Annotated in this window: 100 protein-coding genes, 1 pseudogene, 1 riboswitch and 1 other annotated feature (1 of these 103 cut by a window edge); of the genes and pseudogenes, 90 read left to right on the plus strand and 11 right to left on the minus strand. The window is 47.8% G+C overall.

Annotated elements, in window-relative coordinates; translation table 11 throughout:
• The 17 genes from ald to J2S00_RS09590 form a co-directional block, all read left to right on the plus strand.
• Nucleotides 1-910, plus strand: partial view of an alanine dehydrogenase gene (ald, locus tag J2S00_RS09510; protein ID WP_307338699.1) — the 3' portion only. It extends 209 nt beyond the left edge of the window; 910 of the gene's 1,119 nt are visible here — the last part of the coding sequence; the start codon falls outside the window, past its left edge; it ends in the stop codon at nt 908-910.
• A 111-nt stretch (nt 911-1,021) separates the two neighbouring features.
• A complete protein-coding gene (locus J2S00_RS09515; protein ID WP_307338702.1) occupies nt 1,022-1,261 on the plus strand; it encodes a DUF4227 family protein in 240 nt (79 codons plus the stop codon).
• A gap of 74 nt (nt 1,262-1,335) precedes the next feature.
• Nucleotides 1,336-2,223: a site-specific tyrosine recombinase XerD gene (gene xerD, locus J2S00_RS09520; protein ID WP_307338704.1), complete on the plus strand. Its 888-nt coding sequence runs from the start codon at nt 1,336-1,338 to the stop codon at nt 2,221-2,223.
• Nucleotides 2,224-2,269: 46 nt separating this feature from the next.
• The gene (gene deoB, locus J2S00_RS09525; RefSeq protein WP_307338707.1) at nt 2,270-3,469 is read left to right on the plus strand and encodes a phosphopentomutase; all 1,200 of its coding nucleotides are present in this window, start codon (nt 2,270-2,272) and stop codon (nt 3,467-3,469) included.
• Nucleotides 3,470-4,282 (plus strand): purine-nucleoside phosphorylase, encoded by an 813-nt coding sequence (locus J2S00_RS09530; RefSeq protein ID WP_307338710.1) that lies wholly within the window; start codon nt 3,470-3,472, stop codon nt 4,280-4,282. It begins immediately after the preceding gene.
• Nucleotides 4,283-4,318: 36 nt separating this feature from the next.
• The gene (locus J2S00_RS09535; RefSeq protein WP_307338713.1) at nt 4,319-5,146 is read left to right on the plus strand and encodes a purine-nucleoside phosphorylase; all 828 of its coding nucleotides are present in this window, start codon (nt 4,319-4,321) and stop codon (nt 5,144-5,146) included.
• The gene (locus tag J2S00_RS09540) at nt 5,143-6,444 is read left to right on the plus strand and encodes a pyrimidine-nucleoside phosphorylase (RefSeq protein ID WP_307338716.1); all 1,302 of its coding nucleotides are present in this window, start codon (nt 5,143-5,145) and stop codon (nt 6,442-6,444) included. The genes J2S00_RS09535 and J2S00_RS09540 overlap by 4 nt, the downstream gene beginning before the upstream one ends.
• 121 nt (nt 6,445-6,565) lie before the next feature.
• The gene (locus J2S00_RS09545; protein WP_307338718.1) at nt 6,566-7,744 is read left to right on the plus strand and encodes a D-alanyl-D-alanine carboxypeptidase family protein; all 1,179 of its coding nucleotides are present in this window, start codon (nt 6,566-6,568) and stop codon (nt 7,742-7,744) included.
• A gap of 150 nt (nt 7,745-7,894) precedes the next feature.
• Nucleotides 7,895-8,245: an anti-sigma F factor antagonist gene (gene spoIIAA, locus J2S00_RS09550; RefSeq protein ID WP_307338721.1), complete on the plus strand. Its 351-nt coding sequence runs from the start codon at nt 7,895-7,897 to the stop codon at nt 8,243-8,245.
• Complete coding sequence (gene spoIIAB, locus J2S00_RS09555; protein ID WP_307338724.1) at nt 8,246-8,698, plus strand: anti-sigma F factor; 453 nt, start codon at nt 8,246-8,248, stop codon at nt 8,696-8,698.
• An 11-nt stretch (nt 8,699-8,709) separates the two neighbouring features.
• On the plus strand, nt 8,710-9,471 hold the full coding sequence (gene sigF / locus J2S00_RS09560; RefSeq protein WP_307338726.1) for an RNA polymerase sporulation sigma factor SigF: 762 nt from the start codon (nt 8,710-8,712) through the stop codon (nt 9,469-9,471).
• Nucleotides 9,472-9,613: 142 nt separating this feature from the next.
• On the plus strand, nt 9,614-10,243 hold the full coding sequence (locus tag J2S00_RS09565; RefSeq protein WP_307338729.1) for a stage V sporulation protein AA: 630 nt from the start codon (nt 9,614-9,616) through the stop codon (nt 10,241-10,243).
• Nucleotides 10,230-10,658, plus strand: a complete 429-nt coding sequence (locus J2S00_RS09570) for a stage V sporulation protein AB (protein ID WP_307338730.1) — start codon at nt 10,230-10,232, stop codon at nt 10,656-10,658. Before J2S00_RS09565 ends, J2S00_RS09570 begins: the two co-directional genes overlap by 14 nt.
• Nucleotides 10,659-10,725: 67 nt before the next feature.
• On the plus strand, nt 10,726-11,340 hold the full coding sequence (gene spoVAEA / locus J2S00_RS09575) for a stage V sporulation protein SpoVABEA (RefSeq protein ID WP_307338965.1): 615 nt from the start codon (nt 10,726-10,728) through the stop codon (nt 11,338-11,340).
• Nucleotides 11,309-12,787, plus strand: a complete 1,479-nt coding sequence (locus J2S00_RS09580) for a spore germination protein (protein ID WP_307338733.1) — start codon at nt 11,309-11,311, stop codon at nt 12,785-12,787. The genes spoVAEA and J2S00_RS09580 overlap by 32 nt, the downstream gene beginning before the upstream one ends.
• A gap of 118 nt (nt 12,788-12,905) precedes the next feature.
• Nucleotides 12,906-14,228, plus strand: a complete 1,323-nt coding sequence (lysA, locus tag J2S00_RS09585; RefSeq protein WP_307338735.1) for a diaminopimelate decarboxylase — start codon at nt 12,906-12,908, stop codon at nt 14,226-14,228.
• 14 nt (nt 14,229-14,242) lie between these two features.
• Nucleotides 14,243-14,689, plus strand: a complete 447-nt coding sequence (locus J2S00_RS09590) for a peptidylprolyl isomerase (RefSeq protein ID WP_307338736.1) — start codon at nt 14,243-14,245, stop codon at nt 14,687-14,689.
• Between the two features lie 183 nt (nt 14,690-14,872).
• Here J2S00_RS09590 and J2S00_RS09595 read toward each other — a convergent pair whose 3' ends face one another.
• Entirely contained in the window at nt 14,873-15,163 is a 291-nt protein-coding gene (locus J2S00_RS09595; RefSeq protein ID WP_307338738.1) for a hypothetical protein, read from the minus strand.
• A 327-nt stretch (nt 15,164-15,490) separates the two neighbouring features.
• Here J2S00_RS09595 and J2S00_RS09600 point away from each other — a divergent pair, with 327 nt between their 5' ends.
• The 18 genes from J2S00_RS09600 to J2S00_RS09685 all read left to right on the plus strand — a co-directional run bounded on the left by J2S00_RS09600 (nt 15,491) and on the right by J2S00_RS09685 (nt 31,835).
• Complete coding sequence (locus J2S00_RS09600) at nt 15,491-15,847, plus strand: gamma-glutamyltransferase (RefSeq protein WP_307338740.1); 357 nt, start codon at nt 15,491-15,493, stop codon at nt 15,845-15,847.
• Between the two features lie 114 nt (nt 15,848-15,961).
• A riboswitch (FMN riboswitch) is annotated at nt 15,962-16,109 on the plus strand.
• A gap of 215 nt (nt 16,110-16,324) precedes the next feature.
• Nucleotides 16,325-17,395, plus strand: coding sequence for a bifunctional diaminohydroxyphosphoribosylaminopyrimidine deaminase/5-amino-6-(5-phosphoribosylamino)uracil reductase RibD (gene ribD, locus J2S00_RS09605; RefSeq protein ID WP_370875859.1), 1,071 nt, complete (start codon nt 16,325-16,327; stop codon nt 17,393-17,395).
• Nucleotides 17,396-17,530: 135 nt separating this feature from the next.
• Nucleotides 17,531-18,202, plus strand: coding sequence for a riboflavin synthase (gene ribE / locus J2S00_RS09610; protein WP_307338743.1), 672 nt, complete (start codon nt 17,531-17,533; stop codon nt 18,200-18,202).
• A 110-nt stretch (nt 18,203-18,312) separates the two neighbouring features.
• A complete protein-coding gene (locus J2S00_RS09615; protein WP_307338745.1) occupies nt 18,313-19,509 on the plus strand; it encodes a bifunctional 3,4-dihydroxy-2-butanone-4-phosphate synthase/GTP cyclohydrolase II in 1,197 nt (398 codons plus the stop codon).
• Nucleotides 19,510-19,591: 82 nt separating this feature from the next.
• On the plus strand, nt 19,592-20,062 hold the full coding sequence (gene ribH, locus J2S00_RS09620; RefSeq protein WP_307338748.1) for a 6,7-dimethyl-8-ribityllumazine synthase: 471 nt from the start codon (nt 19,592-19,594) through the stop codon (nt 20,060-20,062).
• A gap of 9 nt (nt 20,063-20,071) precedes the next feature.
• A complete protein-coding gene (locus tag J2S00_RS09625) occupies nt 20,072-20,830 on the plus strand; it encodes a segregation and condensation protein A (RefSeq protein ID WP_307338968.1) in 759 nt (252 codons plus the stop codon).
• Nucleotides 20,820-21,407 carry an SMC-Scp complex subunit ScpB gene (scpB, locus tag J2S00_RS09630; protein ID WP_307338751.1) on the plus strand — a complete coding sequence of 196 codons (588 nt, stop codon included), beginning with the start codon at nt 20,820-20,822 and terminating at the stop codon, nt 21,405-21,407. Before J2S00_RS09625 ends, scpB begins: the two co-directional genes overlap by 11 nt.
• Nucleotides 21,408-21,560: 153 nt before the next feature.
• Nucleotides 21,561-22,691, plus strand: coding sequence for a D-alanyl-D-alanine carboxypeptidase family protein (locus J2S00_RS09635; protein WP_307338753.1), 1,131 nt, complete (start codon nt 21,561-21,563; stop codon nt 22,689-22,691).
• On the plus strand, nt 22,684-23,268 hold the full coding sequence (locus J2S00_RS09640) for a nucleoside recognition domain-containing protein (protein WP_307338755.1): 585 nt from the start codon (nt 22,684-22,686) through the stop codon (nt 23,266-23,268). Before J2S00_RS09635 ends, J2S00_RS09640 begins: the two co-directional genes overlap by 8 nt.
• Before the next feature lie 38 nt (nt 23,269-23,306).
• Nucleotides 23,307-23,840: a spore maturation protein gene (locus tag J2S00_RS09645; protein WP_307338758.1), complete on the plus strand. Its 534-nt coding sequence runs from the start codon at nt 23,307-23,309 to the stop codon at nt 23,838-23,840.
• 193 nt (nt 23,841-24,033) lie between these two features.
• Nucleotides 24,034-24,753, plus strand: a complete 720-nt coding sequence (locus tag J2S00_RS09650; RefSeq protein ID WP_307338761.1) for a pseudouridine synthase — start codon at nt 24,034-24,036, stop codon at nt 24,751-24,753.
• A 69-nt stretch (nt 24,754-24,822) separates the two neighbouring features.
• Nucleotides 24,823-25,353, plus strand: coding sequence for a thiol-disulfide oxidoreductase ResA (resA, locus tag J2S00_RS09655; RefSeq protein ID WP_307338764.1), 531 nt, complete (start codon nt 24,823-24,825; stop codon nt 25,351-25,353).
• A 93-nt stretch (nt 25,354-25,446) separates the two neighbouring features.
• The gene (gene resB / locus J2S00_RS09660) at nt 25,447-27,054 is read left to right on the plus strand and encodes a cytochrome c biogenesis protein ResB (protein WP_307338766.1); all 1,608 of its coding nucleotides are present in this window, start codon (nt 25,447-25,449) and stop codon (nt 27,052-27,054) included.
• Nucleotides 27,054-28,271: a cytochrome c biogenesis protein CcsA gene (ccsA, locus tag J2S00_RS09665; protein WP_307338769.1), complete on the plus strand. Its 1,218-nt coding sequence runs from the start codon at nt 27,054-27,056 to the stop codon at nt 28,269-28,271. The genes resB and ccsA overlap by 1 nt, the downstream gene beginning before the upstream one ends.
• A gap of 41 nt (nt 28,272-28,312) precedes the next feature.
• Nucleotides 28,313-29,029, plus strand: coding sequence for a response regulator transcription factor (locus J2S00_RS09670; protein ID WP_307338772.1), 717 nt, complete (start codon nt 28,313-28,315; stop codon nt 29,027-29,029).
• A gap of 35 nt (nt 29,030-29,064) precedes the next feature.
• Nucleotides 29,065-30,822 carry an ATP-binding protein gene (locus tag J2S00_RS09675; protein ID WP_307338969.1) on the plus strand — a complete coding sequence of 586 codons (1,758 nt, stop codon included), beginning with the start codon at nt 29,065-29,067 and terminating at the stop codon, nt 30,820-30,822.
• Between the two features lie 12 nt (nt 30,823-30,834).
• Nucleotides 30,835-31,464, plus strand: a complete 630-nt coding sequence (locus J2S00_RS09680) for a YpmS family protein (RefSeq protein ID WP_307338775.1) — start codon at nt 30,835-30,837, stop codon at nt 31,462-31,464.
• A gap of 98 nt (nt 31,465-31,562) precedes the next feature.
• The gene (locus tag J2S00_RS09685) at nt 31,563-31,835 is read left to right on the plus strand and encodes a YlbG family protein (protein ID WP_307338778.1); all 273 of its coding nucleotides are present in this window, start codon (nt 31,563-31,565) and stop codon (nt 31,833-31,835) included.
• Nucleotides 31,836-31,896: 61 nt separating this feature from the next.
• Here the strand turns inward: J2S00_RS09685 and J2S00_RS09690 are convergent, their stop codons facing one another.
• Nucleotides 31,897-33,288 carry a hypothetical protein gene (locus tag J2S00_RS09690; protein ID WP_307338780.1) on the minus strand — a complete coding sequence of 464 codons (1,392 nt, stop codon included), beginning with the start codon at nt 33,286-33,288 and terminating at the stop codon, nt 31,897-31,899.
• A gap of 64 nt (nt 33,289-33,352) precedes the next feature.
• Here J2S00_RS09690 and J2S00_RS09695 point away from each other — a divergent pair, with 64 nt between their 5' ends.
• From J2S00_RS09695 to coaD, 3 genes are read left to right on the plus strand one after another with little or no spacing between them, the layout of a single operon-like run.
• Entirely contained in the window at nt 33,353-33,571 is a 219-nt protein-coding gene (locus tag J2S00_RS09695; protein ID WP_307338784.1) for a hypothetical protein, read from the plus strand.
• A 42-nt stretch (nt 33,572-33,613) separates the two neighbouring features.
• Nucleotides 33,614-34,195, plus strand: coding sequence for a 16S rRNA (guanine(966)-N(2))-methyltransferase RsmD (rsmD, locus tag J2S00_RS09700; protein ID WP_370875857.1), 582 nt, complete (start codon nt 33,614-33,616; stop codon nt 34,193-34,195).
• Complete coding sequence (gene coaD / locus J2S00_RS09705) at nt 34,192-34,677, plus strand: pantetheine-phosphate adenylyltransferase (RefSeq protein ID WP_307338787.1); 486 nt, start codon at nt 34,192-34,194, stop codon at nt 34,675-34,677. Before rsmD ends, coaD begins: the two co-directional genes overlap by 4 nt.
• Nucleotides 34,678-34,729: 52 nt before the next feature.
• On the opposite strand, the gene spoVV is transcribed toward coaD, so the two are convergent.
• Nucleotides 34,730-35,971: a dipicolinic acid transporter SpoVV gene (gene spoVV, locus J2S00_RS09710; RefSeq protein ID WP_307338789.1), complete on the minus strand. Its 1,242-nt coding sequence runs from the start codon at nt 35,969-35,971 to the stop codon at nt 34,730-34,732.
• Between the two features lie 165 nt (nt 35,972-36,136).
• Here spoVV and J2S00_RS09715 point away from each other — a divergent pair, with 165 nt between their 5' ends.
• Nucleotides 36,137-36,961 (plus strand): patatin-like phospholipase family protein, encoded by an 825-nt coding sequence (locus J2S00_RS09715; RefSeq protein ID WP_307338793.1) that lies wholly within the window; start codon nt 36,137-36,139, stop codon nt 36,959-36,961.
• Nucleotides 36,954-37,994 carry a SepM family pheromone-processing serine protease gene (locus J2S00_RS09720; RefSeq protein WP_307338794.1) on the plus strand — a complete coding sequence of 347 codons (1,041 nt, stop codon included), beginning with the start codon at nt 36,954-36,956 and terminating at the stop codon, nt 37,992-37,994. Before J2S00_RS09715 ends, J2S00_RS09720 begins: the two co-directional genes overlap by 8 nt.
• Nucleotides 37,995-37,997: 3 nt before the next feature.
• Here J2S00_RS09720 and J2S00_RS09725 read toward each other — a convergent pair whose 3' ends face one another.
• Nucleotides 37,998-39,230, minus strand: a complete 1,233-nt coding sequence (locus tag J2S00_RS09725) for a nucleotidyltransferase (RefSeq protein WP_307338797.1) — start codon at nt 39,228-39,230, stop codon at nt 37,998-38,000.
• An 83-nt stretch (nt 39,231-39,313) separates the two neighbouring features.
• On the opposite strand from J2S00_RS09725, the gene J2S00_RS09730 reads away from it, so the two are divergent.
• The 5 genes from J2S00_RS09730 to J2S00_RS09750 all read left to right on the plus strand — a co-directional run bounded on the left by J2S00_RS09730 (nt 39,314) and on the right by J2S00_RS09750 (nt 42,324).
• A complete protein-coding gene (locus J2S00_RS09730; protein WP_307338798.1) occupies nt 39,314-39,844 on the plus strand; it encodes a YceD family protein in 531 nt (176 codons plus the stop codon).
• Between the two features lie 68 nt (nt 39,845-39,912).
• Complete coding sequence (rpmF, locus tag J2S00_RS09735) at nt 39,913-40,086, plus strand: 50S ribosomal protein L32 (RefSeq protein ID WP_307338800.1); 174 nt, start codon at nt 39,913-39,915, stop codon at nt 40,084-40,086.
• A 148-nt stretch (nt 40,087-40,234) separates the two neighbouring features.
• On the plus strand, nt 40,235-40,498 hold the full coding sequence (locus J2S00_RS09740; RefSeq protein ID WP_307338803.1) for a DUF2564 family protein: 264 nt from the start codon (nt 40,235-40,237) through the stop codon (nt 40,496-40,498).
• Between the two features lie 267 nt (nt 40,499-40,765).
• Entirely contained in the window at nt 40,766-41,527 is a 762-nt protein-coding gene (locus tag J2S00_RS09745; protein ID WP_307338806.1) for an enoyl-CoA hydratase/isomerase family protein, read from the plus strand.
• Nucleotides 41,528-41,640: 113 nt separating this feature from the next.
• On the plus strand, nt 41,641-42,324 hold the full coding sequence (locus tag J2S00_RS09750; RefSeq protein WP_307338809.1) for an RsfA family transcriptional regulator: 684 nt from the start codon (nt 41,641-41,643) through the stop codon (nt 42,322-42,324).
• 187 nt (nt 42,325-42,511) lie between these two features.
• On the opposite strand, the gene J2S00_RS09755 is transcribed toward J2S00_RS09750, so the two are convergent.
• Nucleotides 42,512-43,009 carry an N-acetyltransferase gene (locus tag J2S00_RS09755; RefSeq protein ID WP_307338812.1) on the minus strand — a complete coding sequence of 166 codons (498 nt, stop codon included), beginning with the start codon at nt 43,007-43,009 and terminating at the stop codon, nt 42,512-42,514.
• A 207-nt stretch (nt 43,010-43,216) separates the two neighbouring features.
• Between J2S00_RS09755 and J2S00_RS09760 the strand changes: the two genes are divergently transcribed.
• From J2S00_RS09760 to J2S00_RS09770, 3 genes are all read left to right on the plus strand, one after another.
• Nucleotides 43,217-44,566 (plus strand): acetyl-CoA carboxylase biotin carboxylase subunit, encoded by a 1,350-nt coding sequence (locus J2S00_RS09760; protein WP_307338815.1) that lies wholly within the window; start codon nt 43,217-43,219, stop codon nt 44,564-44,566.
• Between the two features lie 40 nt (nt 44,567-44,606).
• Complete coding sequence (locus J2S00_RS09765) at nt 44,607-44,819, plus strand: acetyl-CoA carboxylase biotin carboxyl carrier protein subunit (RefSeq protein WP_307338818.1); 213 nt, start codon at nt 44,607-44,609, stop codon at nt 44,817-44,819.
• A 63-nt stretch (nt 44,820-44,882) separates the two neighbouring features.
• Nucleotides 44,883-46,421 carry an acyl-CoA carboxylase subunit beta gene (locus J2S00_RS09770; protein WP_307338820.1) on the plus strand — a complete coding sequence of 513 codons (1,539 nt, stop codon included), beginning with the start codon at nt 44,883-44,885 and terminating at the stop codon, nt 46,419-46,421.
• A gap of 122 nt (nt 46,422-46,543) precedes the next feature.
• Here the strand turns inward: J2S00_RS09770 and J2S00_RS09775 are convergent, their stop codons facing one another.
• Nucleotides 46,544-47,200, minus strand: coding sequence for a SurA N-terminal domain-containing protein (locus J2S00_RS09775; RefSeq protein WP_307338823.1), 657 nt, complete (start codon nt 47,198-47,200; stop codon nt 46,544-46,546).
• Nucleotides 47,201-47,340: 140 nt separating this feature from the next.
• Here J2S00_RS09775 and J2S00_RS09780 point away from each other — a divergent pair, with 140 nt between their 5' ends.
• The 22 genes from J2S00_RS09780 to J2S00_RS09885 all read left to right on the plus strand — a co-directional run bounded on the left by J2S00_RS09780 (nt 47,341) and on the right by J2S00_RS09885 (nt 73,188).
• Nucleotides 47,341-48,300, plus strand: coding sequence for a ketopantoate reductase family protein (locus J2S00_RS09780; protein ID WP_307338825.1), 960 nt, complete (start codon nt 47,341-47,343; stop codon nt 48,298-48,300).
• A 17-nt stretch (nt 48,301-48,317) separates the two neighbouring features.
• Nucleotides 48,318-49,961 (plus strand): bacillithiol biosynthesis cysteine-adding enzyme BshC, encoded by a 1,644-nt coding sequence (bshC, locus tag J2S00_RS09785; RefSeq protein ID WP_307338827.1) that lies wholly within the window; start codon nt 48,318-48,320, stop codon nt 49,959-49,961.
• 39 nt (nt 49,962-50,000) lie between these two features.
• Entirely contained in the window at nt 50,001-51,266 is a 1,266-nt protein-coding gene (locus tag J2S00_RS09790) for an adenosylhomocysteinase (RefSeq protein ID WP_307338830.1), read from the plus strand.
• A 171-nt stretch (nt 51,267-51,437) separates the two neighbouring features.
• A complete protein-coding gene (mraZ, locus tag J2S00_RS09795; RefSeq protein ID WP_307338833.1) occupies nt 51,438-51,869 on the plus strand; it encodes a division/cell wall cluster transcriptional repressor MraZ in 432 nt (143 codons plus the stop codon).
• A gap of 13 nt (nt 51,870-51,882) precedes the next feature.
• Complete coding sequence (rsmH, locus tag J2S00_RS09800; RefSeq protein WP_307338836.1) at nt 51,883-52,815, plus strand: 16S rRNA (cytosine(1402)-N(4))-methyltransferase RsmH; 933 nt, start codon at nt 51,883-51,885, stop codon at nt 52,813-52,815.
• A gap of 52 nt (nt 52,816-52,867) precedes the next feature.
• Entirely contained in the window at nt 52,868-53,287 is a 420-nt protein-coding gene (gene ftsL, locus J2S00_RS09805) for a cell division protein FtsL (RefSeq protein WP_307338840.1), read from the plus strand.
• A 74-nt stretch (nt 53,288-53,361) separates the two neighbouring features.
• The gene (locus tag J2S00_RS09810; RefSeq protein WP_307338844.1) at nt 53,362-55,470 is read left to right on the plus strand and encodes a penicillin-binding transpeptidase domain-containing protein; all 2,109 of its coding nucleotides are present in this window, start codon (nt 53,362-53,364) and stop codon (nt 55,468-55,470) included.
• 127 nt (nt 55,471-55,597) lie between these two features.
• Nucleotides 55,598-57,565 carry a stage V sporulation protein D gene (locus tag J2S00_RS09815; protein WP_307338847.1) on the plus strand — a complete coding sequence of 656 codons (1,968 nt, stop codon included), beginning with the start codon at nt 55,598-55,600 and terminating at the stop codon, nt 57,563-57,565.
• 42 nt (nt 57,566-57,607) lie between these two features.
• Complete coding sequence (locus J2S00_RS09820; RefSeq protein ID WP_307338849.1) at nt 57,608-59,134, plus strand: UDP-N-acetylmuramoyl-L-alanyl-D-glutamate--2,6-diaminopimelate ligase; 1,527 nt, start codon at nt 57,608-57,610, stop codon at nt 59,132-59,134.
• A gap of 16 nt (nt 59,135-59,150) precedes the next feature.
• Nucleotides 59,151-60,110, plus strand: coding sequence for a phospho-N-acetylmuramoyl-pentapeptide-transferase (gene mraY / locus J2S00_RS09825; protein WP_307338851.1), 960 nt, complete (start codon nt 59,151-59,153; stop codon nt 60,108-60,110).
• Nucleotides 60,110-61,462, plus strand: a complete 1,353-nt coding sequence (murD, locus tag J2S00_RS09830) for a UDP-N-acetylmuramoyl-L-alanine--D-glutamate ligase (protein ID WP_307338854.1) — start codon at nt 60,110-60,112, stop codon at nt 61,460-61,462. The genes mraY and murD overlap by 1 nt, the downstream gene beginning before the upstream one ends.
• 41 nt (nt 61,463-61,503) lie before the next feature.
• A complete protein-coding gene (gene spoVE / locus J2S00_RS09835) occupies nt 61,504-62,595 on the plus strand; it encodes a stage V sporulation protein E (RefSeq protein WP_307338857.1) in 1,092 nt (363 codons plus the stop codon).
• Nucleotides 62,596-62,609: 14 nt separating this feature from the next.
• The gene (gene murG, locus J2S00_RS09840; RefSeq protein WP_307338860.1) at nt 62,610-63,722 is read left to right on the plus strand and encodes an undecaprenyldiphospho-muramoylpentapeptide beta-N-acetylglucosaminyltransferase; all 1,113 of its coding nucleotides are present in this window, start codon (nt 62,610-62,612) and stop codon (nt 63,720-63,722) included.
• 75 nt (nt 63,723-63,797) lie between these two features.
• Nucleotides 63,798-64,706: a UDP-N-acetylmuramate dehydrogenase gene (gene murB / locus J2S00_RS09845; protein WP_307338863.1), complete on the plus strand. Its 909-nt coding sequence runs from the start codon at nt 63,798-63,800 to the stop codon at nt 64,704-64,706.
• Nucleotides 64,707-64,869: 163 nt separating this feature from the next.
• On the plus strand, nt 64,870-65,682 hold the full coding sequence (locus J2S00_RS09850; protein WP_307338866.1) for a cell division protein FtsQ/DivIB: 813 nt from the start codon (nt 64,870-64,872) through the stop codon (nt 65,680-65,682).
• Nucleotides 65,660-66,385 (plus strand): DUF881 domain-containing protein, encoded by a 726-nt coding sequence (locus tag J2S00_RS09855; protein WP_307338869.1) that lies wholly within the window; start codon nt 65,660-65,662, stop codon nt 66,383-66,385. Before J2S00_RS09850 ends, J2S00_RS09855 begins: the two co-directional genes overlap by 23 nt.
• Complete coding sequence (locus tag J2S00_RS09860; RefSeq protein ID WP_307338872.1) at nt 66,386-67,105, plus strand: DUF881 domain-containing protein; 720 nt, start codon at nt 66,386-66,388, stop codon at nt 67,103-67,105. It begins immediately after the preceding gene.
• Nucleotides 67,102-67,455, plus strand: coding sequence for a small basic family protein (locus tag J2S00_RS09865; RefSeq protein WP_307338875.1), 354 nt, complete (start codon nt 67,102-67,104; stop codon nt 67,453-67,455). The genes J2S00_RS09860 and J2S00_RS09865 overlap by 4 nt, the downstream gene beginning before the upstream one ends.
• Before the next feature lie 179 nt (nt 67,456-67,634).
• Nucleotides 67,635-68,906 carry a cell division protein FtsA gene (ftsA, locus tag J2S00_RS09870; RefSeq protein ID WP_307338878.1) on the plus strand — a complete coding sequence of 424 codons (1,272 nt, stop codon included), beginning with the start codon at nt 67,635-67,637 and terminating at the stop codon, nt 68,904-68,906.
• 50 nt (nt 68,907-68,956) lie between these two features.
• Complete coding sequence (gene ftsZ, locus J2S00_RS09875; RefSeq protein ID WP_307338881.1) at nt 68,957-70,078, plus strand: cell division protein FtsZ; 1,122 nt, start codon at nt 68,957-68,959, stop codon at nt 70,076-70,078.
• Nucleotides 70,079-70,243: 165 nt separating this feature from the next.
• On the plus strand, nt 70,244-72,088 hold the full coding sequence (gene asnB / locus J2S00_RS09880; RefSeq protein WP_307338885.1) for an asparagine synthase (glutamine-hydrolyzing): 1,845 nt from the start codon (nt 70,244-70,246) through the stop codon (nt 72,086-72,088).
• Nucleotides 72,089-72,102: 14 nt separating this feature from the next.
• Entirely contained in the window at nt 72,103-73,188 is a 1,086-nt protein-coding gene (locus J2S00_RS09885; protein WP_307338889.1) for a hypothetical protein, read from the plus strand.
• A 96-nt stretch (nt 73,189-73,284) separates the two neighbouring features.
• Here the strand turns inward: J2S00_RS09885 and argS are convergent, their stop codons facing one another.
• Complete coding sequence (gene argS, locus J2S00_RS09890; RefSeq protein ID WP_370875860.1) at nt 73,285-74,985, minus strand: arginine--tRNA ligase; 1,701 nt, start codon at nt 74,983-74,985, stop codon at nt 73,285-73,287.
• Between the two features lie 308 nt (nt 74,986-75,293).
• On the opposite strand from argS, the gene spoIIGA reads away from it, so the two are divergent.
• The 11 genes from spoIIGA to J2S00_RS09945 all read left to right on the plus strand — a co-directional run bounded on the left by spoIIGA (nt 75,294) and on the right by J2S00_RS09945 (nt 85,387).
• Complete coding sequence (gene spoIIGA, locus J2S00_RS09895; protein WP_307338895.1) at nt 75,294-76,244, plus strand: sigma-E processing peptidase SpoIIGA; 951 nt, start codon at nt 75,294-75,296, stop codon at nt 76,242-76,244.
• The gene (gene sigE / locus J2S00_RS09900) at nt 76,238-76,963 is read left to right on the plus strand and encodes an RNA polymerase sporulation sigma factor SigE (protein WP_307338898.1); all 726 of its coding nucleotides are present in this window, start codon (nt 76,238-76,240) and stop codon (nt 76,961-76,963) included. Before spoIIGA ends, sigE begins: the two co-directional genes overlap by 7 nt.
• Nucleotides 76,964-77,057: 94 nt before the next feature.
• The gene (gene sigG, locus J2S00_RS09905; protein WP_307338901.1) at nt 77,058-77,843 is read left to right on the plus strand and encodes an RNA polymerase sporulation sigma factor SigG; all 786 of its coding nucleotides are present in this window, start codon (nt 77,058-77,060) and stop codon (nt 77,841-77,843) included.
• A gap of 149 nt (nt 77,844-77,992) precedes the next feature.
• Nucleotides 77,993-78,310: a YlmC/YmxH family sporulation protein gene (locus J2S00_RS09910; protein ID WP_307338973.1), complete on the plus strand. Its 318-nt coding sequence runs from the start codon at nt 77,993-77,995 to the stop codon at nt 78,308-78,310.
• 102 nt (nt 78,311-78,412) lie between these two features.
• Nucleotides 78,413-79,252, plus strand: a complete 840-nt coding sequence (gene pgeF / locus J2S00_RS09915) for a peptidoglycan editing factor PgeF (RefSeq protein WP_307338904.1) — start codon at nt 78,413-78,415, stop codon at nt 79,250-79,252.
• A gap of 17 nt (nt 79,253-79,269) precedes the next feature.
• Nucleotides 79,270-79,950 (plus strand): YggS family pyridoxal phosphate-dependent enzyme, encoded by a 681-nt coding sequence (locus J2S00_RS09920; RefSeq protein ID WP_307338907.1) that lies wholly within the window; start codon nt 79,270-79,272, stop codon nt 79,948-79,950.
• Between the two features lie 88 nt (nt 79,951-80,038).
• Nucleotides 80,039-80,305, plus strand: coding sequence for a YggT family protein (locus tag J2S00_RS09925; protein ID WP_307338909.1), 267 nt, complete (start codon nt 80,039-80,041; stop codon nt 80,303-80,305).
• Between the two features lie 10 nt (nt 80,306-80,315).
• Complete coding sequence (locus J2S00_RS09930; protein WP_307338911.1) at nt 80,316-81,089, plus strand: YlmH family RNA-binding protein; 774 nt, start codon at nt 80,316-80,318, stop codon at nt 81,087-81,089.
• A gap of 89 nt (nt 81,090-81,178) precedes the next feature.
• Nucleotides 81,179-81,679 (plus strand): DivIVA domain-containing protein, encoded by a 501-nt coding sequence (locus tag J2S00_RS09935; protein ID WP_307338914.1) that lies wholly within the window; start codon nt 81,179-81,181, stop codon nt 81,677-81,679.
• A 150-nt stretch (nt 81,680-81,829) separates the two neighbouring features.
• Nucleotides 81,830-82,100 (plus strand) — a binding site (T-box leader).
• A 96-nt stretch (nt 82,101-82,196) separates the two neighbouring features.
• Nucleotides 82,197-84,977, plus strand: coding sequence for an isoleucine--tRNA ligase (gene ileS / locus J2S00_RS09940; protein ID WP_307338916.1), 2,781 nt, complete (start codon nt 82,197-82,199; stop codon nt 84,975-84,977).
• 278 nt (nt 84,978-85,255) lie between these two features.
• Nucleotides 85,256-85,387: an FbpB family small basic protein gene (locus J2S00_RS09945; protein WP_307338919.1), complete on the plus strand. Its 132-nt coding sequence runs from the start codon at nt 85,256-85,258 to the stop codon at nt 85,385-85,387.
• Between the two features lie 123 nt (nt 85,388-85,510).
• Here J2S00_RS09945 and J2S00_RS09950 read toward each other — a convergent pair whose 3' ends face one another.
• Together J2S00_RS09950 and J2S00_RS09955 are read right to left on the minus strand one after the other, a co-directional pair.
• Entirely contained in the window at nt 85,511-87,499 is a 1,989-nt protein-coding gene (locus tag J2S00_RS09950) for a TRAP transporter permease (protein WP_307338922.1), read from the minus strand.
• Between the two features lie 113 nt (nt 87,500-87,612).
• Nucleotides 87,613-88,638, minus strand: coding sequence for a TAXI family TRAP transporter solute-binding subunit (locus tag J2S00_RS09955; protein ID WP_307338924.1), 1,026 nt, complete (start codon nt 88,636-88,638; stop codon nt 87,613-87,615).
• 346 nt (nt 88,639-88,984) lie between these two features.
• Here J2S00_RS09955 and J2S00_RS09960 point away from each other — a divergent pair, with 346 nt between their 5' ends.
• The 7 genes from J2S00_RS09960 to J2S00_RS09990 all read left to right on the plus strand — a co-directional run bounded on the left by J2S00_RS09960 (nt 88,985) and on the right by J2S00_RS09990 (nt 95,621).
• Nucleotides 88,985-90,394 carry an aspartate aminotransferase family protein gene (locus J2S00_RS09960; protein ID WP_307338927.1) on the plus strand — a complete coding sequence of 470 codons (1,410 nt, stop codon included), beginning with the start codon at nt 88,985-88,987 and terminating at the stop codon, nt 90,392-90,394.
• A gap of 103 nt (nt 90,395-90,497) precedes the next feature.
• The gene (locus tag J2S00_RS09965; protein ID WP_307338930.1) at nt 90,498-91,376 is read left to right on the plus strand and encodes a MurR/RpiR family transcriptional regulator; all 879 of its coding nucleotides are present in this window, start codon (nt 90,498-90,500) and stop codon (nt 91,374-91,376) included.
• A gap of 48 nt (nt 91,377-91,424) precedes the next feature.
• Complete coding sequence (gene lspA, locus J2S00_RS09970; RefSeq protein ID WP_307338933.1) at nt 91,425-91,904, plus strand: signal peptidase II; 480 nt, start codon at nt 91,425-91,427, stop codon at nt 91,902-91,904.
• 3 nt (nt 91,905-91,907) lie between these two features.
• Nucleotides 91,908-92,816 carry an RluA family pseudouridine synthase gene (locus tag J2S00_RS09975; protein ID WP_307338935.1) on the plus strand — a complete coding sequence of 303 codons (909 nt, stop codon included), beginning with the start codon at nt 91,908-91,910 and terminating at the stop codon, nt 92,814-92,816.
• Between the two features lie 26 nt (nt 92,817-92,842).
• On the plus strand, nt 92,843-93,637 hold the full coding sequence (gene rnhB / locus J2S00_RS09980; protein ID WP_307338938.1) for a ribonuclease HII: 795 nt from the start codon (nt 92,843-92,845) through the stop codon (nt 93,635-93,637).
• On the plus strand, nt 93,630-93,992 hold the full coding sequence (locus tag J2S00_RS09985; RefSeq protein WP_307338941.1) for a YraN family protein: 363 nt from the start codon (nt 93,630-93,632) through the stop codon (nt 93,990-93,992). The genes rnhB and J2S00_RS09985 overlap by 8 nt, the downstream gene beginning before the upstream one ends.
• A gap of 42 nt (nt 93,993-94,034) precedes the next feature.
• Nucleotides 94,035-95,621 (plus strand): YifB family Mg chelatase-like AAA ATPase, encoded by a 1,587-nt coding sequence (locus J2S00_RS09990; RefSeq protein ID WP_307338944.1) that lies wholly within the window; start codon nt 94,035-94,037, stop codon nt 95,619-95,621.
• 278 nt (nt 95,622-95,899) lie between these two features.
• Here the strand turns inward: J2S00_RS09990 and J2S00_RS09995 are convergent.
• Nucleotides 95,900-96,165: pseudogene (locus J2S00_RS09995) on the minus strand (transposase); the annotation flags it as partial.
• Complete coding sequence (locus tag J2S00_RS10000) at nt 96,096-96,452, minus strand: transposase family protein (RefSeq protein WP_442319988.1); 357 nt, start codon at nt 96,450-96,452, stop codon at nt 96,096-96,098. The gene J2S00_RS10000 and the pseudogene J2S00_RS09995, both read right to left, overlap by 70 nt.
• A 507-nt stretch (nt 96,453-96,959) precedes the next feature.
• Between J2S00_RS10000 and J2S00_RS10005 the strand changes: the two genes are divergently transcribed.
• Both J2S00_RS10005 and J2S00_RS10010 read left to right on the plus strand, forming a co-directional pair.
• The gene (locus J2S00_RS10005; protein ID WP_307338948.1) at nt 96,960-97,721 is read left to right on the plus strand and encodes a 3-oxoacyl-ACP reductase; all 762 of its coding nucleotides are present in this window, start codon (nt 96,960-96,962) and stop codon (nt 97,719-97,721) included.
• Nucleotides 97,722-97,998: 277 nt separating this feature from the next.
• A partial coding sequence (locus J2S00_RS10010; RefSeq protein WP_307338952.1) for a transposase occupies nt 97,999-98,303 on the plus strand: 305 nt, incomplete at its 3' end.

Consider the following 98,303-nt stretch of genomic DNA (forward strand, 5'->3'; position numbering starts at 1 on the left):
GGTCATGAAGGTGAAGGAACCACTTCCTGAAGAGTACGCCTTTTTCCGTCCCGGCCTGGTGTTGTTTACTTACTTGCACTTGGCAGCAGAAGAGACCTTGACCAAAGCATTGTTGGAAAAGAGAGTGACGGCCATTGCTTACGAAACCATTCAGTTGGCTGATCGCTCACTGCCTCTTTTAACCCCTATGTCAGAAGTGGCGGGACGGATGTCGGTACAGGTCGGCATTCAATTCCTGGAGAAGCCAAAAGGGGGAAAAGGGATCCTGGTCGGCGGCGTTCCCGGGGTCAGTCCGGGCCGGGTGGTGATTATCGGCGGCGGGGTTGTTGGAACCAACGCAGCAAAGATGGCGATGGGGTTGGGTGCGCAAGTGACCATTCTGGATATTAACCCAGAGCGCTTACGGGAGTTGGATGATTTGTACGGCGGACGGCTGCAGACCCTGATGTCCAACAGCTACAATATTGAAACGGCTGTGAAACAAGCGGACCTGGTCATTGGTGCCGTTTTGATTCCGGGAGCTAGAGCCCCCAAGCTGGTCACGGAGGACATGGTTAAACAGATGAGTCCCGGTTCGGTGATTGTAGATGTGGCCATAGATCAAGGTGGATCGATCGAAACGATTGACCGGGTCACCACCCACAGCGATCCGACTTATGTCAAACATGGGGTGGTTCACTATGCTGTGGCCAATATGCCCGGGGCGGTGCCCAGAACGTCCACAATCGCCCTGACCAATGTGACAGTGCCCTATGCACTGAAAATCGCCAGCCTGGGACCTGGAGCGGCGATTAAACAGGACCCTGCTTTGGCTTTAGGTGTTAACGCGGTTAATGGCGCCTTGACGTATCAAGCAGTGGCTGAAGCACACCAGCTGCCGTATACGCCTTTGGATAAAGCGATAGGTTGAGACCTTGGCACTTTTGAAGGGGTCACATCCTGTATGGCCCTTTCTTTTTTGTGTACAGAATGTATGAAAGGAGAACTTGGTGGCATACCTTCTAATAGAGGAGGGATGTCCATGCGGGAATCCTATATGCGCTTGGTGGATGTGATCAAGATTATGGCGGTTTTTGCTGCTTTGACCCTTTTTTTTTATGTGATCATCGTCTGGGTGGCCGATGCCCTGGAGCAGCACAGTGAGGAGGAGAGACCCAAGGGACGGGCGGTGAAGGTTTTTGACCCTCAGCGGGAAGAATCGATGCAATCTTTTCATGACGTGAAACAGCGTTTGATGTTTTTCTATTGGTTTGGTGAATAGGAGCAGGAATATGCTCGTTTGTGTCGAAGCATATCTAAGCGAGGTTAGGCAGGAAATATAAAGGAGCAGGGTCAATGAAAGAGGAATTGGATGCTTTTTTACACTATTTGCTTGTTGAAAAAGGATTATCCGCCAACACTATCGACTCTTACCGCCGGGATTTGACACGTTTTCTCTCTTCTTTGACCAAACAAAGCTGCCTCACCCCCGGCGACGTCAAGCGGGAGCATATTTTATCCTTTTTGCTGGAGTTGCGTAAGGAAGGCAAGGCCGATGCCACTATTAACCGCCATCTCTCAGCGATCCGTACTTTTTTCCGCTTTTTAATTCACGATGAAAAATGCGCCTACGACCCTTCCGCCCACATTGAAACGCCCAAAATGGAAAAAAAATTGCCCCAGGTTCTGTCTGTCAGTGAAGTGGAGCGCTTGTTACAGGCACCTTCATCTTCGACGCCTTTCGGGCAGCGTGACCAAGCCATGCTGGAAGTGCTTTATGCCACAGGCATCCGGGTCAGTGAGTTGATCTCCCTGCGCCTGGACGATGTCCATTTGCAAATGGGGTTTATTAAGTGTATGGGCAAGGGATCCAAAGAAAGAATTATCCCCTTGGGACAAGAGGCAGTAAATGCCTTAGCCCATTATATTAATAACGGGCGACGCAAACTGGATAAGAGCAAGCGGGAAAAGGTTCTGTTCCTTAATCATCACGGTAAGCCGCTCTCAAGACAGGGGTTTTGGAAAATCATTAAAAAATATGCTGCCCAGGCCGGCATTAAGAAAGAAATTACCCCTCATACGTTGCGACACTCTTTTGCCACCCATCTTTTGGAGAACGGAGCTGATCTTAGGGCTGTTCAGGAAATGCTGGGCCATGCGGATATCTCCACCACCCAAATTTATACACATGTCACTAAAGTGCGCCTGAAAGATGTTTATTCCCAAGCCCATCCCCGTGCTTAAGGACGGCAGAAACAGGAAGCTAATTGTGTACAGAGGAGGCAGCAACGTGAACGCATACCGACGGATCTTTTTGATTGTCTTGGACAGTGTAGGAATCGGAGCCATGCCTGATGCAGAGCAGTTTGGCGATGAAGGAGCCCACACCCTGGGTCATATTGCTGAGCATCTGGGAGGCTTACATATGCCTAATATGCAAAAATTGGGTCTGGGGAATATAGAGCCGGTCAAAGGTATTCCTGCAGCCAGCCAGCCCTTGGCTGCCTATGGCCGCATGCAGGAAGCATCTGCGGGCAAAGATACCATGACCGGCCATTGGGAAATAATGGGGCTCCGGGTTGATGTCCCTTTCCGTACCTTTACCGAAACCGGATTCCCTGCGGAACTGATCAGTGAATTTGAGCAACGGGTTGGACGCAAGGTGATTGGCAACAAAGCGGCCTCAGGAACAGAAATTATTAAAGAGTTGGGCGAAGAGCATATGCGTACAGGTCACTTAATTGTGTACACCTCGGCGGATAGTGTTTTCCAGATTGCGGCCCATGAAGAAGTTGTGCCGTTAGAGGAATTGTACCGGATTTGTGAGGTGGCCCGGGAATTGACCAAGGATGAGCCGTATATGCTGGGCCGTGTCATTGCCCGTCCGTTTACCGGGCAGCCGGGCCAGTTTGAGCGGACGGCTAACCGGCGGGACTACGCCTTGAAACCGTTTGGTCCCACCGTAATGAACTTTTTGCAAGAGGCAGGATATGATGTGATTGCCCTGGGCAAAATCAGTGATATTTATGACAATGAGGGTGTCACCAAAGCGATTAAGACCAAATCCAACATGGATGGTCTGGATAAGTTAGTGGCCAGCCAGGCTGAGGATTTCCATGGTCTGAGCTTTCTTAACCTCGTTGATTTTGATGCGGTGTATGGTCATCGCCGTGATCCTGAAGGCTACGGCCAAGCCTTGGAAGCCTTTGATGCACGTCTGCCAGAAGTCTTGGAGAGACTGAAGGAAAGTGATCTGTTAATGATTACTGCGGATCATGGTAATGATCCCACCCATCACGGCACAGACCATACCAGGGAATATGTCCCCTTGTTATGCTACTCTCCTTCATTTAAGCGGGGACTTGATCTTGGTCTGCGGAAGACCTTTAGTGATGTGGGGGCCACTATTGCCGATAACTTCGGGGTCCGCCAGCCGCAGCACGGCAGCAGTTTCTTAACCGATTTACATTCGATCAGGAGGGAGACATAAATGCGGGAAACTTATGCACAAGCTGTTGATTATCTGCAGGAGAAACTGAACATTAAGCCTGAGATCGGCCTGATCTTGGGCTCTGGTCTGGGCGTATTAGCCGCTGAAATTGAAAATCCGGTCAAAATTCCCTACAGCGAGATTCCTGGTTTTCCGGAATCGACAGTGGCTGGTCATGCCGGGCAGTTGGTGGCCGGTAAGTTGGAGGGGCGCCCGGTGCTGGCTATGCAAGGCCGCTTCCATTATTATGAGGGATACGACTTGCAACTGGTTACCTTACCGGTACGGGTGATGAAGAAGCTGGGTGTTGCCAAACTGGTTGTGACCAATGCAGCGGGAGGCATTAACCCCGATTTTTCACCTGGGGATTTGATGCTAATTGAGAGTCATATTAATTTCACGTTCCAAAATCCATTAATCGGACCCAACGATGATGAGCTGGGTCCCCGCTTTCCGGATATGTCCCAGGCTTATACTCCCCTTTTGCGCGAGAAGGCTGAAAAGGTAGCTGCCGAACTGGGTATTCCGCTGCAAAAGGGTGTATATGTGGGTGTGACAGGTCCCAGCTATGAAACGCCGGCTGAAATCCGTATGTTCCGCAAACTGGGGGCCGATGCAGTGGGCATGTCTACCGTACCGGAAGTGATTGTGGCCGCCCACAGCGGCTTAGAGGTGCTGGGCATTTCCTGCATTTCCAATATGGCTGCAGGTATCCTGGATCAACCTTTGTCCCATGAAGAAGTGATGGAGACAGCTGAACGTGTCAAGGAAACATTTTTAACCTTGGTCAAAGGCATCGTCAAACAACTTTAGTCTATGATTTTTTAGTTCAATGGTGGAGGGATCAACATGGAACGCTTGGTAAAAATAAGGGAAGCCGTTCAATATATCAAAAATAAGTGTGACCTGAGTCCGGAGATCGGTTTGATCCTGGGTTCCGGTTTGGGAGATTTGGCTGAGGAAATTGAACAGGCCGTACATATTGATTATGGGGATATTCCTCACTTTCCTGTTTCCACGGTGGCTGGCCATGCCGGCCGTTTAGTGCTTGGCCAACTGCGGGGCAAAGCGGTGGTGGCCATGCAGGGGCGCTTTCACTACTATGAAGGGTATACCATGCAGGAAGTCGTCTTTCCTGTCTATGTCATGAAGCAGCTTGGGGTAAAATTGCTGGTGGTGACCAACGCCTGTGGTGGCATGAACCGGGCTTTTTCTCCCGGTGACCTGATGATTATTACCGACCACATTAATTTTACAGGGAATAACCCGCTGATCGGTCCCAATCACGAAGAGCTGGGTCCCCGCTTTCCTGATATGTCCCAAGCGTACACCCCTGAACTGGTGGCATTTGTGGAGGAGACAGCCCGCAAACTGGGCATTAAGGTGCAAAAAGGTGTCTATGCCGGGATTAGCGGACCCAACTACATGACACCGGCCGAACTGACCATGCTGGCCAACTTGGGTGGTGATGCGGTGGGCATGTCCACCGTGCCGGAAGTGATTGCGGCCAGCCACACCGGCCTGAAGGTGATTGGTATTTCCTGTGTTACTGATATGGCCATCGGCAGTGAGCTGGAACCGCTCACCCATGAGCAAGTGGTGGAAGTGGCTAATCAGACTAAACCGAAGTTTATTTCGCTGGTTAAAGAGATTGTAGGTAAGGTGAATCTGTCATGAGAATGGTGGACCTCATTCAAAAAAAGCGAGATGGTCACGCTTTAAGTGAAGCTGAGATTAATTTTATCATTGAAGGCTATACACAAGGCACCATTCCTGATTATCAGCTGTCGGCCCTGGCCATGGCCATCTATTTTCAAGGCATGAACAGTAAAGAGACGTCCCACTTAACCATGGCCATGGTCAAGTCAGGTGATACGATTGATTTATCTCCCATTAAGGGAATCAAAGTGGATAAACATTCCACCGGCGGGGTGGGGGACAAAACAAGCTTGATCGTAGCTCCGCTGGTGGCTACGGTGGGGGTGCCGGTGGCCAAAATGTCCGGCCGGGGATTGGGTCACACCGGAGGCACCATTGACAAACTGGAGTCCATCGATGGATTTCGAACGGAACTCTCTGCTGAAGAGTTTATCCGCAATGTGAACGAGATTAAATTGGCTTTGGTGGGGCAAAGCGGCAACCTGGCTCCCGCGGACAAAAAGTTATATGCCCTCCGGGATGTAACAGCTACAGTCAACTCCATTCCCCTTATCGCCAGCTCCATCATGAGTAAAAAGCTTGCCTCTGGCGCGGATGCCATTGTCTTGGATGTCAAAACAGGCTCAGGGGCCTTCATGAAAGATTTAGAAGATGCCAGAGCCTTGGCCAAAGCCATGGTCTCCATTGGCAAAGAACTGAAGCGCCAAACGATCGCCCTGATTACAGACATGAATCAGCCTCTCGGCTATGAGGTGGGCAATGCCAACGAAGTGCGTGAAGCGATTGAAGTGTTAAGAGGGGAAGGAGAAGCAGGGTTAACCACCTTGTGTTTAACCATTGCCGCTCATATGACTGTGGCTGGAAAAATATATCCAAACTTTGACAGTGCTTATGCTGAACTGGACAAGGTACTGAGATCCGGCCAGGCCTTGGAAACGTTCAAGCGCTTTGTTGAGGCTCAAGGGGGCAATCCTGATCAGATCGATCATCCGGAAAGATTACCCCAGTCAACCTATCATCTTGAATTAGAGGCAGAAGAAGACGGGTTTATCAGCAAGATTGATGCGGAGGCCGTCGGGGTTGCCGCCATGCTGTTGGGGGCTGGGCGGACCACCAAAGATGACACCATTGATCATGCAGTGGGCATCACCTTGCGCAAAAAAGTAGGTGACCCTGTTCAAAAGGGTGAAGTGTTGGCTGTTTTGCACAGTAATGATGAAGAGCCGACAGGAAGCCTGGAACGCTTGAAGCGGGCCATTTCCATCGGCCAAGAAAAAGTGAACAAGCTGCCGCTGATTTACGATGTCATCCACTAGACATCAGGCAAAAGCCAGGCCGGCCTGCAACCAGGTGCAGCCTGGCCTTTTTTATTTTCCGAAGAGGAATATCTTGCTAAAGTTTTGGCGACAATGGGGAATAAAAGAATGGAGGGAGTTTATGAAAGGAAAGGTTGCACTCACACTTGTTTGCCTACTACTTGTGCACTGTTTGGTTTTCAACGATGCTCTTATAGCCTCGGCTGAAGAGAGCAATGTGGATTTGGCACCTGAGGCAAAATCGGCCATTCTCATGGATATGGATACAGGAACTGTCATCTATGAAAAGGATGCCGACTTGCGTTTGCCTCCTGCCAGTATCACCAAAATCATGACCATGCTCCTGGTAATGGAAGCAATTGAGTCTGGAGAGCTGAACTGGTCCGATAAAGTGAGAACCAGCGAACGGGCTGCATCAATGGGTGGCTCCCAGATTTTTCTGGAAGCAGGGGAGGAAATGACCGTTGAAGACCTGATGAAGGGTATTGCCATTGCTTCAGGCAATGATGCTACTGTGGCCATTGCCGAACATATTGCCGGAACCGAAGAAAATTTTGTGCGCATGATGAATGAGAAAGCAAAACAATTGGGCTTGGAGAACACCCATTTTGCCAACACAAACGGCCTTCCGGCAGATCATCATTATACTTCAGCCAGGGATATCGCCATTATGTCCAGGGCCTTATTAAAATATGAGGACATAACCCGCCTGACAAGTTTATATGAAGATTATTTGCGCCAGGATACAGACCGGCCGTTCTGGTTAGTAAACACCAACCGGCTGGTCAAATTCTACAAGGGCATGGACGGGCTGAAAACAGGTTACACCAGTGAGGCCAAGTACTGCCTGGCTGCTACGGCCAAGCGGGGAGACATGCGCATGATTGCCGTTGTAATGGGCACGCCCACCCCAAAAGTGAGAAATAAAAACGTGGTACAAATGCTAGATTATGCCTTTAACCACTACCAGACCCATCCCATCTATAAAAAAGGAGATATTTTGGATGAAGTTACAGTTGACAAAGGGGCACAGACCAAGATGAAACTGGTTGCTCCGTACCAAATTAGTGTACTAACCAGAAAAGGTGAATCTGTAGATCAATTCACAACATCGATTCAAAAACCGGAGTTTGTTTCCGCACCTGTAAAGATGGGAGATGTCCTGGGACAGGTTTTGATTGAGAAAGACGGACGTATTGAAAGCGAAATGGATATTGTGGCCACAGAAGAGATGCCTCGGGCTACTTTCTGGCAATTGCTAAAACGGACAAGTGCTGCTTTGTTCAGTGTGACCCCCTGACAGACCACCTCTGTCTATTCGACAAACGGTGGAAAAGACGCAAGAATGCTCGACTTTTTTCTAGTTTTGTCACCTGGAAGGAAAACCTTCTCCTTGTGTAGAAAACAATCTATGAACGAACCACACCTTAAATAAGGAGGAGAAGAGCAGGTGGCCTTACACGTCGAGTTAAGCACCAAAGAAGATGTGTTGATTATCCGCCTGGCCGGTGAGCTGGATCATCATACGGCCGAACAACTGCGCAGGAAAGCGGAACAAAAACTGAGCGAAGAAAACATCAACCATATTCTCTTGAACTTGGCTGATCTGACCTTTATGGACAGTTCCGGTCTGGGGGTTATCCTGGGACGATATAAGCAAATTTCCCAACAAGGTGGTCAAATGATTGTTTGTGCCATTTCCCCAACCATCTATCGTCTGTTCGAGTTGTCGGGGATGTTCAAAATCCTAAAGTTTGTTGACTCGGAAGAGCAGGCTCTAGAAACGTTGGGGGTGGCATAAATGACTTTTCATAATAAAATGGAACTCCGTTTTAAAGCCAAAAGTGAAAACGAAGCGTTTGCCCGGGTGACGGTTGCTTCGTTTGTCTCTCAGTTGGATCCCGATCTGGAACAACTAACTGAAATTAAAACAGTGGTTTCAGAGGCTGTGACCAATGCCATTATTCATGGCTACGAGGAGAATGAGGAAGGCTGGGTCTTTCTTTCTGCCGAAATCAACGATAATGAAGTCACCATCATCATCAGGGACGAAGGGCAAGGGATTAAGGACATCGAACAAGCCAGACAGCCGTTGTTTACCACCAAGCCGGAAATGGAACGGTCGGGGATGGGCTTTACCATTATGGAGAACTTTATGGATCACGTGGAAGTCACCAGTGAAGAGGGAAAAGGGACAACGGTCAAACTGGTCAAAAAATTGATCACCAACCCGAACCAAGCCTTATGTAATTAAGGAGAATGCCTATGGATTTGGATGTGAAACAGTGGAACCGTTCACAAGAATATTTGGATGATGAGCAAATCAGAGCACTGATACACCAAAGCCAACAGGGTGATACAGAAGCCAGAGACTGTCTGGTTCAAAGTAACACCCGATTGGTTTGGTCCGTTGTCCAACGCTTTTTAAATCGCGGTTATGAAGCTGAGGACTTGTTTCAAATCGGGTGTATCGGCTTGCTCAAATCCATTGATAAATTTGATTTAAGTTACGATGTCAAATTCTCCACCTATGCGGTGCCGATGATTATTGGGGAGATTCAACGCTTCCTAAGGGATGACGGTTCTGTGAAGGTGAGCCGTTCATTAAAGGAGACGGCTAACCGGATCCGGCGCAAAAAAGATGAATTAACCAAGGAGCTTGGCCGCCAGCCACGAGTCAGTGAAATTGCTGAGGCTTTAGACATTTCACCGGAAGAAGTGGTCTTTGCTCAGGAAGCGATGAGAGAGCCAGCCTCTATCCATGAAACGGTTTATGAAAATGATGGAGATCCAATTACGTTGATGGATCAGATATCCGATGACAATGATCAAAAGTGGTTTGACCAGTTGGCCCTGAAGGAAGCCATGACGACGCTGTCGGAACGGGAGAGACTGATTGTTTACCTGCGCTATTACAAGGACCAGACCCAGTCCGAAGTGGCTGAACGCCTGGGAATCTCCCAGGTGCAAGTGTCACGGCTGGAAAAAAAGATTCTCCAGCAGATCAAAGAATATATGAGCGGCTGAGAAGCCCCCTCACTTTCCTGAACTGGAAGAGTGAGGGGGTTTTTTAGGCGATACATGTTCCCATCCTGTTGAGAACATACTACTAAAGACCTGTACATTGTTTCACCTTGCAGCACTTGAGCAGAAAAGGGGTGTGTGTTTTATGGCCAGCAATGAGCGCCTTTACATACGCTTACGCCATCGTGTTCAGGTACAGCCCAAGCAGCACGTCTATTTTGGGGATGTTGCCCAGTATATTGTTGCGCCGGACCTTGAACAGAGATTAAGACAGATTCTTATACACACCGTAACCCCGGAGGACAAACATCTCATTGTGATTGATGTGATGAAAGTGATTGAACGTTTGCGGGAGGCCGTTCCACATCTGGAAGTGGAGATTTTGGGTCCCAACCAAACCATTTTGGAAATCGTCTATCCCCAAAAATCTCCCAAGTTTGTGCTTGTGTTATTTGTCTGGATCTTACTTTTTATCGGTTCAGGTTTAGCGATCATGAATTTTCACGAAGATGTGAGTATGTTGGCTGTCCATCAGCGTATCTACAAGATGATCACAGGAATGGAAGAACCACATCCCTTGTGGCTGCAAATTCCCTATTCCCTTGGGATCGGCATTGGCATGATTTTATTTTTTAACCATGTATTCAAAAAGCGGCTCAATGAAGAGCCAAGTCCACTGGAAGTTGAAATGTTTAATTATCAGCAAAGTCTTGACCAGTATGTTGTCATGCATGAAAACAAGGAGGTTGAAAAGAAATTGAATGACAATACTTAAAGCACTGTTGCTTATTTTAATTGGCCTTTCTGGAGGATTGGCGGTTGGGGCAGGGCTGGTGGCTTTTTTAACTGTGTTGGGGATCGTCCCCCGCCTGGCTCAAATCACCAAAACCCATGCCTTTATCCATTTGTATCAAAGTGGCATTATTGCCGGAGCTGTTTTTTGGTCCTGGATAGGTTTAAGGGAAGCAGAGCTGTACCTAGTTAAAGATGTCGTGCTTGTATACGGGTTGTTGGCCGGCATGTTCGTCGGTTTGCTCGCAGCAGCTTTAACAGAGGTGCTTAATGTATTGCCCATTTTGGCCAAGCGGATTCACATGGTGGACAAATTGGTGTGGTTATTGATGGCCATGGTGTTGGGGAAAGTACTGGGATCCCTGTTTCACTGGATGTTTTTCGCCCCGTTCTCATAAAAGCGGAAGGAGGTTTGGCCAGGTATTTGGCAGGCCAAGCAGGACTAAGCTCGGGGGGATGCTGATGATGAACAATAAGGACCGGGACATGGTCAGACGGCACATCATTATCATTACGGACGGAGATGATGTGGCCAGACAAGTGCTGCAGCAGGTGGCCAAGGATATCGGTGGCCGGTGCATCACCAGGTCTGCCGGTAATCCTACTCCTCTTTCAGGTGAAGAGATCGTGGATCTTATTCTACAGGCCAAACAGGAGCCTGTCTTAGTCATGTTTGATGATAACGGAAAGGCGGGTTATGGTAGTGGGGAATCGGCCATGTTGCAGGTGGCGATGCATCCGTCAATTGAGGTGTTAGGCGTGATTGCCGTTGCTTCAAATACGGCCCGAACCAAATGTGCCCATGCAGATGTGGTCATTGATGCAGAGGGGCGTATTGTGGAACAAGGAGTGGATAAGGACGGGGATGTGCTGCCTTCCCGCGAGAAATGCATTTTTGGCGATACGGTAGAAACCCTTGACCAGCTGCACATTCCAATTATTGTAGGGATTGGAGATATCGGCAAAATGAAGGGGCGTGATCATATCCGCTATGGGGCCCCGGTCACACACAAAGCAGTAGAAATCATTCTGGAACGGAGTGGCTGCCATGGACAAGCTAACGGAAAAGAGAACAATTGACAAGTCGCTGGAAAAAAACTATATATATATGGATGAGCGTCTAGACTTAAAGGCCAATTATGACGTAGGATGTCGTAAGTATAAGGTGGGAAACCGGGATATTCATGTCTTTTTTGTTAACGGCTTAAGTGATACAGCCAATATGACCCAGCTATTGCGCCAAATTTCTTTTGTAAATAAACCACTGACCAACGAAGGGGCTTTTAAAACGCTGTTTGAAGAAACATTGGCCAATGTCCAGGTTGAAGTGGTAGAGAGTATAGATGATTGTATTGATCAATTGCTGTCCGGATTAATGGTGATCATGGGAGAGGGATGGGAGAAGGCGCTGGTGGTGGATGTGCGCAAATACCCGGGCCGGGAACCGGAAGAACCGGATACGGAACGGGTAGTGCGAGGTTCCCGGGATGGATTTACGGAAAATATTATTCACAATACGGCCATTGTCCGCAGACGCATTCGAGATGAACGCCTGAGGATGGAGATGCATCAGGTTGGGGAACGTTCCAAAACAGATATTTGTATTTCTTATATTAAAGACATTGCCAATCCCCGCTTGGTGGAGGAGCTAAGACAACAGTTAGAAAAAATTGATGTGGACGGCATTCCCATGGGGGAGAAGGCCATTGAGGAGTTTGTGATTAAACAGGGATACAATCCTTTTCCAAAGGTTCGTTTTACTGAACGGCCCGATGTGGCTGCTGCCCATCTCTATGAAGGTCACGTTCTGATCATGGTGGATACCTCTCCAGCCGTGATTATCCTGCCCACTACTTATTTTCACCATTTGCAACATGCGGAGGAATTCCGCCAAACTCCTTTTATCGGGTTGTATGTACGCTGGATCCGCTTTATCGGCATACTGTCAGCCATCTTTCTCCTGCCTTTATACACATTGTTTGTCATGGAACCAGCGCTTCTGCCGGAGAAATTAAAATTCATCGGTCCTCAGAAAGATAACTACGCCTTGCCCATCTTTCTGCAATTTCTAATCGCCGAGTTGGGCATTGATATGATGCGCATGGCCGCGATCCATACGCCTACACCGCTGGCCACGGCGATGGGTTTGGTGGCCGCCATTTTGATTGGTGAAATTGCCATTCAGGTGGGCTTGTTTGTGCCAGAGGTGATTTTGTACTTGGCTGTGGCAGCCATTGGCACATTTGCCACGCCTTCCTATGAGGTCAGTATGGCCAATAAAATGATTCGGCTGGGCTTGCTGCTTCTGGTTGTCCTGTTTAAGGTGCCCGGTTTTGTGATTGGGGTAACGGTGACGCTTGTTGCTCTCAGCATGATGAAATCATTGCGCACCCCTTACTTGTGGCCGTTTATCCCCTTTAATCTGAAAGCCTTTGCCACCGTTATTTTGCGTTTGACCTCCTCCATGACCAAAACCAGGCCGAGCATTGTTCATCCCCTGAATAAGCGGAAACAGCCCGGCCGGTAATTTCTTAACAACGCCTGTCCCCTTAACAACCGCTTTAAAATTCTTGCCATTGTCTAGACCCCTTCTTTATGATATATTTTTAATATTCTATGGAGTCAGGAGAGGAGAACTTAGAATCATGGTGCTCTACGGAACAAGTCGTATAAACGAAAGAGGCCACCTGGAGATTGGCGGATGCGATGTGGTGGAGCTTGCTGAAGCGTACGGAACTCCGCTGATGATCTATGATGAAGTATTAATCCGCCGTCAATGCCGGGCTTTTGTCCAAGCTTTCCAAGATAAAGGGATGAAAGCGCAAGTGGCTTATGCCAGTAAAGCGTTTAGCAGTGTGGCCATGTGTCAATTAATAGAAGAAGAGGGACTGTCATTGGATGTTGTATCCGGGGGAGAACTGTATACGGCCCTGAAGGCTGGGTTTCCTCCCGAGCGAATTCATTTTCATGGCAATAATAAATCGCCGGAAGAGCTGAATATGGCCTTGGAGGCCGGAATTGGCTGTTTTGTCGTAGATAACTTTACCGAGCTGGCCATGTTGCATACTTTGGCTGAAGCGCGCAAGCAGCAGGTGAAGATCTTGCTGCGCATCACCCCCGGTGTAGAAGCCCACACCCATGATTACATTGCCACAGGGCAGGAAGATTCTAAGTTTGGGTTTGATCTGAACAGCGGGCAGGCACTACAGGCCCTCAAACAAGCTGTAAACCAGCCTTATTACCATGTTCTTGGCTTACATGCTCATATTGGCTCCCAAATTTTTGACACCAAAGCATTCCAATTAGTGATTCAGCGTTTGGCCGGGTTTGTGCAGGAAGCCGGAAACGAGCTTGGCTGGCCATTGTCTGTGCTTAACTTGGGAGGAGGCTTTGGCATTCGTTATACCAGGGAAGATACCCCTCTTTCTCCCCAAGAATATGTGTATGCGCTGTGTGACGGTGTTAAGCAAGAATGGCAGGCCATCAATCAACCGTTGCCTGAGGTATGGATCGAGCCGGGACGCAGCATTGTGGGTGAGGCAGGAACCACCGTGTATACTATTGGCGCTCATAAAGAGGTTCCCGGAGTACGTCAATACATCTCTGTAGACGGGGGAATGAGTGACAACTTGCGCGTCGCTTTGTACCAGGCCAAGTATGAGGCTTGTCTGGCCAACCGGATGACAGCGGAAAGAAGTGAAGTGTACACGGTTGCTGGCAAATTGTGTGAAACAGGAGATATTTTGATTTGGGATCTTCCTTTGCCACCTGTAAAACAAGGTGATTTGCTGGCCGTCTTTTGCACAGGCGCGTACGGCTACTCCATGGCCAACAATTACAACCGAATCCCCCGCCCGGCTGTCGTCATGACCAGAGATAGCGAGGCGCATCTCATTATTCAGCGGGAAAGCTATGAAGATCTGCTCAGACTTGATGTTCCTCTTGTGTCCAAAGTTACACAAAAGTAAGGGGAGGCGTGAATATGGCAAGTTATGCCACTATTATGATGGACAATGGTGCTGAAATTGAACTGGAGCTGTTTGACGAGGATGCTCCGGGCACGGTGGCCAATTTTGTGAAGTTGGCCAAAGAAGGATTTTATGACGGACTCACTTTTCACAGGGTGATTCCCGGTTTTGTCGCTCAAGGCGGATGCCCTCGCGGTGATGGCACCGGCGGGCCAGGTTATACCATTAAATGTGAGATCAACCCTAATAAGCATCAACGGGGTTCAGTTGCCATGGCTCATGCCGGACGTGATACCGGAGGCAGTCAGTTCTATATCTGTTACCAGCCCCAACCCCACCTGGACGGCCACCATACTGTGTTTGGCCAAGTGAAGAGCGGCATGGAACATGTGGACCAATTTGAAGGACATGACCGCATCAAAACCATTAAAGTGCGGGAAAGCGAATCAGAAACGGTTTAAATCGGGAAATGAGGATGTTTTGTATAGAAAAAAGGCTCACGTTTGCACCGTGAGCCTTCTGCTTGTTAAAGAACATTGAATGATTAGCAGAATGAAGGAAGTCAAATCATTCCGTGGCGTTTAGAAGTGGTTTAATACTATTAATCTATAAGCTCATCCCAGGTATTTTGGGTATAAATGCTTTTAAAACAGTTTATTTTTAACATCGATCAAATACTTGATGATGACACCGACAGCCCCCACTAAATAACCACCTTTGACCAGCCAGCCCGTCGGATCAAGGGGAGCCATATTGGCCAGCAAGAGTAATGGTAGCACAAAAAGAAGAAAGTTTCTTAAAAAATTTGGTAAGACGGAAAAAGAGAATGAATCGCTTTTGAAAGCCTGGTAAATACCGGCCAGCAAATTCAAACCAATAACACCTAAAACCGCCCACATCATATACAGCATCCATCCTGAAAGTGCAAAGCTCATCATTTTTTCATCCTTTCTTAAAATATTAATTGTTGCAATATTCCTGTATATAACTTATGCCACAAATCTAACCAGCGTTCTTTGGCCCAGGTGTTTTGGGCGGTTTAGGCAGACTATTAGAGTATATAAGACTTAAACGTTATCCCGGTTAAGGAAAAAATAGTTATCCATTAGGATGTCTTCCTTAAATTCGGGGAGATGGATCATAAACCCTGAAAGTCTGCTCGAATATTTTCTTCTGTGAAGGTCAACTCAACTGTAAAAGCCTAAAACGGGACTGGATCTTCCAAAGTCGTACCATTAATCGAGCAGGAGGGAAGCTTGCGGATGAATTACAAAAGTATCAGAAAGTTGATCATTAGTTTACTGATCGTGGCGCTGGTCTTCACTGCCGTTTCTACCGGGGATTTTAGTGACAGATTGCATTTTCAAGTGTTGAACGGTACAGCCAGCGCCCATGATAACACGGATTCGGAAGAAGCGTACGAGGTCACAGGAAAAAACTACGGAGTCAGTGCCGTTCATCCCTTAGCCGTTGAAGTGGGCATGGACATTTTGGAACAGGGAGGAAATGCGGTCGATGCAGCAGTGGCCGTTTCCTATGCCTTAACCGTCGTTGAGAAGCAGAACATACGGGGACTGAAACCTTGTTTTTCATTGACATTTTTCATCAGAACGAGATAACAAACCCTCCAGCAGGCCAGCTAGAGGGTTTGTTCTTTCATCAAGAAAAGAATCGATAGCCAGTGATATGGACAGCGTATACAAAAACAGGTATACTTAAGACAAACAGTATATCGATTCCTTCGGGGCAGGGTGAAATTCCCGACCGGCGGTATTAGATGAATGCTTCGAAGCATCATCTAGAGCCCGTGACCCGCGGTAAGCGGTGGATCTGGTGAGAGGCCAGAGCCGACAGTGACAGTCTGGATGGGAGAAGGAAGAACAGAGGTATAAGTTTTTTAAAGAAGATATGCTTATGCCTTAGCTTAGTATTGCTAAAAAAGCTTATCCTTGTACTGATGCTTCTAAAGGTTTTGGTTACATTCTTTGTGAGAGTATTCACAAGCATTTATGCTGACAAGCCCCGGGAACGGTCCTGGGGCATTTTTTAGCTTTAGAGGAGGAGATGGCGTGGCGACTGAGCGGGATGCCTATTACATGAAGCTGGCCTTGAGGTTGGCCGAAGCAACAAGCGGGCAAACGTCTCCCAACCCGGTTGTAGGAGCGGTGATTGTCAAAGACTTTGAGATTGTAGGCCTGGGAGCCCATCTTAAGGCCGGGGAGGCACATGCTGAAGTCCATGCCTTGGCCATGGCCGGAGAAAAAGCACAAGGAGCCACTCTGTATGTTACACTTGAGCCTTGCAGCCACCATGGCACGACTCCGCCCTGTGCCGATGCTGTGATTGAGGCGGGGATCAGGCGGGTGGTCATTGCGGCTACCGATCCCAATCCTCTGGTCAGCGGTCGGGGTGTGGAAAAGCTGAAAGCTGCTGGCTTGGCAGTCGAAGTGGGTTTGTTTAGAGAGGAAGCCGAACGGTTAAATGAAATTTTTAATTACTATATCGTCCACAAGAGGCCGTTTGTCACGTTAAAAACAGCCACCACCCTTGACGGCAAGATTGCCACGGTGACTGGCGAGAGCCAGTGGATTACAGGTGAAGAAGCACGGGCCGATGTCCATCGTTTGCGCCATCAGTATGATGCCATTTTGGTCGGGGTGAATACTGTCCTGCGTGACAATCCCCGCTTGACAACCCGCATTGCCGGGCAGCCTGGGCGGCACCCTGTGCGAGTTGTACTAGACTCCAAGTTAAGAACACCGCTTGATGCCCATGTTGCTCGGACGGAGGAAGTACCCACCTGGATTTTTACAACGGACCAGGCCCCAAAAGAGCATGTGCAAGCATTACAGGCGCAAGGGGTGAAGGTAATCAAAGTCTCTTCCGGCTCACGAGTGGATGTGGAACAGGTCCTGGCTTATTTGGGAGAGCAGCGCATTGCCTCAGTTCTGGTTGAAGGCGGGGGAGAGGTGAACGCTTCGTTTCTCCAAGGCGGCTTTGTTAACAAGGTTGTCGCCTATTTATCGCCCAAGCTGATTGGCGGTAACGAAGCACCCGGTGCTTTTCGCGGTCAAGGGGTACTGTCTTTGGCTCAGAGCCTGGCCCTAAAAGATGTCAGAGTGGAACCCCTGGGAGAGGATATAAAGGTGATCGGTTACCTTAAGTGATGTGATGATTGATTGAGTATCTTGGTTATAAATGTAAACACTTATGACTAAACCCGAAGGAATGATGTCTGTTGATCCGGCTGGCCATACGAGGCTGGTGAGTGATCAGTCACCTGAGAAATGGAGGGGCAAGGGATGTTTACAGGAATTGTGGAGGAGATAGGAACGATCAAAGCTGTTAACAAAGGGCCTGACTGCTCTCAGCTGGTGATCGGTGCGAAGAAAATTTTGGAGGATGTCAATACTGGGGACAGCATCGCGGTAAACGGGGTGTGTCTCACTGTGACGGCTTATAACCGGGACAGCTTTCAAGTGGATGTGATGCCTGAAACATTAAAGGCAACCAGTTTGCGTAACGTGAAAAGCGGGAGCAAGGTGAACCTTGAGCGGGCCATGCAGGCCAATGGGCGTTTTGGCGGCCACATTGTCTCCGGTCATGTGGACGGTACAGGCATGATTACTAAGATTGAGCCTCACAGTAATGCCGTTTATTTTTCTGTTAAAACCCCGCCTGAGCTCATGAAATACCTTGTGCCCAAAGGATCCATCACCGTTGACGGCATCAGCTTGACGGTAGTGGAAGTGGGAGAGACCCATTTTTCGGTCTCCATTATTCCCCACACCTTGTCTGAAACCATCCTGCATACAAAGCAAGTAGGCGATATTGTGAACCTGGAATGTGACATGTTAGCCAAATACTTGGAGCGCTTGCTGGCGGTGCGCGGCACCTCTGCCGGTGGGAGTGGCGATGCTAGTGAGAAAAAGGGATTGACAAGGGAAACACTGGAACGAAACGGGTATCTTTAGAATGGCGAAACTGGACATCTGCGAAAACAGAGCGTTATCAGCGCCTATAGTTTATCCGCAATCCGTTTTATGATCAAGATTGTAAAGCTGGCTAGATGAGGGGTGAGATCATGTTTGATTCAATTGAAGAAGCCATTTATGAGCTGATGCAAGGGCACGTGATTATTGTTGTTGATGATGAAGACCGTGAAAACGAAGGGGATTTTGTGGCCTTGGCTGAAAAATGCACCCCTGAAATTATTAATTTTATGATTACCCATGGGCGGGGGCTTGTCTGTGTCCCGTTAACTGAGCAGCGGGCCAGAGAGCTGGACTTGCATCCTATGGTAGACTGGAACACGGATCCCCATGGCACTGCTTTTACCGTTTCCGTCGATTATAAAACAACCACCACAGGCATCTCGGCTCATGAACGTTCTGATACCATACAGGCGCTCATAGATCCCCAAGTGAAAAAAACAGACTTTAAACGTCCCGGCCATATCTTTCCTCTGATTGCCAAGGAAGGCGGGGTGTTGCGGCGGGCCGGCCATACGGAAGCCGCAGTGGACCTGGCCCGGATGTGCGGGGCCTATCCCGCCGGCATCATTTGTGAGATTATGAATGAAGACGGAACCATGGCCCGGGTGCCCCAGCTGCGCAAAATTGCCGACAAATTTGACTTGAAATTGATCACCATTAAGGATTTAATCAAATATCGGAACAAAAAAGATACATTAATCAAACGGGAAGTGGAAGTTGATCTTCCCACCGAGTATGGCAAGTTTAAGGTGATGGCTTACAGCAATGTGGTGGACAACAAAGAACACCTTGCCTTGGTGAAAGGAACGATTGACCCGGACAAACCTACTTTGGTCCGGGTGCACTCCGAATGTTTAACCGGGGATGTATTTGGCTCTTACCGCTGTGATTGCGGTCCCCAACTGCATGCTGCCCTGAAGCAGATTGAAGCAGAAGGCAACGGCGTTCTTTTGTATATGCGCCAGGAGGGACGGGGCATCGGCCTGATCAACAAATTGAAAGCTTATACTCTGCAAGACAAAGGGTTGGATACGGTGGAGGCTAATGAGAAACTAGGTTTTGCCCCGGATTTGAGAGATTACGGCATTGGCGCCCAAATCTTAAAAGATGTGGGAGTGCGCAAAATGCGTCTGTTAACTAATAATCCCCGTAAAATCACAGGGTTGGAAGGATATGACCTTGAGGTTGTCGAAAGAGTACCTATCCAGACTGAAATTCATCAGGAAAACCGCAGATATTTACAGGCCAAAAAATCAAAGCTGGGCCATTTACTGCACATGGACTAAGAGTGAACCATATCTAAACTTATCCAAACTTGCGGCAGTCGCTTCACCTGTATCAATCATAAAGAAAAAGGAGAGAAAGCACATGGGACAAACCTTTGAAGGGCATTTAGTCGGAACTGGTTTGAAAGTGGGGATTGTTGTCGGACGGTTCAATGAATTTATTACTCATAAATTGCTGGGAGGCGCACAGGATGCCCTGATCAGACACGGGGTGGACAAAGAGGTGATCGATGTGGCCTGGGTGCCGGGGGCTTTTGAAATTCCCCTGGCTGCCAAGCGTATGGCTGAAACAGGGGAGTATGATGCCATTGTGGCCCTGGGATGTGTCATTCGCGGCTCCACCCCCCATTTTGACTATGTCTGCAGTGAAGTATCCAAAGGTGTTTCCCGCCTCAATCTGGACCTGGACCTCCCCGTTATCTTCGGGGTGATCACCGCCGACACCATTGAACAAGCCGTAGAACGGGCCGGTACAAAAGCTGGCAACAAAGGCTGGGAAGCTGCTGTGACCGCCATTGAGATGGCCAATTTACTGCAACAATTGAAGCGTTAAGTGATGCCTATGTTACAAATTAAACTGGACTCATTTGAGGGGCCCCTGGATTTGCTTCTGCATCTGATTGATAAGGCCGAAGTGGATATATATGATATCTCAGTCTCAGAGATTACGGATCAATATGTGGCCTATATTCACCAAATGCAACAACTGGAACTGGAGATTGCCAGCGAGTTTTTGGTGATGGCGGCCACGCTCCTGGCCATTAAGAGCAAGATGTTGCTGCCCAAAAAGGAGGAGTACACCTTTCAGCCCATGCTGGACATGGAACTGGAAGAAGAATATGATCCCCGGGAAGAGTTAATCCAGCGTCTTGTGCAATACAAGAAGTATAAACAGCTGGCTGCTTTGCTTAGGGAAGAGGAAGCCAAGCGCAGCCAGATTTACACCCGGCCAGCCGAAGATTTAACCGCTTTTGTTGACCGGGACGATGTCAATCCGGTGGCTAATGTCAGCCTGTTCGACCTGGTGGATGCACTCCAAGAAGTGTTGAAGAAAAAGGAAGAGGAACCCCTGAGCAAGGTGGAAAGGGACGAAATTTCCGTCAGTGAACGGATGAAAGAGATCAAAGACCGCCTGGTACGGGAACGGGAGATAACCTTTAACCAGTTATTTCAAGGCAAGCGGAGTAAAACACAGATAGTGGTCACTTTCCTTGCCCTCTTAGAGTTAATGAAAAAGAAGGAAGTGATTTGCCGGCAGGACCGGTTGTTTGCTGAGATTAAAATCTCGCTTGCGATGGAGGTACACGCCTATGGATCGTAAACAGCTTTTGTCAGTCATCGAAGGATTGCTCTTTGTCGCCGGTGATGAAGGCTTGGAAGCCAAACAAATTGCTGATGTCCTGGAGATTAGAAAAGAAGCGGTTCCCCAGCTGATAGAGGAGATGAAGAAGCAGTTTAAACAACAAAACAGAGGGATTCAAGTGATTGAGATTGCCGGATCCTATCAGTTGACGACACGGCCGGAGCACGCTCCTTATTTTGAAAAACTTGCTTATTCTCCCTCCCATGCCACCTTGTCCCAAGCAGCCCTGGAGACGCTGGCCATTATTGCCTACAAGCAGCCGGTAACCCGGGCCGAGGTGGAGGAAGTGCGGGGCGTGAAAAGTGAAAAAGCGATTAATACCTTGCTGAACAAGTCATTAATCAGAGAAGTAGGACGTAAAGAAGGAACCGGACGGGCTATTCTGTATGGCACAACCAAGGAGTTCCTGGATTACTTCGGTTTGAACAGCCTTGATGACTTGCCTGAGCTGCCCGAGGACATCGATATGGACCAAGTGAAGGAGGAAGCCAATTTCCTGTTTTCTACCCCTCCCTCACAGATGCAGGAGGGATAAACCCTGTCTTTCTCCAATGGCTAAGGTCATTGGGGGACAGGGTTTATTTGCGTGATCAACCCGATGCCACGTTTTCAGTGTTCTATTCACCCTGGTTAAGCATATACTTGTACCAGCGTGTTTTAAGACTGGGATCAAGTGGTGGAGGGTGTTATGGTGATACAACGACAGATCATGATTGTGCTGGTGATGATACTTTCTGTCCTGCTGGCACCTTACCCGGCCGGTGCCGAGCCGGATGTATCTGCTCAGGCGGCCATATTGATGGATGCAGAATCCGGGCGTGTATTATTTGAGAAAAATGCTTATGAGCCGCTGCGTATTGCCAGCATTACCAAAATCATGACGGCGATTGTTGCCCTTGAGCATGGCGATTTAGAGGATGTGGTCACCACCTCTAAAAACGCCTATGGTGTGGAAGGTTCATCCATTTATCTTAGGCTGGGAGAAAAAATGACCTTGGAAGATCTGCTTTACGGTCTCATGCTTCGCTCAGGCAATGATGCAGCAATTGCCATCGCCGAGCATGTGGGAGGATCTGTAGAGGGCTTTGTCTTTTTAATGAATCAAAAAGCGGAAGAGTTAGGGATGCAGCAGACTCTGTTCAGCAATCCCCACGGCCTGGACACTCATGAGGAGCATTATTCAACCGCTTATGATATGGCTTTGCTCACCGCGTATGCCATGCAAAATGAGACTTTTGCCGAGATAGTGTCCACACAAAAGAAGACCGCCCCTTTGGAAGGAGAGAAATGGGACCGGGTTTGGTATAACAAAAACCGCTTGCTTTCCATGTATCCCTATGCTGATGGCGTGAAAACGGGATATACCCAACGTGCCAATCGGACGCTGGTCTCCTCAGCAACTAAAGATGGCCACCGCTTGATTGCTGTGACATTAAATGCACCCGATGATTGGAATGATCACATCAATATGTTTGAATACGGGTTTCAGAACTATACCCTGGTTACCTTGGCAGAAGAGGGGGAAACACTTAGGGATGAGCGTTTTGAGAGGACAGATGGCCACTTCAAATATCTGAATGACTTTCGCTATCCCCTGCGTGAGGATGAACATCTCCAAAAACAGATTGTGATCGATCCCGCCTTTAAGCAAGAGGAGTTGGAGACGATTCCCAATCCAGCAGGCTATATCCATTACATTTTGGATAATGAACAGATCGGCCGAACACCAGTAGGATTTTTCTCTGTTGAACAGGATGTCTCTGTCTGGCAAAGATTCAGAAGCATTTTTGACAACTTGCTGGGTGTTGGACATGGTTAATCTCATCTGGTTCAGTCTGATCGTCATCGGCATCATCGTTGCCGCTCTAGAAGGGAACTTACAAAAAGTGAATGAAGCTGCCTTTGAAGGAGCTAAGGCAGGGGTGACCATATGTTTTGGGCTGATCAGCATTTTGGTGTTTTGGCTGGGCATGATGAAAATAGCACAGGAATCAGGTCTGTTACAAATTTTTGCCAAGATACTTAGCCCTCTTGCCCGGCGGCTGTTTCCTGATGTGCCCAAGGATCACCCGGCTATGGGTTACATCCTGGCCAATATGAGTGCCAATTTGTTTGGTCTGGGCAATGCGGCCACCCCCATGGGCATCAAAGCGATGGAAGAGCTGCAAAAGTTAAATCCAGACAAAGAACGGGCCACGCCTGCCATGATCACCCTGATGGCGCTGAATACGTCCAGCATTACGCTGATTCCGACCACGATTATTGCCATCCGCCTCAACTACGGCTCCAGTAACGCAGTGGAAATTGTGGGAACCACGTTGTTTGCGACTTTGTGTTCCACTCTTATTGCTATTTTGGTAGACCGCTACTGCCGCCGGAATTATGGATACAAATGATTAGCAGTGGTTTGGAAGAAAGAGGGGGAGGAGGATGAATGTATACACTGATTACGACCATTTCAGTCTGGGCCATTCCAACGTTAATTTGTTTTATTCTGGTCTATGGCCTGATCAAAGGTTTGCCAGTTTATGAAACCTTTGTAGAGGGGGCCAAGGACGGATTTGGTACGGCGGTCAACATCATCCCCCATCTCGTTGGTATGATGGTGGCCGTCTCCATCTTTCGGGCCTCAGGCGCTTTGGACTATCTGCTGGCCTTTATGTCTCCAGTGTTGTCTGTTTTGCATATCCCTGCCGAGATTGTGCCGTTGGCCATGATCAGACCCATCTCTGGTGCAGGGGCGTTGGCTATCACTTCAGATTTAATTGAACAGTATGGACCGGACTCTTTTATTGGACGTTTGGCCTCCACCATGCAAGGCAGTACCGATACCACCCTGTATGTACTAACTGTTTACTTTGGGGCGATTGGCGTACGCAAAATCGGGTACGCCCTTAAAGTGGGACTGTTGGCAGACTTGGCCGGAGCCATTGCTGCCATTATCATTGTCACCATTGTGTTTGGATAATGGTCTGGGAAACAAGGAATCTTAAGCCGGGAAAACAGAAACCCGGCTTTTTGTTTCGCTTAAAATGGTCAAAACTAATAATGCACGACATTGAGATGCGTGACCGCGCTTTGCCGAATGAGGATTCTCAACTTGCTCTTCTGCTTGTCCTCTTGTAACAATCAGGGTAAGATGACTTATGAGGTGACAACACATGGAACGATTGCAAAAAGTATTGGCCCATGCCGGCGTAGCTTCCCGGCGCAAAGCGGAAGAGTTGATTAAAGCAGGAAAAGTGAAAGTGAACGGGCAAGTGGTCAGCCAATTGGGGACACTTGTTGATCCTGAGCAAGATCAGATTGCAGTAAACGAAAAAGAGATTGATACCGAGCGGAAGGTGTATTATTTGTTTTATAAGCCCACAGGTGTGATCACCAGTGTCAGGGATCCCCAGGGCAGACCTGTGGTTATGGATTTTTTCAGGCAGGTTCCGGAGCGGATCTATCCTGTGGGACGCTTGGACAGGGATACTTCCGGTCTGTTGATTCTGACCAATGACGGCGAGTTGGCCCACCGCTTGATGCATCCTTCTTTTCATGTGGATAAAGTTTACCGGGTCACTGTTCAAGGCATACCTAAGAAGCAAAAATTAAACAAGCTGGAGCGGGGCATCAGATTGAGAGATGGTTGGACAGCTCCTGCCAAAGTGGAGTGCCTCCAGCAAGATATTAAGCAAAACATAGCGGTAGTGCGCATCACCATTCATGAAGGGCGCAAACGGCAGGTGCGGCGCATGTTTAAGGCCATCGGCCATCCGGTACTGGCCTTGCACCGGGAGCAATATGCTTTTTTAACCTTGAAGGGACTAAAAGAAGGGGAGTACCGGCAGCTTGATGCGGAAGAAGTGAAACGCTTAAAGGCGCTCGTCACATAACGTTCACATTTAGATGAGGGGCACAGTTGTGGTGATTTGTTATAATGAAGGCAAAAGGAGGCGTCTGAGATGCGAAATAAACGGTATCTCCTGCGCGTGATTGTCTTGGGCATTATTGTTTTGGCCATTGGCAGTGCCTTTTTTACTGCTTATACCTCTGATGACACGCCGGTCAAAATTGGTGAACCTGCCCCTGACTTTGTCTTGGAAAACTTGCAAGGCGAACAGGTCCGGCTCAGTGATTACAAGGGGAAAGGGGTATTTATTAATTTCTGGGCTACCAATTGTCCGCCCTGCCGGGAAGAGATGCCGTACATGGAGACTCAATACCAACAATTTAAAGACAGGGGAGTCGAAATTATGGCGATTAATATTGCCGAATCACGCCTGGCTGCTTCCCGTTTTGCCGAGCGGTACGGACTCTCTTTTCCCATCTTGCTGGATCAGGACCGCAGTGTCACCCACCGTTACGGAGTGATCCCCATTCCGTCATCTTTCTTTGTGGATGAAAACGGTATTGTGGTTGCCAAAGTGGAGGGCATGATGAGCGAGGAGATGATTAAGGAAAAGATGGAATCGATCGTCCCGCACGGAAAGTAATGAGTCTCGTCTTAACGGCTGTCATGTTCAATTTATAGATCTTCTGCACAAGCCCACCTTCTGCACACTGATAATGAAGTAGGTGAATCCAACATGGAACAATTACACTGTGAGTGTGGACATGTCAATCCCGCCGGAACGGAGCTTTGTGAACAATGCGGAAAACCATTTGATGATGAAAACGGCCTTCTAAATATGCGCTATGAAGGAGCCGCTTTGCGGTCCAAGAAAAAACAGCAAACATTGATTGATCAAATTTGGAACTTTTTCGCTTCGGTTAAAGTGGGGGTATGGCTGTTGGTCATTACCCTCATCGCTTCCATGCTGGGCACGGTTTATCCCCAGCAGATGTACATTCCGTCGACCGCCGATCCGTATGAATACTACCCGGAAAATTACGGATTTGGGGGCTTTTTATATGTGACCCTGGGCTTTCATAACCTGTACAGTTCCTGGTGGTATGTGACCCTGCTGGTTTTGATCGGTATTTCCATCACGGTGGCCAGCATTGACCGCGGCGTTCCCTTGTACAGGGCCCTGAAAAGGCAGCGGGTCAAACGCCATCCCCAGTTCCTGAAACGCCAGCGGATCAGTGGCCAAACGACAGTAGAAGAGCCAGCACAGGTGTTGGAACAGGCCAAACAGGCCTTGGCCAAAATGCGTTATAAGGTACGGGAAGATGACGGGGCTGTGATGGGAGAAAAAAACCGCTTCAGCCGCTGGGGTGCGTATGTGGTTCACCTGGGCTTGATTATACTGTTGTTGGGGGCCCTGTTACGTGTGATTCCTGGATTTACACTGGAACAGTATGTTTGGATCAGGGATGGTGAAACGGTGCCTGTGCCTGGCACTGATAACCGTTTCTACATTCAGAGTGAAGGTTTCACCTTAAAAGTGTATGATGAAGAAGTGGCCGGTGAAGAGGCGGAAGGAGAGCGGCAGCGTTTCATTCCTGAAGATTTCATTACGGAGGCCGTGCTGTACGAAAATATGGCAGATGCGTCAGGGCAAATGAACCTGCAAAAAGTAAAGGAGCATACTATTCGGGTTAACCATCCGCTGCGCTATGAGGGTCTCTCGTTTTACCAGTCTGATTATGTTATGAACGAATTTAGCGCGTTCACGTTCGCCTTGACGGAGAAAGAGACGGGTGAGGTGATCGGGCGGCTGACTGTTGATCTGTTTGATCCGGCTCCTGCATATCACTTGGATGGGGGCTATGAGGTTCACTTACTGGAGTATTACCCCGACTTTGAAATGGATGCTAGGCAGCAGCCTCAAACCAAAAGCCGGATTCCCAATAACCCTGCCTTCATTTTCAAAACTGTCACTCCGGACAACCCTGAGGGTGAAAAAAGCATGGTGCTGATCGGACAAACCATAGAAATGCCGGGGCAAGAAAATCAATATGCCTTGAAGATCAGCGATGTGGAGTTTAATCATGTGACCGGATTAATGGTGCGCAAGGAACGGAGTTTGCCCGTGATTTATGTTGGTTTGGGCATTACGATGATCGGTTTGATCATGTGTTTCTACTGGCAGTACCGGCGGATTTGGCTCCAGCAAGAAGGCAGTCAGATTTTGCTGGCAGCCCATACCAACAAGAACTGGTTCGGGTTTAAAAAAGAAGTTGGGCAATTGATTGATCAGGTGGGTCTTCCCCTTGACAAGGAGACTCTGGACAAGGAGGAATCAAGCTGATGAATGAGACATTAATCAGTTTCAGCAGCACCTCATTACTGACAGCGTTTATTCTCTACCTGGTATCTACTGTGTTTTTCGTATTTACCGTGACAGGACGAACAAAATCTGCACAGGAAAAACAGAAGATTAAACAAAAGTGGGGCAGGCTAGGGTTTGCTCTGACCACTGTCGGATTTATTTTGCATGCAGCTTACTATATCATGCGCTGGATCGGTCAGGGGCACGCCCCTGTTAGCTCCATGTTCGAGTTTATGAGCTTTTTGGCCATGATGACAGTGCTGGGCTTTATAATTATATATAATATGTATAAGACCACGACGCTTGGCGTTTTTGTTTTGCCGTTGGCTGTGACACTATTGGGCTGGGCCTCGGTCTTTGATACAACACCCCAGCCGCTGATTCCAGCTCTGCAAAGCCATTGGTTAAAATTGCACGTGTCAACAGTTGCTTTGGGTGAAGGTTTGTTCGCTGTCGGTTTTGCGGCCGGACTGATGTATATTATCCGTACGGTTGATCAGAACAAATCATCCTGGCACACCGTTACCCTCGAATGGTGTTTGGCATCTATTTTAATGCTGGTTGGCTTTATTGCCCTTGTTATCACGTTCTCTGCCCTGGATTACGAAGTTCAGTTTAATTACATCAACGAGCGCGGACAGGAGCAGGTGATTACCTATGCCTTGCCTGCTTTGGCCGGACCTTACCAAGGGGAGCAATTGACGCCGGAGCGCATGAGCCCGCTGATTGAAACGCCGTCCTGGATGCAGGGACGGGATGCCCCACGCAAATTTAATACTTTGGTCTGGTCCGTGCTGTGCGGGGGAGTCATGTACTTACTTTTGCGCCTGTTGGCCAGGAAGCGGCTGGGTGCGGTCATTCAGCCCTGGCTGGCCGACTTAAAACCCTCCATGCTGGATGAGATCAGTTACCGGGCTATTGTTATTGCTTTTCCTATCTTTACCCTGGGCGGCCTTGTCTTTGCCATGATTTGGGCTGAAGAAGCTTGGGGCCGGTTCTGGGGCTGGGACCCCAAAGAAGTTTGGGCCCTGATTACCTGGCTGTTTTATGCAGCCTATCTCCATCTGCGCTTAACCAAGGGCTGGGAGGGCCTGAAATCAGCCTGGTTAGCCGTGCTTGGATTTGTCATTATTATGTTCAACCTGGTATTTGTCAACCTGGTGATATCCGGTCTGCACTCCTATGTATCAGGTTAACAGGGTTTTAAAGTTTATCTTAATCCGTGGAGGAGATGTCAATGGATAAAAATGCCCGCATTCTGGTTGTAGACGACGAGGAAAGAATCAGACGTTTGCTGCGCATGTATCTTGAAAAGGAAAATATGATCATCGATGAGGCTGAAGATGGAGAAGAGGCATTGAAGAAAGCATTGAATGAGGATTATGATTTGATCATGTTGGACTTAATGTTACCCAAACTGAATGGGATCGAAGTATGTAAAAAGCTGCGTGAGAAAAAAGCAACCCCTGTGATTATGATTACAGCCCGCGGCGAAGAGTCCAACCGTATTCAAGGCTTTGAAGTGGGGGCAGATGACTATGTAGTCAAACCATTCAGCCCACGGGAAACTGTAGCGCGGGTCAAGGCCGTTCTGCGCCGTGCCTCGGAAACCGCCTATCTCAGTACTGATCAAAAAGCGAAAAACATGCTTGTCTTTCCCCATATAACCATTGATCATGATGCCCATGAAGTGATTGTAGATGAACAAGAGGTGGCCTTAACCCCCAAGGAGTACGATCTTCTGTACTATTTGGCTTCTTCTCCCAATAAAGTGTTTTCAAGGGAGCAGTTACTCAAAGATGTGTGGAATTATGAGTTCTTTGGGGACCTGAGAACCGTTGATACGCACATCAAGCGTTTACGTGAAAAACTGAACAAGCACTCCCCGGAGGCAGCTAAAATGATTGCAACAGTGTGGGGGGTAGGCTATAAACTAGAGGTGCCGGCCAAGTGAGTATCTTGTGGCGCAGTGTGGTAGGAAAGTTATGGATGACTATCATTCTTTTGGTGACTGTCGTTCTGGTCATCCTGACTTTTCTCCTGGTGCAGTTTTTTGATCATTTTTACTTTGAACAACAGAATGAGGAATTAAAACATTTGGCAGCCAAAATCGCTGATATTTTTGAGAGCTACGAGCATGATTCAGAAGCCCGCTATATCTCCAAGGAATTGGTGGAGGTGACCCAAACCACCCTGGTAGTGATCGGTCCCAACCACCATGAATTTTGGAAGGTTTCGGCTGATACAGGTCTGCCTATCATCGATGTGGAAACCCTGTTTAGCGACAGTGATTTACAGCAGGTGTTTTTTGGCCGGACCATTGATAAGCGAGACCACTTTCCTGTCTATGTCAACACCAATGTGGTTGAACTGGATGTGCTGATTGTAGCAGCACCGATCATGATCAATGGCTCCCCCCAAGGAGCTGTTTTTCTTTATCAAACACTGGATGTGATCAATGATACCATTGAGGCAACGAAGCGGATCATTTTGTATGCAGCGGGTATTGGTTTTTTCTTGACCACCATTTTTGCTTTCTTCCTGTCTACACGGATCACGTATCCATTGCGTCAGATGAAAGTGGCCGCTGACAATATGTCCAAAGGGGACTTTCATTCCCGGGTCTCCATCCGCTCCCATGATGAAATTGGTGACTTGGCTCTGACTTTTAATCACATGGCCAAACAATTAAACGATTCCATTCAGGCGCTGTCCCATGAAAAAGAATTACTGTCCAGCATTTTGCGCAGCATGGTAGACGGTGTGATTACCCTTGACCGTAAGGGAGAGATTATCCTGATCAATCCCCCGGCTGAGAAAATGTTGAAGACATGGCGGTATGAGGAAGATATGGACGGTGAATCCCACCAACTTCCACGTTTGTTACTGGATATCTTTGATCAGGTAGTGCAAACGGAACGGGAACATGTGCGCACTGTTTCAGCCCAGGGACGCTTTTGGACCATTGTCATGGCGCCCCTTTACAACCGGGAAAAGTTAAGAGGTGTGGTGGCTGTGGTACGGGACATGACCGAAGAACGGCGCCTGGATAAATTAAGGAAGGATTTTGTGGCCAATGTCTCCCACGAGTTGCGCACACCTTTGGCTATGCTGCAGGGTTACAGCGAAGCCCTGGTAGATGATGTGGTCGACTCAGCCGAGGAGCGGAAGGAATTGGCCCGGATTATCCACGAAGAATCCTTGCGTATGGGGCGGCTGGTCAATGAGCTGTTGGATTTGGCCCGCATTCAGGCTGGTCATATTGAGCTGGACCTGGAACCAATGCCCCTGGGACCGATTGTGCACAAAACATTGCGCAAATTTACCAACCTGGCCAAGGACGAACAGATTACCCTCCGGGAGGATGTCCAAGAATCGGCTGAGCTGTATCAAGTAGATGCGGACCGGATAGAGCAAATCCTGACCAATTTGATTGATAATGCCATCCGGCATACGCCTGCCCATGGCACCGTGTCTGTTCAATTAAAAGAAGACGCTCATGGGGCTCACATCTCGGTCAAAGATACAGGTCAAGGCATTCCGGAAGAGGATCTGCCCTTCGTGTTCGAACGTTTCTATAAGGCAGATAAGGCCAGAACAAGAGGAAAATCAGGTACAGGGCTGGGCTTGGCCATTGTCAAGGACCTGGTGGAAGCACATCACGGGCACATTGACGTGCACAGCAGAGTGGGTGAAGGAACAACCTTTACCATCCATCTTCCTCGACCTTCAAAAGAGGAACACTAAAGGTGATAAGGAATGGTTAAGATCACGGGAAACCGGTGGAAATGGGCTTTTTTCGTCCTTTTGGGCGCTGTGTTGCTGCTTGTTGTGGTCCAGTTATCTGTTCTCCTGTTGTGGCTGAACCATTTGCAAACGTCTCCTGATGGGCTAGAAGAGTGGCCGCCGGGGGGAGGAAGCCAACATCTGGGAAGTGGTACAGTCTTCACCTTGAGTGCTTCTAAACAGGATTTAAACACATTGATCAGTGCCTATGTGGCTCAAGACATTGATCAGAGGGAAGCTTATGAACTATATGTGGATGATGAGATTTATTTTAAAACGGAGATTCCTATCTTTAACCGCCAGCTCCCCCTGGTTATGAGCTTTGAAGCGCAGGTTCTCTCTTCCGGCAATTTGCTGCTTAAACAGCACACCATGCGGCTGGGAGGTCTTCAGCTGCCAGCTGATCTGGTCCTGGCTGTGATCAAGGGCAGCTACCATTTCCCTGAATGGGTCACCATTAATCCAGGACAGGCTGAAATCCACCTGGCCCTAAACCAGCTTAAGATTCATGAACAGTTCTATTTGAAAGCATTAAAGTTTGATCTGAAGCAGGATGAGATTATTTTTCAGTTGATCTATGAGGAGCCTGTTTCTGAACATTAGACTTGTCCAGGGTAAAATGTCATGGTTGCCACTTAGCAACTTCCATGCTAGGATAAAAATGAACGTCATTCAGCATACAAAACAAGGGGATTGTTCACATGTTTGTTAGAAAAAGAGGTTTGGCTGTGTGGTTGAACCAAGTCAAAATGGCCAGACACTTGAGAAAGTTTGGCAACGTGCATTATGTGTCCCGGCGCATGCGCTATGTTATTTTGTATGTTGACGAAAACAAGGTTCAGGATATGATAGCTAAACTGAACCGGCTTAACTACGTGAAAAGGGTGGAACCTTCTCATCGGCATGAATTGCGCCTAGAGTTCCAGTCCAAGGCGGATAAGGCGGAAGAGTATGATTATCAATCGAGAATATAGCTTAGAATAAAAGCAAAAAGCTCCTCTTCTTCTCAAGGAAGGGAGCTTTTTGCTTTTAGATTTACAGGATGAGGATGGCCATGGCAACAATGGTGACTGTGCCGAGGCCCAGCATCACCGGAATAAAGTTTTTCCTGACCACATCAGCCGGTTTGACCCCGGCAATGCCCGCATCTGCTGCCAGACCAAAAGCCCAAGCTGTCAAAGTTCCTCCACCGGCCCAGATGGCAGCTATTTGACCCAGGGAAGCTAAAACATGAACATCAACCCCGGCTGGACCACCAATGGCTGCCGACAATGAGCCCACTAAAGGCAAGCCTGAAAAACCGGATCCATCCAAACCGGTTAGAATGCCCACCAGGACAATCCCGATACTGAGTGCAACGGCGTCCAGAGGTAAAGCTTGGGCTAAGGCACTGCCTAAATCAAACAGATAGCCAGTTGCCCCTTCCCCCAAAATTTCAGGGGCATAGCGGGGGGAACCCATGAAAAAATATCCAGCGATAGGGATAACCGGGGTGAATATTTTGATGGCAAAGAGCAAACCTTCACGCAAATGCCCTACAATGGCTTCAAAACTATCTTTGCCTGCCTGAACAACTGTCAAGAGAATAAGCAATGCGGCAGCCGTTCCGCCAAGCAAAGCGGTGGCTTCACCGCCCCGGATTCCTTGCATGTACATCGTGAGCACTATACTGACCAAAATAACGGGGACCAGGATAGCCATCCAGCCGGCCAAGCGCGGTCGTCTGGAGCTCTTAACCTTGGCCTCCAATTCCTGCGGTGCTTTTCCCGGCCTTATTTTCCCTTTTTTCAAATCACGGCGCAAGATGAAGAAGGCGGCCGTCACGGCCACAACGCCGGTTACTAGGGAGAACAGGGCGGTATAAGGCAAAATATCAGCGGGGTCAACATTGGCACTGGCAGCAGTCAGGGAGGTGGCTCCTTGAATGACCAAGTCTCCTGATAGAGCCATGCCATGGCCAAACAGATTGACGGCGACGGCTGCGGCAATGGCAGGCAAGCCCACTTTCATCGCTATAGGGATGAGTAATGTGCCTACCAGCGCGATAGCCGGGGTGGGCCAGAAGAAAGTAGCGGCCACATACATGATCAGCCCCAAAATCCAAAATGCCACCCACGGTGTTAGCATCAGTCTTTTGATCGGGGCAATCATTTGTTGATCCGCACCTAGGGCACGCATGGACAATAACATAGCTACCATGAGCGAAATAACCAACATGATGCTGAACAATTCTTCACCGGCCAGGAGAAATGCTTTAAAAATGGTTTGAATGGCTCCCACAAGGGAACCGTGGTAAAGAATTCCAATCAGAAAAATTCCCACAATAGAGGGCAGGACTACATCTCGCCTTAATATCATGCAAGCAATGACAACAAGGATGCCAGCTAAAAACACCCAATGGATAAAACTCAAGTCAACGGTTTCCAACACAAAACACCCCTTTTTCCTCAGGTGGATAGGGAAACAGCCTTTGTCATACTGTATGCCTCCTGTGAAAAAAGGGTTAATATCTACGCAGAAATACAGCAAAAAAAGCCACCTGCCACAGGCAGGCGGCAAAAAAATGGGAGAGGAGAAACCGGAGGAAGAGCTTATGGGGAAACGTAAGTCTTCTCCGCGGTTGTCATCGGCATTGAACAATGCCGACATTATCATTATGGACAGCCAGACAAAAATTATACCTAAGAAAACACTTATTGTGTTAACATAAAAAAAGATTAATTTACCTTGCTAATGACATATACTAGTTGCAATGGAAGTGATGCTGGTGCGAGTGATCTCAGGTGCATTAAAAGGGCGCCGTCTGGCCCCGGTGCCAGGACAACAGACCCGGCCCACTACAGACCGGGTCAAGGAGGCCATCTTCAATTTGATTCCTGTTGATATGTACAGGGATGGGACAGGCCTTGACCTTTTTGCAGGAACTGGCAGTCTGGGCATCGAAGCCTTGAGCCGGGGATGCCGTCGCATGGTCTTTATCGACCACCATCCCTTGGCCATTAAAGTGATTTATCAAAATTTGAAAGCGCTAGGACTGACAGGACAAAGTGAAGTATACAAAAACGATGCCCGGCGAGCCCTAAAGGTTCTGGCCAAAAGAGGGATTGAATTTAACGTTATTTTCTTGGATCCCCCTTATGCCCATCACAATCTGCCCAACATCTTGTCTCTGATCGAACAGTATGACTTGCTCCGGCCTGAAGGCGTTATTGTGGTGGAGACAGCGAAAGGGACTGACTTAAAGGATAAACTGGACCGGCTGATCCTGGACAAGCATCATCACTATGGTGATACTGAGATCAGAATTTATGCGCGAAGGGAGGCCTCATCATGACAATAAAAGCTGTCTGTCCCGGCAGTTTTGATCCGGTGACCTATGGCCATTTGGATATTATTCAGCGGGCTGCCAATGTGTTTGATCATGTGATTGTCGCTGTTTTAAACAACTCAAGCAAAAAACCGCTGTTTACAGTGGAGGAGCGGATGGAGCTGCTTAGGGAAGTCACCAGGGATATGTCCAATGTGGAAGTGGATTCTTTCAACGGACTGTTAATCGATTATATGAAGAAAAAAGGAGCCAATACCATTGTACGAGGCTTGAGGGCTGTTTCCGATTTTGAATATGAGCTGCAGGTCGCTTCCATTAACCGTAAGCTTGATGACTCCATAGAAACGTTTTTTATGATGACCAACAACAAGTACTCTTATTTAAGTTCAAGTATTGTCAAAGAGATTGCTAAATACCACGCTTCCGTCAGTGATCTGGTGCCTCCGGAAGTGGAAGAAGCTTTGATGAAAAAGTTTGGTCAGGTGTAGCAGGGAGGAGGATACCGATAGGAAAAGTGAAGAAAGGCAGCAATGAGGAAACTCAAAACTGCCTTTTTTTGACCTGCAAGAAAGCGAAAAAGATAAGGCTGGCTATAACCAGGACTAAAGCGGTTGTCAGCAGAGTGCTGAAAACAAATAAATGGCTGTGACTCCACACCGACACATTTTGGGGAACACTCTGTGTGATAGCCGGTAATGACAAGTGGGCCAGCAGGGGGAGCAAAGGCTTCCACAATACATAAGTCCAGGCACAGGCTAATGCAGCATGAATCAAGCGGGCCAACAAATAAGGGGAGTAGCGGATATCGGTTCTGGCCAGCATGCTGGCCACTTGGGCATGAACAGACAATCCGCTCCAGGCAATAATGGCACTGGCGATGGCCACCTTGTGAGCCAACGGAATCCCATCTCCTGCTTCACTGGCCATCTGGGTGCCGAGCGTGATTTCAAACAGCCCGGCAAGCAAGGCATGGATCAGCGCGGGGTCAACGCCCACTGGGAACAGCAGCAAAGTAAGAAAGAAAGCCATTACCTTATTTAGACCAATAATATGAAGGATATTAATAATCACTGAAAACATAATGATAAACCCGCCGATCAGCAATAAGGTTTGGATGGAAGACAAGACAGCATCACCCATTAATTGGCCAATGGTCCGTCCGTCTTTGACCCGGGCCCGATGCATGGCCTGCAGGGCACGGTAAAGAATGTTGTGATTGTTTTGCGGAAAAAAGGAACGGCGCTTTTTCGGCGGCTTAGATTCATGGTAATGATGAAAGCGCATGATGAGCCCCACACAAATGGCAGAAAGGTAGTGGGAAAGGGCAATGATGACACCCAGGCGCACATCATGGAAAAAGCCAACCGCCACTGCACCAATCATAAACAAAGGGCCTGACGTGCTGGTAATGGAAACCAGCCGTTCCCCTTCGGCGCGGGTAATCAATTCTTCTTCCCTAAGGCGGACAGTCAGTTTAGCCCCCATTGGATAACCTGAAGCGATCCCCATCGACATGACAAATCCTCCCACACCTGGGACACGGAACAAAGGGCGCATACAGGGTTCCAACAGAACACCCAGAAAATGAACCACACCAAATCCCATCAATAGTTCCGAAGTGATAAAAAAGGGGAGGAGTGCAGGAAAAACAACTTCCCACCATATGGTTAATCCCCGCAGGGAGGCATCGAACGACTGCTGAGGAAAAGAGAGAATGGAAACCACTAACACTAAGGAAAATAAGGCCATGCATCCTGTTTTGACATAGGCTGCCCGTTGCATACCTACCCTCCTCGTACAAGTCAGGCTTGTATATGTCTACGTTGCAACAGACAGCTTTAGACCTTTTTGAGGGAAATTCCTGTTCAGCTGAGGAAAGAGCTAATCAGAGAATGGACCGGTTATGATCCTTCCTGCTTACGAATAAGCATTAAAGAGGTGAACATCGTGATTAGGAACCAGAATCAAATTGAACAGCAACAACCAAAAATCGGTCTTGCTCTGGGGGCAGGAGGTGCCCGGGGGCTGGCGCATATCGGCATTTTGCAAGTGCTGGAAGAACATAATATACCGGTCCATTGTATTGCCGGAAGCAGCATCGGCGCCCTGGTGGGCAGTTTTTATGCAGTGGGTCATTCACCACAGCAGATGAGAAAATTCCTTTCCCTTTTTCCTCAAAAGTACTGGTTGGATTATACAGTACCCAAGATGGGTTTTATTGCTGGTGACAAAGTGAAAGAGATCGTGCGCATGCTTACTAAAAACAAACGAATCGAAGAGCTCGACAAGCCGCTGGCTATTGTAGCCACCCACTTACATAAAGGGGAAAGGACTGTCTTTCGCCAAGGATCAATTGCAGAAGCGGTCAGAGCCAGTGTCTCCATTCCGGGCATTTTTGAGCCGGCAGTGATCGATGGAGAGCTTTACGTGGATGGCGGCGTGGTAGACCGCGTGCCTGTCTCTGTTTTGAAAGAGATGAAAGCGGACCTGATTGTGGCGGTTGATGTCTCCTATGTTGGGGAGACCAATCACCAGATTAAGTCCATTTTTGACGTGATTGCCCAGACCATCGATATTATGGAAAGGGAAATTCTTAAATACCGCATGTTTGATGTGGATGTTTTGATACGTCCCCAGGTGAATGCGTACAGCACCACCATGTTCTACAGAGGGGAAGAAATTATTCAAGAGGGGGTACGTTCAGCAGAACAAGCGATGCCGAGGATTCAAGAATCTATCAGGAAGTGGAGGGAATCAAATACACATGTTTAACGGGCGTAACGGAAGAAGCTGGGCATTAGTGCTGCTGATCACACTATTATTGGCAGGGGCATATTACTATCCCCTTCCTTATTTTGTGTCTCAACCGGGAGAGGCCATTGAACTGGAGCCATTGATACAAGTCCAGGGCGGCCATCCCGAGCAGGGAAGCTTTATGTTAACCACCATTCGCATGGGTGGGGCCAATGTCATCACCTATGCCTTGGCCCGGTGGAACGAGTATATGGAACTGATCGATAAGGAGCGCATTTTGGCCCATTATGAAGATGAAGAGGAATACAGCCGTTATCAGCTGGAGGCGATGGAAACCTCCAAAGATGCGGCGATTATTGCTGCTTATCAATTCGCTGGAAAGCAGGTGAATGTGGTCAATCATGGTATTATCGTCACTCACATATTAGCAGACATGCCGGCCAGGGAAACTTTGCAAATCGGGGATGTTATCACTCATGTGGATGGTTTGGCAGTCAATACATCGGAAGAACTGATTCAGTATATCCAAAGCAAAGAAGTGGGGGATCAGGTGGAGCTTATCTTTAAAAGAGGAGATGAGGAACAGACGGTCTCCCTTACCCTGCAGCCACTCCCCTCTGTGGAAGAAGGAGGGGAGGAACGGGCCGGAATCGGCATTGGCGCTGTCACGGACCGTCAAATTGAAGTGGAGCCACCGGTTGAGATTCAGACCAAACGAATTGGCGGCCCTTCTGCAGGACTGATGTTTGCCTTGGAAATTTATAATCAGTTGACCGAGGAAGATATCACTAAAGGCTATCGCATAGCCGGCACGGGAACCATTGATGCGGATGGCAGAGTGGGCCGCATCGGTGGTGTCCATCAAAAGGTGGTGGCAGCGGATCGTGCCGGAGCTGACATCTTTTTTGCCCCCAATGAAGGGGGGGCACCTGAGTCTAACTATCAACGGGCTGTGCAGGCTGCCCAGGATATTGGCACCCAGATGCAGATCGTGCCTGTGGATACCATTCGAGATGCAGTCGATTATTTGCGTCAATTGCCAGAGAAGTAATATTTATGTTCTGAGCGGGGGCTGGGCCAGCTCCCGTTTCCATTCTTTAGCCCGTATATCAGAGCGGTAGCCCAGCGTGTAGATCCGGGCTGCTTTGAGATCCCAATCCAGCATGGGGGGATGAGCTTGGCGAATGTTTGCGATCAGGGGGATCGTCAATTCTTTTTTGTACCGGTTTAAGAGTTCCCGTCCTTTAGCAGAATATCCCAGCAGCCGTAAATAGGCCGGCCCTTCTTGAAGGCTGAGATTCTCTATATCCTGTTTGTGGCATTGAGTCAAGGTATGGACCAGGATGCGCTGGATACGGTTCCAGGTATAGCGTTTGGTTTTTACTTGTTCAATCAGGTGTTTGGCAGAATGAGAAGAGAGAACGCATGCTTTGAGCCGGTGCTCAATCCCTTCCTCCATTTCATAAATACGGTTCAAATCTCTGGCTGAGTGGGACAGCAGCGCATATAAAAGGTAGGAGTAAAAATTTTCCCAACAGATAAGCCCCCTGCCTGCCTCGTATTCCTCCTTTAATACATCCAAGGTAAAGGACGGCACAAAAGGGCGTATGGCCTCCCAGTCAGGGACAGCCGTCTCCAGCAGGGCTTGGCGAATGCTGGTGGCACTGGCAATATGGGTGTCCGTTAAAGTCTGTTGGTGGTAGTGAGCCTTGTAACGCTTGATGGTTACTGGTTGAATGGTGCTTTTCAATTGATGCAAAGCCATGAGATAATGGAGACCCAGGATGTTATTGGGTTGTGCAAATGTTTTAGCATCGACCCTGTCCGATTTGTTTAACTGTGCTGCCAGCGCATGCCCATAAGCATAAGCATAGGGATGCCCCTCTTTCAGTTTGGCCTTCAGTGTCTTTTTAAATGACTGGGATTCTGTGGCCAGCATGCGGGCTGCAGTATTCAGTTCTTCCAGGTTGCCGCTTTCAGAGCCGAAGCACAGGTGGGTGACAAAGGGAAGCTGATTAAGCAGGAACACAGCGCCGTAAGCAAAGATTTCGGCTTGCTGGGTACTATAAACATAAGGCAGTTCAAAGACCAGGTCCACTCCCATGTCCAAAGCCATGCGGGTCCGGGCCCATTTATTGACCAGAGCAGGCTCCCCCCGTTGCAGAAAGTGGCCGCTCATGACGATCACGCAAGCCTCAGCCCCGGTTAAGGCCATCGCTTGTTCAAAATGATAACGGTGACCATTGTGTAAAGGGTTGTATTCAACGATTAAGCCGACGACTTTCATGCTTTCACCTCTTGTTCCATCATATTTGACAAAAGCTTAACTTTCAAGCTATAATAAATTCTGTTGCTTTGAGGTGACAAACATTGAAAATACCGACACATCGCATCCTTCATTTAGCGGATCAATCATTGCCTTTGCATGAAACATATGACATGAGCGCCCTTACAGAGCGCCATAAACAGCTTCTGTCCATAGGCCCTGTAGAATTTAACGGTGAGGGTTATTTGGAATCGGGCTTGTTTGTTATCAAAGGAGAAGTTAAAGGGGAATATATCCTCACTTGTTCCCGCTGCTTGAGAGAATTGGAAAAGTCCTTTAGTCAAGCTGTTGAAGAACGCTTTGATTTAAACCCTGAACAGCATCGTTTCAACGGGGATGATGAGCAAGAGGATATCCATCCTGTACATGAAAATGTGCTGGACTTGACACCTTACATTGAACAACAGGTGTTACTCTCGATCCCGTTTATTCCCGCTTGTGAAGATGAAGCAACTTGTCAGGAAAACATGCTTCAAGAGGGAAAAGGCTGGTCCATTGCCCGGGAAGAGGAACAACAGGAAAAAGTGGATCCCCGGCTGGCTGAACTGGCCAAACTCTTGAATAAGGACCAGTAATCACTTAGGCTGCTACCGTAAACCAATCGCTTACATACCGACTCAACCTGGTAAAGGGGGTGGAGAACATGGCAGTACCTTTTCGGAGAACATCAAAAACCCGCAAAAGAAAACGTCGCACTCACTTTAAACTGAGTGTTCCGGGCATGGTCAAATGCTCTTACTGCGGTGAATACAAACTGGCTCACCGCGTCTGCAAAGCCTGCGGAACATACAAAGGTGAAGATGTAGTCAATGACTAAAAAGGTAAGGGGTTGCTCTTACCTTTTTTTATATTGTCCCCCAATGCATGATTCTCCTCCGCTTAAGCCATGCTAGGTAATGTGTTTTTGATCCTGCAAAACAGGTTCAAAAATGCACAAGTGAGAAAAGGACCGGGGAGGAATGGTCATGAATCAACAAAACCAACAAATTCAGCAGTTGCAACAAGCGGTTCAACAAGCTCAGCAAGCTGTTCAGCAGGCCACTCAGCAAGCCAATCCCCAACTAATTCAACAGGCTCAGCAACAATTGCAGCAAGCCCAGCAGCAGTTGCAACAAGCTCAAGCTTCTGCCCAAGCTCAGCAACAACAACAATTTCAGCAGGTACAGCAGCAGCTTCAACAAGCTCAGCAGCAATTGACACAGGCCCAAAACAAGCTACAGCAGCAATAACCTTCTTTTGCTCCCGGTAGATTAGCAAGGAGTCAGCTAATCAGGTACTGTGTTACTTCCTCAAGGCTCTCGCTCTGGCCAACAGGCCGAAGCGAGGGCTTTTTAGGTAAAAAGCAGCGATGGTATTTTCAAACTCTGTAGTGGGAGGAAAAAGGATGGCGGTAGGCGAAAAAGTAAATATGAAGTTGATTTTGACCTGGAGACAAAAGGCCAGTGGGGCATTTATGAGAAAAAGTTAGCGGACAGTTCTAGCAAGGGGGAAAGGCGATGATTAAAAAGGATGTTATCGAGCATATGGGTGTGTTAACCCTGGCCAGGCCATGGGTGCATAATGCCGTTAACCGCCAGATGATCAAGGAATTGGGCCAACATTTACAAGCGTGGCGGGATGACAGGGAGATTAAAATGGTCATACTCACTGGAGAAGGGAACTCGTTTTGTTCAGGGGGAGATATTGAGGAATTTAACACGCTGAGCAAAGCAGAACTCAGCGCCTGTTTTCAGCAGATGAAAGAGGTTTTGTTAGCGTTGCACTATTTTCCCAAACCGACTGTGGCTGCTTTAAACGGGACAGCGGTGGGAGGGGGCTGTGAGCTGGCCAGTGCCTGCGATTTTCGTTTGGCCCATCCCGCTGTTCAGCTCGGGTTTGTGCAGATTCGTTTGGGGATTACGACCGGCTGGGGAGGAGCTAATTATCTGTTTAAACTTCTCCCCCGTCAAAAAGCACTGGACATGCTGTTAAGCGGAGAGAGGATGTCCGGCACTGAAGCCCATAAGCTGGGTTTTGTCGATAAAATCTTTCCCACAGACCATTTTTTTGAACATGTGCTCACCTGGTGCAGACGCTTTGCCCGTCAGCCCCTGGACGCGCTGCTTCTCTACAAACAAACTGCGCAGCAAGCGGAAGATCCCCGCTTCAGTTTTTCCGAGAAGGTGACGGCAGAAGTTGAGCGGTGCATACAGGTGTGGGCAGGTCCGGTTCATCAGCAGTCAATGATCCACTTTTTGCAAAAAATAAAGAAAAAATAGTTGGCCAGGTTTAAAAGATTGTGATTTGGGCATACTTCCAATAGTAGAACAAGATTCTATGAACTCTACTAAGTGCATAGACTAATTAAAAAGCTGCTATTGGAGGGATCAGAATGGTTGCTCAAAGACAAGATGCATGGACGGAGGAAGATGATCTCATCCTGGCTGAGGTGACCTTGCGTCACATCCGGGAAGGAAGCACGCAGCTTGCTGCCTTTGAGGAAGTGGGCCAGCGTTTGGGGCGCACGCCGGCTGCCTGCGGATTTCGCTGGAATAGTTTGGTGCGCAAGAAGTATGAGTCTGCCATCCAAATTGCCAAAGCACAGCGCAATCAGCTGAAAGCAAGAAGTAAAAAGCGGACTTCCACCGCTGAAAGTGATAGAGTGCAAGAGTTGTCAGCTCCGGGCACAAACCAGGAACTGGCTCAGGAGATGACCCCTGAATTGGATGTGCGCACGGAAGTAACTGAACAAGCGGAATCAACGCTGACCTATGACGATGTGATTCGTTTTCTCCGCCAACAAAAGGAATCTTATAAAAAGATGAGGCAAGTAGATCAACTGTTAAATCAAAAAGAAGAAGAAATTAAAAAGTTACGAGAAGAGAATGAACAGGTGAAAAAGGAACTGGAAAGCATCCAAAAAGAGTATGATATGATGAATGAAGATTACCAAGCTTTGATGAGAATTATGGACCGTGCCCGGAAACTTGCCTTTTTGGGTGATGATGAGCAGGAAGAACGGATCAGTTTTAAAATGGACAAAAACGGCAACTTGGAGCGGGTTGAAAAGGGATAATCAACCTTGATGGATTATAGAGAATCCAAAGCATAAACAAAAGGGAAGAGAGCCCCTTACTGTAAGGACGGGATGGGGGCACCTCTTCCTTTTTTCGTGTACACATTTTTGTGTTCTCAACCAGTGCGACTGATAGCAGGGGATGGCAGGACCATACAAAATAACTTTGACTACAGTTTTCCAGATCCTACAGTTCCAGGTCGCTGTCTTCCAATTCCCTTTCTTTAACGCCTTCCGGCAGCCAAATATAGGGGCTTTCTCCCCTGTCACGAACCGGATTGTACTTTACAGGCTGAAAACCCATTTTGAGCCAAAAATCACCCGACTGTTGTCTGGCATTGGTTTTGATAGGCTGACCAAAGCTTTTGGCATATTCAACCAAGGCCGTCCCGTAACCGCGGTGGCGATAATCTGGCAAAACCTCCAGTTTCCACAGCTCCAAATAATCTTGCGGGGGATCAAAATAGCGGTCATACTTGGCGTTAATCTGGTACAAACTCATGCGGGCCACCAGCTTATCCCCATAATAAATGCCATAGAAGGGAGAGTTGCTGTCATCTTCAATAATGTTGGCTTGCAGATCTTCGAGCATAGACAATTCTTCTAAGCCATATTCCTTAAATTTCTGAAACTCCTCCAGTGTTTTGTAATTAATTAATAAGCGCTTCACTTCTGGCTTATCCACAATTGACACCCCTTTTTTGCAGCTACCTTCAGTATTAGTTTACTGTTTTTACGATGATTTTACAATAAATGTGCTAGATTTAGCGATTATCTTAAATTTTAAAAAAGTAAGAGGAATTTTTCAGGCTCATGTCGAATGAAATGTACTTAGAAGATTCATTCTTCTTTCTGTATCTCTGCAGAAGATGATGGGGGAAGGAGTGAAGGCATGGCTAAGAAAAAAGTGTTAATTGCCAACAGGGGGGAGATTGCCCGGCGAGTGATCCGCACCTGTAAGGAGCAGGGCTATGGAACTGTGGCCATTTACTCGGATGCGGATCAGGAGATGCTTTATTTACAAGAGGCCGACGAAGCCGTCCATATAGGTCCGGCGCCGGTGGCCCAAAGTTACCTGCAGATGGACCGTATTATCTCTGTCGCTAAGGAGCGGGGCGCAGATATGGTCCACCCGGGTTACGGGCTTCTGTCGGAAAACGCAGATTTTGCCCTTAAATGCCAGGAGGCGGGTCTTATTTTCATTGGTCCCTCGCCTGAGGTCATCGGGCAGATGGGGGATAAGCTGATGGCCCGCAATGTGATGAAAGAGGCAGGGGTGCCCGTTGTGCCTGGAGGGGAAACAGCAGCAGGGGATGTGCAGGAGGCATTGGCTCAAGCAGAACAGATCGGCTATCCTGTGATGTTGAAAGCCAGTGCTGGTGGAGGGGGCATCGGTCTTTCTGTTTGTCACACGCCTGAAGAGCTTAAAACAGCCTATGCATCTGCCAAAGGCAGAGCCAAGGCTTATTTTGGTCAAGATCACATGTTTGTGGAGAAATATATTGAGGATCCCCGGCATATTGAGGTCCAAATTGCGGCTGATGAGCATGGTCATGTTTGCCACCTGTTCGAACGGGATTGCTCTATCCAGCGTCGTCATCAGAAGGTCATTGAGGAGTCACCCTCACCATTTGTGGATGAAGAGACCCGCAGCAAGATCTGTCAGACGGCGGTCAGGGCTGCGGAAGCAGTGGGTTATACGGGCGTGGGTACAGTGGAATTTATTATGGGGCACGACAAACAGTTTTATTTTATTGAGATGAATACCCGCCTGCAGGTGGAACATCCGGTTACAGAAGCGATTACGGGGTATGACTTGGTCGCCTTACAACTGGCCATTGCCGAAAATCAACCCCTTCCTTTTGTCCAGGAGGAGATTAAGTGCCAGGGACATGCCATTGAGTTGCGTATTTATGCGGAGGATCCGGTTACGTTTATGCCATCACCGGGACAAATTACTGTTTATGAACGCCAGGAGGGAGAGGGTGTACGCTTTGATGATGCCATCCGTTCAGGAAGCCGGATAACGCCTTATTATGATCCGCTCATTGCCAAGTTGATTGTAAGCGATTTCAGCAGAGAAAAAGCTATTGATAAAGCGGCCCGTGTGCTGGATGAGGTGAAACTGGAAGGGATCAAACATAATATCCCCTTTTTGCTTGATGTGTTGAATGATCAGAGGTTTAGGGCAGGACATTATACGACCCAGTTTGTCAAATACTTAAGGGAAACGATAAATTAAAGCCCTAGGCTTTTTAAAAAACCAGAGGAGGGTGCTTACTTTGAAAAAGATTGTATCCACGATGACAGGAAGTGTCTTTCAAGTTCACGTCAAGGCAGGAGATGAGGTGCAGCCCGGCCAGGATGTGGTCATTTTGGAATCAATGAAAATGGAGATTCCCGTCACAGCTGAACAGGGCGGAACCGTAAAAGAAGTCAAAGTGGATGTGGGTGATTTTGTAAATGAAGGTGACGTGGTTGTGGTGCTTGAATAAGGCTGTTCTGTTTTTGTTGGTGAACGAGCGCTCGGTCTTTAGCCACAGAAAGGGGAGAGATGGATGACACGGGCATTGGAGGAAACGTTAAAACAACGCATTGCACAGATCGAACAGGGTGGAGAGGAGAAGTATCATCACAAAGCCAAAGAACAAAACAAACTTTTTGTTCGTGAGCGCCTCCGTCTGTTACTAGATGAAGATACATTTGTGGAAGACGGTAAGTTTGCCAATTTTTCAGCCGGAGACCTGCCGGCTGACGGTGTTGTGACTGGTCTTGGCAAAATCAATGGCCAAACAGTGTGTGTGATGGCCAATGATTCCACGGTGAAAGCAGGTTCCTGGGGGGCCCGTACCGTTGAAAAGATTATCCGTATTCAGGAGACGGCAGAGACATTGAAAGTGCCTTTACTATATTTAGTGGATTCAGCCGGAGCCAGAATTACCGACCAGGTGGAGATGTTTCCCAACCGGCGGGGAGCGGGGCGTATTTTTTACAACCAGGTCAAGCTGTCAGGGGTTATTCCTCAAATCTGTTTGTTGTTTGGTCCCTCAGCTGCAGGAGGGGCTTATATTCCAGCGTTTTGTGACGTGGTCATTATGGTGGATGGCAACGCCAGCATGTACCTGGGGTCTCCCCGTATGGCAGAGATGGTCATCGGGGAAAAAGTCACGCTGGAAGAGATGGGCGGGGCGCGGATGCATTGCTCTGTCAGCGGCTGCGGTGACATCTTGGCCAAAACTGAGCAAGAAGCCATTCAGCTGGCCAGGGAGTACCTCTCTTATTTTCCGGCTAACTACGAACAGCAGCCAAAACGGGAGGAAGCCAGACCACCCAATGGGGATGCGCGCCCCATCGAGGACATTGTTCCCGCCAACCAAAACGCCCCTTTTGATATGTACGAGTTGATCGATGCCCTGGTTGATGAGGGCAGCTTCTTTGAGATCAAGAAGCTTTTTGCCCCCGAGATTATTACCGGGTTGGCCCGGCTTGACGGTCATGTGGTTGGTATCGTGGCCAACCAGCCGAAGGTTAAGGGAGGTGTGCTGTTTGTTGACTCAGCTGACAAAGCGGCACGCTTCATCACCTTGTGTGATGCGTTCCACATCCCTCTGCTCTTTTTGGCCGATGTCCCTGGATTTATGATTGGGACGAAGGTAGAGAGAGCGGGTATCATCCGGCACGGAGCCAAAATGATTGCAGCCATGTCCGAAGCCACGGTGCCCAAAGTGTCCGTTATTGTACGTAAAGCTTACGGCGCAGGGTTGTATGCCATGGCTGGCCCGGCATTTGAACCGGACGTGTGCATTGCCTTGCCCACGGCCCAGATAGCGGTCATGGGCCCAGAAGCTGCCGTCAATGCGGTCTACTACAACAAAATTGCCAGTATTGAGGATCCTAAACAGAGAACCCAATTTATTATGCAGAAACGGAAAGAGTATCAGGAGAACATTGATATCTACCGCCTGGCTTCGGAACTGATTGTTGATGATATTGTTCCCGGCTCAGCGTTAAGGAAATATCTGATCCGTCGTTTTGAGGCTTACAGCATCAAAGATAAACCGTTTTCCACACGCAAGCACCCTGTTTATCCAGTCTAAACCCTGTTTCACTTTATTTGTTAGACAGCCAAATCAGACATAACAGGAGCTGCCCCAAGGAGTGATAGGCTCTTTCGGGGCAGCCCTTTTCAATGACGTGAAGTTAAGCTTACCTGTACAACTTAAAGCAAAATCTCAATCTCACTTTCTTGTTTCAAGCGTTCAACCAATTCTTGCCTCAATTCACCTTCTTTTTGCCATCTCAGCTGCTCTCTTATCATCTGCTTTGTTTCCTCATCTGCTTCCTCACCGGTCTCTTCTTCGTATGACAGATAGGCTTCCTGCTGCTCTTCTTCACTTAATTCAATCTCACCAATCTGATCATCTAAATATTGAGTGATCACCAGTTCATTGGCCAGCTCTTCCCGCAGGTCCTCCATGCTAAAACCGAGGCTGTCCAAGATTTCCTGCAACTCCTCTTCACTTGCAAACTGGGCTTTAATATCGGCTAAGGCTTCGTCCACTTGTTCCGGGTCGGCTGTGTAGCCCTCACTTTGGGCGGCCTGTAATAAAACCTGCTGTTCAATCAGGCCGTTCAGCACCTCTTCCTTCAACTGTTCTAGCATAGCCTGTCCTTCCTCGCCTTCAAAATCAATCCCGAACTGGGCATAGGACATCTTTATCTGTTCGAGATGGGCATCCAGTTGCTCTTGACTGATCTCAGTGCCGTTAACAATGGCAACGGACGGGCTTTCATCAGCAGTCTCTTGTTGATTTCCGCAGGCAATCAGTGTCAGCATCAACACACCCAACAGGAAAGCCACAAGCGTCTTTTTCATGATAACATCCTCCAAACTTTAAAAAATACATCATTTGCCTTACAATGGCATTGTGGCAAGTTTAACATACAAAAGCTTTGCTGTAAATGGTGCCCACCTTGAATGGGGCCCTGACACGATACGCATTGGGGTGAACATCTGTGCATGTATTAGTCATTGGCGGGGGAGCCATGGGTATGTTGTTTGGCGGTTATACATGGCTGGCCGGAAGCTGCCGGCTGACCATATTAACACGCCGTTCAGCACAGGCCCGTACGATGCGGGAGAAGGGATTCAGTCTCAGGCTCCCTGATGGAGATGTGCTTGAGGCCAAACCCCACGTTCTGGCCAGCCAAGAAGGGGACTTTTTATCTTCCCAGCCAGACTTAATCCTGGTGACTGTTAAACAGACGCAACTGAAGCCGGTATTAGAGTGGATCAAATCGCATATTGCAGCCAGCAGGCCGCTCTTGTTTATCATGAACGGATTGGGTCATCATGAGCACATAGAGCGGACACTTCCCCATCGTCAGGTATATTACGGTGTCACACAGTGCGGTGCAACCAAAATAGGAGATACGGCAGCGGAAGTGAGGGGGAAAGGGGTGACCATGATAGGCACTCCCTACGGCTGTGAATCAGAGCCTTCTGTTGCCCTTTCCCAGTGGATGAAGCATATCACACCTTATCTTGCCATAGAGTGGTCCGACCGGATTGAACAGGCCATGTGGAAGAAAGCGGTGATCAATGCCTGTATTAATCCCCTGACAGCTTTGTTTCAAGTGCCTAATGGAGAGCTCGTTAAGCGCTCCAGCCTGACCAAGTTGATGAGGCAATTATATGCTGAGCTTGTGCCGCTGGTTGAAACCGTTTGGGAGCAGGAAAACAATTTTATCTTAGCAGGAGGAGGGTTGTGGGAGGAGATTGTCGCTGTCTGCACTAAAACAGCAAGCAATCACTCCTCCATGTGGCAAGATATCCAGCGTGGCCGGCGCACCGAAATTGAAGCTTTGAACGGATATTTTGTAACTAAAGCAGTCCGGTACAACATGGATTTGCCTGTACACCGCTTTATCAGTCAGGCTATTCATGTATTGGAGGAAAAGAACAAACAATTGTGACGAAAGGTGAATCGTGAATGAACTTTACAGTACAGGAACAGGATGTTCCACAACTGAATGCTTTTGCTGATGATTACGTTCATCAGCATGATGAAGCGCTTGCCTTTTTTCATTACGCTCCCTTTAATCAGGAGAGTTACCACCGCCGTTATGAGGAGTTGAGAGGACGCACTTTTCCCCGGAGGCCCTTGGCTCACGTGATTCGTGCCCAACTGGCGCACTGGGAGCTCTCAACAGCCCAACAGGAGCGGTTGGAACACTTGCAGCGGGAAGAAAGTGTGGTTGTCATTGGCGGGCAGCAGGCCGGTCTCTTAACCGGGCCGTTGTATACGCTCTATAAAGCGATCACGATATTAAAAGTGGCTGCTGAGCAGGAAGCAAGATTGGGTGTTCCTGTCATCCCCGTTTTCTGGATCGCAGGGGAGGACCATGATTTTCAGGAGATCAATCATCTCTTCGTGCCCAGGACAAAAGGAACCGGCCTGGAGAAGCTGGTGCTGAATGAGCCCGAGGAACAAATGAAACGCTCCATAGCCCACCGGACGTTTTCCTGCAGGGAGGTGGGGGCTTGGGTAGAGCAGGTTTTTGAGCAAATGCCGCAGACAGAGTTTACCGACAAGGTGCGTCAACTGATTATGGACACTTTGGAGAAGGCTGGTTCCTACACCGATTTTTTTGCCGGCCTGATGCATTACCTCTTTTCACGGTACGGTCTGTTGTTTGTTAATTCTGCCGACCCAGGGTTGCGCAGGCTGGAATCTGCGGTCTTTGAAACGATTATCACCCATTATGATGTCATTGACAGCGATGTGCGCAGGCAGACCGCCCGTATGGAATCCAAAGGCTATGCTCCTCAAGTCACATTGGGCCAGTATCCGGCACTTTTGTTTATCTACGAGAATGGACAGCGGCTGCTGTTAGAAAAGAAAGGAGGATACTTTCAGACCAAAGACGGCCAATTTACCTATTCTGAAGCAGAGTTGTTGCAACTGGCTCAAGAAGAGCCGTGGCGCCTCAGCAATAATGTCATTACCCGCCCCTTTATGCAGGAATCTCTGTTTCCCACTCTTTCTTTTGTGGCCGGACCGGGTGAGGTTGCTTATTGGGCATTGTACGGGACCTATTTTGAGCGGTTAAATCTGAAGTTGCCGGTTATTATGCCCCGGTTAAACCTGACGATCATCGAGCCCCACATCGGCAATATTTTGGAGAAGCACCATATTGACATACAGACTGTATTTGGCTCGTTTGATTCCTTCAGAGAACAATGGCTGGCCGAACAAGATGAACTGCAGCTGGAGGAAAGTTTTGCCCGTGTCCGACAGGAAGTGGAACGCTTGTACCAGCCTTTAATCGAGAAAGTTGCCCGGATCAATAAAGGAATGGAACAATTGGGACGCAAAAATCTGGACAAAGTGCTGGAGCAGGTGGACTACTTGCATAAGCGCAGCAGCTCTGCTTTTCGTGCCCAGCATGAAGCGGCTATGAGACAGTTCGACAAGGTAGAACAGGCCCTTTATCCCGAGGGGCAACTGCAGGAGCGGGTGTACCATCCTTTTTATTTTTTCAACAAGCATGGTTTACAGTTGCTGGAAGGTCTGATGCGTCAATCATTTGTCATGAACGGGAAACATAAGTTAGTATATTTACATGTGGATTAATTTAACTGGATTAATTTGACGTCAGAAAGGAGCAAAACGATGAATGCCCGTGAAACGAGCATGATTCAAGATTTGAGCCTGTCCTCTGAAGGTCATTTGAAAATTGACTGGGTTAAAGCACATATGCCGGTTTTAAACCGTATTCGGGAGCGCTTTGAACAGGAAAAACCGTTTGCCGGGCTGAAGGTGGCCATTTCTCTCCACTTGGAGGCCAAAACGGCTTATCTGGCTAAAGTGATTCAGGCCGGAGGCGCTCAGGTAACGATTACCGGAAGCAATCCGTTATCCACGCAGGATGACATTTGTGCCGCTTTAGTGGAAGACAATATCCAAGTTTTTGCCCGCTACAACCCTGAGCCGGAGGAGTATAAGCAGCACTTGATCAAAACCTTGGAAACTAAGCCTGATCTGTTGATCGATGACGGCGGTGACCTGGTCACCATTCTGCATGAAGAGCGTCCAGACCTCCTGGAGCAGATTCGCGGCGGAGCAGAGGAGACCACCACCGGCATCTTGCGCCTCAAAGCACTGGCCAAAGAAGGCAAGTTGAAGTTACCCATGATGGCCGTTAATGATGCCTACTGCAAGTACCTGTTTGATAACCGCTACGGTACCGGTCAGTCAGTGTGGGATGGCATTAACCGCACCACCAATCTGGTCGTGTCCGGCAAAACAGTGGTTGTCATTGGTTACGGCTGGTGCGGCAAAGGTGTGGCGATGCGGGCCAAAGGTCTGGGGGCCAAAGTGATTGTCACCGAAGTGGATCCAATTAAAGCGATCGAAGCCTACATGGACGGGTTTGAAGTGATGTCCATGGATCAAGCCGCGGAACACGGCGATTATTTTGTCACTGTGACAGGCAACAAGGATTGTATCCGCAAGAGCCATTACGAAAAAATGAAAAATGGGGCCATCTTAGCCAATGCCGGCCACTTTGACGTAGAAATTAACTTGAAAGAGCTGGAGGCCCTGGCCCAATCCAAACGGGTAGTACGCAAAAATATTGAAGAATATCAGCTGGCTGGGGGCAAGAAGATCTATGTGCTGGCTGAAGGACGCCTGGTCAACCTGGCTGCCGGGGACGGCCATCCGGCTGAAATTATGGACATGACTTTTGCCTTGCAAGCTTTGGCCTTGGAATATATTAATCAACATCACGGTCAATTAGAAAAAAAAGTGCATAAAGTACCCTATGATCTTGATCAACAAGTGGCCGCCTATAAACTTGAGGCATTGGGGATCACCATCGACCACTTAAGCGAGGGGCAGAAAGCCTATTTGGAATCCTGGCTTGAATCCAAGTAACTTTGTAGTTTAACTTCTTCCAGACCGGAAGTGCTGTTATAAAATACCAAACTATTTTTTTAAAAAATCCTGCTCAACAAGCAGGATTTTTTTTTGTGGGGGAGAATAGATAATTAAGTGGTGGAAAGTGGGGGGAAGTGGTGGAAAACGGGGGAGAAGTGGTGATGCCTTGTGTTCCTGGGTGAATACCAACACGCCATAGACAATAAAGGAAGACTGATTATACCTGCTAAGTTTCGGGACAGCCTGGGAACATCGTTTATTGTTACCAGGGGTTTGGACAAATGTTTGTTTGTTTATCCCCTTTCCGAATGGAAGCAGATTGAGGAAAAACTGAAATCTCTCCCCTTTACCCGATCGGATGCCCGTGCGTTCACCCGCTTCTTCTTCTCAGGTGCGACAGAATGTGAACTGGATAAGCAAGGCAGGGTCAATATCCCGCCCAATTTGCGTGAGTACGCCCAGCTGGAAAAAGATTGCGTGGTCATTGGTGTCAGCAGCCGGGTGGAGATTTGGAGCAAAGGGGTTTGGGAAGACTATTATGCAGCATCAGAAGAATCATTTGCTGAAATAGCCGAAAAAATCGTGGACTTTGATCTGTAATGGAGGCAGCCAGATGTTTGAACATGTTACTGTCCTGAGAGAACAAGCAGTGAACGGCCTTAATATTAAACCTGATGGCACGTATGTGGACTGTACCTTGGGAGGGGCTGGCCATAGCCAGCTGATTGCCAGCTTCCTCGGCCCAAATGGCCGGCTGATCGGCATAGACCAGGACAGCCACGCCTTGGAATATGCCCGCCAGCGGCTGGCAGCTTATGATATATCCCTGGTGCTTGTCCAGCGTAATTTCCGCCATTTGGCTGAGATTCTGGATGAAGTGGGAGCATCGCAAGTAGACGGTGTGTTGTATGATTTAGGTGTTTCCTCCCCCCAGCTTGATCAGGCCGACAGGGGCTTCAGCTATATGCATGACGCCCCGCTGGACATGAGAATGGACCAGCGGCAACGTTTAACGGCATATGATGTGGTCAACTTGTGGAGTGAGGAACAACTGGCTGATGTGATCTACCGCTATGGTGAGGAACGTTTTTCCAGACGGATTGCCCGCCGGATTGTAGAGCAGAGACAGCACAAACCCATTGAAACCACGGGAGAACTGGTAGAGGTGATCAAACAGAGCATTCCTCCCAAAGCGCGGCAAAACGGCCCCCATCCGGCTAAGCGTACCTTTCAGGCTATCCGCATAGCGGTTAATGATGAACTGGATGCCTTTCAGGATTCACTTTTCCAGGCGGTTGAATGCTTAAACAAAGGGGGCAGGGTGGCGGTCATCACCTTCCATTCTCTAGAAGATCGGATTTGCAAACAAGTGTTTCGTCAGCAAAGTCAAGGATGCACTTGTCCACCCGGTTTGCCCCAATGTGTATGTGGTCAAACGCCTTCGCTCAAGATTGTGACCAAGAAACCGATTGTGCCTAGTATTGAAGAAGTGGAGCAAAATCCGAGGGCGCGTTCAGCCAAATTACGAATTGCGGAGAAAATTTAACTTTAGCAGTCAATATAACACAAGAATCTGGAAACATAAGGAGGATAGGCTTATGTATCAATATGGCAATGTAGCGGTTAAGTATCAGAATGAAAATCGGAACAGACGTCTGAACAACCAACAGAAACAGCAGGAACCAAAACAAACATCCCATCATCAATCTAAAACAAAAGGACAATCCCTGTTGGCTAGCCGGGAAAAGATGTTATCTGTTTTTGCTGTATTGATTGTCATCGCAACCTTAAGCCTGTTAATGGCCAGGGGGGCTATGCTCTCGGAAATGAATTATGAGCTTCAAGCTTTGGAAAGAGAACTGGAAAAATTGGAAGAAACCAATGCCAAATTAGAAGTTGAAGTGATCCAGCTTAGTTCACCGGAACGCATCTTGGCCATTGCTCAAAATGAGCTGGGTATGAGCATGCAGGAACGCACAGTCAAAATTTTATCCAAGTCCCGGGAAGGGGATGAGTAATCACAGGCTGGCAGTTTGCTATTCCTAGGATACAAGTCTTCTGTTGAGCATTGTTGACAAAGCGGGGGATGATCGTGAATCAAACCAAGATCCGTAGCCGAAGCCAATTTATAGGAGCAATATTTTTATTGCTCTTTTTTGCTGTTGTTTACCGCTTTTATACCTTGCAGGTTGTTGAGGCTTCCTGGTACCAGGAGCGAGCTCAGCAGATGTATGAACGGGAGAGGGTACTGAAGGCTGAGCGAGGGTCTATCTATGATCGTAACAAGAATGTGCTGGCTAAAGAAGTGAAAGCGTATACGGTGGTTGCCATATTGGATAAAGAGGCACCAAATCATGTCAAAGACCCTGAATCGACGGCAGAACAACTGGCCCCTCTCTTAGATATGCCACAAGAGCAGCTTTTTCAACTGTTAAACCAGCCAGACCGCCGGCAAGTGGAGCTAAGGCCAGGGGGATGGAAGGTTGACCAGGATGTCGCGGAAGCGATCCGTGACCTAGAACTGGAAGGCATCACCTTTGTGGAAGAGACCAAGCGCTATTATCCTAATCATACTTTTGCCTCTCATGTCCTGGGGTATGTTGATTTGGACGGTGAGGCGAGAATGGGGCTGGAACTGGAATTGGATGAACACTTGCGCGGAGAGGAAGGATTGGTCAGGTTCCAGCAGGACAGAAAAGGAAACAGGCTTATCGCTAGTGCTGAGACAGTGGAGCACCCTCAAGACGGTTATGATGTTTACCTGACCATTGATGAACGCATTCAGCTCTATGTGGAACAGGCTCTGGATGAGGTGTATCGTGAATACCGTCCGGAAAAAATGATGGTGATCGTTTCCGATCCCCATACAGGACAGATATTAGCCATGTCCAACCGCCCCTCCTTTGATCCCAATCATTATTCCTCAATTACAAACTATTGGAATGATACGATTGCTAACGCTTTTGAACCGGGATCAACGTTTAAAGTGGTCACCTTTGCCGCGGCGATTGAGGAGGGGCTGTATAACAGTAATGAAACTTTCCAATCGGGCAGTTACCGGGTCCCGGGACAAACCATCCGTGACCATAATCGCACGGGATGGGGCAACATTACTTTTTTGGAAGGGATGCAAAAATCAAGTAACGTGGCCTCGGTCATTCTGGGGTACGAACGGATGAAGAAAGAGGTGTTTTACCATTACATTGACCGCTTTGGGTTTGGTAAGCTGACCGGCATTGATTTACCTGGAGAGACCCCTGGCTATATCCGTCCGCTGGAGGCAGCCCGGCCGGCTGAAATTGCCACCATGACTTTTGGCCAAGGGTTGACGGTCACCCCCATTCAACAAATCCAGGCCATCAATGTCATTGCTAACGGCGGCAAACTGATGAAACCCTACGTGATTGATTCCATTTACGACCCCAATACAGATAAAGTGGCTGTGCAAAATAAACCAGAGGTCGTTGATCCAGAGGTGATTTCTCCCCAAACAGCCCAACAGATGCGAGACATTTTGGAAACCGTTGTTACCCGTGGTACAGGCACCAACTTCTATATTGACGGTTATCAAGTGGCCGGTAAGACCGGAACGGCTCAAAAGCCAAAACAGGATGGTACTGGTTACGTCGATGGGAAGTATATTCACTCTTTTGTTGGATTTGCGCCTAAAGATGACCCTAAGCTATCCGTTTTTGTGGCCATTGATTCCCCACAAGTTGAGCAATACTATCAAGGAGGAGCAGCTGTGGCCAAAGTGTTTAAGGCTGTCATGCAAAACAGCTTGCAGTACCTTAATGTAACCCGTGAGGCTGAGGAGGTTACAATTGAAGAAGCAGAAGCCGACTGGGCCACTGTTAAAGATTACCGGGGTTTTCCTGTGAACGAGGGTAGAGAGCAAGGGAAGAGAGACGGTTTTGACGTACATATATTAGGTGAGGGAGGCGAAATAACAGAACAGAAACCAGCACCTGGCACTTCCGTTTTGAAGGGCACCCGTTTATATCTGCTTGCCGGGGAACTGCGCCATTTTGCAACTCCGGACATGACAGGCTGGTCATTAAAAGAAGTGCAGGATTGGGCCCACGTCACCGGTGTACAACTTCATGTCCTGGGGCATGGCTATGTAACGGCCCAGAGTGTCTCCCCAGGGGAAAGGCTGCGCCCGGGAAGTGAGCTCTCCGTCACCCTGGAGCCCAATTAAGGACAAGTTGTCCCCTTCACGCATATGTCCTTCTATTCTCCTGTTATGGAGAGGTTGTTCTATCATGGAGACAAGTTGAATAGGGTTATAAGGTAGAAGGACTCTATTCTGTGTGGAGGGGATTTTCGTGCGTGTATCCAACGTCACTGTCCGGAGGCGGATCTTCATAGCGCTTATGGCTGGCCTGTTGTTATATCTTGTCCTTGGCACCAGGTTGGGGTATATTCAGCTCTTCCAAGGGCAATGGCTGATGGACAAAGCGGAGGAACTGTGGAGCCGCGACGTTCGGTTTGAGCCGAAGCGGGGCAAGATTATGGACCGCAATGGTGAAGTGCTGGCATATAATATCAGTGCTCCGACAGTGATGGTTGTCCCGGCCCAAGTCAAAAATCCCCAACAAACGGCCCAAGCATTGGCCAACGTGTTGGATATGAGTGAAGAGAAAGTGTACCGTCTCATTACCCAGCGGGAAATGATCGTCAGGCTTAATCCGGAAGGACGGAAAATCTCTAATGAAAAGGCTAGGGAGATCCAACGGCTGGGGCTCGATGGCGTGTTTATTGCTGAAGACAGCAAACGCTATTATCCTTACGGTGATTTTTTATCCCATGTCCTGGGCTTTGCGGGGATTGACAACCAGGGGCTGACTGGTTCTGAGCTGATATACGACGAGATCCTCAAGGGTGAACCCGGGCGTGTTTCCTTTTACTCTGATGCCAAAGGCCAGCTGATGCCCAGTCAGCCGGAAGTTTATCAACCACCCAAAGATGGTCACAATCTGCTGCTGACGATCGATGCCGGTATCCAAAAAATTATGGAGCGGGAAGTGGATCAGGCAGTTGCCCGCTATAATCCCGACCATGTGATCGGCATTGCCATGGATCCTAACACCGGTGAGATTTTGGCCATGACCAGCCGCCCGGATTATGATCCGGGCAGATATCAAGAGTATCCGCCTGAAGTCTACAACCGTAATCTGCCTGTTTTCAGTATGTATGAGCCTGGCTCCACATTCAAAATTATTACCTTGGCTGCAGCCCTTGAAGAAGGGAAAGTGGATCTGCACAATGAGCATTTTCATGACCCGGGCTTTATTAAGGTAGCCAATGCCCGGCTGCACTGCTGGAAGCGCGGGGGACATGGGCATCAAACATTTTTGGAAGTGGTTGAAAACTCATGTAACCCGGGGTTTGTTGAGCTTGGCGGGCGGCTGGGCACGGACACGCTGTTTGACTACATAGAGCGCTTTGGTTTTGGTCAAAAAACAGGCATTGATATGCAAGGCGAGCAACAGGGGCTGATTTTTGCCCCGGAACAGAGGGGACCGGTGGAAACGGCAACCACTGCCTTTGGCCAAGGGGTGGCCGTGACGCCCATTCAGCAGGTGGCCGCTGTGGCTGCTGCCATTAACGGGGGTTATCTGTATACACCCTATATTGCCAAAGAATGGCACGATGCGGAGACCGACATGGTCCTGGGACGGATGACGCCCCAGTTAAAACGTCAGGTGATTTCCAACGAAACATCACAAAAGGTGCGTGAAGCATTAGAAAGTGTGGTGGCCAAAGGAACGGGCCGCAATGCCTATGTAGAGGGGTATCGGGTTGGAGGAAAAACAGGAACCGCTCAAAAGGTTGCTCCGGGCGGAGGTTATCTAGAGAACAATCATATTGTTTCTTTTATCGGCTTTGCCCCGGCTGACGATCCCCAAATTATCGTCTATATTGGTGTTGACAACCCCAAAAATACAGTTCAGTTTGGCGGTGTGGTTGCGGCTCCGATCGTTGGGAAAATTATTGAGGATGCTTTGCGTTATATGGGCGTTGAAAAACGGGAAAGTCCCTTGGAAAAAGAGTACGTTTGGGGTGATGAGATCACCTACGAGGTGCCCAACCTGATCGGCATGACGGACAAAGACCTGCAGAGAGCTTATTTTCAGCTCCCGATTGAGGCAGCAGGAGATGGGAACGTGGTCATTAAACAATTGCCTGCGCCGGGTGAAAAGGTGAAAGAAGGATCGGTCATCCGCGTATTATTGGGAGAAAGGGCAAACCAATCGGAAGAAAAGAGTGACAAAACAGCAAGAGAAGATTAAAATAGTGTTGGCAGTCAATCAAACAGATCTGGAGTGAAACAGATGCAACTTCATAAGCTCATACAAGACTTGATTCCATACCAAGTACACATCCATGCTCATCACCACGAGAGCGATCAGTCTGGTGATGGGCATCTCCCATGTATAGAGATTTCCTCCATTGAACTTGATTCCAGGCAGGTGACACCCGGAAGTTTGTTTGTCTGCATCCCCGGCTTTAGAGTGGATGGACATCAATTTGCCCGGCAAGCCGTAGAACAGGGGGCTCGAGCCATATTGGCCCAGAAGCCCCTTGACGTGCCTGTTCCGGTAATTGTAGTGCCTGATACACGACGGGCATTGGCTTATGTGGCCAACTGTTTTTACGGTTTTCCTACTCAAAAGTTGCGCCTGATCGGTGTGACCGGAACGAATGGCAAAACAACGGTCACCTATCTGATTGAAAAAATGTTGGAAGATCAGGGACTGAAAACAGGTCGTATCGGGACCATTAATATGAAGATCGGCAACCGTGTACAGGAAGTGAAAAATACAACGCCAGAGTCCCTTCATTTGCAGCAAGCGTTCCATGATATGCTGGAAGCGAGCTGCTCCCATGCGGTGATAGAGGTCTCCTCCCATGCCTTAGATATGGGCCGGGTCCGGGGATGTAATTTTGGTGTGGCCATCTTTACCAATCTCACCCAAGATCATTTGGATTATCACCAGAGCATGGAACAATACAAGCAGGCCAAAGGCTTATTGTTTTCTCAACTAGGCAATGGCATTTCCGAAGGGGATTTGAAATATGCTATTTTAAATGCAGATGATTCCGCTTCTGATTACTATATGAAAATTACACCTGCTCAAGTGTTGACCTACGGTATCCACAGTGAACAGGCGGATATCAAGGCTTCGGACATTGCCCTGAGTCCCCAGGGGGTCAGGTTTACCGTTTACTATGGGACACAACAAGAGAAGTTTGATGTGCCTTTAGTGGGTATGTTTAATGTGTACAATGTGTTAGCTGCTGTGGGAGCCGGGATTGTGGAAGGTCTCAGTTTATCCCAGATTCGAGAAAGCCTCAGCAAGATAGAATGCATTCCTGGCCGGATGGAGACTGTTGAGGCAGGACAGGACTTTACCGTCATTGTCGATTACGCCCACACCCCTGACAGTCTGGCCAATGTTTTGTCAACGGCCCGCCAGTTGGCCCAAAAAAGATTAATTTGTGTCGTAGGTTGCGGGGGAGACCGTGACCGGGGAAAACGTCCTTTAATGGCTCAAATGGCGGTTAAGTATGCTGATTTAACGGTTTTAACTTCAGATAATCCCCGTTCCGAAGATCCACAAGCGATTATTAATGATATGGAAAAGGGGTTAATTGACACCAATGTGTCACAGACTAAATATACCTCCATCGTTGACCGGAGAGAGGCAATACATTGGGCCATCAACCAGGCTGAACAGAATGATGTGATTATCATCGCCGGGAAAGGTCATGAAACATATCAGGAAATCAAGGGACAGCGCTACCACTTTGATGACCGGGAAGTGGCCAGAGAAGTCCTTGCCTCATTAAAGTTATGAGAAGGAGGATGGGGATGTGTTCAATGTCATCTTACTGACTATTGTTGCTTCATTTGCCATCGTGCTGTTATCTGCGCCCTTGTTTATCCCTGTCTTGCGCCGCCTTAAGTTTGGGCAGAGCATTCGGGATGAAGGACCGAAGTCCCATCAGAAAAAGTCGGGCACACCCACGATGGGCGGTATCATTATCTTATTGGCGCTCTCATTGACTGTGTTTAAATTTTCCAATTATACCCTGGAGTTTTACCTGCTTGTCTTGGTTACTTTGGGATATGGCCTGATTGGATTTTTTGATGACTTTATTAAAATCTATTTCAAGCGCAACCTGGGGCTGACAGCCAAACAAAAACTGCTGGGGCAGATCCTGATTGCCGTTACGTTTTGTTACTTTTTGTATACGATTGGGCACTCCACCGCTGTCTACATCCCTGGCACTGTTTATGGTTTTGACCTCGGTTGGCTGTACTTCCCGTTTGTCGTCATTATGCTCGTTGGCGCGTCCAATGCCGTCAACTTAACCGACGGCCTGGACGGCCTTTTGTCCGGAACAGCCGCCATTGCTTTTGGTGCTTACGCATTGTTGGCAGCCCGTTATTCTGAGCCGGAAATCGCTATTTTTAGCGCGGCTGTCGTTGGGGCTGTACTCGGTTTCCTTGTTTATAACGCTCATCCTGCCAAAGTGTTCATGGGTGACACAGGTTCACTGGCTTTAGGCGGGGCCATTGCCAGTGTGGCCATCTTGACTAAGACAGAACTGCTGTTGGTGATTATTGGTGGTGTCTTTGTCATTGAGGCCCTGTCGGTCATGTTGCAGGTGGCTTCGTTTAAGCTGCGCGGCAAACGTATTTTCCGCATGAGCCCCATTCATCACCACTTTGAACTGGGGGGCTGGTCAGAGTGGAAAGTAGTTGTTGTTTTCTGGCTGGTGGGCTTTTGTCTGGCAGGAATAGGGATTTATCTAGAGGTGTTTGCCTAATGAAAAATAAACATGTTTTGGTACTGGGTTTGGCCAAGAGCGGTTTTGCCGTGGCCAAACTTTTGGTGCGTTATGGCGCGATTGTGACTGTGAACGAAAAAAAACCACGTCAGCAATGTGAGGGCGTGGCTGAATTGGAAGAACTGGGTGTTAAGGTGGTGTGCGGTTCACACCCCCTTTCCCTTTTGGAGCAGCCCATTGATCTGATTGTGAAAAATCCCGGCATTCCGTACTGCAATCCGTTGCTGCAGGAAGCCGGCCGCAAAAAGATTCCCATTGTCACTGAGGTGGAAGTGGGTTATTTGCTGACCCGGGCCCCCATTATCGGGATTACCGGTTCGAATGGTAAAACGACGACCACGACGCTCATTTATGAAATGCTCAAAGGGAGTGAACGTTCCCCTCTTATTGCCGGTAACATTGGCACAGTCTTTTGTGAAGTGGCCGCCCAGGCAGGAGAGGATCAGTGGCTGGTCACCGAGCTGTCCAGTTTTCAGCTGTTGGGCACCATGCAGTTTCACCCTAAAATCGGTGTGCTGCTCAACATCTTTGATGCCCATCTGGACTACCATGGCAGCAAACAGGCCTATATTGAAGCCAAAGCGAAACTGTTTGCTCATCAAACGCCCGCTGATCTTGCCGTATTTAATTTGGACCAGGAGGAAACAAGACGGGTAGCTGAAGAGGTCAGAGCGCAGATCGCCTGGTTCAGCATGCACGGCCGTCCGGAGCGAGGCGCTTACCTGGATGGGAGGCGCATCAAGGTTTCCAATCAGAGAGGCGAAGTGACTGACATTTTGGCCATTGATGAGCTGAAATTACCCGGGGCACACAACCTGGAAAATGTATTGGCTGCCGTAACGGTCAGTTTGGAGGCAGGGGCCAAAGTGGAGCGGGTCAGAGAGGTTTTACGCACCTTTACTGGTGTGGCTCACCGTTTGCAATTTGTGCGTGAACTGCATGGTGTCCGTTATTATAATGACTCTAAAGCAACCAATGCTCTGGCCACCAAAAAGGCGATTGAAGCCTTTCCGGGATCAGTGGTGCTGATCGCCGGGGGGCTGGACCGAGGTGATGATTATCATGAGCTGGAAGACGTTTTTCAATCCAATCTTAAGGCGCTGATCGTTTATGGACAAGTTGCTCAAAAGTTGGCCGAAGTAGGTCACAGGGCAGGGGTAAAACACGTTAATCGTGTCGATAATGTAATAGAAGCGGTGAACAGAGCCTACCAGGTCGCCGAGCAGGGTGACACGGTACTCCTCTCTCCAGCAGCGGCAAGTTGGGATCAATTTTCATCATTTGAGGAGCGGGGAGACATGTTTACCGACTGTGTGCATATGCTTAGATAAGAGCGGACTTGCTCACAATCTAGCGATATGAGGTGTTCCCCTTGCCAAAAATACGCTCTACTCCGGACTTTCTCATTGTCTTTTGTACATTGGCCTTGCTGAGCATTGGGATTATCATGGTATATAGCTCAAGTGCCGTGCTTTCTTTCCATAAATTCGGCGATTATTTGTATTATGCCAAGCGCCAGTTTTTATTTGCCGGACTGGGCATTGTGGCCATGTTCATCATGATGAATGTGGATTACTGGATTTGGCGCCGGTGGGCCAAAGTTGGCCTTTTGGTCTGTTTTGTATTGCTCGTGCTGGTTCTGATCATTGGCGTGGAGCGAAATGGTTCCAAAAGCTGGATCGGCATCGGTGCTTTTTCCATTCAACCCTCGGAATTTATTAAAATTTGGATGATTATCTTTTTGGCCAAATACTTGGCTGAGCATCAAAAATACTTGGTTTATTTTACGAAAGGCTTGCTTCCCCCTTTAGGCTTGGTCGGGGTGGCCTTTGGTCTGATCATGCTGCAGCCTGACTTGGGGACTGGTGCCGTCATGGTCGGCACGGCCGTTGTGATGCTGTATATCGCCGGAACAAGACTGACTCATCTTTTTGCTCTGGGCATGGTGGGAGTGGCTGGACTAGTGGCCCTTATTCTGGCTGCTCCATACCGGATCAAGCGCATTACAGGATTCCTCGATCCCTGGCAGGACCCTTTAGGGGCGGGTTATCAAATCATACAGTCCCTGTACGCCATCGGCCCCGGGGGATTGATGGGCTTAGGACTGGGTATGAGCCGGCAGAAGTTTTATTATCTTCCCGAGCCCCAAACCGACTTTATCTTCTCCATTTTGGCTGAAGAACTGGGGTTTTTGGGCGGAGCCACTGTACTTTGTCTGTTTGCCCTGTTGTTGTGGCGCGGCATGCGGGTGGCCATTTGTGCCCCTGATTTGTACGGCAATTTGTTGGCTGCAGGCATTGTGGCCATGATCGCCATCCAGGTGATTATTAATGTGGGTGTTGTCACCGGGATGTTCCCTGTGACAGGCATTACATTGCCGCTCTTAAGCTACGGCGGCTCCTCGCTGACGTTAATGTTAACCGCTATCGGTCTGTTGCTTAATGTGTCCAGATATGCTAAATAACGTAGGTGATAGAGATGAAAGTGATAGTATCTGGGGGAGGCACAGGCGGGCATATCTATCCCGCACTCAGCATTATCAACGAAATCCGTAAACATGAACCGGACTCTCAATTTCTTTATGTTGGTACGGCAAACGGGTTGGAAGCTGATATTGTGCAAAAGACGGAGATCCCGTTTAAAACAATTGAGATTTCAGGTTTCAAACGCAAACTATCTCTACATAATATTAAAACAGTGTACCGCTTCCTGAGAAGTACCTCCATATCCAAACAGATGATCAAAGCGTTTCAACCTGACATTGTCATAGGAACTGGCGGCTATGTATGCGGACCTGTTGTCTATGCCGCCAGCCGCTTAAACGTGCCGACCTTGATTCATGAGCAGAACGTGATTCCTGGCTTAGCCAATGCCTTTTTGAGCCGCTATGCCTCTGCCGTTGCCGTTTCGTTTGAGGGCTCTCTTAAACACTTCCGCCGAGACAATTTGTATGTGACCGGCAATCCACGGGCATCAGAAGTGGCTCAGGCGGACGGGAAAAAAGGGCGGGAGTCCCTGGGGATCCCCTCCCATAAAAAAGTGGTGCTTGTTGTCGGTGGCAGCAGGGGGGCTGAGGCCATTAACCGGGCCTTTGTGGAGATGGTCAGTAAAATCCGGGAGATGCCCGGCTGCCACTTCGTTTATGTGACCGGCCAGGTTCACTACAATCAGGTTGAAGACCAGCTGAAAACCCAGCGGCAAGGCTTAACTAACTTAACAGTAAAGCCTTTTATCTACAATATGCCGGATGTACTGGCCGGGACAGACCTGATCGTCAACCGGGCTGGAGCTTCCTTTCTGGCCGAAATTACGGCTTTGGGACTGCCGTCCATTCTGATTCCTTCACCTTATGTGACCAATAATCATCAGGAGAAAAATGCCCGCTGGCTGGAAAAAGAAGGAGCCAGTCAAGTGATATTGGAAAGAGAATTAACAGGTGAACGTTTATGGCATAGCTTGCGTGAACTGCTTGACAATGAGCCAGCGTTGGCTAAAATGAGGGAAGCGTCGTTGAAACTAGGCAAGCCAGAGGCTGCCAGTCAAATCTACCAGTTAATCAAACAGTTGACAGCAGATCATGTGTCACCATAGGCATCTGCCCGGCATAAATTAGTAACAGGCGTGAGCAGATGACCCCGAGATGCATTCAGTTGTAGGAGGTTGCCAATGAATGAATTAGCACAACGCTTAAATAAGGCAAATGTGGGGAAAGTGTGGTTAAATGAACCGTTAAAACATCATACCACTTTGAAAATAGGCGGACCGGCGGATATTCTCATTCAACCGAAGGACAAAGAGGGATTGATCACTGCTGTTAACATTACCAAAGAACATGGGATACCCTACCGTGTCATTGGGCGCGGATCAAATCTCCTTGTCAGGGATGGTGGTATACGCGGTGCTGTTATAAAAGTAGGGGAAGGCCTGGACTACCTGCTTGTTGAAGATGATAAGGTGACCGCCGGTGCCGGGTTTTCATTTATTAAGCTGGCCACGATGATTGCGAAACAGGGCTTGAGCGGCTTGGAGTTTGCAGGCGGTATTCCCGGCACAGTGGGTGGAGCGGTGTACATGAATGCAGGGGCTCACGGGTCAGATGTTTCACGCGTCTTGCTTTCAGCTCAAATCCTGTTTGACGACGGTGAGCTTGCGACCTTAAGCAATGAAGAACTCAATTTTTCTTACCGTACCTCGGTCCTGCAAAAGGAGCGTAAAGGTATTTGTCTGGAGGCAACATTCCAACTAGAAAAAGGTGACCGGGAAGAGATTATGAAGATCATGTCTCAAAACAAGGATTACCGCAAACAAACACAACCGCTCCAGCAACCATGTTGCGGCAGTGTTTTTCGTAATCCAAAACCTTATTCAGCAGGTCGCCTGATCGAAGAGGCGGGTTTAAAAGGGTTTCGCATTGGGGATGCACAAATTTCCACAAAGCATGCCAATTTTATAGTAAATCTAGGAAATGCGACGGCCAGAGACGTTTTAGCCCTAATCGAACATATTCAGCAAACGATTGCCGAAAAATACGGTGTGCACATGCATCCTGAAGTAGAGGTTGTCGGTGAGTGGTAAGGCACATTAATCATCCGCGGTCAGGGCAAGGTGTGGCTATTGTCCAGTTTTAACCATCCTGATATAATAGAAAAAGATCGATAGAGTACCAGAAGAAAGAAAACGGCATGTGATATGCCGTTTTTTTACCGGCTCACTTTGCTTGAATGGATGGGGAAACGAGATGAGTGGACAGAAAGTGATTGTGGATGAACGAATCCCTAAATTAAAGGAGTTTAGACGCCAGAGAGCCAATCGGCAATTTATCTTGCTGGCCATCCTTTTTTTTATGGTTATCTTGATTGTGATTTATTTTCAATCACCATTGTCACGCCTTGGCTCAATTGGTGTTGAGAACAACCAGCTTGTTGAGCGGGAGCGTCTCTTGGAGCAGGCTGAACTAAAGGAAGGTATGTCCTATTTTGACTTCCGGACGGAGGAAGTGGCCGACAAGCTGGCCTCCTTGCCGGAAATTAAAGAGGCTACTGTTCAAAGAGAGTTGCCCAACCGGTTGCACATTACGGTTGAAGAGCACCCTGTGGTGGCTTTTTGGCTGCAGGATGAGAGCTTGTTTCCGGTTCTTGCCAACGGTCATATTTTAGACAAGCCTTGGGAAGGAGAGCGGATTGCACAGCCCATTTTAAACGGCTGGCCCCATCAAGAGGGGGTGACTGAATTAAGTCGGGAACTGGAAAAACTATCACCTGCGGTGACTGACCTGATCTCAGAGATTGTACTCACCCCTGCCGCGAGCGACCCTTATCGTTTAACACTGTACATGGTGGATGGCTACGAGGTGAGAACAACCATACGCCAGTTTAGTCAACAGATGAGTTGGTACCCTCATATTCGTGAAGAGTTGAGAGAAGATAACCAGCATGGAGGAACGATTTATTTGTTGGATGGAACGTGGGCTGAAAGTCCACTCAGTGAGGAAGCAGGTGAGACAGAAGGCGGGATAGAAGGGATGGAAGATGAAGAAGAGCAAAACCATTAAGGTGACGCGCCTCCATTTGCTGTTAACTGTGGTGTTGTTATGTGCAGGGTATTTATTGGCCTATTCTTACAATTACACCAAAGAGTTTGGTCAAGAGCAGGCCGACGTTTCCCAGTCAATGACTCAGTGGGAAATTGAAGATCAATTGCGGGAGAAACTGATCCAAGCCCAAAAAGAAAATATGCAGCTTGAAGAACGCTTAACGGAATTGCAACACTTAGTGAGTGAAAAGGAGGAACAGATGTCCCTGCTGGAGAATGAACTAGAGGGCACCTATATTGAGCTGGAGTCTTACCGTCTCTTAGCAGGGCTCTTGGAAGCTAAGGGGCCCGGTGTGATTGTGACTTTGGAAGACAAGGACTATATAGGGGAAACAGGTGATCCCGACGATTATATTGTTCATGAACAGGATGTCCGCGGCGTCATCAACGAATTGTTTGCTGCAGGGGCAGAGGGAGTTAGTATTAACGGTCAGCGTTTTGTGCATACGACAGCTATTCGTTGTGTCGGTCCGACGATTATTGTCAATGGCGTTAAGTCAGCTGCGCCGTTTGAGATTGCAGCTGTTGGTGACCCTGAAGTTCTGTATCGGGCTTTGCATCTTCCCGGGGGCTACGTGGAACTGCTTCAGTCCTGGGGCATCACCGTGAAGGTAGAGAAGCAGGATGAGATCATTTTACCGGCGTTTATAGGAGAGTTGTAAATGAACCAGGATCGTAAGGTGATTTTAACCTTTACATTTGTCTGCTTTATTTTAGGATTGATGCTGGCCGTGCAGTATGCTTCCACTGCCCTTCCCGAGGAAAGGGAAACACGAGGGTTAAATGATCTGCGCTTGGAGTTGCAAAAAGAACGGGAGCGGACGCAAGCGTTGATCAGTGAAATAGGGTCATATCATGAACTGTTGCACCGTTATGACAAATCTCTTGACCAAGACCAGGATCCCCTAGAGATCATGGAGAAAGAACGCTTAAGGTTAAGGCAAATGATTGGCTTGGAAGAGGTGCAGGGAGAAGGATTTATTATCCGCATTGAACAGAGGGAACTCGACCCTCTGGAAGAGTATGAATTTGACCCGTTTATCTATGATGAAGATTTACGCCTCATTGTCAATGAGTTAAATGCTTACGGCGCACAAGCGATAGCCATCAACGGTGAGCGCATTATCGCCACCTCAGCGATCCGCAATGTCCAAAATCAGATCTTGATCAATACCCGCCCGGTCGCCCCTCCGTATGAAATTAAGGTTATCGGTGATCCATCCACACTGATTCCGGCTCTGAGACTGGCTGGCCTGGAAGAATACTTTGACATTGTCAGTCATAATGTCTCCTTTGAAGAAAAAGAACGTCTGACCGTTCCTGCCTACGCCCAGCGGATTGATTTTCAATATTTACAGCCTGTCAAGGAGGACAACAGATGAAGTGGCTTCCTGTTCTTGGATTATTGGTTGGTATTTTGCTTGGCCTGTCTTCAGATTTGACCGTTCCCCCCGCATATGCGAACTACTTGTCCATTGCGGTCTTGGCCGTCTTGGATACGCTTTTTGGCGGTTTAAGGTCCTATCTTCAATCAACATTTGATATTGAAGTTTTTGTTTCCGGCTTTTTCTTTAATACCCTTCTGGCGGTGGGCTTAGCCTTTTTAGGGGTTCATCTTGGCATTGATCTTTATTTAGCCGCCATTTTTGCCTTTGGCGTGCGCCTGTTTAACAACATCGCCGTCATTCGCCGCATCTTGCTGAACAAACGTGCAGGGAAACCCTCCGTTTAACCTTCAAAAATTGTTTTAAAAAATAGAGAAAAAAGTGTGAATAAAAAAAGGGAAACGGCTAAAGATGTTGAATTTAAATGTATATGAACTGAATCTATGATAAAATGATGATATATTGTCCGAGGCTGTTGGACATTGAAAACAGCTCAGCGTCATCATGTCAGAGGAGGTGCCACAGCATGAATAGCAACGGTTACATAGTCAGTTTAGATATAGGGACATCCCTGGTGCGGGTTGTCATCGGAGAATTGGCCAACAACACGATTAATATCGTTGGTGTTGGCACCAGTCATTCAGAAGGGATTAAGAAAGGTTCCATTGTTGATATAGATCTTACCGTTCAATCCATTCGCCAAGCTGTAGATAATGCTGAAAGAATGGTAAGTTTATCTATACAAGAGGTATTTGTGGGTATGGCAGGCAATCATATCCAGCTTCAGCCCAGCAAAGGGGTGGTGGCTGTCTCCAGCCCTGACCGGGAAATTGGGGAAGAAGATATCATCCGTGTCATTGATGCTTCCAAGGTGATGGCCCTCCCTCCAGAGCGGGAAATTATCGATGTGGTCCCCAAACAGTTTATTGTCGATGGTCTGGAAGAGATTACGGATCCCCGCGGCATGATCGGTGTCCGTCTGGAAATGGAAGGCACCATTATCACGGGATCAAAAACGGCTATACATAACCTTGTCCGCTGTATCGAGCGGGCAGGCTTGTCTGTGGCGGGGATCTTCTTACAGCCTTTGGCCACCAGTACGATTGCCCTGTCCAAGGATGAAAAAGCGTTGGGGATTGCCCTGGTTGACATTGGGGCCGGCCAAATGACCGTTTCCGTCTTTGAGCAAGGCACACTGATGAACACCGTGGTGATCCCTGTCGGCGGTGAATATATCACCAATGATATTGCCATAGGTTTAAAAACGCAAAGTGATGTGGCTGAACAAGTAAAAGTAAAACATGGTTGTGCCTTGATTGATGAAGCTTTGGAAGATGAAACATTTTCCGTGCCTCGCATCGGCAGCGATACCTATAAAGAATTTAGTCAAGTAGATCTGGCCCATATTATTGAGCCTCGTTTGGTAGAAATGTTTGAACTGGTTCAAAAAGAGGTTAAACGGATGGGTTACACTGAAGTCCCTGGAGGATATGTGTTAACAGGTGGTGTGACGGCCATGCCGGGTGTGCTTGAATTGGCCAAGGATGTTTTCCAAAACTCCGTCCGTATCGCTGTCCCCGATTACATCGGGGTGAGAGAGCCCCATTATACGGCTGCGGTGGGGATTATTAAATACGCGCTGCAAAACATGCGCCAACCTGAAAAAGAAATGGCTGCCGCAGTTCCTTCCAAGTCCAAAGGGCGGCCAGCAGCTGCTGAGCCTCAGCCAACGACGCGGTCAGCCTCCAAACAAACGGTGAGGGAAAAGGTCAGAAGTTGGTTTAAGGAGTTCATTTAAGGTGATCATTTTAAAGTCTAAAGTGGGACAAGTTAGGGGGAGCAATTGTCATGTTAGAGTTTGATATGGAAACACAACAATTGGCACGCATAAAAGTGATTGGGGTAGGCGGTGGCGGCAGCAATGCTGTCAACCGTATGATTGAGAGCGGTGTGCAAGGTGTGGAATTTATTACGGTGAATACCGATGCCCAAGCTTTGCAATTATCCAAAGCGGAACACCGTTTGCAAATCGGTGCCAAACTGACGCGGGGTTTAGGTGCAGGCGCCAATCCGGAAGTGGGTAAAAAAGCTGCTGAAGAAAGCCGGGAACAAATAGAAAATGTCCTTAAAGGAGCGGATATGGTCTTTGTCACCGCAGGAATGGGCGGTGGCACAGGTACCGGTGCTGCTCCTGTGATTGCAGAGGTAGCTAAGGAATTGGGTGCTTTGACTGTAGGTGTGGTCACTCGCCCGTTTACCTTTGAGGGGCGTCGTCGTTCGGTGCATGCCAATCAAGGCATTGAAAATTTGAAAGAGAAAGTTGACACATTAATTGTGATTCCCAATGACCGTTTGTTGGAAATCGTAGATAAAAACACACCCATGTTAGAGGCGTTCAGAGAGGCAGACAATGTATTACGGCAGGGCGTACAGGGTATTTCTGACCTGATTGCCGTACCGGGCCTGATCAATCTTGACTTTGCTGATGTGAAGACGATCATGACGGAGAAAGGTTCTGCACTGATGGGCATCGGCGTGGCTTCCGGTGAAAACCGTGCCGTTGAGGCAGCCAAAAAAGCCACTTGTTCACCCCTTCTGGAATCTTCCATTGAAGGAGCTAAAGGTGTCCTGATGAACATTACAGGGGGGACCAACCTGTCTCTCTATGAAGTGAACGAAGCGGCCGATATTGTGGCTGCTTCATCTGACGCCGAAGTGAACATGATTTTCGGTGCCGTAATCAATGAAGAACTGAAAGATGAAATTGTGGTTACTGTGATTGCTACCGGTTTTGATGAGGAGGTACAAGCGAACCGTGCCCAAAGCAGTTTGTCAAAACCGCGGATGCCAATGAACGGTTCTACAAACCGTTCTGAACCTAAAGAAGATATCAGTGCAGTTAATTCTAACTATAATGAAAATGATCTTGATATTCCCACTTTCTTGCGCAATCGCAACCGGCGCCGCTAACTGAGTGGATCCTGACTAAGTGGAACGATCATGAGGAAACAAAGTATGGGGCTGTCCAAAAGGTCATGAACTTTTTGGCAGCCCCATTTTACATGTAGTGAACATAATCGAGCTGTGTTGAATAGGCTAATATGGGCGAACACCTATGATGAGGAGCTGATCATATTGTGTGGCATTACAGGATGGGTGAAATGGAAGGAGCCAATGGCCAAGCACCGCTCCTTAATTAATACAATGGCACGAACACTGACTAAACGAGGTCCGGATGAGATTAATATTTGGACGAATGAACATGTGGCCTTTGGACATACCCGTTTAATTGTCGTTGATCCCAGGGGTGGAAGGCAACCCATGCATTTTCGGGCCGGGGAGCAATGTTGGACCATTGTTTATAACGGAGAATTGTACAATACAGACAAACTACGGTCAGAACTTGAACAGGAAGGTATACCGTTTAATTCCCATTCAGATACTGAAGTACTCCTTAAAGCCTATGCTTGCTGGGGTCCATCATGTGTAGAAAAATTAAATGGCATCTATGCTTTTGCCATTTGGAATCACCATGAGTATAGCTTATTTATGGCCAGAGACAGGCTGGGGGTTAAGCCATTGTTTTATACGGAAAAAAACGGCTCATTTCTCTTTGCCTCTGAACTGAAAGCATTGCTGGCCCATCCGGACGTGAAGGCAGAGGTTGACCGGGAAGGACTGGCGGAAGTATTGGGCTTAGGTCCTTCGCGCACACCCGGTCACGGCATTTTTAAAGGCATCTCTGAGTTGCGCCCTGCCCACGTCCTGATATGGAAACCGGAAGGGTACAAGATTTACCGTTATTGGCAAGTGAACAGCCATCCCCATACTGATAACTTAAACGAAACAGCAGATCACGTGTGCCAGTTGGTCGTTGATGCCGTCAAACGCCAATTGGTGGCCGATGTCCCCGTGTGTACTTTTTTATCGGGAGGAGTGGACTCCAGCGCCATCTCTGCTATCGCAGCCCAACAAATCCATAAACAGTTCAATGCACCATTAGAAACCTACTCTATTGATTATGTGGGCAATGAACAATTTTTTGAAGCCAATGACTACCAGCCCAATGCCGACAGTCCTTATGTGGAATTGATGTCCCGTTCTATTGGTTCTGTACATCATAATCTGGTCATTGGGCCCAGGCAACTGGTTGAAGGATTACAGGAAGCCGTTATCGTTCGTGACCAGCCTGGCATGGCCGACGTTGATTCCTCATTGCTCTGGTTTTGCAAAGAGATCAAAAAGCAAGCGACTGTTGCGTTGTCAGGCGAATGTGCCGATGAAATCTTTGGTGGCTACCCCTGGTTTCAGCGTCAGGAATTGCTGGAGAAAGACACCTTTCCCTGGATGGCTTCCATCCAAGAACGGGAAAAGATGCTTAAACCAGAGTGGAGAGAGAAGCTGCGTCTTGCCAAGTATGTCAGAGAACGGTATGAAGAAACCATAACAGAAGTGCCTGTTCTGGAAGGGGAAGAGGGAGTCGATAAACGAAGAAGAGAGTTGTTTTATCTGAATATGGTCTGGTTTATGACAACATTGCTTGACCGCAAGGACCGGATGAGCATGGGTGCCAGCTTGGAAGTTCGCGTCCCTTTTGCGGACCACCGTTTGGTTGAGTATGTATGGAACATTCCCTGGGAACTGAAAATGCTAAACGGCCGGGAAAAAGGTCTGTTGCGCAAGGCCCTTGAAGGTTTGCTGCCTGAGGAAGTATTATACCGTAAAAAAAGCCCGTATCCTAAGACATTCCATCCTGAGTACACCCGGCTGGTGCGAGAGCAGCTGCTTTCTATCGTAGAATCTGGTCAATCCCCTATGTTTGAGGTGATTGACCGTGATGCGTTAAGGACGCTGGCCGAGTCCGGAGGGAAGTCGTTCAGGCGGCCTTGGTTTGGCCAGTTAATGACCGGCCCCCAGGTGATGGCTTATTTTATACAGCTTGATATTTGGTTCCGCGAGTATAACGTTAATCTGATTTAGGGAGCTGAGAACATATGACAACGAGGGAAAAACATTATTTTGCTCACGGTCACACAGCAGAGGGGTATGTTTCATTTTATCCCTCCCTGATCAAGGAGTTAAAACACCGCTATTTGTTAAACGGGGCACCGGGAACGGGGAAATCATGGCTGTTACGTCAGTTAGGACAACAAGCGCTCCACAGAGGTTATGGTGTTGAATTTATCCACTCTGCATTGGTCAGAGAGGAAATAGACGGGGTGATCATCCCTGCCTTACAAACAGCAGTCATTGATGCCACCCGTCCTCATCATTTTGATCCTGTGTATCCCGTTGTGATTGATCAAGTTATTAATTTGAATGAGGGCATTGATGCTGGCAAATTAAAAGGGCAAACGGACAAAATTATTGATCTGGTGGACCAGCAGGAGGAGGCTTTCAAACGGGCTTACGACCATTTTTGCCAGGCCAAACAATTCCATTTGCAAAAGGAGGCTTTGTATGCTGAAGGATTTGATAAATCCCGTGCCAATGAAGTGACCAATGAGCTGATCAGTCGGTTCCTTTCCCAGGTTAAAGGGGAAAACGGTCGCGAGCGGCACATGTTCTTTGGGGCGGCTACGGCGGAGGGGGTTGTCCATTTTATTGATGAGCTGACAGAAGGGCTCCATGTACGAGTCATTGTTAAAGGGCGTCCGGGCTCAGGAAAATCGACGATGCTGAAAAAACTTGTCCAGAAAGCAGAAGAGCTTGCCTTAGAAACGGAAGTGTATCATTGCGGCTTTGATCCTAACAGTTTAGATATGATTTACTGGCCTCAATTGAAGGTGGCCATTGTAGATGGAACAGCGCCCCACGAGCTGGAGCCTGTCCGCCACGAGGATGAAATCCTGGATATGTATGCCCTTTGTTTCAGCAAGGATATTGACCAACTTTACGCCAAGGAATTGGCTGAACTGGATCACAAATATAAAGCTCAAACCAAGCAGGGGGTGGCTTGGTTAAGAGAAGCCAAACAATACAGGGATGAATTAAGGAGTCACTATCAGCAGGTGATGGATGAGGAGTTTGTCCAGCAAAAACTGGAATGGCTGGTGCGTACCATTTTTAGAGACCAATAAACTGATTAAAGCCCTTGGCTCCTCATAGGCCAAGGGCTTTGACGTCATGGTGAGGCCAGTCAAGCTTTACGGCTGTGGACTAGAGTGCAAGCAGAGTTAAATTTCCTCAGGCGCTTCAATGGTCAGCATGGACAAGCCGTGTTTCAAGACAAGGGCCATTTTTTTGCATAAGGCCAGTTTGGCTATTTGTTCATTCTGATCATCGACGAAAATACGCTCTTCAGCATAGAAACGGTTAAATAATTGGCACAGATCCAAGAGATATTTGGCGATCTGGGAAGGATCATCTTTTTTGACCGTTTCCACCAAAACGGACGGATACTGATACAAGGTATAGATGATCTCCCAGGTTAAGGGTTGTTCATATACAGCGTGTGTAACAGGCTCAATCTTGAGGTCTCCGGCACGGCGCAACAGGCTGGAGATCCGGGCGTGGGTGTACTGGACATAGGGTCCTGTTTTTCCTTCAAAATTGAATGCTTCATCCCATTTAAAATTGACCTCGCGGGTGCGATGCTGCTTCAGATCATTGAAGACAATGGCTCCAATCCCCACAGCTTTGGCGACTTCTTTTTTATTGGCCAGAGAAGGGTTCTTTTCGTTAATAATAACTTCTGCCTTCTTAATCGCTTGCTCCAACACTTCGTGCAGCAACACGCCTTTTCCTTTGCGGGTAGAGCCGATTTCCCCTTCGATTTTCATCACACCGAATTCAATGTGATGGCAGCGCCGGGCAAACTCATAGCCCATTCGTTCCAGAACACCGAACACTTGCTGGAAGTGGAGGGACTGACGCTGATCCACTACATACAAGATTTTTTCGGGGTTAAAGCGCTCATAACGATACAGGGCGGCCGCAATGTCTCTGGTGGCATAAATGGAAGCACCGTCACTCTTTTTAATGATACAGGGGGGAATCTGCTTGTCTTCCAGGCGGACGATCAGAGCCCCTTCGCTCTCTTCCAGCAGCCCTTTTTCTTCAAGCTCGGCCAGCACTTTCTCCATTTTCTCTCCGTAATAACTTTCACCCAGGTAGTGGTCAAAGCTCACGCCAAGCAAACGGTAAATCTTTTCAAATTCTTTTAAACTCTCGTCTTTAAACCATTGCCACAGGCGGACCGCCTGTTCATCCCCGTCCTCCAGCTTCTTAAACCAGCGGCGACCTTCCTCTTCAAGGGAAGGATCTTTTTCGGCTTCCTCATGGAACTTAACATACAGATGAATCAGCTCGGACAGGGGGTCGGCTTTAATTTTTTCATCATTGCCCCACTTGAAATAGGCGGCTAAGAGCTTGCCAAACTGGGTTCCCCAGTCCCCCAGGTGATTCATGCGTTCCACTTGGTAGCCCAGGGCGGCATAAGTATTGGCCAAAGCCTGGCCAATCATGGTGGAGCGAATATGGTACAGCTTAAAGTGCTTGGCAATATTGGGGGAAGAATATTCTACCACGACGGTTTTGCCGGCCCCGATTTGGTAATCAGCCAGCTGATCAGCGACGGTTGAAGCAAGCAATTCTTTGGCCAGCTGCCCGCGGTCAAAAAAGAAGTTCAGATAGGGTCCCATAGCCTCTGCCTTGGCAAAGCCAGCTGCGGCAAGTTCTTCTGTGGGCAGCTTGTCAGCCAGTTCTCCGGCGATGAGAGCCGGTGATTTTCTAAACTGTTTGGCCAGTTGGAAGCAAGGAAAGGCAAGATCTCCCTGCTCTCTGGAAGGGGGCGTTTCCACCAGGGAGAGAATGTGGTCTTCCTCTAGATCAAGGAGCGGTTTCAATAATTTGACGACTTGATTTTTCATCTTTATGCGTCCTCCTAAACTTTAAAACCCCTCGCCTGAGTAAAGGCAAGAGGTTGCATCATCAGTTATGTACGGCACTAAGGGGTTCGCTACATATTATACTGAACTCCTGAGGCCAAAATCAAGTCCATTTGTGGATTAGTTGTTCTAAACCGGGCGCCTGAAGCATAAATTACTTAATGTTCAAAGAATGTTCGACAGCAATTGTCGCTCTGTTTTGCTAAAAATAGTGCAAAGGTGATGGCAAATTTCAACAGCTTTTGAAAATAGATTAGGCTATACTGTTTCCAGCCTGTTTTTAAGGGAGCCTGGATATGTATCTCTATCTCGACCTGATCTGGTTGCTCAATTTTTGCATTGACTATTTACTGCTGTGGTTAACGGCTGTTTTTCGGAAAATGGAATGTAAAAAATGGAGACTAGCCCTGGCCTCGTTTATCGGCTCAAGTTATGTCCTGTTTTTGTTTATTCCTTCTTTACAAAGCTATTATACGTTGCTTATTAAATTATTATTATCCCTGGTGATAGTGTATGTTGCCTTTGGTTTCGGCAGTATACAGCGCTATGTGAAGTCCTTTTTCACCTTTTACTTTGTCTCGTTTGTCATTGGCGGCGGGCTTTTGGCTGTTCACTATGTGGCAGGCAGCAACCACCAAGTGCTGCAGGGCATGGTGGCCACCCAATCCAGTGGATACGGGGATTTGGTATCCTGGTTATTTGTGGTGATCGGTTTTCCGCTCATGTACTGGTTCAGCCGCAGCCAATGGCAATCCATTGAGCGAACCAAGGTCAAGGAACGGGTGCTTGTTCAAGTTCAGGTGACGATCAATGGACAGCATGTCAGCTGTCAAGGACTGGTAGATACCGGCAATCAATTATATGAGCCGTTTAGCAAAAAGCCCGTGATGTTGATGGAGGCCAAGATATTGGAGGCAGTGGTACCAAGGGAGATTTTAGAAGCAGCCCGGCATGAGCAAGGAATAACTGACTGGGACCAGCTTCATCTTCCCGATCACTGGCTGGCCCGTTTGTCCCTGATTCCTTACCGGGGAGTGGGTCGGCAGATGGATTTGATGCTCACTTTTAAACCGGACGAGGTTGTCATCACCAGTTCAGACGGGACGTGGTCAACCAGGCAGGTGTTGATCGGTATCAATCAAGAACCATTGGCAACCGATGGCTTGTTTCAAGCTGTTGTTCATCCCGATCTTGTTCTCTCCAACGAAAAGAGTAGCACTCAGTACAGGGAGGCGATCAAATGCTGAAAACAAAACTTAAAATGACCTTGTTGCTATTTTGGTACCGATTGTTGTTATTGTTAGGCATTAAGACTGAAGAAATTTACTATATCGGCGGAAGCGAAGCATTGCCTCCGCCGTTAACCCGGGATGAAGAAGAGCATTTGTTATCCAAATTATCCACTGGTGACCGGGCCGTCCGGGCCATGCTGATTGAACGCAATTTGCGTCTGGTGGTGTACATTGCCCGCAAATTTGAAAATACAGGCATCTATATTGAAGACTTGATTAGCATCGGCACCATCGGTCTGATCAAGGCGGTTAACACCTTTGACCCGGAGAAAAAAATCAAGCTGGCCACGTACGCTTCCCGGTGCATTGAGAATGAAATATTAATGTTTTTGAGACGGAACAACAAAATCAGAACTGAGGTTTCCTTTGACGAACCCCTCAATGTGGATTGGGACGGCAATGAGCTTCTGCTGTCTGATGTGCTGGGTACGGACAGTGATACCATTCACCGCGGAATCGAAGAAGAAGTGGAAAAGAAAATGCTGCATAAGGCGCTGCACAAATTGTCCGAACGGGAAAAAACAATTATGGAATTGCGTTTTGGCCTGAGGGACGGAGAAGAGAAAACACAAAAAGACGTGGCTGATATGTTGGGGATTTCCCAATCCTATATTTCCAGGCTGGAAAAGCGCATCATCAAGCGCCTAAGGAAAGAGTTCAAAAAAATGATGTAAGAGAGACATTTTTCCCCTCGGTTAGTGAGTGCATAATTTTTCCCTCCTAGGAGATACTTAACATTAACTTAGCTCCACTAGGAGGGAACAGCCAATGAGCAGACACAAAGTTGAGATATGTGGAGTGGATACCTCTAAACTGCCTGTGCTCACCAACAAAGAAATGAGAGAACTTTTTAAACGGATGCAAAACGGGGATTATACAGCTCGTGAAAAGCTGGTGAACGGCAATTTGCGCCTGGTATTAAGTGTCATTCAGCGCTTTAACAATCGAGGGGAGTATGTTGATGATCTGTTTCAAGTCGGTTGTATAGGTTTAATGAAATCCATTGATAATTTTGATCTCAGTCAAAACGTGAAGTTTTCCACTTATGCTGTTCCGATGATTATTGGTGAAATTCGCCGCTATCTCCGTGACAACAATCCCATCCGCGTTTCCCGCTCCTTACGGGACATTGCTTACAAAGCTTTGCAGGTCAGGGACCAATTAACGAATGAACATTCCCGCGAACCAACCGTGCAGGAGATATCTGAAGTATTAAACGTCCCCAAGGAAGACGTGGTCTTTGCCTTAGATGCGATTCAGGACCCTGTCTCCCTGTTTGAGCCCATTTACCATGATGGAGGAGACCCTATTTTTGTCATGGACCAGATTAGTGACGACAAAAACAAAGATTATCAGTGGGTGGAGGAAATCGCTCTTAAAGAAGCGATGCGCCGGCTAAATGACAGGGAAAAAACGATTCTTTCCATGCGTTTTTTTGAAGGCAAAACTCAGATGGAAGTGGCCAATGAAATCGGTATCTCCCAGGCACAGGTCTCCCGTTTGGAAAAAGCAGCCATTGCCCAGATGCAAAAATATGTGCAGGTTCATCCCTAATGGGGTACAGGACCGGTCGCCCACCATTGAGAGGCTGATGAGGCCGCCAGTAATCACTCAATGAGGGGACGGCCGGCATTTTTTTGTGGACTTTTTTGTTTGAAGCACATATACATGTATTAATCAAGCTGAAATGGGTGGGGACACCGATGATCAAGATATCGGAGTTACAAACCAAAGACGTTGTCAATATTGTGGACGGAAAAAATCTAGGTACCATCTATGATTTGGAGATCAATTTGCAACAGGGGCACATTGATGCGATCGTTTGTCCCGGTCCTGGAAAGTTTTTCGGGTTGTTTTCCAATGGGCAGGATATTGTTATTCCTTGGCACAATATTGTGAAGATCGGTAGTGACGTCATTTTGGTGCGCTTGGATACATCCAGCTATCGCCTGGAGGAAGAAGGTGAGCAGAAGTCTTCCAGCACTGAGCCGCCTGTTTACCGCCCCTACTCTCAAGGCTGATTAGTGGGGGACAAGCGCTGCAGGAGGCAGGGGCTTGTTCTCCCTTATCTATTGAGCTTTTCACTCCGTTTCTATAAGATAAGGATAAAGGAGCGTGGCTGGATGAGCACAAGCGAGGTTTTGACACGATCTGCTGAGCACCTCTTGATTCCAACACAATGGTACAAAGACTACCCTTGGCTGATCGCCGGTTTTACCACCCGTAAACAAGGAGTGAGCCGGCTGCCTTTCGCCTCATTTAACTGCGCCCTCCATGTGGGCGATAATGAACAGGACGTCATGACTAACCGGCAGCGTTTGGTTGAGCGGCTGGGGATGAGCCTTGAGGATATGGTTTGTGGAGAACAAGTGCATGGTGCTGAACTTTACTATGTCAAGCCCGGTGATAAAGGGCGGGGCAGCCGCGGGAGCGACAGCGCCATTCCTGGTGTTGACGGCTTGTATACCGATTATCCTTCCATCCTTTTGACTTCATTTTATGCCGATTGTGTGCCATTATATTTAATAGATGTCAGGCTAAAAGTCGTTGGGCTGGCCCATGCCGGCTGGAGAGGAACGGTGGCCGAGATCGGTCCCAAAATGGTGAAGCGCTGGCAAGCACAGTTTGGCAGCCGTCCTGAAGAGATCAAGGTACTGATCGGACCTGCCATTGGCGGTTGCTGTTATGAAGTGGATGACCGGGTGATTAATGCTTTGGGGTCAATGATGCCCCGCTTAAGTGAGGGTGTGATCCGGGACAAAGAGGGCGGTAAATATATGCTTGATTTGAAACAGATTAATTATGACTTATTGATTCATACAGGGATCCCTGGGAGCAACATTGATATCTCTCAGTGGTGCACCAGTTGCCGTCCTGATCTGTTTTTCTCTTATCGTAAGGAGCAAGGACGAACGGGGCGCATGGCCAGCTTTATCGCCATTAGGCAAAAATCAGCACAGTAATGAGAGGAGGATGATCCTTGAGCATCTATGACCAGTGGCTGAAGGTTCGGGATAACATTGAGCGGGCCTGTGCCAGAAGCGGACGCAGCCCAGACGAGATTACGGTGGTGGCTGTGACAAAGTACATGTCTCCGGAGCAGATGCAAGAGGTGTTCAAAGCGGGGCTGGAACATATCGGTGAAAGCAAAGCACAAGATGCACTAGAGAAGTGGGAACAATTGGGTGATAAGGGAACATGGCACTTTATCGGCCATTTGCAATCGAACAAGGTCAAATATGTGATCGATAAATTCCGTTATATTCACTCTTTGGACAGGCTTTCTCTGGCCAGGGAGATTGAAAGAAGGGCCGCCCGGCATGGTGTGCGCATGCCTTGTTTTATCCAGGTCAATGTGTCAGGGGAAACCTCTAAACATGGTCTTCATCCGGATGAGGTAGAGCGGTTTGTGGAGCATTTGGCTGAGTTTAACCATATTGTTCCCATTGGCTTAATGACAATGGCCCCTTATGTGGAGGATCCTGAACAAACCAGGCCGGTGTTCAGCCGCTTAAAGGAATTGCAAATTCTTTTGCAGGACAGGAAGTACGACCATGCCCCCTTAACGGAATTGTCCATGGGAATGTCCAATGATTACCCCATTGCTGTGGAGGAAGGAGCTACTTATCTGCGGCTAGGTTCTTGTTTAATGGGCCGATAATCAGTATCCTATTATGGAGGGGCGCAACATACATAGTTTGACACAGGCCATTGAAACGGTGCAGCAGATTAAGAAATGAGGTGATGAAATGAAATCATTTTTGATTGAATTTGTTAACACTTTTTTCTTTATCTATACGTTGATGGTGTTTATTTACATTTTGATGTCCTGGATTCCCAATTTACGCCAGTCCGCTTTTGGTGAACTGCTGGGCAAATTTGTAGAACCGATTTTGGCCCCATTCCGCAAGATTATTCCGCCCCTGGGCTTTATCGATATTTCTCCCATTGTTGCTTTACTTGCTTTGCGTTTTGCCAACTATGGTGCAGTGGCTTTAATCGACATGTTGTTGTAAGGAGTTTGGCATGGAGCATCTCAAGCAGCATTTCCGCACTGAGGAGCGCCCTTTTGTGGAGCGGATCACAGAGTGGGCTGAGCTGGTCGGTGTGCGCCACCAGCCCCGTTTAACCCCTTTCTTAAATCCCAGGGAGCAGTTTATTATCCGCTCTGTTGTGGGCCACATCCCCGATGTGAGTGTGACATTGTGGGGCGGATATGATCAAGCTGAACGCAAGCGGGCGCTAATCATCCCCGCTTATTGGGACGCAGGTCATAAAGAATTTCAGCTCTCTTTGTTAGCCATAGAGCACAGCCAGGCAGGGGAAATCACCCATCGTGATGTCCTCGGTTCACTTTTAGGGCTGGGCATTAAACGGGAGGTTGTGGGAGATATATTAATCACCCCGGAGACCAAGCAGGTGATTGTGGTCAAAGAGATGGAAGAGTATATCCGTCTGTACTTAACCCAAATTGGACGTCAGCGGGTCAAAATAGAAAGAGTTGAATGGTCGGCTTTGTCTGTTCCTGATGAGACTTGGGATCAGCTGACCGCTGTTGTCAGCTCCCTGCGGTTGGATGTGATCGTTGCTGAGTGTATCCGCCTGTCACGGGCCAAAGCCATGCAACTGATCAAGTCGGGCAGAGTGAAGGTTAATTGGAAAACGGAAGATCACCCTGCGGAAACAGTCAGTGAGGGTGATACGATCTCCATCAAGGGTTTTGGTCGGTTTTTATTTAAAGAGATTGACAGAAAAACCCGTAAAGATAAATTTCGCATTTACCTTGGATTTAAAAAGTGATCAATGAGCAGGATTTTTGGATATTGTGTCGAATAAGGTTAAAAAGCGCCAAGAGTGAATACAAGTAAGAATTGAAGGAGGGGCAGGGCATGGGTTTAACGCCGTTGGACATTCATAATAAAGAGTTTAAGCGCGTGTTCCGCGGTTATGATGAAGATGAAGTGAATGAGTTTTTGGACTTGGTGATCAAGGAATTTGAAATTTTAATTCGCGAAAAAAAGGAATTGGAAGAAAAAGTGGCCGAAGCCAACGAAAAGCTGAGCCACTTTAGTAACATTGAAGAAAGTTTAAGTAAAACGATCATCGTTGCCCAGGAAACGGCAGATGAAGTGAAAGCCAATGCCAAAAAAGAGGCAGAGCTGATTATTAAGGAAGCAGAAAAAAATGCGGACCGCATTATCAATGAAGCGTTGTCCAAATCACGCAAAATTGCCATGGAAGTTGAGGAATTGAAAAAACAAGCGTCCATTTTCCGCACCCGTTTCCGCACCCTGTTGGAAGCGCAACTGGAGATGCTGGAGAATGACGATTGGGACAAGCTGGCCAAAAGTGATCTAAATGAAGTGGAAGAGCTGAGAGTATCCCGCTAATGTGCTCTGCTTAGCCCAAACTATGATGCAGCCGCCCAACTATGTCTTTCACACCGTTCCTTTCACAAACGGCTGAACTTTAAAAACGGGCTTGACGCGGGGTTTACTTATTCTTTATACTGCCTATAATAAAATATATATCAACAGAGCTGAACAACGATGAACAGGAGAGTAAATAACATCGTTTTCCCTAGCGAATCAGGGATGGTGGAAGCCTGATGAAAACGGGTTATTGAAGATCACCTGGGAGTTGGCACGCTGAATAGAGAGTAAGCGTGACCGGGATGATTCACCTTACGAATCCAGAGTGAACGCAGCGTCTCCTGACAGAGTATAACAGTTATCATCCTTCCTTTATAACGGTGTCAGAGACTGCTTGCGTTTACTAGGGTGGTACCGCGAGCAACCTCTCGTCCCTAGATGGATGAGAGGTTTTTTATCGTTTTAGTTTTTTATCCTTTCCCATGTCTTGTTATTCTTTCATGACAGATGAGTTTGAAACTGGAGGGATCAATCAATGGATTACCGTCAAACATTACAAGTGATGAAAACAGACTTCCCCATGCGGGCCAATTTGCCCAAGCGGGAACCGGATCTGCAAAAGTGGTGGGACGAGATCGATATTTACCGCCAAGTGCAAGAAAGGACCAAAGGACGTCCAACCTACATCCTCCATGACGGCCCCCCTTATGCCAACGGGGACATCCATGTGGGCCATGCCCTGAACAAAGTACTGAAAGATATTGTGGTCCGCTATAAATCGATGACAGGTTACCATGCCCCATATGTGCCCGGATGGGATACCCATGGGTTGCCGATTGAACATGCTGTGATTAAGAACGAAAAAGTGGACCGCAAAAAAGTGGGGATCACTAAATTCAGACAGCTGTGCAAACAGTATGCTGAAAAGTATATTAACCGTCAGCGGGAGCAATTTAAACGCCTTGGGGTACGCGGAGATTGGGATAACCCCTATATTACTTTCCAGCCTGAGTATGAAGCCCGTCAAGTGAAAGTGTTTGGGGAGATGGCCAAGAAAGGATACATCTATAAAGGGTTAAAACCGGTCTATTGGTCCCCCTCTTCCGAGTCCGCACTGGCTGAAGCTGAAATTGAATATAAGGATAAACGCTCGCCATCCATCTATGTGGCCTTTCAGGTCATAGATGGCAAGGGTAAGCTGGATGAGGACAGTGCGGTTGTGATTTGGACGACCACGCCATGGACTATTCCAGCCAACTTGGCCATTGCGTTGCACCCCGAATTTGATTATGCACTGGTTCGTGTCAAGGGACACAAATATCTGGTGGCCAAGGGGCTTTTGGAGCAGCTGCAACAAGAGCTGGAATGGGACGGGTATGAGTTCTTGAACACCTTCAAAGGTGCAGAACTGGAACATGTGCTCACACGCCACCCGCTGTATGACCGGGAATCCCCCCTGATTTTGGGTGAGCATGTCACGTTGGAATCTGGCACCGGCTGTGTGCATACCGCTCCGGGACATGGGGAAGAGGACTTTTATGTGGGACAGCAATACAACTTGGGAGTTTTAAGCCCTATTGATGACCGCGGATACTTTACCGAAGAAGCACCTGGATTTGAAGGCTTGTTCTATGATGATGCCAATAAAGTAATCACCCAAAAACTGGATGAAGCAGGTGCCTTACTTAAGTTGTCCTTTATTACGCACTCCTATCCCCATGATTGGCGCAGCAAAAAGCCGGTTATTTTCCGGGCCACAGAGCAATGGTTCGCCTCCATTGACGGTTTCCGTGAAAAAATGCTGGAGGAAATCAAGAAAGTCAAGTGGGTGCCGGCCTGGGGCGAGACCCGCATATACAATATGGTCCGGGACCGGGGTGACTGGTGTATATCCCGCCAGCGGGTATGGGGTGTGCCTATTCCGATTTTCTATTGTCAGGACTGCCAAAAAGAGATTATTACAGATGAAACCATTGAGCACATTTCAAACGTCTTTCTTCACGAAGGTTCTGATGCCTGGTATGAGAAAGATGAACAAGCGCTGTTGCCGGAAGGATTTAAGTGCCCGCACTGCGGCTCATCCTCCTTTACGAAAGAGACAGACACAATGGATGTCTGGTTTGACTCCGGCTCTTCCCATGAGGCAGTGCTGAAACAAAGGGAGGACCTCTCCTGGCCAGCAGACTTATATCTGGAAGGAACCGACCAATCCCGCGGTTGGTTCAACTCATCACTGTCCACTTCAGTGGCCGTGAACGGTCGGGCTCCGTACAAAACAGTGTTGGGCCATGGTTTCACCTTGGACGGAGAGGGACGCAAAATGTCCAAATCGCTGGGCAATGTGATTGTGCCCCAAAAAGTGATGGATCAGCTTGGCGCCGACATCCTGCGCTTGTGGGTCTCTTCCGTGGAATATACACAGGACGTGCGCATCTCCGATGAGATACTGAAACAAATTGCCGAGGTGTACCGTAAAATCCGCAATACCTTACGCTTTATGCTGGGTAACCTGGCCGACTATGATCCACAGCAGGACCGGGTCAATATGGAGGAGTGGTCGGAACTGGACCATTTCATTATGCTGAAGGCGCAAAAGGTGCTGAAGCGGGTTCGGCAAGCCTATGAGGACTTCCAATTTCACAATGTGTATACGACCATCCACAACTTCTGCACCATTGAATTAAGCGCCTTTTACCTGGATGTCTCCAAAGACTTGCTGTATACGGAGCCTGCTCAGGCCAAAGCACGCCGGGCTACACAAACGGTGATGTATGATATCTTAACCATGCTGGTCAAATTGCTGACGCCGATTATGCCGCACACCACCGAGGAAGTGTGGAGATATATCCCTGGCGTCCAGGAAGAAAGCGTTCAGCTGACAGACTTTCCGGAAGTGGATCCAACTTACTTTAATGAGGACTTGGAACAAAAGTGGAATGCCTTTATGAAAGCCAGGGACGAAGTACTCAAAGCCCTGGAAGTGGCCCGTAAAGAAAAAGTGATTGGTTCATCATTGGGAGCCAAGGTTCATCTCTATCCGAACAAAGAAAACTTCCAGTTATTAAAGCAGTTCGATCAGCTGGACAAATTGTTTATCGTGTCTCAGGTTGAGCTGTATGATGAGCAAACTCCCGCCCATGAACAGGCACTAGGCTTAGAAGGCATGAAGGTATATATCCAGCCGGCTGAAGGTGAGAAATGTGAACGCTGCTGGGTAATCACCCCTGAACGTGGACAGGATGAGAAACACCCCACGCTTTGCCCGCGCTGTACCAGCATTGTCAACGAGCACTACCAACACCTTATGAAAGCGTAAAAGACAACCTGGCTTCGCCAAGCTAAGGGCGATGGCGAAGCCTATGTTCTCTCTTGCTTAACCTGGTCAGAAATTTATGTTATAATAATATTACTGAACTAAGTGCTTTTATAGCACTTAGTTCTTTTTGCGGCCAATTGTCAAACAAATGTAACAATTATAATGGTTACAAACTAAAAAAATAGGGTAAAATAATAAGTGAAAAGGGTCACAATGATCCAAGGGTAAATATCTGACTAATCCTACTTGACATAAAAAAATAAAAAGAGGTGATGCACATGCGCCGTACCAGAAAAATTACTCTGGAAGAGCTGATCAAAGAGAACAAAGATCTGCTCCTAAATGATAAAAAAGAGTTAGAAAAAATCGAAAAGCGCCTGGAAGAAAAGCATGTAAAAAATTTGTACTAATTAAGACAACCAATTGCAGTCATTAATTCAATGTCTGTTGGCCAATGCTTAACAAGTGTAAACAGTGGTATACACGTATAAAGAGTAGGCGGGGAAGAGTCCCGCCTACTCTTTAGATTTTCATTAAGTTTGCTGTGGTTCAACCTGCTTATTGTTAAGGCCGGAGTCATCGGCACGTTGTTTCTGGATGAACCAGATCAGGGCAATAAGCACCAATCCGGCTAAGTCCACCCATTTATTGGGGGAAATGAGTAACAGTCCCGCTACAAATAAGATGATACGCTCCCAAACATAGGCGCGGCGAATCAGATAACCCATTAAAGCACTGCTGATCCCGACCATCCCAAACAGTGCAGTGAGCACAGCAAGTGCTAATAATAATGGTGTATAGTCGATCAGAATGAGCATGGGATTAAAGACAAAAATGTAAGGAATGATGTATGCTGCTACAGCCAGTTTGACCGCTGTTACTCCTGTCATAAACGGATTGGAGCGGGCGATACCTGAACCTGCGTATGCGGCAAGACAGACAGGTGGTGTAATGTCAGCCACAATGCCAAAGTAGAACACAAACAAGTGTGCGGCAAGCACAGGTACAGCAAAGTCAGGATGACTCACTAAGGCGGGTGCAGCAATGGAAGCGGTGACCACATAGTTAGCCGTGGTCGGCAGCCCCATGCCCAGCAGGATGCAAGCAAACATGGTATAGATTAAGGTCAAGAACAGAACACCGCCGGACAGATTGATAATCCCACCGGCTATTTTGCCTCCCAATCCTGTGATCACAACGATTCCGGCAATAATCCCAGCGGTCGCACAAGCCGCGATCACGGGTAAAGCAACCCGTGCCCCTTGCTCCAACGTTTCTAATATATCCCTAAATGAAAAGCGAGTTTCCTTTCTAAAGAAACTGAGCACAAATGCGGTGGCAATACCCACCAGGGCTGCACGAATAGGTGAGAAGCCCATCAGTAATGTGCTAAAGATCAGCACCAAGGGCAAAATCATATAGCCGCGGCGCAAGATCACTTCTTTAATATCTGGTAACAGTTCTTTGGGCAGGCCTTTAATGCCCAGCCTTTTGGACTCGAAGTGCACACCCATAAACACACCGGTGAAATAAAGCAAAGCAGGAATCAGGGCAGCCAGCATGACCTGACTGTAGGGGATGCGAGTGTACTCAGCCAGCAAGAAGGCAGCAGCACCCATAATCGGGGGCATTAATTGGCCGCCTGTGGAGGCCGAAGCTTCTGCAGCTGCTGCAAACTCCGGTTTAAACCCCGATTTTTTCATCATAGGGATGGTAAAGGATCCCGAACTGACCGTATTGGCTACGGAACTTCCTGTTACTGTTCCTTGTAAAGCACTAGCTGCTACAGCTGCCTTCGCTGTTCCCCCTGTATATCGGCCAGTGGCAGCAAAGGCCAAATCATTGAAGAACTGGCCAATCCCTGTCTTGATCAGCAGCACGCCAAAAAAGAGGAACAGGAAGATAAACTTAGACGACACTTGAATAGGTGTACCGAAAATAGCTTCTGTACTAAAGTATAATCGTATTACCAGATTTTCCCATGTAAAGCCGCGATGGGGAAAGAAAGGCATTTGCTGGCCGTACAAGGCATAAATCATAAACAGCGTGGCTATAACGACGATCGGCAAGCCGACACAGCGGCGTGTGGCTTCCAGAACGAGCAGAACCCCAAGTGTCGCCACAATAATATCCAGCTCAGTTGCATTGCCTCTAGGGATACGAACTGTTAACTCATCGAGAAAGAAAGCAAAATAATAGCCAACAAAGAGAGAGGTGAAAGCCAGTATGACATCGTACCAGGGGACACTTTTTTGTTTGCGCTGTATTCCTTTTTTCACAGGATACAAAAGAAAGATGAGACCCAAAGCCGTTCCCACGTGGATCGCCCCCTGCATCTGAGAGCGCAGGATGCCAAATGAAGCTGTATACAGATGGAACAACGTCAGTGAAATGGCTAAAAAAGAGACAACCCAAGCCCACTTTCCTAATTTTTTGCGGTAAGCACTTTCCCGGTCATATTTTTCCAAGAGGGAGTCATCCTGGGTTTGGTTCTGCGTTTGAGTTGTATCTTGTTTAGTCATAAAGGAAGTCACCACCTTGATTTAATAAGGCAATCAATCAGATAAGCCAATCAAGGGGCCAAACACACTGTGCCTGGCCCCTTTCATCTGTGTTGCGTGTCTTGTATACCTATTTAATCTAAAACACCTTGTTCTTGATAATATCTTTCAGCACCCGGATGGATCGGCAGTCCATCAGAACCTAATAGGGCATTTTCAAGTGTGGTGTGGTCTGATTGAGGATGAGTGTTCTCATCAGCATGCTCAATCATGACACGCGCCAACTCATAGGCAAGGTCGTCGTTAACCTTATCTGTATTAGCCACCAAAACGGCATAGGCGGAAACCACGGTCACGTCCTCATCAATCCAATTATAGGTTCCGGCCGGGATGGTGTAGGCTTCATAGCCGCTGTTTGCTTCGATATATTCAAGGGCCTCAGCAGAAATCTCCAGAAGCTTCACATCACCGGCAGAAGCTTGCAGTTCCTCAATGCCTGCATTGGGCAAACCAAGCAAGCCAAAGGAAGCATCTATGGTATTGTCTTGAAGACGGTCTCTGGCAGCACCAAAATCCTCTTGGAACGCTTCATAATCGCCATCTTCAAGACCGTAGGCTTCCAGTACCAGTTTGGCCACAGCCTGGGTTCCGCTTCCCGCAGGTCCAATGGCCACCCGTTTGCCGCGCAGATCTTCAATGCTTTCAATCCCACTGCCTTCACGGACCACAATTTGCAATACTTCAGGATAAATATGGCCGATGAAAGCGAAATTGGTAATAGCACCGTCAGCAAACTCACCTTCACCATTGTAGGCTTCCAGAGCAGGAATGTGTACTGTCATACCCAAGTCAAACTCACCTGTGCCGATTTTGGACAGGTTCTCCACAGAAGCACCGGAAGCTACAGCGTCAAAATTAGCATCAATGTGATTGTTCCATACATTAACCATTTCTTGTCCTAAGGGATAATAGGTCCCTCCAGTACTACCGGTTCCCATCACATAATATCCGTCAGTACCTTCTTGGGGTGCTTCTTCAGTAGCATCGCCATTGCCTTCTGCTTCAGGCTCCTGACCATCGTCTTGGGCAGCTCCACAGGCAGCCAAGACTAAGGCCAAAGCAAGGAGTAAGGCAAGCAAGCCAAACTTTCTGTTCTTCATAGACAGAATTCCCCCTTGTTTATATTATTTTAACCCCTTTACGATTCAGGCCAACCAGGTTCCGGTATGTATGGAGTTCTGAATAGTAAAGGAGTTATTCCCTCTTTTATTACCCGTTCGTTTTGCTAAGTAAACTTGGACAGCAAGAAACTTTCCCTTGCGACCAACATCATCATACCACACATTTTTCATATTTTGTACAGTCAAACAAATTTTTATTGCTTTTTTACCAGAAAGGGTGTAAAATGAATGAAAAATTTCATATAATAATAAACGAGAAGGAAATATTCCTTCATAAACAAGAAACCATGAATGAAATTGAATAGACTTAGGGGGAGGAAGAACGATGGCGATTGTAGCCCATCAAGATCCGCTTCAATTATTAAAAAACAGAACAAAAAAATCGTATCAACTGTTTCAAGAAGCTCAGCAGGTGATGCCGGGGGGTGTCACAGCCAATATTAAATACTTTGATCCGTATCCCATTATGATGGCCGAAGCTGAGGGCTCCCGTCTAAAAGATGTGGACGGCAACGAGTATGTGGATTACTTACTGGCCTATGGGGCCCTGATTCTGGGACATGGCCATCATAAAGTAACCAATGCGGTTATCAGACAGATGGTGACCAAGGGGACCACTATTTTTGGCACCCCCCATGAATTGGAAGTTGAAATGGCCAAACGTCTGGTTAAGCTCTATCCAGGAGTGGAGCAGGTCCGTTACACCAACTCTGGCACAGAAGCCACCTTGCTGGCGATCCGCCTAGCCCATGCTTATACAGGTAAATCAAAAATTGCCAAGTTTGAGGGGCATTACCATGGAGGATATGACCAGGTGCTGTTAAGTATCAATCCGCCCCTTGATCAAGCGGGACCAGCCGATGCACCCGTGGCCGTGCCTGATTCAGCAGGGATAGATGTTTATTATCAGGAACATACCATTATTTTACCTTTTAACGATCTCGAAGCGACTGCTGACATTTTAAAAGCCCGCAAAGAGGAGTTGGCTGCAGTGGTCGTGGAACCGGTACAGGCTGGTTTTATCCCTGCCACTGAATCATTCATGCAAGGCTTGCGTAAGTTAACAGAAGAACTTGGCATACTGCTGATTTTTGATGAAGTGAAAACGTGCTTCCGTGTCGCCTTGGGAGGGGCCCAATCCCTCTATGGTATCAAACCAGATCTCACTGCTCTGGGCAAAGTCTTGGGTGGCGGCTTCCCAGTCGGTGCTGTCGGGGGTAAGAAAGAGATCATGGACGTGGCTTCTCCGCATGGAAAAAAAGATGTGTTTGAGATGAATGTCAAATCAAAGAAGAAAGACGTTCTCTTCCATAGCGGGACATACAATGGACATCCTTCTGTTCTGGCAGCGGGATTGGCTACTCTGGATGTGCTGGAAGAGGGAGACAACTTTGAGACCATTGTCAGAACAACGGAAAAACTTAGACGCGGACTGGAAAATGTGTTAAGATATTATCAGATTCCTGTGCAAACATTGGGACTGGGAACCATCTTTAATCTGGTCATGACCACTGAACCTATCACCAATTATCGGGATTTGCAAAATGCGAACCTTGATTTACGCAGGCAATTGGATTATTATCTCCTAACACTAGGAGTTTATACGAAGCCGCTGAACCGTTATTCCCTGTCTCTGGCTCACAGTGACCGCGAGATTCAGGAGACCATTGATGCTTATGAAGCGGCAGCCAAGCAGTTGCTGGTGAAGAGAGGTTCACAGTTAAATCAAGACTGACGTTTCCGTCTTCTTCAAGCCCAAGCTCATCCGCATCATTTTCCTGGTCCCGTTGCTCACCGTCCCGATGAAGGCTAAATTTTATAAGAAGGGGCGATCTGATTTGTACAAATCAGATATTTATGAACGGATCATGGAAAAAATGGGTCAGATGAGCAAGTCACAACAGAAGATTGCCCAATATATTATTAACCATCCAGATTCGGCTCCTTTCCTTACGGCCAGCAAGCTGGCCCAGTTATCTGGCGTTGGCGAGGCCACTGTTGTCCGCTTTGCCGTCTTCCTTGGTTACCAGGGGTATCCTGACATGCAACGCCATTTGCAAGAAGCGTTGAAGCGCCAATGGACGACAGTCGAACGTCTGCAAATGACCAGCATGGCCAACCGTGATAAAAAGGAAAGTGTGGTTCATGAGGTATTGCATGATGATATCTCCAACTTGCAGGCCACTCTGCAGCAGATTGACAAAGACGAGTTTAACAAGGCAGTCAAGGCCATTATTGAAGCTGAGAATATTTATATTATCGCCTATCGCAGTGCAGCCAGTTTAGGCGCTTTTCTGGAATTTTATCTTGATCTGGTGTTGCAAAACACGGAGTTGATTGTGCAAGCAGATGGCATATCCGAGCATTTATTGGGCATGACAGATAAAGATCTGGTGATTGGCATGGGTTTTGCCCGTTACACGAAGCGAACGGTTGAAGTGATGAAATATGCCCAGGAAAAAGGGGCCAAAACCATGTGCCTGACCGATCATATTTTGTCCCCGTTAATGCCCTATGCTGATATACGTCTCACTGCAGCCAGTGATATTAACTCTTTTATTAATTCATTTGTGGCACCGCTCAGTATTATCAATGCCTTGATCACAGCTGTAACCCGGATTGAAAAAGAGAAAGTGGAAAAACGGCTGGAGGAATTGGAAGACTTATGGGAGAGCTTTCGTGTTTTTCATCACTCATTTGCCGATGAACAGGCCTAACCGTCATATCTCTTGGAAACAGGATCAATAAATAAATGGAGGAAGAAGATGATCTACTTCTTGATCGCACTTGGAGTTTTGGTTTTTGATCAAATCACCAAATGGCTGGTTGTGCGCTACATGGACATCGGCCAATCCATTCCGATTATCGAAGGCGTTTTTTATTTGACTTCACACCGTAATGCGGGTGCTGCGTTTGGCATCTTGCAAAATCAGCGTCTTTTTTTCATCATTATTACCACCATCGTAGTGAACGGTGTCATCTATTATATTGTGAAGGTTAAAGATCAGAAAAAATTGCTTTCCCTGTCCTTGGCTCTGATTTTGGGCGGTGCATTAGGCAACTTTATTGACCGCTTATTCATGGGTGAAGTCGTTGACTTTTTGGATGTGAAAATTGTGATCGGGTCATTTTTTTATGATTACCCCATTTTTAATATAGCTGACAGTGCCCTGGTGATCGGGGTAGGATTAATGCTGGTGAATACGCTAAGAGAGGGACGTAAAGAAAAATCAAAGGATCGATGAACGATGTCACAAGCGCATATTTTCGATTGGCAGTATGAAGAAGCAGACGGGATACGCATCGATAAATTTCTGGCTGAAGAGAGTGAAGGGTGGTCACGCTCCCAGATTCAAAGCTGGATCAAAGAGGGGCGTGTAACGGTGAACGGCCAGCCGGTTAAAGTAAATTATAAGCTGACCGAGAATGATCATGTGGTGTTGCGGGTACCACCTCCGCAGGAAGTGGATATTAAACCGGAACCAATGGATTTGGATATTGTTTACGAAGATGAAGACGTGCTTGTGGTAAACAAGCCAAGGGGCCTTGTTGTGCATCCCGCTCCGGGGCATTACAGCGGGACGCTGGTCAATGGCTTGCTGGCCCACTGCACAGACTTGTCAGGCATAAACGGAGTTTTACGCCCCGGTATTGTACATCGGATCGATAAAGATACCTCAGGCTTGCTGATGGTGGCGAAAAATGACCGCGCCCATCTGTCCTTAGCCAAACAATTAAGCGGGCACCGTGTCATCCGCAAATATGTGGCCTTGGTGCATGGACAAGTGGGTCCCGGTTCAGGAACGATCAATGCCCCCATTGGCCGGGACCCTCACAACCGGCAGCGAATGGCTGTGGTTGCCGGTGGCAAGCCGGCTGTCACTCATTTTGAGGTGATTCAACGTTTTACTCGCTACAGCTTAATCGAGTGCCGTTTGGAGACGGGACGGACCCACCAAATCAGGGTTCATATGAAGTATATTGGCCATCCCTTGGCTGGTGATCCTGTCTACGGTCCCGCCAAAACGCTGCCCATCGACGGCCAAGCCTTGCATGCCAAGGTACTGGGCTTTGAACATCCCTCAAGTGGAGAGCAGATGATTTTTGATTCTCCGCTGCCCCAAGACATGGAGCAACTGATCAATTCGTTAGATTGACCAAAAAGCGTGAAAGGAAGGACAGGATGGACACGTCCAAAATGACTGTATCCCAGTTAAAAGAATGGATGCGCCAGGCCAAGAGGCAGGAAGTGGAGGCTGTACTGCCTTTCTTGGAACAGGATAAGCGCAAGGGTATCAGGCAACTGGCCAGCCAGTGGTTGCGCCAAGAAGAACTGAACCGCCACAAGGAAGCACGTTGGGAGCGGCTGATCGCCATGGAACAAAAGTTAAGGGAGCAAGGTTACACCGCGATTGCCGGAGTGGACGAGGTTGGCAGAGGCCCATTGGCCGGACCAGTTGTGGCCGCCGCCGTGATTTTACCGGCTCAAATCCGTTTGCTTGAATTAAACGACTCCAAACAATTAAGTGCCTCCTTAAGGGAAGAGCTGGCTGTAGAAATTAAAGCGCAGGCGGTTGCTTATCATGTCGCTTTTGTGGATGCAGAAGAGATTGACCGCATTAATGTGTATCAGGCAAGCAAAAAAGCGATGACGCTAGCGGTCCAAGGACTGTGTCATGCACCGGACTATGTGCTTTTGGATGCCATGACCATCCCCCTTCATATCAGCCAACGCTCCATTGTCAAGGGAGATAGCCGCTCTGCCTCCATTGCTGCAGCCTCAGTTTTGGCCAAAGTGGAGCGGGATACGTGGATGAAACAGCAGGCTGTGCGCTACCCCCAATATGGCTTTGAACGCAATATGGGTTACGGTACTAAAGAACATTGGCAAGCGATACATACATATGGATTAACACCCTTGCACCGCAGAAGTTTTATTGACGGCCAGTTGAGCTTGGAGGACATCATGCATGAGTGAATGGCGCCGGAAACTGGGGGTTTACGGGGAACAATTGGTTGAAAAGCGTTATCGTGCTGCCGGGTTTGAGCTCCTGGCGCGCAATTTTCGTTGTCGTATGGGTGAAATCGATTTGATTTTTAAAAAAGGCAACTGCCTCTATTTCGTTGAGGTACGTACCAAAAGCAGTGGTGCTTACGGTACCGCAGAAGAGTCAATCACCCCCAGGAAAATGGCCACCATTCATAAAGTGAGCCAGTACTTTCTTCTTCGGTATAACATGGGGGAAGTGAATGTGCAATATGATGTGGTTGCTGTTTATATAGACAGCAAGAAGAAGCAAGCGTGGATCAAGCGTTACCCCCAAGCTTTTTAAGCAAAAAAGACGAAAGATTGCTAAATTTGAGGGGACTTTGTGATGTATGTCAAATTGTATGGCGCCCATCTGTCGGGTATAGAAGGACAAATTGTTGAGGTTGAAGTGGATATCGCGCCGGGATTGCCCCAGTTTGATATTGTCGGTCTGCCGGGGACAGCGTTGAAAGAATCAAAGGAAAGGGTGCGCTCGGCCATCCGCAACAGCGGCTACCAGTTTCCCACCAAACGGATCACGGTCAATCTGGCTCCTGCCCATGTGCGTAAAGAAGGTTCATTTTTTGACCTGGCTGTGGCTCTGGCGATTCTGATTGCAGACGGACAGGTGGAGTTACCCCAGAAAGTGAGCAAGCAATTATCCCGGCTGTTAGTGATAGGCGAACTGGCCCTGGACGGGACCACGAGAAAAAGTGAAGGTATTTATCCATTGCTGCTTTCGGCCAAACAGGAAGGGTTTACGCATATCTTTTTGCCTGTTGAAAATGCAGCTGAAGCACAGTTCATCGAGGGTGTCCGCCCTGTTTTGATCAAAAATCTGAAACATTTGCTCCAAATGCTTCATGCTCCGGAAAAGTGGGGCAGGCCTGTTGATAAAGTGGCACAGCTGCGGGTGAAAGTGGGAGATGGCCCGTTTGTTTCCACAGCAGAGCAAAAAGTAGAAAACAAACATATGGAATTATTTGAGGACATTATTGGGCAGGAGCATGTCAAACGGGCCTGTGAAATTGCCGCGGCAGGCTTTCATCACATGCTGATGGTGGGCCCCCCTGGGAGTGGAAAAACGATGTTGGCCAGACGTTTGATCTCAGCCTTGCCTCCCTTGACTGAGCGGGAGTGGGTGGAAGTGGCCAAAGTCCACAGTGTGGCTGGCATGTGGGGAGATGATTCGTATATGGGGAAGCACCGGTTGTTTCGGGCGCCCCATCACACCATCACAACGACCGGCATGCTGGGTGGGGGCAACCCTGTTAAACCGGGGGAGATTAGTCTGGCCCACCACGGAGTGTTGTTTCTGGATGAGTTTTTGGAATTTAAACGTTCGGTGATCGAAGCGCTTCGGGAGCCTCTGGAAATGCGTCATGTCACCATTACCCGTCACCATCAGCGGTATACGTTCCCAGCTTGCTTTCTGCTGGTTATCGCTTTGAATCCTTGTCCTTGCGGCTATTATGGCTATGAGACTGAAAAGAACCCCTGCACCTGTACGGCTACACAAATCGAACGCTACCGGGCCAAACTGTCCGGTCCCATCATAGACCGCATTGATTTACAAGTTGAGGTACCGCTGTTAAGTTATGATGAAATTGTGGGGGCAGATGTGCCACAAAGTGACTCCTACAGCACCTCCAACATCCGGTGCCGGGTTGAACAAGCGCTGGCCTTCAAACAGGAGCGCACCAACAGTGACAAGCCAAACGGATTGTTGACGGCTCAAGAGGTAAAAGCGATTTGCCAGCTGTCACGGGAAGCGGAGGTGTTTATGCGGGAGGTTTTTGAATACCACCAGTTAAGCATGCGAGGATATCATAAGATTTTAAAGGTGGCCCGCACCATTGCTGATCTAAATGAACATGAATTGATAGTAGAAGAGGATATTGCCGAGGCGGTTGGTTACAGGCTGGGGAAGTGAGGATTTAATGGATGACCAGTAAGTGAGGGACAAACGAAGTGATAGAAGTGATAGTTGTTGGTTCATTACGTGTGGCTGTATCAAGGTTGGTGATCACATTAAGGTGGAAGTTATCAAAAAGTGGCTCTTCGTCATTTGGCTCTTCGTCATTTTTTGTGGAGCTCGCACATTTCCGGGCCTTGTATAAGCCGTAAAATCTCCTTCTTCACCTAGTCAATCAAGAGACGATGGCGCGAAAGGGTCAAGTGCTTTTGGCTTGAGGCTTGAAGCGACATCATCTAAGCTGAGGCGAAGTGAAGAAGGGAATGAGCTTGTTGAAAACAGCCACATTCAAGCTTAACTCTTAACCTAAATCGTTTTCTATTCCGGTAGCCATAAGCCCTTCTTTTAAGGTTCTTAATCTTATGGTTTGTACCTTCTGTCCTTGCATTGGTATAGGTAACCGAAAATAGGCTAAAATATGAGTTTTCCAAGTCACCAGTGTCTTGCTGAAATCATGAAAAGGCATGAATGAACTTTGAAGGGCTGCCTGAATCCAGGTATCGTCTTATAGGGCAGATGGACCTGCCGACTCACATAACTGATGGTCACTCCGGGACACATGTCGAAAACATATTTTCTGAAACGATGAGTTTGATGTTTGCTTTTTGGTACAGATGGGAGGTGCTCATCAAAGATTTCCTGACAGTTGGTACAGTGCCAACGCTTGAGTTGGATGATCAAATAAACCGGTCGGTTATGAATGGGCAGGTCACGTACGCTTCTCAGGCGTTGATCATGCTTTTTCCACTCTTGAAAACCACAGTAAGGACAACGCTCAGGGGGATCCATTGTCTCCACCTGAATCACAACTTTATTTTCCGTGATTTCTTGTTTTAAAACCGTAAATTCTGGCAATCCTAGTGGTAAACGGATATCTGTTTTCACTCGCTATTTCCTCCAATCGTTTTGTTTTTGCCTATGACAAGGATTGCCAGGAAATAGCGAGTTTTTTCATGTCATCTTAACTACTTCTCACAAAAAATGACCATGAATCACAATTTCTAAATAACTTTCCAACTTATTTAACTTATAAGGAGCGGTTTTCTCTTATCCCTTTCCCAATTTTTTTATGTTTTTCTCATCAGCACTTAAATTTTTCTCATCAGCACTTAAATATGATTCCGACTCTACCAGATGTATGTCCATGAACGTTCGATTCTTATTCAACTTTTGTCTAAGCAAATTCTCGGGAGTCTCCATCGTAGCACCCAATATACCAAATTGGTTTATCCAACGCATTGGCCAACTTTTTAGCATACATTCATCTATCAATTAATGTGTGAAAGGAGTCTGTCAATGAATATCAATGAACAAGTAGTGCTTATTACTGGAGCAAGTCGTGGTCTAGGTGCGACCATTGCACGTGCATTTTCCAGGGAGGGTGCCCGTGTCGTAATAAACTATTATCGTAGCGAAAAGTTAGCAAATAAATTAGCAGAAGAGTTAGGTGATCAATCTCTTGCCATCAAGGCTGACATCAGAGATTCAAACCAAGTAACAGCTATGTTTGACCAAGCAAAAAAATATTTCAATCATCCTGTTACGACCATCGTAAACAATGCACTGGTCAACTATGTATTTGATCCCCAAAATCGTAAGACACCTGATACAATTAGCTGGGATGATTATATGCAACAATTAGAAGGGAGCGTTAAAGCAGCATTAAATACTATACACGCTGGGTTAGCCGATATGAAAAATATTGGATTTGGAAGGATTATCAACATCGGAACTAACTTAGTCCAAAATCCGGTTGTACCATATCATGACTATACCACCAGTAAAGCAGCATTGCTTGGTTTCACGCGTAATATGGCCAAAGATCTCGGTTCTTATGGCATAACCGTGAATATGGTATCTGGTGGACTATTAAGAACAACTGATGCCAGTTCAGCCACAAGTCAGGAAGTTTTTGATCTGATTGAATCCACAACTCCTTTACGAAAAGTAACGACTCCTGAAGATTTAGCAGATGTGGTATTGTTCTTTGCCTCTCCTTGGGCCAGGGCAGTTACTGGTCAAAACCTGATAGTAGATGGTGGACTTGTGATGAATTAATTCACAAAAGTCTGGGCGGGAAAGCCCACAACGATTAGCTGTGGGAGGAGGTTAACCTTAATAAAAAAATAGTTTTAAAAGAGGGAGGGACGTTAGTACGGCCTTCCCCTATATATCGTTCTTTTGTTATTATTGCCTCTATTATTGTTTGGTTATCGCCTTGCTAGATGGCCACAGATGACGTACAATATTTTGTGTAAGCACTTGAAAAAATAAAAATAGGTAGGGTATCCTCGGAATTGTCCAGATTCCATAAGAGAAAGGAGTACCCTACCTTATGGTATCAAGTGTAACAAATTCCGGAATAGAAAATCAACTAGATAACTTGTTAAGAGCATTTGTTAAAGAAAAACTTGAGCTCATTATGAGAGAGGAGCTTGAAAACTTTTTAAAGGTCGAAAGACCTAATGAACCTAACTGCAAAAATGGCTATTATCAACGTTCATTAGACACACGTTATGGCAAAATTGAAAACCTTATGGTTCCCCGTGATCGACGAGGAATGTTTCATACTCAGCTCTTTGAACCTTACCAACGTCGTGATGGTTGGCTAGAAACAGCCATTATCAAAATGTATCAAAG

The organism is Caldalkalibacillus uzonensis (genome assembly GCF_030814135.1).
GTDB lineage: Bacteria > Bacillota > Bacilli > Caldalkalibacillales > Caldalkalibacillaceae > Caldalkalibacillus > Caldalkalibacillus uzonensis.

Excerpts from the sequence above, each read along its gene's own strand:
- J2S00_RS09515 (WP_307338702.1), top strand. The coding sequence starts at position 1,022 with ATGCGGGAATCCTATATGCGCTTGGTGGATGTGATCAAGATTATGGCG.
- xerD (WP_307338704.1), top strand. The coding sequence starts at position 1,336 with ATGAAAGAGGAATTGGATGCTTTTTTACACTATTTGCTTGTTGAAAAA.
- J2S00_RS09530 (WP_307338710.1), top strand. The coding sequence starts at position 3,470 with ATGCGGGAAACTTATGCACAAGCTGTTGATTATCTGCAGGAGAAACTG.
- J2S00_RS09535 (WP_307338713.1), top strand. The coding sequence starts at position 4,319 with ATGGAACGCTTGGTAAAAATAAGGGAAGCCGTTCAATATATCAAAAAT.
- J2S00_RS09540 (WP_307338716.1), top strand. The coding sequence starts at position 5,143 with ATGAGAATGGTGGACCTCATTCAAAAAAAGCGAGATGGTCACGCTTTA.
- J2S00_RS09545 (WP_307338718.1), top strand. The coding sequence starts at position 6,566 with ATGAAAGGAAAGGTTGCACTCACACTTGTTTGCCTACTACTTGTGCAC.
- spoIIAB (WP_307338724.1), top strand. The coding sequence starts at position 8,246 with ATGACTTTTCATAATAAAATGGAACTCCGTTTTAAAGCCAAAAGTGAA.
- sigF (WP_307338726.1), top strand. The coding sequence starts at position 8,710 with ATGGATTTGGATGTGAAACAGTGGAACCGTTCACAAGAATATTTGGAT.
- J2S00_RS09565 (WP_307338729.1), top strand. The coding sequence starts at position 9,614 with ATGGCCAGCAATGAGCGCCTTTACATACGCTTACGCCATCGTGTTCAG.
- J2S00_RS09570 (WP_307338730.1), top strand. The coding sequence starts at position 10,230 with ATGACAATACTTAAAGCACTGTTGCTTATTTTAATTGGCCTTTCTGGA.
- spoVAEA (WP_307338965.1), top strand. The coding sequence starts at position 10,726 with ATGAACAATAAGGACCGGGACATGGTCAGACGGCACATCATTATCATT.
- J2S00_RS09580 (WP_307338733.1), top strand. The coding sequence starts at position 11,309 with ATGGACAAGCTAACGGAAAAGAGAACAATTGACAAGTCGCTGGAAAAA.
- lysA (WP_307338735.1), top strand. The coding sequence starts at position 12,906 with ATGGTGCTCTACGGAACAAGTCGTATAAACGAAAGAGGCCACCTGGAG.
- J2S00_RS09590 (WP_307338736.1), top strand. The coding sequence starts at position 14,243 with ATGGCAAGTTATGCCACTATTATGATGGACAATGGTGCTGAAATTGAA.
- J2S00_RS09595 (WP_307338738.1), bottom strand. The coding sequence starts at position 15,163 with ATGAGCTTTGCACTTTCAGGATGGATGCTGTATATGATGTGGGCGGTT.
- J2S00_RS09600 (WP_307338740.1), top strand. The coding sequence starts at position 15,491 with ATGAATTACAAAAGTATCAGAAAGTTGATCATTAGTTTACTGATCGTG.
- ribD (WP_370875859.1), top strand. The coding sequence starts at position 16,325 with ATGAAGCTGGCCTTGAGGTTGGCCGAAGCAACAAGCGGGCAAACGTCT.
- ribE (WP_307338743.1), top strand. The coding sequence starts at position 17,531 with ATGTTTACAGGAATTGTGGAGGAGATAGGAACGATCAAAGCTGTTAAC.
- J2S00_RS09615 (WP_307338745.1), top strand. The coding sequence starts at position 18,313 with ATGTTTGATTCAATTGAAGAAGCCATTTATGAGCTGATGCAAGGGCAC.
- ribH (WP_307338748.1), top strand. The coding sequence starts at position 19,592 with ATGGGACAAACCTTTGAAGGGCATTTAGTCGGAACTGGTTTGAAAGTG.
- J2S00_RS09625 (WP_307338968.1), top strand. The coding sequence starts at position 20,072 with ATGTTACAAATTAAACTGGACTCATTTGAGGGGCCCCTGGATTTGCTT.
- scpB (WP_307338751.1), top strand. The coding sequence starts at position 20,820 with ATGGATCGTAAACAGCTTTTGTCAGTCATCGAAGGATTGCTCTTTGTC.
- J2S00_RS09635 (WP_307338753.1), top strand. The coding sequence starts at position 21,561 with ATGGTGATACAACGACAGATCATGATTGTGCTGGTGATGATACTTTCT.
- J2S00_RS09640 (WP_307338755.1), top strand. The coding sequence starts at position 22,684 with ATGGTTAATCTCATCTGGTTCAGTCTGATCGTCATCGGCATCATCGTT.
- J2S00_RS09645 (WP_307338758.1), top strand. The coding sequence starts at position 23,307 with ATGTATACACTGATTACGACCATTTCAGTCTGGGCCATTCCAACGTTA.
- J2S00_RS09650 (WP_307338761.1), top strand. The coding sequence starts at position 24,034 with ATGGAACGATTGCAAAAAGTATTGGCCCATGCCGGCGTAGCTTCCCGG.
- resA (WP_307338764.1), top strand. The coding sequence starts at position 24,823 with ATGCGAAATAAACGGTATCTCCTGCGCGTGATTGTCTTGGGCATTATT.
- resB (WP_307338766.1), top strand. The coding sequence starts at position 25,447 with ATGGAACAATTACACTGTGAGTGTGGACATGTCAATCCCGCCGGAACG.
- ccsA (WP_307338769.1), top strand. The coding sequence starts at position 27,054 with ATGAATGAGACATTAATCAGTTTCAGCAGCACCTCATTACTGACAGCG.
- J2S00_RS09670 (WP_307338772.1), top strand. The coding sequence starts at position 28,313 with ATGGATAAAAATGCCCGCATTCTGGTTGTAGACGACGAGGAAAGAATC.
- J2S00_RS09675 (WP_307338969.1), top strand. The coding sequence starts at position 29,065 with ATGACTATCATTCTTTTGGTGACTGTCGTTCTGGTCATCCTGACTTTT.
- J2S00_RS09680 (WP_307338775.1), top strand. The coding sequence starts at position 30,835 with ATGGTTAAGATCACGGGAAACCGGTGGAAATGGGCTTTTTTCGTCCTT.
- J2S00_RS09685 (WP_307338778.1), top strand. The coding sequence starts at position 31,563 with ATGTTTGTTAGAAAAAGAGGTTTGGCTGTGTGGTTGAACCAAGTCAAA.
- rsmD (WP_370875857.1), top strand. The coding sequence starts at position 33,614 with ATGGAAGTGATGCTGGTGCGAGTGATCTCAGGTGCATTAAAAGGGCGC.
- coaD (WP_307338787.1), top strand. The coding sequence starts at position 34,192 with ATGACAATAAAAGCTGTCTGTCCCGGCAGTTTTGATCCGGTGACCTAT.
- spoVV (WP_307338789.1), bottom strand. The coding sequence starts at position 35,971 with ATGCAACGGGCAGCCTATGTCAAAACAGGATGCATGGCCTTATTTTCC.
- J2S00_RS09720 (WP_307338794.1), top strand. The coding sequence starts at position 36,954 with ATGTTTAACGGGCGTAACGGAAGAAGCTGGGCATTAGTGCTGCTGATC.
- J2S00_RS09725 (WP_307338797.1), bottom strand. The coding sequence starts at position 39,230 with ATGAAAGTCGTCGGCTTAATCGTTGAATACAACCCTTTACACAATGGT.
- rpmF (WP_307338800.1), top strand. The coding sequence starts at position 39,913 with ATGGCAGTACCTTTTCGGAGAACATCAAAAACCCGCAAAAGAAAACGT.
- J2S00_RS09740 (WP_307338803.1), top strand. The coding sequence starts at position 40,235 with ATGAATCAACAAAACCAACAAATTCAGCAGTTGCAACAAGCGGTTCAA.
- J2S00_RS09745 (WP_307338806.1), top strand. The coding sequence starts at position 40,766 with ATGATTAAAAAGGATGTTATCGAGCATATGGGTGTGTTAACCCTGGCC.
- J2S00_RS09750 (WP_307338809.1), top strand. The coding sequence starts at position 41,641 with ATGGTTGCTCAAAGACAAGATGCATGGACGGAGGAAGATGATCTCATC.
- J2S00_RS09760 (WP_307338815.1), top strand. The coding sequence starts at position 43,217 with ATGGCTAAGAAAAAAGTGTTAATTGCCAACAGGGGGGAGATTGCCCGG.
- J2S00_RS09770 (WP_307338820.1), top strand. The coding sequence starts at position 44,883 with ATGACACGGGCATTGGAGGAAACGTTAAAACAACGCATTGCACAGATC.
- J2S00_RS09775 (WP_307338823.1), bottom strand. The coding sequence starts at position 47,200 with ATGAAAAAGACGCTTGTGGCTTTCCTGTTGGGTGTGTTGATGCTGACA.
- bshC (WP_307338827.1), top strand. The coding sequence starts at position 48,318 with ATGAACTTTACAGTACAGGAACAGGATGTTCCACAACTGAATGCTTTT.
- J2S00_RS09790 (WP_307338830.1), top strand. The coding sequence starts at position 50,001 with ATGAATGCCCGTGAAACGAGCATGATTCAAGATTTGAGCCTGTCCTCT.
- rsmH (WP_307338836.1), top strand. The coding sequence starts at position 51,883 with ATGTTTGAACATGTTACTGTCCTGAGAGAACAAGCAGTGAACGGCCTT.
- ftsL (WP_307338840.1), top strand. The coding sequence starts at position 52,868 with ATGTATCAATATGGCAATGTAGCGGTTAAGTATCAGAATGAAAATCGG.
- J2S00_RS09820 (WP_307338849.1), top strand. The coding sequence starts at position 57,608 with ATGCAACTTCATAAGCTCATACAAGACTTGATTCCATACCAAGTACAC.
- murD (WP_307338854.1), top strand. The coding sequence starts at position 60,110 with ATGAAAAATAAACATGTTTTGGTACTGGGTTTGGCCAAGAGCGGTTTT.
- murG (WP_307338860.1), top strand. The coding sequence starts at position 62,610 with ATGAAAGTGATAGTATCTGGGGGAGGCACAGGCGGGCATATCTATCCC.
- murB (WP_307338863.1), top strand. The coding sequence starts at position 63,798 with ATGAATGAATTAGCACAACGCTTAAATAAGGCAAATGTGGGGAAAGTG.
- J2S00_RS09850 (WP_307338866.1), top strand. The coding sequence starts at position 64,870 with ATGAGTGGACAGAAAGTGATTGTGGATGAACGAATCCCTAAATTAAAG.
- J2S00_RS09855 (WP_307338869.1), top strand. The coding sequence starts at position 65,660 with ATGAAGAAGAGCAAAACCATTAAGGTGACGCGCCTCCATTTGCTGTTA.
- J2S00_RS09860 (WP_307338872.1), top strand. The coding sequence starts at position 66,386 with ATGAACCAGGATCGTAAGGTGATTTTAACCTTTACATTTGTCTGCTTT.
- J2S00_RS09865 (WP_307338875.1), top strand. The coding sequence starts at position 67,102 with ATGAAGTGGCTTCCTGTTCTTGGATTATTGGTTGGTATTTTGCTTGGC.
- ftsA (WP_307338878.1), top strand. The coding sequence starts at position 67,635 with ATGAATAGCAACGGTTACATAGTCAGTTTAGATATAGGGACATCCCTG.
- ftsZ (WP_307338881.1), top strand. The coding sequence starts at position 68,957 with ATGTTAGAGTTTGATATGGAAACACAACAATTGGCACGCATAAAAGTG.
- J2S00_RS09885 (WP_307338889.1), top strand. The coding sequence starts at position 72,103 with ATGACAACGAGGGAAAAACATTATTTTGCTCACGGTCACACAGCAGAG.
- spoIIGA (WP_307338895.1), top strand. The coding sequence starts at position 75,294 with ATGTATCTCTATCTCGACCTGATCTGGTTGCTCAATTTTTGCATTGAC.
- sigE (WP_307338898.1), top strand. The coding sequence starts at position 76,238 with ATGCTGAAAACAAAACTTAAAATGACCTTGTTGCTATTTTGGTACCGA.
- sigG (WP_307338901.1), top strand. The coding sequence starts at position 77,058 with ATGAGCAGACACAAAGTTGAGATATGTGGAGTGGATACCTCTAAACTG.
- J2S00_RS09910 (WP_307338973.1), top strand. The coding sequence starts at position 77,993 with ATGATCAAGATATCGGAGTTACAAACCAAAGACGTTGTCAATATTGTG.
- pgeF (WP_307338904.1), top strand. The coding sequence starts at position 78,413 with ATGAGCACAAGCGAGGTTTTGACACGATCTGCTGAGCACCTCTTGATT.
- J2S00_RS09925 (WP_307338909.1), top strand. The coding sequence starts at position 80,039 with ATGAAATCATTTTTGATTGAATTTGTTAACACTTTTTTCTTTATCTAT.
- J2S00_RS09930 (WP_307338911.1), top strand. The coding sequence starts at position 80,316 with ATGGAGCATCTCAAGCAGCATTTCCGCACTGAGGAGCGCCCTTTTGTG.
- J2S00_RS09935 (WP_307338914.1), top strand. The coding sequence starts at position 81,179 with ATGGGTTTAACGCCGTTGGACATTCATAATAAAGAGTTTAAGCGCGTG.
- ileS (WP_307338916.1), top strand. The coding sequence starts at position 82,197 with ATGGATTACCGTCAAACATTACAAGTGATGAAAACAGACTTCCCCATG.
- J2S00_RS09945 (WP_307338919.1), top strand. The coding sequence starts at position 85,256 with ATGCGCCGTACCAGAAAAATTACTCTGGAAGAGCTGATCAAAGAGAAC.
- J2S00_RS09950 (WP_307338922.1), bottom strand. The coding sequence starts at position 87,499 with ATGACTAAACAAGATACAACTCAAACGCAGAACCAAACCCAGGATGAC.
- J2S00_RS09955 (WP_307338924.1), bottom strand. The coding sequence starts at position 88,638 with ATGAAGAACAGAAAGTTTGGCTTGCTTGCCTTACTCCTTGCTTTGGCC.
- J2S00_RS09960 (WP_307338927.1), top strand. The coding sequence starts at position 88,985 with ATGGCGATTGTAGCCCATCAAGATCCGCTTCAATTATTAAAAAACAGA.
- lspA (WP_307338933.1), top strand. The coding sequence starts at position 91,425 with ATGATCTACTTCTTGATCGCACTTGGAGTTTTGGTTTTTGATCAAATC.
- J2S00_RS09975 (WP_307338935.1), top strand. The coding sequence starts at position 91,908 with ATGTCACAAGCGCATATTTTCGATTGGCAGTATGAAGAAGCAGACGGG.
- rnhB (WP_307338938.1), top strand. The coding sequence starts at position 92,843 with ATGGACACGTCCAAAATGACTGTATCCCAGTTAAAAGAATGGATGCGC.
- J2S00_RS09985 (WP_307338941.1), top strand. The coding sequence starts at position 93,630 with ATGAGTGAATGGCGCCGGAAACTGGGGGTTTACGGGGAACAATTGGTT.
- J2S00_RS09990 (WP_307338944.1), top strand. The coding sequence starts at position 94,035 with ATGTATGTCAAATTGTATGGCGCCCATCTGTCGGGTATAGAAGGACAA.
- J2S00_RS10000 (WP_442319988.1), bottom strand. The coding sequence starts at position 96,452 with ATGGATCCCCCTGAGCGTTGTCCTTACTGTGGTTTTCAAGAGTGGAAA.
- J2S00_RS10005 (WP_307338948.1), top strand. The coding sequence starts at position 96,960 with ATGAATATCAATGAACAAGTAGTGCTTATTACTGGAGCAAGTCGTGGT.